We start from the raw sequence: 114,351 nt of genomic DNA on the forward strand, positions 1-114,351 counted from the left end.
TCTCGAACATCCGTTCGATGGCAAGTGGTACGGCAAGATCGATTACGTCTTCTCGCGCAGTTACGGCGATACCGAAGGGCAGCTCCGTTCTGACATCCAGCAGACAGCCGCATCGACCAGCATCGACTGGGACTTCCCGGAACTGATGTCCTATAGCAACGGCGCGCAAAGCAACGACCACACGCACCAGATCAAGCTGTTCGGCTACTACCAGCTCACACCCCAATGGCAGGTCTCGGGCAATCTGCAGATCGTCTCCGGTAACCCGCGCAACTGCCTGGGTTACTACGGTCCCAATCAGACCGACCCGGACGGCTACGGCAGCTACTACCATTGGTGCGGTGGTCAGCCATCACCACCCGGCACGCATCGCCTGCCGTGGAACAAGCAGGTCGACGTGGGCGCAACCTATCGGCCATCGTTCGGGGAAGGCAAGCTCGCGTTTTCGGTGAATGTCTTCAACCTGTTCAACGGGCAGACCATCCTCAATGCCTATCCCTACTTCCAGATCTCCCCTGGCACACCAGATCCGCTGTACGGCTCGGCCGTGGTGCGCCAGCTGCCCCGCTACGTGCGTCTGAGCGCAACCTACGATTATTGATCGCCCAGTTTAGCGACCAGACTGCCATTGCTTGGCAGCACCAAAAAGGGACGCCACATGGCGTCCCTTTTTCATTATCCATAAGACGTCGCTTACGTTCAGACGTCCGAAAGCACTTTTCCGATTGCAGCCAGTGCCAGCGGCCGCATGACGTCATAGCCGGCTTTGTTCGGATGCAGACCGTCATTGGAGTATTCCGGCGGCAGTGAACGGTCCTCGGCGGTGAGTACGCTGAAATAGTCGATGAAGACTGCGTCGCGCTCTTTCGCCACCTGGCGTAGCCAGTCGTTCAACTCGGCAATGCGTTCTATGGGTTTGACCTCGGGGCGATGGAGGAAACCGGCAGACGGCGTGATGTTGCCGAGCATGACCTTTATACCGTTGACCTGCGCAATATCCAGCATCGCCATGATGTTGTTCTTGTAATCCTGCGGCGTGGTTGATCCGGTATTGCCGGCGATGTCATTGCTGCCACAGAGGATATGCACAGCCGTTGGCTTCAACGCGACGACGTCGGGATAGAAACGAATAAGGGTCTGCGGAGTGGTCTGGCCGCTGATGCCGCGACCGATGATGCCATTGGCAAAAAGCTCGGGATCGCCATGACGCCAGATTTCGGTAATCGAGTCTCCGATGAAAACTACCTTGGGCTTGCCGTCCTTTCGGACAGCTTCGTTTTCGCCGCGATACAGACCAAGGAACGGCCAGTCGCGTGCGCGCTGTTCAACTTCGGCTTCGGTGTAAGCCGTGCGCACTGCCGGGTCCATGACGCGAGCCATCAATGCCATGTCAGGCGGACCTGACCTCAACACAAACTCGAGTATCGCCTGTTCGAACGGCGTGCGTTCCCTGGGCGTCGGAGCAAGTTCGTCGACCATGCCGATGGGGGTTGGGTTCTGCGTCATTGTCGAATCCTCACAGTCTGGGTTGATCGCAACCGGTTCGTTGCGCTGTTGTTATGGGTGGATCAGCAGCTCGCGATCTGCACGTCCTGCGGAGATATCGTCACGCCGGAGTTGCGCACGATGATCGTGCGCGTCTCACCAAGGCGCATGTCGAAGTAGTTGTCGCTGAAGTACGTCCAGCCATGCGGCGTGGTGATATGCACAAAGTAGAGATACGTCGCCGCCGCCAGGTGCACATGCAGTTCATGAGCCGACACGACTTCGATCTCGACCTCTGGCAGCTTGCCCTTCGGTCGATCGAGATCCTTGATAGCCGCAAAAAACCAACGATTGGTTTCGAATACATCGTCGCTGGAACTCACTGTCAGAAAGCGGCTTGCGCAGCTACCGAGCTGCGCAGCGGATGCCTGCCAGACCGGCTTGCTGCCATTGGGCTCGACGTCATATGCCAGCGGCACGCTACAGATAGTGTCTCCATCGAATGTACCGAGTTCGACGATGGCTTCGCCGCGCAAGGTGTCGAGCGTGTCGTTCGTGATCCACAACTCGACATCGCCGTTGGCCAGCGACTTGAACGAAGCCAGCACCGGCTCGTAGGCCCGCGACGTGTAGTAATAAGCAGCCTTGCCAAAACCGTAGTAGTCCACCAGGCTCCAGCTAATGCCCGGCCAGCAGTCGTTGTACTGCCAGATCAGCGAACCGGAGCAGTGCGGCTTGCGACGGCGGAAATGTTCGATGCCGAACTTCAACCCCTCGGCCTGCGTGATCTGGGTGAAGTCGACATACTCTTCCAGCGTGGTCGGCAATCCCGTTACCGGAATCAGCATCGCGTCGACTTTGTCCTTCGGCTTGTCCTTGATGCGATTGAGCAATCCTTCGCTACCCAGAACACGCTGGTCTTCGGGCAGCGCGCGCTGCAGCGTCTGCATACCCGGCGATGCCTGGATGCCGTATTCACTGATAAAGCGTGCGTTGTCTTCGGCATAGCGCGTATAGGCAACACCTTCAGGGCTGTGATCGAAGCTGCCGACCGGCTCATCGATCGGAACCAACGGCAAGCCATGCCATACCGTCCAATGATGCACGTCGCCGGCCAACATGCTGTTGTCACTTGGGCCACCGGTCGGGCTGCCCGGCCAGTAAGGCGTGGTCGGGTCCAGCTCGGCCAGCGCTTCGGGCATGACTTTGTCGTAGTAAAGCGCACCGGCCAGCGGCTCGTTACCGCCGGTCATGCGGTTCATGAAACCTTGCACCGCCTGGCCTTCGTTGTTACCGCACCAGACGGCGAGCGATGCATGGTGGCGCAGGCGCTCGATCTGATGGCGCACCTCGGCGCGCACATTCTCGACGAATACTGGCTCATGCTCGGGATATGGCGCACAGGCAAACATGAAGTCCTGCCAGACCAGCAGACCGAGTTCATCGCAAACGTCATAGAACGTGTCGTGCTCGTAAACGCCGCCGCCCCACACACGAATCATGTTCATGTTGGCATTGGCGGCCATCCGCAGCAGATGGCGATAATGCGGATCATCGACCGCGCCGACGAACGAGCTGGCCGGCACCCAGCACACGCCACGCGCGAAGATCGGCACGCCGTTCACCACGAACCGGAAGAAGCTGGCACCTGGCTCGTCGGCATCCGACGAAGTATCGATGGCAATGGTGCGAATACCGACCTTCATGTCGCGAAAGTCGATGATTCGTTCGTCGGCCTTGAGCACCACGTTGAGCGCGTAAAGACTCGCCGCCCCCAGCTCCGGCGTCCACCAAAGCTGGGGATCATCGATATTGAGTTCGATCGACGCCTTCGCACCAGACAGCCCAAGAGTGCGCTGGTAAACGACAACACCTTGCGGGTCGCGCAGCACGATTCCAGCAGAGAGTGTGGCCGCGTTCGAAAATGCGTCGATCGACAATTCCACGCTGACCTTTGCATGGTCACGTGCCTCAGAAATGTCGTGCGTCGTGAACTTGATCGCTTCGATGGCAGCATCCGTTTCAAGCTGCAACGTCACCGGCTTCCAGATACCCACCGTCGGCAGTCGCGGGCCCCAATCCCAACCCCAGCCAAACTGTGCCTTGCGGATAAAGTTGCGCTTGGTCTCCTCGATCGGATCGGAAATGATCGACCATACCGGCATCGCCTTGTCGACAATCGCCGTAGAGGTTGGCGTAAAGCTGACGACCAGCGCGTTCGATCCCGGGCGCGTGTGCCCGCCAATGTCGAACGACCACGCGCGGAACATGTTGTCCGTCGAAGCAAGCGCCTTGCCGTTCAACCAGACCGTGGCAAAGGTATCGAGGCCTTCAAACGTGAGGATCAGCCGCTGATTCGCTGCGATAGCTGGTGCATCGAAGTCCGCGCACCACCACCATTCACGATCCTTGACCCAGGCGCATTCGGACTCGGTGCGATCGCCGAATGGATCGGGCAATCGCCCGGCGGCGTGCAGGGCAAGATAGAGATCACCCGGTATGGGCACGTCGATCCAGTCTGCCGCATCGAGGCTTTCTGCTGCGATATGACTCGCTGCAGCAGTGCCAACATCGAAATCCTTTACCCGCCACGTGCTGAACATACTGATCATCGGATGCGCCTTGTCGATGAGGCGCTTCAAACAATCAGCGCCTCAAATCGTTGTCACGGTATCGTGACATAAGGCCCGACGCAAGCATCATCTGGCTCGCTTCAGCTTGGCAGCCGCATCCGCACCGGCAACGGCCACCGCGGTGTAAATCGAGACAATCTCATCCAGCGTAGCTACCTTGCTGCTCAGCGCCTCGACCGCTCCGCGCAGCGCCGCCAGAAACACCCGTGCCAGCACCTCCGCCCTCGCCTTCGGTAAACCGTGCGAGTCACGCAATACGCCAGCCCAGTCTTTTATCGAACGCTCGTGAACTTCCCTGGCGATATCCGGGAATACCGCCTCATCGGAAAACAACCGCGACAACAGCGGCCCGCGCTCGCGCACCAGCTCCAGCCAAACACGGATGTTGACGTTGACGCGCAGGCGCAAGTCCGGGTTGGCGGGAAGCACCGCTCGCGCCCTGCTCCCCGCTTCCTCCATCTCCTGATTCAGCAGCGCATGCAGCAGCTCTTCGCGATTGGTGAAGTAGCGATAGCCCAGGCGTTTGTTGACGCCGGTTCGTGCAGCGACCTCTTCCATCGTTACAGCTGGCAGACCCTGTTGCACGACGATCTCGGCGGCCGCCTCGAGGAATTTTGCGCGCCGCTCGGTAGCCGGCAGGCGCGGCTTTGCTGGTGCTTTTTCACGCTTGGCTGCCATGGGTTTGCTCATGCTCATTCCTGCCGTCTGTTCTTGGTGACTTTACGCTTTGCAGCGATCCTCATCGCGGCATGCAGCGTTCTAACGCAACCGGGTGCGCGCAAATCGTGCCGCAGTGCGAGTTGCGCATCATCATAAGTCCCGATACCGTGACATGCCAGACTGGATCACCTATCGAGTAGACGCGGGCGGGCGGAGGCTATGCCTACGCAACGTGCGCCGCCTGGGTCGCGGGATTTCTATCATCACCTTATATCCCATGGCGCATGCATGGGTATCGAGTACAGCACGCATGAATTTGGAAACCGATTTGCAGCAGGGCGCAACTGTTATCTCGCCGACAGCCACTGGACGCAGCTCACGCCTCTCCGTTGGCCTGCAGTTCGGCTACGGGTTAGGCCAGTTGCTCGACGGCGCTTCGTCGAATGCAATCAACATTTTCCTGTTGTTTTATCTCACAGCCGTGTGCGGACTATCTGGATCGGCTGCCGGCATCGCTATTTCGGCGGGACTGGTGATCGATGCCATTGTCGACCCGGTTATCGGATTTATTTCGGATAGCTGGCGCTCGCGGTGGGGACGCCGACTGCCTTTCATGATCGCCGCTGTTATACCCGCATCGATCTCGCTGGTACTGATTTTCTCGCTGCCAAAGAACGCAAGCGGCACAGCCCTGTTCATTCTGGTGATGATCGTATCGCTGCTGCTGCGGCTATCGATATCGCTGTTCAACTTGCCCTATCTCGCACTGGGTGCCGAGGTCACCGACAACCACAAGGAGCGTATGGCCATCGCCGCATGGCGCTGGGGACTCGGCATGGCCGCCGGCTTGGTCGCCGTAGCGCTTGGCTTCGGCGTGTTTCTCAAAGGACCTGGCGGCCTGATGCACCGTGACGCCTACGCTACATTCGCCATGGCCTGCGCCGCCTTGATGGCGATTGGCGCAATATCTTCGATTGTCGCCGGTTACAAGATGCGCGGAAGAATGCATGAAGGCGTCAACGCTGCTGGCGGCAATCGTGCCAACTTTATCGCCGGCATCATCGAACTATTCAAAAATGCCTCCTTCAGGGCGCTGTTTGCATCCGCGATACTTTTCTTTGTATCGCTTGGCGTGTCGCTCTCGCTGGGTTTGCATGCAAATACCTTCTTCTGGCATCTGGAAACCAACGAAACGCAACTTGTCACGCTGAGCCTGTTTGTCGGCCTGCTGATCGGTGCTCCGCTGGCGGGCTTACTTCGCCGCTTCGAGAAACGCACCACGGTGTTTATCGGATGGATTGGCATGATGCTCGCGATGGCTATTCCGGTAGTACTGCGACTACTAGGACTAGTGCCGCTATCGCACATGCCGCTTGCCTTGCTGCTTGCCAGCTTCAGCCTGTTCAACGGTGCGATGTTGTCCATAGTCGCGGTGGCTTTCGGCGCGATGATGGCGGATGCCGTCGACGAGCATGAATTCCTTTTTCACACCCGGCGCGAAGGTCTCTACTTTGCCGGCTGGACCTTTGCAGCGAAAATGTCAGCGGGCATCGGCACCCTGCTTGCGGGCCTCATTCTCCAATTCATCGGCTTTCCGAACGATCTCGCCGCGGCAGGCGGCCTGCATGCCAGCCTTTCGCCGCGCACGGTTGAACTGCTTGGACTGTTCGCCGGTCCGGGGGCGGCGGCCATTGGCCTGACCGGGATCTTCGTCATCTTTGGATATCGCGTGAATCGTCGCCGCCATGCGGAGATAATTGCAGCGTTGTCGGAACGACGAATTGGATCGCTTGCCTAGCCGACATTTCAAATAGACGTCCATATGATGTAAGGCGACTTCACCAAAGAGTCGTCTTACACGATCATCCTGCTCTCGCCTAAGCCTTCGGTTCTCGTCTGGCTGCACGGATCAAACGCGGTTTTTCGGATCGCTGGGCGACAAAATCTGCCGAACTGCGGCGCCTCGATTTCGAGTGATGGTGCACTGCAATCGCCATCTTTGACGCAAAAAAGCATGGCCACCCCCGCCATTACGGATCGCGCTTGCTACCGATTACTCCGATCGCCGCTTATCTTCCTGACCGGCGCAGAGCCGGCCAATCAGCTCATTCATGTGCATGCAGCCGAGTTCATGCATGTCGCCGAGTGCTGGACTGGAAGGCGCGCGCGCATAGGTCATGTGCGCCTTCAGCACGTCATCGCATAGCCATCTTCTCGCTGCATTGCATCAAAAAACAGACTTGCCTGTTTGTAAATACGAGCCTATCTTTCGGCCACGCTCTGATTTTCGCTTCGATCCAGGGCGCCGCCGTTAGACTTCGTTGGAGGGGAAATAGTGCGCACTTCTTATTTGATCATGCTCGCCTGCAGCAGTGCCTTGATGACCATGGCGACCCCGCTGTATGCGCAGGAAACGCCAGTCGGCATCGACCCTGCACAGGCATCTACAGCTGCCCCAGCCGTGCCGGCAAACGCGAAGGACAACAAAACGAGCCAAACCACGAACGCAGGAGCCGCGTCACCCGACAAGGCGGCGAACCTCTCGCAAATCATGGTGACGGCGACCAAGCGTGCTGAGTCGATCCAGTCGGTGCCGGTGACGGTCACCGTAGTCAGCGCAGCGCAGTTGCAGAATCAGGGTTTGAACAATATCGCGGATCTTACGGACGCCGTACCCGCTCTCAGCGCGCAAGCAGGGCAACCCATCGCACTGCAGATCCGCGGCATCGGCGTGCCGCAAAACGCTCAGACAGCGGAGCCGAGCGTAGGGATAGTCGTCGACGGCGTTTCACTGGGCAACGCCATGGCCAGTGCCCCGCAACTGTTCGATGTCGCGCGCGTGGAAGTGCTCGAAGGCCCGCAAGACACGCTGTTCGGACGCAGCACTTCGGCCGGTGTGCTCAACATCACAACCAACGCACCGGATCCCAGCAAGGCCGAGGTCATTGTCCACGCCGATCAGGGCAGTCGCGACAGCTACACCCATCAAGCGGTGCTGAACCTGCCGGTTTCGGCCTACTCAGCCCTGCGTTTGTCCGTCGCCGATACCCGCCAACCTGACACGGTCTACAACGATTACCAGTACAGCTGGGGCGAGAACCGGAATCAAAGCGCGCGCTTGCGCTACCTCTGGCAGCCCACCGACAAGCTCACCGTCAATCTCATCGCCGACTACTCCCGCATCTTCGAAAAGGGCGGCTTTACCGACTTTCCGGTCTATCAGTCCACGCCAGGCAGCGCGCTGAGCAATCTGCTCAGTTTGTGCGGGCTCGTACCAACGCAGGACAACAACCGCACCTGCTCCGATGGCCCCAGCGGCTATACCGCCAAGTCCGAAGGACTATCAGGCCAGGTCGACTATGACTTTGGCGGAACGACGCTGTCGTCGATCACCGCAGTACGTCATCTCAGGGCTGGCGGCGGCGGCGATGCGGACAGCACACCCGTCGATATCGTCAACACCAACACCAATAACATCAACCTGCGCACGGAGAGTCAGGAATTCCGCGCAACCTCGTCGAACAATGATTTCCTCGACTATGTCGGTGGTCTTTACTACTACCACAGCACGAATATCTACAACGCGCTGGAAGAAGGCGAGCCGCTGCTGGAGGATGGCCTTCCCATTCTGGCCGGCCAGGCATCGCTGACCCAGTCGAGAGAAAGAAGCTATGCGGGTTATGGCGAAGCTACCTTGAAATTCACGCCGACATTTCGCGGCATTATCGGACTGCGTTATGGCGATGACGATGTCTCTGCCAATACCGTTCGGCAGCTCGCGCCCGGGGCGCTCTTTCCGATCAACGGACTCGCTGCCATCAGCGGACGTACCGACAACAAATACAATTCCTTCCGACTGGGCGTGCAGGACGACCTGACATCCAACGCGATGGGTTACATCACGTTTACCAAGGGCTACAAAGGTCCGGCAGTGAATGATCAGGCCGCCACGAACAACGTGCCGGTGCTGGTCAAGCCGGAAATCCCCATCGCTTGGGAGGCTGGCATCAAGACTACCTGGCTCGATGACCGTGTCGGTATCAACGGCTCCATCTACCATACCCACCTGGAAAATTTTCAGGCGCTTTACTTTGACCCCGCATCGGCTACGTTCGTCTACGGCAATGCGCCCTCGGTCACCGTCAAGGGAGCTGAACTGAGCGCGTTCGGCCGACTCACGACCAACTTCACTCTTAATCTGGGCGCTATCTACAACGACGCCAAATATGGCAACGGGTACTTTGTGGGCTGCGCACCAAACTTCCAGACAGTAGCGGATCGCTGCACCACGGTAGTCAATCCCAATGGCAGCACCGCGAAAGAAGCCAATGCCAGTGGCAACCAGCTAGTGGGCTCCCCGAAGTGGAAAGTCACCCTCAACGGCACCTATACACATGCGTTGAATGCCGGCCTCGACGGCCTTGCATCGGTCGATGGCGTTTACACCTCACGCATCTATTTTGATCAGGCCTACGACCCGACGGATACCACCGGCAGCCACATGCTGCTCGGTGCCAAAATTGGCGTTCGTTCGCACGACGGGCGCTGGGGTGTTTATATCTACGGCCACAACCTGACCGACGAGCGCGTGCCGACGTACCGATTTGTGACCCCATCGGGCACACTGCTCGGCGACTCCAACACCTATAGCCAGACACTCGGTGCCGATTCCTTCCGCACGGTGGGCGTCTCGTTCGACGCCCGCTTCTGACGGGTACGATCGGATGGACGACGTTGTCAACAAGCCGCATATCATGCATGTAAAACGCAATGACCGACTGACTGCTACAACTCGCTTGATAGAGATGCCAATTTGACTACCAAACATACCGCCCAGAAGGCATCACCGCGGGCAGCAGCCAAAGCCAAGCCAGTGCCTACCGCAGTGCCAGTGCGACGACCGCAAGCCCAGCGCAGCGCAGACACGCAGGCCAAGCTCATCGCAGCTGCCATCACTTGCCTGCATCGCGTGGGTTACAGCGCGACGACGGTCACCATGGTTGCAGACGAAGCCAGAGTCAGCCGCGGAGCGATGTCTCATCAGTACCCGGCCAAGACCGATCTGATGCTGGCCGTGGTGGAAGCGGTGTTCGAGGCCGACGCGCAGTATTACCGCCAAACGGTGGATGTCCGTACACCGAAGCAGTGGGTGATTGACCTTCCCGAAATGGTGTGGGAAGCGATTAGCCGCCCGTCGGGAACTGCGGTGATGGAGATCATGCTTGCCTCGCGCTCAGACAACGAGCTGGCCGACAAGCTGAGCGTCATGCAACAAAATATTGATGCCCGATCGCATGAATGGATCGTCGAGCGCCTGGTCGCCGCCGGCCTCAGCGATCGTCCGAATGGCGAAGCTGTTCATCGTCTGTTCGTGGCGGCGATACGCGGATTATCGATGGAAGCACTGTTTCGGCGCGATCGGGCCGACAGCAAAAAATCGCTTGCCGTGCTCGGTGAACTCATTGGCCTGCTTTATCCAATTGCTGAAGCCAAACCATTGAAGAAAGGCAAGCAGCGTTGACCAGTGCACCGACCGGGCGCGCCGCGCCCAAAGACTTTTTGTGGGGCGTGGCGATTTCGGCGCACCAAAGCGAAGGCAACAATGTCGACTCCGACATCTGGCTGGCCGAGAACGTCAAGCCGACGTTGTTTGTCGAACCTTCGGGCAACGCGTGCGACAGCTATCACCGTTTTGCCGAAGACATCGCGATGGCCGCTGATCTCGGCTTCAACTGCTACCGATTCGGCATCGAGTGGGCACGCATCGAACCGGAGCCGGGCAAATTTTCAATGGTCGAACTCGACCACTATTCGCGCATGCTGGATCAGTGCCTTCAGCGCGGCCTGGCGCCGATGGTGACATACAACCATTTTTCGGTACCGCTGTGGTTTGCCATGCGCGGCGGCTTCGAAGTCGCCGATGGCGCAGATCTGTTCGCGCGATTTGCCGAAAAGGCTACCGAACGACTGGGCGATCGCATCGCTGCTGCAACGACATTCAATGAGGCGAACGTTCAACGCCTGCTAGCCCTGCTGCGCACTGCCGACGCAAAACACGACATCGACGCCATGCTGGCTGCTTGCGTCGAGCGGTGTGGCTCGGCGCGTTTTTCATCGTTGGTGTTTACCGATTTCGAAAAGACCGAATCGGTGCTACTGGATGCGCATCGCAAGGCGATGGCAGCGATCAAGTCAGGTCCCGGGAATTTCCCCGTCGGCGTGTCGCTGACGATGCAGGATGTGCAAGGTGTTGGCTGGCTAAACTTGGCAAAGATTGTCGCCAACAAGCTTTACGGCCCATGGCTCGACGAGGCGAAAAACGCCGACTTCATCGGCGTGCAGACCTATACCCGCGTGAAGATCGGCTTGCGTGGTCGGATCGATCCGCCCGCCGATGCCGAGATGACGGCGGCAGGCTATGAGTTCTATCCGCAAGCGCTGGGTGGCACGATACGGCTCGCGGCAGCGCGCACCGGCAAACCCGTGTACGTGACGGAAAGCGGCATCGCCACCAACGATGATTCCCGCCGTATCGCTTATATCGACGCAGCGCTGGCCGAAGTTCGACAGTGCATCGACGAAGGCATCGATGTGCGCAGTTTCATCCAGTGGTCACTACTGGACAACTTCGAATGGACAGCCGGTTACAGCCAGCATTTCGGGCTAGTCGAGGTCGACCTTGAAACCTTCAAACGAACGCCCAAGCCCAGCGCTTTTCATCTGGGCTCGATCGCGCGTGCTGGAAATATCTAGGCTGCACTGACGTAACAGCTTTCAGACGCCCGCCTCGGCCACTTCCACTCGCGAGTAGCCGTCTAGCCGAACTACGGAGTCAATATGTCCGAAACCAGCCATGGCACTGACACCACACCATTGCGGTTCCATCTGCCTTCCACCGTGTCGGCTCAATGGACCGAAGCTTTCGGCCGTTTGGTCGCCGAGGTAATGAAAGCCGGCGGCCCCCAAGCGCAGCCGCTAAGCAACGATCCCGATCTGTGGGCCTCCTACAACGACCGGAGCAACGCGTTCAGCGAGAGCTTGGCTGCGCCGGTTCTGGCGCGACTGGGAACCCGAACCATCAGCCATGTGCTGGGCTGTGTACCAGTCCTGGAATACGTTCCGCGAATACGGCAGCCGCACGATGCGCGAGTGATCTATATCCACGGCGGCGGTTTCACGGGAGGCTCTTCGACGGCAAATGCCGTAGCTCCCGCGGTGATCGCGGATCTGCTCGGTGAATCGGTGCTATCGATCGACTATACGGTGACGCCTGGCGGTCGGTTCGACACGATAACTGACGAAGTTGTCGCGGTTTTCGATGCCTTGGCCAGCGCTGGGACACCTGCAGACAAAACTGTTCTCTATGGCGACTCTGCCGGCGGCTGTCTTGCCGTGGCCTCGACACTCAAACTGCGCGATCAAGGCAAGCCGATGCCAGCTGCCGTTGCGCTGTGGTCGCCATGTGTGGACCTACGCTTTGAAGGTGACACGATACGCACCCTGCTCGACGTCGATTTCTTTGATATGGAACGCCTGGCCTTCGCCATCGATATGTATGCCGGGCCCGATGATCTGGAACATCCCTACGCATCGCCGATCCATGGTGACTTTAGTGGTGGGTTCCCTCCCACCCTGATTCAGGCAGGGACACGCGAAATACTGCTCAGCGATTCTGTGCGTCTCTACCAGGCGATGGATGTTGCTGGCTGTGCTGTAAAACTGGACATCTATGAGGGCATGCCCCACGTGCATCAGGCTTGGCCAACGGCTACGGAGACGCCCGAGGCCGTGCTTGCCTGCCAAAAGACGGCGCAGTTCCTGCAGAGCTGGCTGAAGCGTTCAGCCACGTGACTCGTGTGGCAGAAGAATGGGGGACTATTTGAATGGCTGAGCAATCTACCTATGCCGAATTGTCAGCGTCGGTAGAGTCAAATGTTGTGGTGGTGCCTTTATTCACCCGTTCGCGATCGCGAGCAGCCAGTCGGCCGTCATTGCCGGTGCAGTGACCGGCAACATATGACCACCGTCCACCAGTTTCAGCGTGGCGTGTGGAATTTTCTGCTGGAGCGCCTCGCCGTGTCGCTGGTAGTTGAGCACCCGATCCTGCCGGCCGTACAGCACATCGATCGGCAGGCGCAGTGTCGCGTACCGGCGCTCCATTGTCGGCATGTCAGCGGAGATCGCGAGCATATCGGTTGATGCAGCATAGAAGCTGCGCGGCCTCAGTCCCAGCAGACCACCGCCTTTAACGCGGAAATCCTTCGGCACCGGTTCCGGCCCAAACACGACTTCCAGCACCTTGGCCCCTGTCTTGATCGACAGCGGTATGGCCAGAGTGTGCGATATCACGCGACGCATCAGCGCCGATGGAATGGCCAGACCGCGAAAGGCTGCGGGTGGGTCAGTTTCCGCGTGCGTCAGCGGGGCGATCAACGCCAGTCGCGACACGGACTGCGGATGGTTCAATGCAACGGCCAGCGCAAGCGCACCGCCCAGTGAATGCCCAACGAGCATGGGCTTGTCTAGCTTCAACGCGTCGATAAAGCCAGCCACGGTCGCTGCTTGCGAAAAGATGGCTGCGGACGACTGCGCGCCACGCGTCGAATAGCCTGCGCCCGGTCGGTCGATAAGAATGACGCGATGCGAGCGTGCCAACTCCTGCATTGGCAAATAGGCAAAGTTGAGCAGCTGTCCTGCCAGGCCGTGCACGATGACGATGGCCGGTCCACTGCCCTGCTCGACGTAATGAATGCGATCCCCACCAATGTCGACAAACTTGCCCTGCGGCGGCAGTGCCTTTTCCACCTTATTTGCAACGTAGGAAGAAAAGACCGCGAGCCCGGCAATCACAATGATCAACAAAACGATGATCGAAAGAACGATGGTCACAAGCTTGCCCTCGTTTTTGCCGGGGTCTGCTCTTCTGCAACGTAGGCTGCATCACTACCCGCGGGCTGGGCCACTTTACGCCGCTCGAAACGCATCGCCCCATCCTCCAGCTTGCCGAAGCGGAAAGCGGCCAGGTCAAACGCGTAATTCTGATGATAGATCCAGGGCTTGTGCAGGCCCTGCCTTGGCAACGATGCTGCCGCACGCTGGATGTATCCTGACGTCAGATCAACCGCCGGCTGCGTACCTACGTCCTGGTTGTCCAGTACGGGCACGCAGGTGTCATAGCCATTCGTCTGCATATGCTGCAACAGACGCGCAACATACTTGGCCACCAGCTCGGCCTTCAGCGTCCATGAAGCGTTGGTATAACCAAATGTCGAAGCGAGGTTCGGCACGCCGCTGGACATCATGCCCTTGTACGACACGGTGTCGCCAAGATTTATCGGCCTGCCGTCAACCGTGATATTTGCGCCGCCGAGTAGCTTCAACTTCAGGCCTGTCGCAGTAACGATAATGTCGGCATCCAGCAGCTCACCGCTGCGCAGGCGCAGCCCGGTGCTCGTGAACGACTCGATTTCATCCGTAACGATCGATGCCTTGCCGGCGCGTATCGCCTTGAACAAATCGCCATTGGGCACAATACACAGCCGCTGATCCCACGGCTTGTATCGCGGCGTCAGATGTTTGCCGATATCGAAGTCGGGACCGAGCTGCTTGGCCGCCATCTTGAGGATCGCCTTCTTGGCTGCTTCGGGTTTGCGGCGCGCATAGTTGTAGAGATACATGCTGAGCAACACGTTCTTGGTGCGAACAAGCCGATGTGCGATCGTCGATGGAAACCATCCACGCAGTTTGTCGGCAATCACGTCACGTGATGGCAATGCAAAAATATAGGTAGGCGAACGCTGCAGCATGGTGACGTGCTTTGCCGTAACGGCCATCGTCGGCACCAGGGTCACCGCTGTCGCGCCGCTGCCGACCACCACCACGCGTTTGTCCGCATAAGCCAGACCGGCAGGCCATTGCTGGGGATGCACGATCTGTCCCGCAAACTGGTCCATGCCTGGCCACTGCGGAGCGTGGCCCTGATCGTAATCGTAATAACCACTGCACATATGGAGAAAGCTGCAAGTGTAGCGCCGACGTTCGACGTGACCATCGGCGCTGCGCTCGACCTGCACGCTCCAGCGCGCAAGCGATGAATCCCAGTCGGCGCCGATCACCTTGTGTTCGAACTGTATCGTCTTGTCGATTCCGAACTCGCGCGTCGTATCTTTGACGTAGTCCAGAATGCTCTGGCCATCGGCGATGGCCTTGTCGCCCTGCCATGGGCGAAAGCTGAAGCCCAAAGTGTACATATCCGAGTCCGAGCGGATGCCGGGGTAGCGGAACAGGTCCCACGTGCCCCCGAGGCTCGACCTGCTCTCCAAGATGGCAAAGCGCGTCGATGGCAGCCGATCACGCAAATGGTAGGCCGCCGCGATACCGGACAAGCCTGCTCCGACGATCAGCACGTCGTAGTCGACGTCAGTGTTTGGCTGTGCGTGCGCGAAACCATGCTGAGCAGTCGCTGGCAAGGCGTTGCTGGCGGATGCGTTGAATTCGGTAATCGATGTCATGCGATCGTCCATTGCTGATGGTGGCGTACTTCCGGCTTTTGGACGTCCATACGCAAAGCGAAGATTTCAACCAGCCTTTTGAGTGTCTGTACTGTTTTTGCCGCCACCGCCAAGCATCTCGCGGGCGCGCCGAAGCACCACCAGCTGATAGGCCGAACCAAGCAGGCGTATGACTTTGTCGAGTACCCACGCATCCTTGCCCACCAACACGCGGCGCGCGTTGCGTTCGACGCCGGCGAGGATCTGCAGTGCGGCGGCATCAGGCGTAGTGACGTTGATCAGGCGATTGGCGCGGCGGCGGTGCGTCTCTTCGTCCTGCCCGGTCGCATCGACAATCTGCTGGTCGATCCGCGACGAGTTCACGATATTGGTGGCGACACCACCAGGGTGGATGCTGGTCGCGCTGACCGGCGCACCTTCCAGTTCCAGCTCCATCCGCAGCGCTTCGGTGTAACCACGCACGGCAAACTTGCTGGCGTTGTAGGTGCTTTGCGTCGGCATCGCCATCAGGCCGAACAGGCTGGACAAGTTGATCACATGGCCTTCGCCGGAGGCGCGCAGGTAGGGCAGAAACGCCTGCGTGCCATGCACCACCCCCCAGAAATTGATGCCCATGATCCATTCGAAATCTTCAATCGATGCCGTAGCGGCCGACGCCGTATGCGCAACGCCGGCGTTGTTGAAAATCAGGTTGATCTTGCCGTGTGCTTCATTTGACTGCTTGGCCCAGCTGAATACGGCCGCGCGGTCGGACACGTCCAGCGTCTGAGTGGTGACCTTCACCGTGTGAGCGGCGCACATCGCGGCGGTCTGCTTGAGGCCGTCTTCGTTGCGATCACTGAGTGCCAACCCGCAACCTCGTTTGGCCAGCTCGACCGCGAGACTGCGTCCCATGCCGGATGCGGCACCGGTAATCGCGGCGACCTTGCCTTTGAAGTTGCGCATTGCAGTTACCTCAATAGCCAAGAAATTCTGGTGTTACTTATCACCACTTTAAATTTTGTATTTTCTGCTGTCAAATGCGTTTATGAAGAAAAAGACAGAGACCGTCGCCACTGGCCGCGCTTACGGCGGCATTGCACACGAAGATCGGGCCGCCGAACGACGCGATGCATTGATCCAGGCGGCCACCCAGGTGTTCGGCACCGTGGGCTTTCGCAAGGCGACCGTAAGATCGATCTGCCAGCAAGCCAAGTTGAACGATCGCTATTTCTACGCCGCGTTCGACAGCGCGGATCATCTGCTGCGCGTCACCTACGAGCACCACGCCCAACGGCTGCATGCTTCACTGCAACAAGTGATACAAAAGCAGGGCGAGAAGCTTGAGGCAAAGGTGGCTGCCGGGCTACGGGTGTTCTTTTTGTTCCTGCGCGATCCCTGTGCGGCGCGCGTGCTGATGCTTGAAGTCATGGGCGTCAGCGCGGAAACCGACGCCACTTATCAACGCAACATTTTCGAGTTTGCCAGGCAGATTATTTCTTTCGTCGATAAAGCGACGCAGGATGCACTGGGCGATCACGATGATCAGCGCATCGTGGGTTTTGCGCTGGTCGGCGCCATGATCAATGCGGGTACCGCGTGGTTGCTGTCCGACTATCGTGACTCGGAGGAGAAAATGGTGCACAACTGCAGCCAGGTATTGCTGGGCACCTATGCCTACGCCGTCAAGCAGGCGCGTCAGTCAACACGATCTGCCAGATCGACATCTGCTACTCGAACGAAACGCTAATCCACAGAACCCGCATGCTGATTGATCGCCTTCTGAGACTGCCGCCGCGAACCTCGCGCAGCGTTCGGCATCGTGACGTGGCTTTCACCATGCGTGACGGCGTGACTCTGCTAGGCGATATCTACCTGCCCGCCAAGCCATCCGGCGAGCCGACGGTGCTGCTGCGCTCACCCTATGGACGTCACAGCGTTATCGCACTGCTCGCCCAAGCCTTCGCGAATCGCGGCTATATCGCCGTGATTCAAAGCTGTCGGGGAACGTTCGGCTCAGGCGGTCAGTTCAATCCGTTTTTCCAGGAAGCCGACGACGGTATCGACACGGTGGAATGGATCGAGAAGCAGCCGTGGTTTTCGGGCAAGCTCGGCCTGCACGGCGGCAGTTACATGGGCCAGGTGCAATGGGCGATCGCCGCCGAACTAGGCGACCGCCTCTCCGCGATTTCGACCGTGGTAACGACAAGTGATTTCCAGGAAGCGATCCACGACGGCGGTGGATTTCGCCTGCAGGACCTGCTGGTCTGGGCACGTAAGCTCGATCAACAGGAGAGCGGCCAAGGCTTGCGCAACGCGCTGAAGCAGCGCGTGTTTGGCGATCCCCTGAATCGCATCTATCACGAACTACCGGTCGAGACGCTGGACGTCAAGGCGCTGGGAAAACGCATCGACTTCTGGCGCGAATGGACAACGCGCGATCCTGACGACGTCTTCTGGGAACCGATCCGTTTTACCAAGACGATTGACCGCATCAAGGCACCGATGAGCATGGTCACCGGTTGGTCCGATTTTTTCTTCACCTACCAGATGCGCGATTTCAGGCTGTTGCGCGCACAGGGAAGCACGGCGCGCATCAGTGTCGGTCAATGGACGCACGGCAGTCCCGGCATGATGGGCGAAAGCCTGCGCGATGCGCTGGAGTGGTTCGACATCCATCTCAAGGGCAAACCGCCAGCTCGCACCCAGGATCTCAATCGCGTGAAGTTCTGGGTCAACGGGCCGAACGAATGGCGCGAAGCAAAGACGTGGCCACCTGGAAATAACGTGGCGACGCGCCTTGCGCTCAGCGCGGACGGCCAACTTAGCGATGGCGTCATCACGCCTGGCGTGCGATCGTTCACTTACGATCCATCCGATCCCACGCCAAGCCTTGCCGGACCCACGCTTGCCAATGCAAAGGGGCGCGGCAACGTGCGTTCTCTCAGCAGGCGAAAAGACGTGCTGACATTCGATGGCCCCACTCTCGATCAGCCGATAGAGATCATTGGCGATGTCATCGTTACCCTGACGACATCAGCCAGCCGCCCGCATCACGATCTCTTTGTCTGCCTGTGCGATGTCGATCCACGCGGCCGCACGATAAACATCACGGATGGCTACGCCAGGCTTCGCCCATCTTCGCCACCTGATGCGAGCCCACGAACGAGCGTGCTTAAGGCGTTTCCCACGGCGTGGCGAGTACCCCGCGGCCATCACCTTCGTCTGCTGGTGACAGGTGGCGCGTTTCCTCGATTTTCGCGTAACAGGGGCATCGATTCGAAGGATAGCGATGGCAGCGCGATGACCCCTGTCGAAATCACCCTGCACTGCGAATCCACAGCGGCCTGCACGGTGGAATTCTCCACTGTTGCTCAGGATTAGGCAGCGGAGCACATAGTCGGCCGAGGCCAACGTATCGCGTCGATGCGCAGCCATACGCGTTGTTTGCGGACGTGATGGCTAAGTACGCATTCCCTGCACAATTCCTGCGAATTCGAAGGCCATAGTGGGCTTTGCCGGATGAGTCCACGCCTCTTCGATGTTCTCGTGAGCGCGCCTCCCGAGCCTTATCCCACGTACCCACGGAGTGAACCGTATGCGCCACCTTGATCCCGATTACCTGCCAAAAACCGTTGGCACCCTCGACCGCTTTGTCCTCAATCCAAAGGCCGATATCGATGGCCTGCTGCTGAACGATGGCACCGAGATCCACACGCCACCCCATCTCTCCGCGCAGTTGCTCAAGGAGCTGGAACCCGGCGCAAAGCTCACCGTATACGGTGTGAAAACGCGCGACAGCGATTTGATCGTCGCCGTTGCCATCGACGCGGCGAACGGCAAACACATCGTCGATGATGGCCCCAGCCCGAAACACGAGAAGCTAGGCAAACCGCCGCACAAGTCCGGCGTGCCCACCAAGTCGATGACGCATAGCGGCGTGATCCAACGCCTGCTGCATGGCCCCAAGGGCAATGCCCATGGAGCACTGTTGGACGACGGCACCGTGATCCGTTTCCCGCCACACAGTGCCGAGCACTTCGCTGATCTTCTGGTGATCGACGCACCTCTGAGCGTTCGCGGCCACGCCCTGACGACAAGGCAGGGCACCGTCGTCGATGCCAAGGCCATGGGCAAGGACACGGCCACGCTGATCGACACACCCAGGCCGCCCGAGCACCTCGAGAAGAAACCCAGGAAAGGTCCAAACAAGGTTCATGCGACTCACCACTGACGGAAAATTGATCCTCCTCGTGGCATAGAGGTCACGCGGGAGCGCTGTTTTCGAAATCAATTTGAGGTGATTGCCAGCTTGCCGGCAGATTCGGCAAGCCGATGACGGCCGACCTCTTCGAGGAAACACCATGCAGTTGACCGACACCGAACCACTGACGATCTATACGCCCACACGTCATGGAGCGATGACTCGCTGGCGCCACGCATCCGATCCTGCACCGTGTGCTCAACGAACGGACGAGGATTAAGCCTTGCTGACCTGGGCTCACTGCGGTGATCTGCACGTCAGCCATGAGGACGAGTACATCAGCATTCCCCGCCTGGAAACATTGGTGCGTGAAGCGAACCGCTATCTCAACGACAGCGTGGGTTTCATTTTCCTTCCTGGCGACAATGCCAACAATGGCGTGGCGGAACAGTACTGTCGTTTCGGCGACATGCTGAGCGATCTCACACTACCCGTGCGCGCCATACCGGGCGATCACGATTTTGAACCCGGTACGCTCGACGCCTTTTACCAAAAGTGGTGAGCGCCAAACCGCCACAGAAAATTCCTGGCCGGCGTGCGCTGGAATCACTGAATTTTTTCATGGCGGATGTACAGGCCGGTATCGGTCCGTTTCTCGGTGTTTTCCTGCAGGGCAAAGGTTGGGGCACGGGTGCCATCGGTTCGGTGATGACCATCGGCGGCATCGCCGGCATGCTCGCCACCGGTCCGGCCGGAGCGCTGGTGGATGCATCGCGCAGCAAGCGGGCACTGGTCGTCATCAGCAGCATATTCACCGTGCTGGCTTCCGCGCTGCTCTGGTTCTCACCCTCCTACGCGATGGTAGCCGCTTCGCAAATTGCCACCGCGGTGGCCGGCGCCGCCCTGGGTCCGGCCCTTGCGGGCATCACGTTAGGCATGGTGCGTCAGGTCGGTTTCGACCGGCAGTTTGGCCGCAATCAGGTCGCCAATCACGCGGGTAACGTGATCGGCGCAAGCCTGTCCGGCTTCCTCGGCTGGAAATTCGGCTTCGCCGCGGTCTTTTTCCTGGCCGGCCTGTTCGCCGTACTCGCCATCATCAGCGTGCTGCTCATTCCACGTAAATCGATCAACAATCGCCATGCACGAGGACTGGAAGGCGACGACGAGGATGGCGATAAAGCCTCCGGTTTCAGCGTGCTTTTCACCAATCGGCCACTGCTGATCCTGGCCGGCGCGCTGGCCTTTTTTCATCTGGGCAATGCGGCCATGCTGCCGTTGTATGGACTGGCAGTCGTCGCAGCGCACGAGGGAAATCCGGCCATTTTTACCGCCAAAACGATTGTCGTGGCTCAACTGGTTATGGTGGTCACGTCGATGTTCGCCATCCGCATGATGCGAACGCGCGGGCACTGGTGGGTGATCCTGCTGACATTTCTCGCGTTGCCGCTGCGTGGGCTGATCGCCGCCATGGTGATCAAGAGCTGGGGCGTGTGGCCAGTACAGGCGCTTGATGGCATTGGGGCCGGCCTGCAGAGCGTAGCCGTTCCTGCGCTGGTCGCGCGCCTCATGCAAGGTACCGGCCACGTCAACGTCGGCCAAGGCGCGGTAATGACCGTGCAGGGACTCGGCGCAGCGTTGAGCCCGGCGCTGGGCGGCCTGATCGCACAGATGTTCGGCTATCGCGCGGCGTTTCTTTTACTCGGAGCCATTGCGCTCGGATCCTTGACGCTCTGGCTTGGATTCGCACGCTTGCTGAAGCCCGCCTGCGGCAGCTCAGCTGACGGCCGTACAGCAGCAGCCGGTGGCATCTGATCCATGGGGATCAGACAGGACACAGAGACCGGATCAGTAAGTTCCACCGGCAACGCAGTTCGCGCCAAATGCGCTCGAAACCAATCTGGAGTGCCAATTGGCGGGCCCCGCACTTTGCAATTCTTTACCAATTACTGGAATTCAGGGGCAGCCCGCTTTTCTCCAAAACAAGGCTGGTTCGCAAAGTTGGGGCACCAAAAAAACTAAGGGTCAGAGAATGATTCTCTGACCCTTAGACTGTTTGGCGGAGAGAGAGGGATTCGAACCCTCGATAAGGCTTTTGACCCTATACTCCCTTAGCAGGGGAGCCCCTTCGGCCACTCGGGCATCTCTCCAAATTTCTCCGCATTGCTGCAGAGCCGGCAAGGATACCGATCGGTGCGATCAAGGTAAAGCTTTGATCGTCAATCAGCTCTCGGCGGCTTCGTCAGATGCGCTATCTGTTCCGTTTTCGCCTTTGATGCGCTGATAGATTTCTTCGCGATGCACTGCGACGGTCTTGGGGGCATTGATGCCTATGCGCACCTGATTGCCCTTGACGCCCAGAACGGTGACGGTCACCTCGTCGCCGATCATCAGGGTTTCGCCGACCCTGCGGGTCAGAATCAACATGGTTGTAACTCCATAAATGTTTGGTCATGGGCCTGTGGATTGAGGGCGCCTCACCCCTGAGCCTCCATCCATCCACAGTTCGACGATTGATCCATCGAAGGCCCTTCCGCCTTCCCGGCTCACAGCCCTGACACTGGTTAGCTGTCATGACTGGTGACTCTACCGTTGCCCCGGCAGCGTACACATTGCGTTGATACTAGCCGAGCGCCGCCCCCCCGCGCAATGCGTCTGAACGATGACAAGGAGCGCGGCACGCCGCAACTCAGCGCCGGCTTACTGGCTCGAAATCCACGCAGGCAAGGCGGCCAGGAGTGCAGGCAACTGGGGCGTATCCGAACCGCCGCCTTGCGCCATGTCCGGCCGACCGCCACCCTTGCCGTCAATCTGCCCAGCAATATGGGCAACGACACTACCAGCCTTGATCCTGCCCAGCGCATTGCCATGCACACCGGCAATCAGCGATACGCGTCCATCGGCCGCGCCCGCTAGCAACACCACGCAGTCGCCGAGCTGCTGCTTGAGTTGATCGACACCGTCGCGCAACGACTTGGCGTCGAGACCTTCCAGCCGTGCCGCAACCACCTTGATGCCATCAACGTCCTGAGCCGTACCGGCAAGATCCGCGATGGCCGAGCCAGCCGACTTGCTGCGCAACGACTCCAGCTCGCGCTCGAGCTTTTTCTGGCGATCGAAAATCTGCCGCAATTTTTCGATCGCATCGTCACCGCTGCTCGAAAGCAGGTGCGACAGTTCACCGAGGCGACGCTCTTCATCCGTCACGTAGGCCAAGGCGCCATCGCCAGTCACCGCTTCGATACGACGCACGCCAGAAGCCACGCCGGCCTCGCTGACGATCTTGAACAGGCCAATGTCACCGGTGCGGCTGACATGCGTACCGCCGCATAATTCGGTGGAAAAATCGCCCATCTTCAGCACGCGCACTTCGGCACCGTATTTCTCGCCGAACAGGGCCATGGCACCAAACTCGATTGCCTCGTCATAAGCCATGTTATGGATTTCGGCGGCGGCGTTACGGCGCACTTCGGCATTCACCATCGCCTCGACCGTAGCCAGTTCCTCGCGGCTCATCGGCTTGAAGTGCGAGAAGTCAAAGCGCAGGCGCTCAGCCGCGACGAGCGAACCTTTCTGGGTGACGTGATCGCCCAACACCTTGCGCAAGGCCGCGTGCAGCAGATGGGTGGCCGAATGATTGAGCACGATCGATTGACGACGTACTGCATTGACGCTGGCCTCGACCACATCACCGGTACGCAGGGGCTGTGCGCCGTGCCAGCGGCCAGCGTGACCAAAGAACACGCCGCCCATCTTCAGCGTATCGCGCACATCGAGCCGGCCGGCGGTATTGATCAGCTCCCCGGTATCGCCCACCTGCCCGCCTGACTCGGCATAGAACGGTGTGCGATCGAGAATCAGCAAGCCCTCCTCACCCTCGCCAAGCTCGCTGACCTGCTTGCCGTCACGGACGATGCCGACGACCTTGCTGGCCTCGCTGTACAAGGCGTCATAGCCGAGAAAGACCGTGGGCTTCAGCTGGCTCGCCATATCTGCCGGCATGAGGCCCTTGGCCTCGAAACGACCGGCAGCGCGGGCTCGCTCGCGCTGCTCGTTCATGGCCTTGTCGAAGCCCTCCATGTCCACTTCCAGGCCGCGCTCACGCGCGATGTCGGCGGTGAGGTCGACCGGAAAACCGTAGGTGTCATAGAGACGAAACGCGTCGGCGCCAGGGATGGTTTTGCCGGATTTACCCGCCACATCGTCGAACACGCGCATGCCATGTTCCAGCGTTTCGCCAAAGCGCTGTTCCTCGGTGCGCAAGGCGTCCTCGACAAATGCCTGTTTCGCGGCAAGCTCGGGATACGCCTCGCCCATTTCCTCGACCAGCGGCTGCACCATCTTCCAGAAGAAATCGCCACGCACGCCAAGCATCCAGCCATGGCGCAGCGCGCGACGGATGATCCGGCGCAGCACATAGCCACGGCCTTCGTTGGACGGCAGCACACCATCAACGATCAGGAACGAACAGGCACGGATGTGATCGGCGATCACACGCAACGACTTGTTGCCCAGGTCGCTGGTGCCGGTGAATTTGCCGGCTTCAGCGATCAGATGCGCGAACAGGTCGATCTCGTAGTTGGAGTGCACGTGCTGCAGCACGGCAGCCAGACGCTCCAGGCCCATGCCGGTATCCACACAAGGCGCTGGCAGCGGGCTCAGCGTGCCGTCAGGCGCGCGATCGAACTGCATGAACACCAGGTTCCAAATTTCGATGTAGCGATCGCCGTCTTCATCCGGAGAACCGGGCGGGCCACCAGCGATATCGGCGCCGTGATCGAAAAAGATTTCCGTGCACGGACCACACGGGCCGGTGTCGGCCATCTGCCAGAAGTTGTCCGACGCGAACGGTGCGCCTTTATTGTCATCAATGCGCACAATGCGCTCGGCCGGTACGCCGATCTGCGTGTTCCAGATATCGAAGGCCTCGTCGTCGGTTTGATAGACAGTGACCCACAGCTTGTCGGCCGGCAGCTTGAACACACCGGTCAGCAGCTCCCACGCGTAATGGATCGCGTCGCGCTTGAAATAGTCGCCGAACGACCAGTTGCCCAGCATCTCGAAGAATGTGTGGTGGCGCGCGGTATAACCCACGGCATCCAGATCGTTGTGCTTGCCGCCGGCACGCAGGCAACGCTGCACGTCGGCCGCACGCACATAACCAGGCTTCTCGCTGCCGAGAAACACGTTCTTGAACTGCACCATGCCCGAGTTGGTGAACAGCAGCGTCGGGTCGCTGGCTGGCACCAGCGAGCTGGACGGCACGATGGTGTGACCCTTGGAGCGAAAGTAGTCGAGAAAGGTCGAGCGGATTTCGGAGGTTTTCATGCGGATCGTAATAGCCATCGGTCAGGAGGCCACGCCCCGGTCGAACCACGCGATGAACCCCTGCACCATCGCTGGATGATGGATCTCAGGGGCTGTCGTCGGCGGCTTCGTCCACGTCGGCGTGGGTAACACTCCGTACTGTGGAGCCGTCAAAGCCCCGGCGCAAGAGGAACTGCGCCCGTTTGGCACGTTCAGTAGGGTCGGATACGCCCACACTGCCGTAGCGGCGGCGCAATTGGGATGAGGCCGAAGCGACCCAGTCGACCTCGGCGTCGTTCAACAATTCACGGATCCGGGCATCGCTGAGCCCGTGACTCTTGAGCTCCACGCGCAGCCGCATCGGACCATAACCCTGGGCAATACGGCTGCGCAGCAGCACTTCGCCGAAGCGGTCGTCGTCTTGATATTGCTGCTCACCGAGGCGATCAATCGCCTCGGTGGTTTCCTCGCCTTCGTAGCCGCCCTGACGCAATTTGGTTTTCAGCTCGCGCTTCGAATGCTCGCGCCGCGCCAACAGGCCCAGCGCCTTGTCATAGGCACTGCGCTTGGGCTTGGCGGGATCATCGGAGCCGGGACGGCGTTTCATGGATATCGGATGCGGAAGTCGACCGCCAGTTCAAAAAACCTTGTAGATCTGGCCGGTCTGCGCACCCTCGACGCTGCGACTGAAGGCCAGCGCAGCGCGTGCTGCCGGCACCGGTTCGAAACCGCGAAAGTACGGCGCATAGGCACCCATTGCCTCGGTCAGCACGTTCGGGCTCACTACGTTAATGCGCAGGCCGCGTGGCAGCTCGATCGCCGCTGCCCGCACGAAGCTTTCCACTGCACCGTTGATCATGCTGGCCGAACTGCCCTGCACGATTGGCTGCTCGCTGGTGATACCGGTAGTCAAGGTGATCGAGCCACCATCACGCAGATGTTCGCGCGCCGCCAGTGCAAGGTTTACCTGCCCGAGCAGCTTGTCGGCAATGCCCAGCGTGTGCAGTGAATTCCCGTACGCCGCTGGCAAAAAATCCGCCAGCGGCGCAAATGTCACTTGACCGGCCGCACAGACCACCGCATCCAGCACACCGGCCTGGTTGAGTCCAAGACGGATACTGTCGACGTCCGTGAGATCCATGCGCAACTCTCCCGAATGTCGACCCGCGCCGATCACCTCATGCCGCTGTGCCAGCTCCGCGGCCACCGCCCGACCCAGCGTGCCGGAAGCGCCGACCAGCAGAATGCGCAGCCGACGCTCCGCCACGGATCAGACCTCTTCCAGCGCGTCTTCGGCAATGACCGGCGCCGGCTTGCCGACCGGCACCAGCAACCGCTCACGCAGCAAGGTATCGATTTCGTTGGTCATGGCGGGATTATCGCGCAAGAACTGGCGCACGTTTTCCTTGCCCTGGCCGATGCGGTCGCCCTTGTAGCTGTACCAGGCACCGGACTTGTCGATCAGGTTCTGTGCCACGCCAAGCTCGATGATCTCGCCTTCGCGCGAGGTGCCTTCGCCGTAGAGGATTTCGAACTCGGCCTGACGGAACGGCGGCGCCACCTTGTTCTTGACGACCTTGACGCGGGTTTCCGAACCGATGATCTCGTCACCGCGCTTCACCGCGCCGATGCGGCGGATATCCAGGCGCACTGAAGCATAGAACTTCAGCGCGTTACCGCCGGTGGTGGTTTCCGGGCTACCGAACATCACGCCGATCTTCATGCGGATCTGGTTGATGAAGATCACCAGCGTGCCGGACTTCTTGATGTTGGCGGTGAGCTTGCGCAGCGCCTGGCTCATCAGGCGAGCGTGCAGGCCGACGTGGGAGTCGCCCATCTCGCCCTCGATTTCCGCCTTGGGCGTCAGTGCGGCGACCGAGTCGACCACCACCATGTCGACCGCGCCCGAGCGCACCAGCATGTCGGCGATTTCCAGCGCCTGCTCGCCGGTATCCGGCTGCGATACCAGCAGGTCGTCGACCTTGACGCCCAGCTTTTCGGCGTAGGTCGGGTCGAGCGCGTGCTCGGCGTCGATAAAGGCAGCGGTACCACCGGCGCGCTGGCAGCTGGCGATGGCCTGCAGGGTCATGGTGGTTTTACCCGACGACTCCGGTCCGTAGATTTCGACCACGCGGCCGCGCGGCAGGCCACCGACGCCGAGGGCAATATCCAGGCCCAGCGAGCCGGTGGACACGGTTTCAATGGCCTCGTTGACGCGATCGCCCATGCGCATGATCGCGCCCTTGCCGAACTGCTTTTCGATCTGGCCTAGGGCGGAGGTCAGTGCCTTGCGCTTGTTGTCATCCATCGTCTTGAATTCCGGTTGGGCTGAAAGGTTTGTCTGAGAACTGGGTAGCATCATGCCCGGAGCGGGTCTCACGGGCTGCGATCACGCGAATATCGATTCGCTACCGTCGAAGTATCCCATACCGGTCAAGCTGATCAGGCGGGCTGCGTCGCTTTAATCCGTCAGGGTTTTGCGCAAACCGATGAGCGCGGCGGCCACGGTCTGCCGTCGCACGGCCTCGCGGTCGCCTGGAAAGTGGAACAACTGCGCGCGACCGTAGCCGCCACGCCGCTTCCAGCTGATCCAGACCGTGCCGACCGGTTTTTCCACCGTGCCGCCGGATGGCCCGGCGATACCGGTCACCGCCACCGCCACGCCCGCACCGAAGCGGGCCAGCGCGCCGGAGACCATTTCCAGTACAGTTTCCTCGCTGACCGCGCCGGTGCGCTCCAGCGTGCGCGGATTGACCCCCAACAGGGATTCCTTGGCCTGGTAGCTATAGGTCACCACGCCCGTGTCGAACCAGGTCGAGCTGCCCGGCAGATCAGTCAGCGTCTTGGCGATCCAGCCGCCGGTGCACGACTCGGCGGTTACCAGCATCAGCTTGTGCGCCATCACGATGGCTGCCACTTCCTGGGCCAGCTCATTCAGATGCCTATCGGAAAAATCCATCGCTGAACTCGCCATCGTTGAACTCGATCTGCACAGAGGCGCGAATTATGCCATGGCGTCTCACAGCGCCCTTCGGCACATCGTGTTTGACCCGTGCAATGGAATATCACGCAAGGCGAGAGCTCGCAGCGCATCTATCGCATAAACTCGACGGCATCATTCCGCCGCCCCTTGGGCATGGATTCCCATCGTCGTCCGGAGCAACACCATGAAAGTTTTCATTCGCCCGACCATCGCCTGGCTTTCCGTCGCCCTGTTTCTGGTGTTCGGCGCAGGCTGGATGAGCGCACTGGCCAGTCCAGCAGTGAGCATAGGCCTGTTCGCATGGCTGTTCCTGGTGATCATCTGGGTGGCTTTCGGCGTGGTACACGAGGCTGAGGAACTGGCTGAGATGCTGGGCGAGCCGTTCGGCACCTTGATCCTCACCTTGTCGATCGTGCTGATCGAGGTGGCGCTGATCTCCGCCGTGATGATCAGTGCGCAGGATGCCTCCACGCTGGCGCGCGACACGATGTTCGCCGTGCTGATGATCGTGCTGAACGGTGTGGTCGGGCTGGGGCTGTTGATCGGCGGTGCACGCCATCACGAACAGTCCTACAACCTGCAGGGCGCGTCGGCTTACCTGGCGGTGGTCATACCGCTGTCGACGATTGCGCTGGTGCTGCCGAAGTTCACTGCATCCACGTCCGACAGCACGCTCACTTCGCTGCAAGCGACAGCTTTTTCGGCGTTGACGATTGGTCTCTACGGCATCTTTTTATGGCTGCAGACAGGCCGACACAAGGGGTTTTTTGTGGAGCCTGCCAATAGCGACGAGCCCGTCGTCATCGAGGCTCAGGCTGTATCGCCACCGCTTTCCAGGCGCAAGCTGATCGGACACGTGGTCATGCTGCTGGTCAATATTCTGCCTATCGTCATTCTCTCCAAAAGCCTGGCCAAGGTGCTGGATCACGGCATCGCCGCGATGGGTGCGCCCCCAGCCCTGGGTGGCGTGGTGATTGCCATGCTGGTGTTCACACCGGAAGGTATTTCCGCGCTGATCGCCATCCGCAGAAACCAGCTGACGCGAGCGATCAATCTTTGCCTGGGCGGGGCGACTTCGACGGTAGGGTTGACGGTTCCCGCGGTGCTGATCATCGGGCTGATTACCGGGCAGAAAGTCGTTCTGGGCCTACCTCCCGCGAGCATCGTGCTGCTGGCGGCCACCCTGATTCTGAGCGGACTGACTTTTTCAGGCTCGCGCACCACGATGCTGGAAGGGGCGGTTCACCTGTCGCTCTTCGCGGTCTTCCTGGTGCTGGTTTTCAGCCCTTGAAAGTCCGTGATTGGCAATAGACGCCAACGCCAGCATGGGTAGGAACGAAGAACAGCTCCATGCGAAACTGATGGACTTGAATCCGTTTTGCTTCACGCGCAAAACCGCCGCCCGCTCCGTTCGACACGACCACGCCAAGACCTGCACCGCATGACCCAAGACGATCTTTCACAGCACACCCCGTTCATGCGCCAGTATCTGGGTGCCAAGGCGGCGCATCCGGATGTGCTGCTGTTTTTCCGAATGGGCGATTTCTACGAGCTTTTTTTCGACGATGCGCGCAAGGCGGCGCGGCTGCTGGATATCACCCTGACTCAGCGGGGACAGTCGGGCGGCGCGCCGATTCCGATGGCTGGCGTGCCCTACCACGCGGCGGAAAATTATCTGGCGCGACTGGTGCGGTTGGGCGAATCGGTGGCGATCTGTGAGCAGATCGGCGATCCGGCGCTAGCCAAGGGCATCGTCGAGCGCAAGGTGGTGCGCATCGTCACACCCGGCACGGTAACCGACGCCGCACTGCTGGAGGAACGTCGGGACAATCTGCTGCTGGCGATCGCCGGCGGTACACGCGACAACTACGGGCTGGCCTGGGTCGATCTGACCAGCGGCCGCTTTCTGCTCAGCGAAGTGCCCAACGCCGAAGCGCTGGCGGCCGAACTGGCGCGATTGCAACCCGCCGAGACGCTGGTCGACGAAAACATCGCCTGGCCGAAATTCGTCAGCGGCCTGCCCGGCTTGCGCAAGCGGCCGCCATGGCATTTCGATATCGACACGGCCACGCGCGAACTCAACCGCTTTTTCGGCACGCGCGACCTCGGCGGCTTCGGCGCACGGGATTTGCCGTTGGCCATCGCCGCCGCAGGCTGCCTGCTCGGCTATGTCGAGGAAACCCAGAAAAGTGCGCTGCCGCATCTCTCGGGCATGGCGGTGGAAAGCGCCAGCGAGACGATTGCGATGGATGCCGCCACGCGGCGCAATCTGGAAATCGATACACACCCCAGTGGCCGCACCGAGCACACGCTGCTGGGTGTGCTCGATGAAACGGTGACGCCGATGGGTGCGCGTCTGCTGCGCCGCTGGCTCAACCGACCGCTGCGCTCGCGCGACGTACTACGCCTTCGCCACCAGGCCATCGGCACCTTGATCGACGCTCGCCGTTACGAATCGCTGCGCGAGCAGCTGCGTGGCATCGGCGATCTGGAACGCATTCTCGCCCGCGTGGCGCTGCGCTCGGCGCGGCCACGCGACCTTTCCACGTTGCGCGACGGGCTGGCGGCTGCGCCTAGTATTAGTGCGCTCATCCATGAGCGCGAAGATCAAGAAGCGGCCATCCATGGCCGCACTCCTCGAGAAGCGTCGCCCTTGCTGGGTTCCCTCGCGGAGCGCATCGGCGACCATGCCGACATCGCCGACTTGCTGGCGCGCGCCGTGGTCGCGCAGCCACCCGTATTGCAGCGCGACGGCGGCGTCATTGCCGACGGCTACGACGGGGAACTGGACGAACTTCGCCGGCTGTCGACGCATGCCGATCAGTACCTGGTTGAACTCGAAGAGCGCGAAAAAGCCGCCAGTGGTATCACCACGCTGAAGGTCGGTTACAACCGCGTGCATGGTTACTACATCGAGATCACCAAGGCGCAGGCCGACAAGGCGCCGACGCATTACACGCGTCGGCAGACCACCAAAAACGCCGAACGCTACATTACCGAAGAGCTGAAAAATTTCGAGGACAAGGTGCTCTCCGCGAAAGAGCGCTCACTCATGCGTGAGCGTGCCCTGTACGAAGCGCTGCTCGACACACTCACCGGACAGCTCGAACCGCTGAAATCCGCCGCCACCGCGATGGCTGAACTCGACGTACTGGCCACGTTGGCCGAACGCGCCGAAGCGCTGGACTGGAGCGCGCCCGAACTCACCGACGAACCCGGCATAGCGATCGAGCGTGGCCGTCATCCGGTGGTGGAAAAGGTTCGCGACGAGCCGTTCGAGCCGAACGACCTGATTCTTGATGACGTGGCAGGTCGCGGCGGTCGCCGCATGCTGGTGATCACCGGCCCGAACATGGGCGGCAAATCGACCTATATGCGCCAGAACGCGCTGATCGTGCTGCTCGCCCACATCGGCAGCTATGTGCCGGCCAAGCAGGCGGTGATCGGCCCGATCGACCGCATCTTCACCCGCATCGGTGCGGGCGACGACCTGTCGCGCGGACAATCCACCTTCATGGTGGAAATGAGCGAAACGGCCAACATCCTGCACAACGCCACCGAGCACAGTCTGGTGCTGATGGACGAAGTCGGTCGCGGCACCAGCACCTACGACGGCCTGTCGTTGGCGCGCGCGGCAGCCGTGCACCTGGCCGCGAGCAGCCGCGCCTACACGCTGTTCGCCACCCATTATTTCGAGCTGACCGAGCTGGCCGGCGAATACACGTCCATCGCCAACGTGCATCTGGACGCCGTGGAATTTCACGATAAGAAGCTGGGCGAACAACTGGTCTTCATGCACGCAGTGAAGGATGGCCCTGCCAACCGCAGCTTCGGCCTGCAGGTGGCTGCCCTGGCCGGCCTGCCGAAATCCGTGATTGCCGATGCGCGGCGTACGCTGGCGGAACTGGAGCGTGGTGGCGCCGATCACGATCCGTCACGCAAGAAGCGTAGCTCCGCCCATTCACCACAGCTGGGTCTTTTCGGTACATCTGCACCAGCCGTGCCAGAGCCCTCGGCGCTCGACCGTGCCATGGCCGATATCGATCCCGATGCGCTGACGCCGCGCGAGGCGCTGGAGGCGCTATACCGACTGAAAGGTCTGCTAACGTCGGGCTGACCGTTTCACCACTTTCGTGCAGGGATTTCTTCGTTGTCCTACCGCTCGATGCCAGATCACGTACCCGACATCGAAGCCAGTCTGCAGGCTTCGTCAGCGGGCGCGTGGTCGGCACGACTGGAACTGCGCTTTGCCCGTCGCGATACCGCTACTCAAGCCGTACATCGCAGCCATCGCGGACCGCTGCGCGTGCAACGCATGCTGTACCCGGAAGGCCCTGGCTGCTGCCACGCACTGCTGCTGCATCCACCCGGCGGTATCGCCGGTGGCGACAAGCTTGAAATAGACGTCCAGATGGAACGTGGTGCGCATGCCCTGCTCACCACGCCGGGCGCAGCCAAATGGTATCGCGCAGGCCACGCCGCACCGGCGCAACAGTCGCTACACCTGACCATCGCTGACGACGCCTGCCTTGAGTGGTTGCCACAGGAGTCGATCCTGTTCGACGGCGCGCAAGTTGTTCAGCAGTGCGAGATCAACCTGGCACCGCGGGCGGCGATGTTCGGCTGGGACATCGTGCAACTCGGGAGGTTGGCTGCGGGTGAACGATGGAAGCACGGCTTCTGGCAACAGCGTCTCGCGCTGCTTCGTGACGATCATCCGGTCTGGTTGGAACAGGCCCATCTGGCGGCCGATGATCCGCTGCGCGATTCATTACTGCGGCTGGCGGGCCACAACGTCTTTGCCACGGCCTGGGCGTGTTCGCCACGGCTATCGGCCAACCACGTCGAGGCGCTGGCCGCCGCGCGCGCCACGGCGACCCGATTCGACCTGCCCTGTGGCATCACCTGGCTTGCCGCTCCCGCGGAGTTACTCGTGATTCGCGCACTCGGCGCCAGCGGTCACACGGTGCGTGAATTATTCGAAGCGTTGTGGCATACCTTGAGACCATGGACAGCGGCCATGCCATCGCAGCGACCGCGCATCTGGTCTACCTGACATCGTTCACCTGATTTGACATCACGAAAGCGATTGGACATGAGAGCCGTATGGAACTGACACCCCGCGAAAAGGACAAGCTGCTGATCTTCACCGCCGGCCTGCTGGCCGAACGGCGCAAGGCGCGCGGGCTCAAGCTCAACTATCCCGAGGCGGTGGCGTTTATCAGCGCAGCGATCATGGAAGGCGCGCGCGACGGCCGCAGCGTCGCCGAGTTGATGCACTACGGCACCACCCTACTCGCTCGCGACGACGTGATGGACGGCATTGCCGAGCTGATCCCGGACATCCAGGTCGAAGCCACCTTTCCCGATGGCACCAAGCTGGTGACCGTGCACGACCCGATCGGCTGAGCTAACCGCAAACTTCGAGGATCGTCATGCGCCGCACGTTCTCCCGTCATCCTGCCTTTGCTGTCAACATCCATTCGCTGCCGCCGACGCGGGAGACCACATGAACCCCAGCGCCATGACTCAAGGCCTAAAGATCCCCGGCGAATACCTGATCGACGAGGGCGAGATCGCGCTCAACGTCGGCCGCGAAACGCTCACCCTCACAGTGGCCAACACCGGCGACCGGCCGATCCAGATCGGCTCGCACTACCACTTCGCCGAAACCAATACCGCGCTGCATTTCGACCGCACCGCCGCGCGTGGTTTCCGGCTCGATATCGCCGCCGGTACCGCGGTGCGTTTCGAACCCGGGCAGTCACGCGAGGTCATCCTGGTCGCGCTGGCCGGTGACCGTGTGGTCTACGGTTTCAACGGTGATGTCATGGGGCCGCTCTGATGGATATGCAGGAATGACCACGCTCAGTCGCCGCGCCTACGCCGAAATGTTCGGTCCCACCACCGGCGACCGCGTGCGGCTGGCCGACACCGACCTGATCATCGAGGTGGAAAAGGATTTCACGACCTACGGCGAAGAAGTGAAGTTCGGCGGCGGCAAGGTGATCCGCGACGGCATGGGCCAGAGCCAGCGACAGACCACCGACTGCGCCGACACGGTGATCACCAATGCGCTGATCGTCGATCACTGGGGCATCGTAAAAGCGGATGTCGGCCTCAAACACGGGCGCATCAGCGGCATCGGCAAGGCCGGCAATCCCGACATCCAGCCCGGCGTGACCATCGTGATCGGACCAGGCACCGAGATCATCGCCGGCGAAGGCCTGATCCTTACTGCCGGTGCGATCGACAGCCATATCCATTTCATCGCCCCACAGCAGATCGAGGAGGCGCTGATGTCCGGCGTCACCACCATGCTCGGCGGCGGCACCGGACCCGCGACGGGAACGAATGCCACCACCTGCACGCCCGGACCGTGGCACATGCAGCGGATGCTCGAAGCGGCCGAGGCGTTTCCGATGAATCTCGGCTTTCTCGGCAAGGGCAACGCCAGCCTGCCCGAAGCACTGCACGAACAAATCGTCGCCGGCGCGATCGGCCTGAAGCTGCATGAGGACTGGGGCACCACGCCTGCGGCGATCGACTGCGCGCTGCGCGTGGCCGATGCCACCGACACACAGGTGGCCATCCATACCGACACGCTCAATGAATCGGGCTTTGTCGAAGTGACGCTGGCCGCGTTCAAGGGTCGCACCATCCACACGTATCACACCGAGGGCGCCGGCGGCGGGCATGCGCCGGACATCATCAAGGCGGCCTCGCTGCCCAACGTGCTGCCCAGCTCGACCAATCCCACCCGGCCGTTCACCGTCAACACGCTGGACGAACACCTGGACATGCTGATGGTCTGCCATCACCTCGACCCAGGCATTGCCGAGGACGTGGCATTCGCCGAGAGCCGCATTCGCCGCGAAACGATTGCGGCGGAAGACATCCTGCACGATCTGGGTGCGTTCTCGATGATCAGCTCCGACTCCCAGGCGATGGGCCGTGTCGGCGAAGTCATCCTGCGAACCTTCCAGACCGCGCACAAAATGAAAGTGCAACGCGGTTCGCTCGCTGGCGATCCGGCGCGACACGACAACGGCCGGGTGAAACGCTACCTGGCCAAGGTCACCATCAATCCGGCGATCACCCATGGCATCAGCCACGAGGTCGGATCGGTCGAAGTCGGCAAGTGGGCCGACCTGGTGCTGTGGAAGCCCGCTTTCTTCGGCGTAAAACCCGCGCTGATCCTCAAGGGCGGCAGCATTGCCGCGGCGCCGATGGGCGATCCGAATGCCTCGATCCCCACGCCGCAGCCGGTGCATTACCGGCCGATGTTCGGTGCGTTCGGGCGCAGCCTGACGCAGAGTTCGCTGACCTTCGTTTCGCAGGCCGCTATTGACGATGGTTTGGGCGAGCGTCTGGGGCTGCAGAAAAATTTGGTCGCCGTGCGCCACTGCCGCACGATCGGCAACGCCGACATGATCCACAACGCCGCGACACCGGATATCCAGGTCGATCCGCAAACTTACGTGGTGACCGCCGATGGCGAACGCCTGTGGTGCGAACCGGCCGAGGTGTTGCCGATGGCGCAACGCTATTTTCTTTTTTGATATTTCTTTGATATTTCCCGCTTTGCATCGCTGGCGTCTGCTCTGCCTTATTGGAGGTATGCATGATCGAGATCGTTCCCTTTCATGAAAAGTACCAAGCCGCCCTGACCGAATTGATCCTGCCGATTCAACAGGCTGAATTCGGGATTCCAATCACTCTGGAGGCGCAGCCAGATCTGCTCGATATCACCGGTTTTTATCAACGTGGCAGCGGCCAGTTCTGGTTGGCAGTAGCCGACGACGCAGTAATCGGCAGCATCGCCTTGCTTGATATGGGTCATGGTCAGGCGGCGTTGCGCAAGATGTTCGTGGCCAAACCCTTTCGCGGGGCCCAGCATGGCGTTGCCCAACAATTGCTCGACACCTTGTACGAGTGGAGCCGTACGCACGGCGTACATACGGTGTTTCTAGGCACCACCACCCAGTTTCTGGCTGCGCAACGCTTCTATGAAAAACAGGGTTTCCAAGTCATCGATCGTGATGACTTGCCCGCTACATTCCCAATCATGAGCGTAGACAGTCGCTTCTACTACCGATCGATCGTCGCGCCGCAGAATAAATCCACACCTGCTTTCAGCGCATGCCGCGAATGAATGGGAGGATCTCGTGCTGATCATGCTGCGTCATATGACTGCAACCGATGCTGACACCGCCGTGCCGGTTCAAACCCTAGAGCTGAGCTTCGACCAGCGCAAGCGCAGCCGGCACCGGCTCACCCTGCCTGACGGCCGCGAGCTGGCCTGGGCGCTGATGCCCGGCCTCATGCTGCGTCCGGGTGACCGGCTAGAGGCCGACGACGATTCGGTGTTTATCGTGGTAGCCGCGGCCGAGCCCGTGCTGCGCGTCACCGCTGCTACGCCGCTGGCTTTGACGCGCGCGGCTTATCACCTGGGCAACCGGCATATCCCAGTGGAAGTCGGCGACGGCTATCTGGCGATCACGCCTGATCCCGTGCTGCGCGACATGCTCGACCAACTTGGCGTGCAGATCGATGCGATCCAGGCACCGTTCCAGCCGGAGACCGGTGCCTACGGCGGCGGTCACAAGCATGGCCACGATGCGACGTTTGCCGAAGACTACGCGCTGGCGCAAGCGGTATTCCGGCGGCACGAACCAGACCTTTCGCCGCTGCGCGATCCGCATGCGCGCTGATCCGTCAAACCTGCCAGCGCTGTTGCAGCTGGCATCAGCAGCACTACCGGTCGGCGCCTTCAGCCATTCGCTGGGGCTGGAGGCCGCGCTGGAAGCTCGCGTAGTGTTCGATGCGGCCAGCGCCGAGCAGTGGATCGCCGATTACCTTGCGCTGGCCTGGGCCGAAGGCGAGGCGCCGCTGTGGCGCGCGCAATATGCCGCCTGGACCGAACTTGATGAGCAGGCGATCGCGACACTCAACGCCCAGCTGATCGCCATGCGTGAAACCGCCGAGCTGCGCATGGAAAGCGAGCAGACCGGGCGTTCGCTGGCCCTATGGCTGCAGGCGCTACCGCAGTTGCATACCTTGACCGACGCCCATCGCGCCGTGCTGGGTTCGCTACACCCGCCAGCCTACGCCAGCGTGCATGCTTGCGCGGCCGTGGTGCTGGGTCTGGCCGATGAGCGCGACGCCCTGTATGCGATGGGATGGAGCCTCGCGGAAAACCTCACCACGGCCGCGGTGAAACTGGTGCCGCTGGGGCAGATTGCGGGACAGGCGATCCTGCGCCGCCTCGCCAACCACCTGCCGGCCTGGGTCGAAGAAACGCTTGCCCGGACACCGGCACAGGCCTGCAACTTCACGCCGATGCTGGGCATTCTTTCCGCGCATCACGAAACTCAATACACGAGGCTGTTCCGCTCATGAGCATCGCATCTGCCGCACACACGCACGCACCTTCTCGCCAGCCCCGCACGCGCACGCTGCCGCCACTGCGCGTGGGCATTGGTGGCCCGGTCGGTTCAGGCAAGACCACCTTGCTGGAAATGCTGTGCAAGGCGATGCGCGATCGTTACGACCTGGTGGTGATCACCAACGACATTTACACCAAGGAAGACCAGCGCCTGCTCACCGTAGCCGGCGCACTGGAACCGGAACGCATCATGGGCGTGGAAACCGGCGGCTGCCCGCATACCGCGATCCGCGAGGATGCCTCGATCAATCTCGAGGCGATCGAACGCATGCTCGACGTGTATCCCGATGCCGATATCGTGTTCATCGAATCCGGTGGCGACAATCTGGCGGCCACGTTTTCGCCGGAGCTATCCGACCTCACCATCTATGTGATCGACGTGGCGGGCGGCGAGAAAATTCCGCGCAAGGGCGGCCCCGGCATCACCCGCTCCGACCTCCTGGTGATCAACAAGACCGATCTCGCCCCTTATGTCGGCGCGTCGCTGGAGGTTATGCGTGAAGACACTTTGCGCATGCGCGGTGACAAGCCGTTCGCGATGACCGACCTGCGCCGACAAGACGGTCTTGATCAGGTCATCCGCTTTATCGAAACGCAGGGCCTGCTACTGCCCTGATAGCGCGCGATCCGGTCGATTGACGCACCAACGCCAACGCAGCAGCTGATGCTCGCCAGACTTCCATTGATGGCGATTGGCCACCAGCCGCTCTGGAACAAGACCGCCCCGAGCGGAACTGATCGGCCTCACTGCCGTCCCATGACGTAGAACAACAAAACTGTCATAGGCCAGCACTATCGTTTGCATAAGAATAATCAAATTCTATTGATGATAAGCAGCGCGTAGATTCAAAGAACCACGCGTCATCCGCCAGCCACTCTTGTCCGCAACTCGCAAGGAGCCCGCACCATGAGCAACGATCGAAAAACGTCTGAGCAGCGATGCCTGTGTTTCGGTATCCGACAACCAGAACAGCCCCTCACCGCCATCCCCCGCGGTCCTTTGCTGGTTGAGCACTAACAGCCCCTCAAGAAGCTGGCGCATCACTCGATGCCATTAGCAAAAACCATTTCATTTATCGGTGCTCGGACTCCAAACCGGACCGGGTAACCAGATTCAAACGACCAAAGGTGGAGAACACATGTCAACCGAAGCGAAATGCCCGTTCAATCACGCCGCAGGTAGTGGCACATCCAACCGCGACTGGTGGCCGAACCAGCTGAACCTGAAGATCCTGCACCAGCAATCGTCCCTGTCCGATCCCATGGGCGAGAGCTTCGACTACGCCAAAGAATTCAAGAGCCTCGACCTCGCAGCGGTGAAGAAGGATCTGCTGGCGGTGATGACCAATTCGCAGGATTGGTGGCCGGCGGACTTCGGTCACTACGGTCCTTTCTTCATTCGCATGGCGTGGCATAGCGCCGGCACGTACCGCACCGGCGACGGTCGCGGAGGTGCAGGTGCAGGCCAACAACGCTTCGCGCCACTGAACAGTTGGCCGGACAACGTGAGCCTCGACAAGGCGCGGCGCCTGATCTGGCCGGTCAAGCAGAAGTATGGCCGCAAGATTTCCTGGGCCGACCTGATCATCCTCACTGGCAACGTCGCGCTGGAATCGATGAACTTCAAGACCTTCGGCTTCGCGGGTGGCCGTGAGGACGTGTGGGAGCCGGAAGAAGACGTTTATTGGGGCTCGGAAAAGAAATGGCTGGGCGGCGACTCGCGTTATGGCACGGAAAAGCCGGGTGACGGTGTGATCGTCGCCGAGGCGGAGCTGCATGGCAGCGAAAAGAGCCGTACCGACAATGGGCGCAACCTGGAGAATCCGCTCGCTGCAGTACAGATGGGCCTGATCTACGTGAATCCGGAAGGCCCGGATGGCAATCCGGACCCGGTCGCGTCGGCAAAGGACATCCGCGAGACCTTCGGTCGCATGGCAATGGATGACGAAGAAACCGTCGCGCTCATCGCGGGCGGCCACGCCTTCGGCAAGACCCACGGTGCCGGTCCTGCCGATAACGTGGGGCCCGAGCCCGAAGCTGCACCCATTGAGCAGCAAGGTTTCGGATGGAAGAACAGCTATGGCACGGGCAAAGGCGCTGATGCGATTACCAGCGGTCTGGAAGTGACCTGGACCAGCACGCCGACGAAGTGGAGCAACGAGTATTTCGAGAACATGTTCCGTTACGACTGGGAGCTGACGAAGAGCCCGGCCGGTGCGAATCAGTGGACACCGAAGAACGGCGGCGGTGCCGGCACCATTCCGGATGCTTTCGACTCGTCGAAGCGTCGCGCGCCAACCATGCTGACCTCGGATCTCGCCCTGCGCTTCGACCCGATCTATGAAAAGATTTCGCGCCGCTTCCTCGAGAATCCGGACCAGTTGGCCGACGCGTTCGCCCGCGCCTGGTTCAAGCTGACGCACCGCGACATGGGACCACTCGCACGCTACCTCGGCCCGGAAGTTCCTTCCGAAGAGCTGCTCTGGCAAGACCCGATTCCCGCACTCGACCATCCAGTGATCGACGAAAAGGATATCGCTGCGCTCAAGAGCAAGGTCCTTGCTTCAGGCCTGTCTGTATCGCAACTGGTATCGACCGCATGGGAGTCCGCATCCACCTTCCGCGGCTCCGACAAGCGCGGCGGCGCAAATGGTGGCCGCATCCGCCTGGCACCGCAGAAGGACTGGAAGTCCAACCAGCCGGAGCAACTCGCGAAAGTGCTGAAAACGCTCGAAGGTATCCAGAGCGAGTTCAATGGCGCGCAGTCGGGCGGCAAGAAGGTCTCGTTCGCCGACCTGGTTGTGCTGGCCGGTTGCGCGGGCGTGGAGCAGGCGGCGAAGAATGCCGGTCACTCGGTAACGGTTCCTTTCACGCCGGGACGCACGGATGCCTCGCAGGAGCAGACTGATGTGCACTCCTTCGGTTTCCTCGAGCCGATCGCCGATGGTTTCCGCAACTATCTCAAGGGCAACTACAGCGTCTCGGCTGAGGCGTTGCTGGTCGACAAGGCGCAGCTCCTGAACCTGACAGCACCCGAAATGACCGTGCTCGTTGGCGGCCTGCGTGTGCTGAACACCAACGTCGGACAGACCAAGCATGGCGTCTTTACCAAGCAGCCTGAAGCACTGACCAACGACTTCTTCCTGAACCTGCTCGACATGGGTACCGAGTGGAAGGCAGTGTCGGGCGGCACGGATGAGTTCGAAGGTCGCGATCGCAAAACCGGCGAAGTCAAATGGACCGGCACCCGCGTCGATCTCGTCTTCGGCTCACACGCTCAGCTGCGTGCCTTGTCTGAAGTCTATGGGAGCTCCGACGCAAAGGAGAAGTTTGTCAAAGACTTCGTCGCAGCCTGGAACAAGGTGATGAACCTTGATCGCTTCGAGCTTGCCTGATCAAGACGGTATCGAAGAAGTAGTTATCCAACTACCTATTTAGACGGCTAAATGCAAACGGCGGCTCGCAAGAGCCGCCGTTTTTCTTTGATTGGTATTTGCCGGTGCACAGCTCAACCGTATTCGGTGCGTTAACGAACATGTAGGTTGGTGATGAGCGCAGCGAATCCCAACGAACCCGCGGAATGAATGTTGGGATTCGCTGCGCTCATCACCAACCTATAAAAGCTTGGCCAATCCAGCCGCCGGCTCAAACCCGTGCACGACCTTGGCATCCGGCATCGCGACGTCGGGAATCTCATCGTGCAAGGCGGTAGCAAGCGGAGTCACCGGCGCACAGATCGCCATCGTGGCCGAGCGAAGTGCCAACCGACCCGACAGCACCAGCTGGCCGATGCGGTGATAGACCTCGTCACGACCGAACGGTTTTTTCATGAAGTCGTCGGCACCGAAGCGTTGCAGATAAAATTGCTCGGTCGCCTGCGCATTGCCGCTGATCATCACGATGGGAATGTGCTGTGTACGCGGGTCATGCCGGAGGGCGCGCAGTACGTCGAAACCGTTGAGTCCAGGCATCACCACGTCGAGAAAAATCAGCGCGGGCTGCTCCCTGATGGCCATGATGATCGCGCTGTGACCATCGGTCGCCTTCAGCACCTCGTAATCGTCCTGCACCAACATCTTGCCGAGTACCGCGCAGATCGTCGGCGAATCGTCGACCACCAGAATACGTGCACCGATCGCGGCCTGCGGACGCGCACCGGAGCCTACGCTGTTGAGCAGGCGCTGGAGAAAGCTCACTTTGGCAAAGCCGGCCGCGCTCATGGGTTCATCCCTTTACATTCAAATCCACTCATGATGAAACGGCGTAGCACCGTGGCAGTGGATGTATTGGGATAGTTCCGCAAATTTCGCTGGCAGAATGCGATGCACTGCTCAGCGCGAGTCCTTCATCCTGCGCAGATCGCGGCGCGCATGCTTGTCAGGGCGCGATGGCGGGTGATCAAAGGCCGCACCGCTCAATCGCCGCTGTTCCTTGAGCGCCTCGCGCGTGGTGCGGCTGGCGTCGGTTTCCCGATAAAGCGTCTGCGCCATGCTCGCCGGGCCACGCTTGTCGGACAACGCCAGCACCTGCACTTCCATCCGCTCGTCACCGCGGACAATCTTCACCAGATCCCCGACGTGCAGGGCCTTGGCCGGTTTGCAGCCGAGATCATTCACGTCGATCTTGCCGCCCTCGATCGCCTGCTTGGCGAGGCTGCGCGTCTTGAAAAAGCGTGCGGCCCACAGCCAGATATCGGCACGCATTTCACCCATGGAGTTGCTCTCTCGGTCACTCATGGCGGATAGTGTTATCTCATCGACGTCATGGATGGAAGAAAAGCATGGATTGGAATACCTCCGGTATTTTCATCGGCGGCCTGCTCCTTATCGGCGGCTACTTGCTCGGTCGTATGAGCAAGACTTTCGAAACGATGCGCGAGTCGCATCTCCGATGGACGCCGGACCTCACCATCGACGATGCCGATATCGAAGCAGCCGTTCGCGCCAGGAAGAAAGTCGAAGCCATCAAGCTCTACTGCCAGCGTACCGGCACCGACCTGAAAGAAGCCAAGCAGGCCATCGAAACGCTGGCGCAGCAGATCAATATCCGACTCTGATGCTTGCTGCCCGCAGGCAGCATGTCGGAATTCCGCTCTTATTTCAGCAGATCGTTCTCGTCAGGCATGGCTATATCTGGAATTGCGTCATGCATCGCCTGATCTACCGGCTCCGTCACCATCGTTTCACCGACGCGTTCACGCACGATCAGTCGTCCGCTCTTCGACAGCTCCTGAAGCCGCGCAAACACCTCGCCACGACCAAACGGCTTCTTCATGAAATCGTCAGCGCCGAAACGCTGCACGTAAAACTGCTCGGTCGCCTGCAGATTGCCGCTGATCATCACGATCGGAATATCGTGTGTCAGCGACTCACGGCGCAGCGCCCGCAGCACGGCAAAGCCATTCATGCCCGGCATCACGATGTCGAGAAAAATCAGGTCCGGCAGTTCGCTGCTGGCCAACACGATAGCCTCCTCGCCAGAGGTCGCCCGGATAACCACGTGTCCATCCTGGCTGAGCATCTTGTCCAGTACCGCGCAAATCGTGGGCGAGTCGTCGACCACCAGCACGTGTACGCCTTTCGGCACACCGCTTCGAGGCTCCGCGCGTCGCTCGGTCTGGCTGCTGGCAAAGATCCGCTTGATCCGTTCGAACGTGGCCATGAAACGACACTCCCCTGAGTATGCGGTCAGTCTCGGCGCAGCCGTGCCAACACGCAAGCGTCGCCAACGCGTCTAGCTGCCCAGCATCCAGTTGCCCAGCGGTATGGTGGCCAGCGACAACACGGTCCCGACGCTGAGAATGGTATTGGCCAGCGACGGATCAAGATCATATTCGTCGGCAAGAATCGCCGCGGAAATCATCGGTGCCATTGCCGCCTGCAACACGCCGATCGTCAGCACCAGCCCGTGCACGCCAGCCAACCGGCCAACAGCCAGACACAGCAATGGCGCCAGCAAAAGCTTCCAGCCCAAACCTGCGCTCACCGCGCCGAGCTCGTGCTTGCCCAGGCGAAACTTGAACTGCAGGCCGACGGAAAACAGCGCCAGCGGCGTCAGTGTCGCACCCAGCGGAACGAGCACGCTGTCCAAGCCCGCCGGCCAGCCGCCCAGGCGACCGACCACGATACCGATCACCAACGAGACGAAAGCGGGAAAGGTCAGAATGCGCTTGACGATCGTCCCCGGCTGCGGCGTGCGCCCGGCGTAGATCGACGCGACCATCACGCCTGCCGATGCCAGCAGCGGAAAGCAGCCCAGCTGATCAGCTACCACGGCCAGCGTCAAACCCTCCCTGCCATGCAGCGCCTGCATCAGCGGGTAGCCCATGAACGAGGTATTGCCCAGCCCGCAGACCAGGACCAGCGCACCGATGCGTCCACGCGACCAGCCCAGTCGAGGCCCCAGCAAGCCAAATACCAGCCATACGCCGAAAAACGTGATCCACATGGTCGCGACCAGAAACCACAGCTGCGGGTCGAACGTGACCTTGGGTATCAGCTCCAACACCAGCGCCGGCAGCGCTACGTTGATCACCCACCAGTTGATGCCCGGCACGATGCCGGCGGGCGGCTTTGCGAAGCGCGCGACAAGTACGCCAAGCACAAGGCAGACGAACAGCAGTAACAAGGCGCTCATCGGATCTCGCGTGGCAGCGACAATAGCGGCCATTAGACGCGATGCCGCAGCCAGCCGGAAGCATCGTCCGCAGCGTTCGGCGATAATCCCCCAGCCAGCCACGATTCGCGCGACCCGCGCCCACTGCCAATGTCCGATACGACCCACCGCGTGCACGGCCTGGCCGATGACAGCGTGACACCCGACTGGCCAGCCCTGTGCACGGACGAGATCATCGAGCTGCTGCAGCGCTATCCGTCACTGGGTACGCCCCTACATATTCGCTGGCATAGCCCGCGTCCACTGTCGGCAGCGGCACTGGTCGACACCACGGCAGGCACGATCTTCGTCAAACGCCACCATCGACGCGTGCGCTCGGTCGTCACGCTGACCGAGGAGCATCGCTTCATCGCGCATCTGCGCACCGCCAACATGCCGTTACCTGAGGTGTTTGTTGGTTTGGACGGCCAAACGGCTGCAGCAATAGGCAACTGGGTCTACGAAGTACACGCCACCGCCGACGGCATCGACCTTTATCGCGATGCCGTATCGTGGTCACCGTTGAGTGAACGCGGGCACGCGCTGGCCGCCGGTCGCATGCTGGCCACGTTGCACGATGCCGCCGCCGGATACGACGCGGACCAGCGCCGCACGCACATTCTGGTCGCCCGCAGTGAACTGATTGCCGCTACCGATCCCATCGCCACGCTGCGACTGCAATTGCCCAATCGGCAGGGCCTCGCCGACTACCTTCGCCAACGTGACTGGCCGGCCGAGCTGCAGCGCATGCTGGCGCCGTGGCATCCGACGCTGTCGACGCGACTGGTGCAGCAACCCTCGCTATGGACGCACAACGACTGGCACGTGTCCAACCTATGCTGGAGTGGGGCTGGCCACAACGCCCGCGTCACTGCGGTGCTCGACTTCGGACTGGCCTCGCGCACATTCGCCCTGTTCGACCTGGCCACCGCGATCGAGCGCAATGCGATCGCTTGGCTGGCACTTGAAGGCGGAGGTGACGCCGTGCGCACGGACATGGCGTTGGCGTTCATCGATGGTTATCGTCAAGTGCGCCGACTGACCGCCGATGACATCCATCTGCTGGCCGATCTGCTACCGCTGGTACACTTCGATTTCGCCCTGTCCGAAGTGGAATATTTTCACGCCATCACCGGCTCGCGCGCCAATGCGGACGTCGCCTACGACACTTTCCTGCTCGGCCACGCCGCATGGTTCGGTACGCCGCCGGGACAGGCGTTATTGCAGGCCATTCACGACCAGGCCTGACGCATGACTCACATTTCGTGATTCAATAGCGGTCTTGAAGCGGGGGTGCCCGGCGTTTGCCGGGCTGAGAGAGTCCCTTGGAACCTGATCCGGTTAATACCGGCGTAGGGAGCTTGCTGAGTCGTTGGCGTCCATCCGGGCGCGCGGCTGGCCGTCGCTTCGTGTGTGCAACCACGAGACGATGATCAATGACGCTTACCCGTACCCCTCTTATGTTCGCTCTGCTGTCAGTCCTGACGCTTGCCAACGCGTCCGTCGCATTGGGCGATGACACCGTGCCGAACGAATCGCAAGCGACGCCGCTGGCGACGATCAAGGTCAAGGCCAAAGCTGACAAGGGATACCGTGCCGAGAGCTCGCAAGTCGACACCTTTGGTAGCTTCGGTAACGCGCCGCTGCACGATACGCCGGCCGCGGTCACGGTGATTACCCGCGACCAGCTCGACGACCGCCAGCCGCGCACGCTCAGCGAGATCGCGCACTCCGATGCGGCACTCGGCGACAACTACGCGCCGGTCGGTTACTACCAGGATATTTCCATCCGCGGCTTTCCGCTGGACCTGGCCACCGGCTTCCGCCTCAACGATATGACGATTACCGCCGAGCAGCTGACACCACTGGAAGACAAGCAGCAGGTGGAAATCCTGAAGGGACTGGCCGGTCTTGAAGCTGGTGTGGTGGCGCCCGGCGGCCTGGTCAACTACGTCAGCAAGCGGCCTGCCGACGTGCATACCGTCACCGTGGGCACGGACTCGCACGGCTCGCAATATACGGCCTTGGACGTGGGCGGCTGGCTTACGCCGAACTTCGGCGTGCGGGTCAACGCAGCGCACGAGGACATGCATTCCTACGTCGACCATACCAACGGGCGGCGCAGCTTCATCTCGCTGGCGGCGGACTGGAAGATCAGCGCCAACGCCACCTTGCAACTGGATACCGATTATCAGACCAGCGGTCAGCGCTCGGTATCCGGCTATCAGCTGCTAGGCGGCACCACACTGCCGCCGCATCCGAGCAGCACGCAACTGCTGGGTTACGAACCGTGGCAGCAGCCGGTCGGCATCCATGCCAGCAACACCACGCTGCGCTTCAATTACCTCTTCAGCGACAACTGGAGCGCACAGCTTTCCGGCAGCCACAGTCACAGCGTAATCGATGACAACGTGGCTTACGCGTACGGCTGTTTTTATGCCGCTGCCTGCGCGAGCGGTGCCACCCCAGGCTATTTCTTCGCGCCCAACGGCGACTACGACATCTACGACTACCGCAGCCCCGACGACACGCGTGAGAACGACGAAGCGCGTGCCGTGCTCAAGGGCAGTTTCGACATCGGCAGCGTAAGCAACGAGGTCAGTCTGGGCACCAGCGCCTTCCGTCGCACGCTCGATCAGCGCCCGTATGTTTACGATTATGTCGGCACGGCCAATATCAGCGAGTTCAACCCGCCCTACTACGCGATGTCGCCCGACGAGCCCGGTCCGTCCGCGCGCACGCTGACCAGCTGGCAGCATTCGGTGTTCGGGCTCGATCGTATGCACTTTGGCGAACAGTGGCAGGTTCTTCTGGGCGGCCGCTTCGTGCACCTGCAGGAGCGCGCCTACGATCCGTACGGCGTGCTTCAGCGCGATACGCGCTTGAGCAAGGTACTGCCGCAGGCCGCCGTGATGTGGCAGCCGACGGCACCGCTGACGTTCTACGTGAGCTACAGCGAAAATCTTTCGCTGGGCGCCCAGGCGCCATACTGGACCTCCAACGGCAACGCCGTGCTGCCACCGCTGCTGTCGCGCCAGGTCGAAGCGGGCGTGAAGTACGCCTGGAGTGATGCCTTGGATCTCACCGCCGCGCTCTACCGCATCCGCCAGCCGTACCAGTTCGCGCAACCCAGCGATACCGCTGCCGGCTTCACCTTCGTGCAGGAGGGCATCGAAGAGCACACCGGGCTGGAGCTCAACGCTGACGGTCGCCTCACCGACAATCTGCGCCTCACGGCCAGCTTCAACTTTATCCAGGCAGAGGCGCATGACACGGGCACGCCTGCGTACGAAGGCCATCAGGTGGTCAACGTGCCACGCGCGCGTTCGGCCGTCTATCTGGACTACCGCTTGCCGTTCGCCAACAACCTCAGCGTGCTCGGTGGCTGGCGCTACGCCAGCGCCAATCCCGCCACACCCAACGGCCTGGTCAGCGTGCCTGCGTATAACGTGTTCGATGCCGGCCTGCGCTATACCACCGCACTGGACGGCCATGCGCTGACCTGGCGACTGAATATCGACAACCTGTTCAACCATTTCTACTGGCGCGATACCGGCACCTCTGGAGGCGATAGTTTCCTGTTTCCGGGTGCGCCGCGACTGGCGCGGCTCTCCGCGACCCTGGCGTTTTGAGGCTGCCTTGATGGAAATGTCCTGGATCGAACTCTTTGGCGCACTGCTCAGCGCGTGGGCTGTATGGCTTACTGCGCAGCGGCGGCCGTGGTGCTGGCCGATCGGCCTGCTCTCGGTGGCGGTTTACGTCGGGATCTTTGCTGAGGCGAAGCTGTACTCCGACGCGCTGCTGCAGGTCGCTTTCGCCGTGCTGATCGTCTACGGCTGGTTGCGCTGGCTACGCAATCTCGATGACGACGGCCGCGTGCAGGTCGCTCCGCTGCCAACCAGAGAGGCCGCCGCGCATATCGCACTCGGCGTCATCGGATCACTGATGCTTGGCTTCGCCATGCATCGCTGGACCGATGCCGCCCTCCCCTGGCTTGACGCCACCTTGACCGCCTTCAGCCTCGTCGCACAATGGTGGCAGGCGCGACGCCATATCGCCGCATGGTGGCTGTGGATCGTGGTGGATGTGATCTACGTGGGCGAATACGTCTACAAACACTTGCTGATTACCTCGGTGCTGTACGCCGGGTTCATCGTGCTGGCGGCGATCGGTGTGCGCAGCTGGCGGCAAGCCGGTCGGGCGCATGCGTTGAATTCAAAAGCAGCGGCGGCCTGACATCGTGGCAACCGCGCGTCGTCTGTGAAACTGACTTGTCAGGTGGATCAATGGTGAGGCGATCGGCTTTCATCATGTGATCGAGAGATGTGCTGCCGAGAATTATTTATTCCGACAGGAGCACATAGTCACCGTCATTGCCGTAACGCTTGATCTGTTTACCGACCTTGGCGCAAAGCGCCTCACCGCAGCGGGTCAGCGCACCGGTCTGCGTGGCGTGCAAGACATCCTGATCGAACTGGGCAATCTTGATCTCGCGCATGCTGTCCCACACGACGAAACCTGCGCCACCGACGGCGAACAGCGCACCGATAAACAGCGCGAGCAAGCCCTTCCACACCAGTGCATGCTGCACGATAGACAAGCCTTTGCGCTGCTCGTCCATCGCCTGCGCCGCCCACTGCGCAGCCCGCGTGCTCGACTGCAGCTGCTTGTCGAATTCGCCAACGGCTTTCGATGCACCTTGCAGAACGGCCTGATGGACGTGCTCTCCGATAAGCCGTGTGACCTCTTCGACAAATTGTTCGCTATTGCCATCCAGTCGACGCAACCCTTCGTCCAGGGCCTCCGTGCTGGCCTCGACCCGCTGAACGGCCTGTTCGCTTCTGTCGTCCAGCCAGCTGGTGATGGTCGCCATTTGCAGCAGCTGCTGCTTTAGCTCGTCAATATCTATGGCTTCCATAGTCAACTCTTGGAAAGTCTAAAAAAACCCCGGTTCAACATTGGCGGCCAGCCTCGAGACAGACCATCGTCAACGTTGCCGACCCGGCGGTGGGAGCGAAGTCGGAGTTGCTTCATGCTGCGGTTTCGGAGCGATGGCGTTCTCTTGTGCCTGCTGCGCCTGTTGTGCCTGTTGCCGCTCCTGCGCGCCTTGTGTCCGCGCCGCAATGGCTGGATTTAACGGAGTGTTTATAGCGTCGTGCAGCATTTTCGCTGATTGCTGCCTGTCGCCAGCAGTAGCTGCTCCAAACAAGGCGTTCATGGAATCACTCGACGCCTGCGACTGGCCGGCCGAGCGACCACCCTCTGCCGCCAACGGCGCAGTCCGGATGGACGCTGACTGTGATCGGTTTGTTTCACTTTCAGGCTGGAGCTGACTCCCTCTGCTATAGACCACGTTGCTCGCTAAACTTTCTCGAAAACCTCCAAACAGCTCCTTGTTCATCGGCTTGGGATCTTTCTCCGATAAATCGCCTGGATTTATCTTTCTATCCTGCCCGCCGGGACTGTCTCTCGTTACGGCGCCTGCACCAAACATGTATTGCGCCTTGAATATGGCATTGCCGTTATACGAATGATGTATGTAACAGTCCACCTTGTCGGGCTCGTCACGCAGCTGCATCTTGAGCGCGGGGTTAAGCGCATTCTGGTAATTAATCATCATATTGCAGGAACGGTTCGATAAACCGTTGCAAGCATAGCTACCTCCTACATCGGAGTGCGAGCCGGGTGCCCACAAGCTGAAGAAGCGCCCATCTTGCGATATTCCATTAATATTTTTTTTGTCACCCAGCTTTTCGTCAGGAATGATCGAAGAAACTGGAAAGGCCCTACGTTTCTCATCCATGGCACTAAGCTGTACACCGGAGATAACTGATGGCGGCATCTGACGGTTCATCTTACTCAGATGACCGGTGCCCACAGGATCAAACAAGCCAATGGTCTGTGGTGTCTTACCCGGAGCCACAAGGTCAACAGGGTTGTCCCGAAACTTCAAGTCGCGCTGCCCGTACTTATCCACAGATTCGGCAATCGGCAGAAAACTGGCTGGATGCTTTATCCCGTTTTCCTCCACTTTGTTCAAAAAGACTGCAGCAGTCTCCGCGCCTCGACTGAAACCGTATGCCGAAACGACGACCTTGATTCCCTCCCCCTTGGCCTTGGCCTCACTTTCCCATACCAGGGTTTGTTCGCACAGCCTTTGGTACATGGTATTGGCCCGACTATTAGCGCTCCAGCCGGTTGCCAGGTCCAGATTGTCATTCACCATCGGTGAAGTTTTGACGCCATCACTGACTGACTGCCATTTATTCGCCGTGGCAGCCGTCATGGCATCCAGTCTTCCACGCAGTCCTCCGTGCCGGTCCGCTTCAGGCACGCCTTCGCTTCGAACCGCATCTCTCTTCGCAGCAATTTTTTCCCGATCGGCATCAGTAAACTGGTTGTTTACACCGGTACCCGGCCCGGCAATGTATTGCACGGCGGTGTGAGGTGCGTGACCGCTTTCGACTGCCTTGAGACCCTGCGTATACATGTAGTAAACGTTCGTTGCCCCACTCGGATCCTTATGCCCGTCGTTGCCGGTTCCGTCAAAGAAAGCAGTAAATACCTTTATTTGCGTTTTATCATTCGACCCTCCCGAATCGACAGGATTTTTCGTCAAATCAGGCACACGAAAAGCTGATATTTTTTTCCTGTCTTCTTCAAACGCATCAAACTGGGCAGCCGTAACCGGAGTCGCATCTTTGCGCTCATCGGCTTTCTTTTGTGCAAGTTGTTCCGGATCTGAAAGAGGCATCCGTTTTCTCCCAATTAGTAGACGTGACTCCAAGCCAGAATCAGATCTTTACGGAACGTGCTGAAGTTGTTCCCCGGAATCTGTTCGGCTTTTGTGAGGATAAAAGCCCGCATGTAAACCTTGATGGTGCGATCGTTTATCTCCAGGAAAATATCCGGCGCTCCGTTGAAGGAGTCTTCCAATATTTCCGAGTCCGGTACGCGGCAGAAGATGCGTTGATCGCTGAAGATAGCGCCAATATCCACCCGCGCTTCGTGCTCGACGCCATCGAGTGACACCCAGGTCACTTCGGCAGGGGCCGGAAAATTACCAATACCCACAAAGGAGGCCTGGGCCCACTGGTCCTGGTAATCAGCCGAACGGGGTGGCGGCGACGGTTCATCCTCTGCGCCGGATGGGCTGAGGTCAGACTGGTTGTAGATCACACTGCAGCGAACCGTGTTGTAACAGTGGACGCCGAAGGCATGCATGTTGAACCGCAGCGAAGATGCGTTGGCCGTCAAGTCCTGTATGCCAGCAGCATCTATGGAAGAGGGGGTCATGGTGTCATGGCATCCTGTCGTGAATAGGAAAAAAGCCAGCAAAGTCGCGAATATGGATCAATTGGTCGAGTCGTTTCTAGCTACGTCCGTTCTTCATGTTGAACGGTTTGATCCTAAGACCCTGAAGCTGACGACACAATATCAACGCCGACAATTCGGTTTATCTTGATAGTACAAGGTAACTGATAGCAGGCGCTTCTGCTGCGGTAGATCGTCAAAAGTGCGGGCCATAGTCACATCTTCTGTCATAAGTTTTTCAAATGCATTGCGGCCGCCGCATGCGACGTGCAAAGAAACCCCGTTGAAATCGCAACGACGATCTAACCAATCTGCCATTCCCGCATCGGAGAAAAATCATGCCGCATTCGCAAGTCAGCCAGGATCCACGCCTCGATCTCACCGACACAATCATCGACGCCAAGACACGTAAAAATCTTACCTGGCAACAACTAGCTGAAGGCACCGGCCTGAGTCTCGCCTACGTCACTGCCGCCCTGCTCGGACAGCATCCGTTACCGAGCGATGCAGCGAAACTGGTCGCGCAACGGCTCGATCTCGATCAAGACGACATCACGCTGCTACAAACAATACCCATGCGCGGCAGCATTCCAGGCGGCATTCCTACGGACCCGACCATTTATCGTTTCTATGAAATGGTGCAGGTATACGGCACCACCTTGCGCGCTTTGGTGCACGAGCAATTTGGCGACGGCATCATCAGCGCCATCAACTTCAAGATAGATATCAAGAAAGTCGAAGACCCCGATGGTGGCTCACGCGCAGTCATTACTCTCGACGGCAAGTTCCTGCCGTACAACCCGTTCTGATATGAGCAAGCTGAAAGCACGTATCAGAATATATCCCGCACCAAACATTGGCACGGGCATAAAGCTATCTAATCAAATCTGAAGCCATGAATCGATGGCAATGACCCTGATATTCGTCAAGGTCTCGCCACCATCGAAGTATCAAAGGTCACGGCAAGAACGATCCTCGACCATGAACATCGGACTTTAAGAGTCATTTGTTCGCAATCAAGAATCGCTCCTGCCTTCCCTGGTTACGCCGCCACGCGCCGTCCCTCGACACGCGCATCCAGTGCCTTCCAGTCGACCACCAGCTCACAGCCGCGCGTCGACGCGTTCCGCGACCATTCGCGCAACATTTCCAAACACGCCTGATCGACATGCAAAAGGCGATCGAGCACCAGTGTCAGCCGCGTGTTGTTGGGCACACGCTCCAAGGTACGGGCCATGCTTGGCACCTTGAGAAACGTCGCCGAGCCTTCCAGATGCAGCGATGCCTCACCTGGCGTGGCATGGTCCTGCAGGCCGATTTTCAGCTTGGACGACAGCAGCGCCAGGCGGAACAGCGACAGACCGAAGCCGATGATCACGCCTGCCAGCAAGTCGGTGGCGACAATCGCGATCGTGGTAGCCAGGTAGATTGCCGCGGTGCCCTTGCCGTAAGTAGCGAGGTCCTTCACTTGCCCCAGATTCACCATTTTCACACCGGTATACACCAGAATGCCGGCCAGACACGACACCGGCGTCATGCGCAGCAGCCACGGCAGCAGCATCGCCAGCACCAGCAACCAGGCACCGTGCATAATCGTCGCGCCACGCGTGGCGGAACCGGCCTGTACGTTCGCCGCACTGCGCACGATCACGCCGGTCATTGGCAGCGCGCCGAAAAAACCACACAGCATGTTGCCGATGCCCTGCGCCGTAAGCTCGCGGTCGTAGCGGGTGCGTTCGCCGTTATGCATGCGATCAACCGCTGCAGCCGACAGCAGCGTTTCCGCGCTCGCAATAAACGCGAACGTGACCGCGGCAATCAGCAGGGTGGGATCGAACACATCCGCCAAGCCCGTCCACGTCGGAAACGTAATCGCCGAGAACAAATTCGACGGCACGTCGACCTTTTTCACGGCAATGCCCGCCATCTGTACAACACCTGTCACGGCAACCACGGCCAGCAAGGCGCCCGGGACAAACTTCAGCTTGGTCGGCCGCAGCTTTTCCCACGCCAGCATGATCACGATGGTCGCCACGCCAACGGCCAGCGCTGCCTTACCGGTACCACCAGCGAAGGCATCCATCAGTGCACCCGGCAACGCGGCAAAGTTCTGCAGACCCTTCGCCGCCGGGCTGGCATCGAGCATCACGTGCGCCTGGGAAGCGATGATAAGAATGCCGATACCCGACAACATGCCAGCGACCACCGCAGGCGAAGTCATGCGAAACCAGATGCCGACGCGGCACAGTCCTGCCGCCACCTGGATCAAGCCCGCCAACAAAATCACCGGACCCAACGCCGCAACACCATGCGTGCGCACCAGTTCGAACACCAGCACCGCCAGACCTGCTGCCGGGCCACTGACCTGCAATGGCGAACCGGAGATAAAGCCAACCACCAGACCTCCAACAATGCCGGTAATCAGACCGGCGGCGGGCGGCATACCCGAGGCAATGGCGATGCCCATGCACAGCGGCAACGCCACCAGGAACACCACGACCGATCCCAACAGGTCGCGGCCAAACAGACCTTGCGAAAAGTAGTTTTTCATCGGGGCACCTTACGCGGCCGTGGCAACAAGCGAGGCAAAGCGAGTCCTCGGCGACGCCTCGGGCATGGCAGAGCCCGATAGCGGCACATCGACAAACTTGCCCTTGGTACCATCGAACACGCGCAGCTTGGCGTCAGGAATTTCGAAGATCCATCCGTGGATAGTCAAACTGCCTTTGGCCATGCCGACGGCCACCGCTGGCAACGTGCGCAAATGCTCAAGCTGAGCGACCACGTTCTCCTCGGTGAGGCAACGCAAGTAATCCTCCCCGTGCAAATGCGCACATTTCTCGGCAGTGACATGCTGCGCCACATCCGCATGCTTGAGCCAGGTTTCCACCGATGGCATGCCTTCGAGTTTTTCAGGATGTTGCAAGGCTTTCATCGCGCCGCAATCCGAGTGTCCACAGATCACGATGTGCTGCACCTTGAGCACCTTCACGGCGTACTCCACCGCAGCGACCACGCCGCTGACGTGCTGCGCATACGGCGGCACGATGTTGCCGATGTTGCGATAGACGAACAGCTCACCCGGCTGCGCCGAAAACATCATCTCGGGCATCACCCGCGAATCGGCGCAGGTAATGAACATCGTGTGTGGACTCTGGCCGTTGGCCAGGCGCTCGAATACCTCGCGCTGCTCGGGAAAAACTTCACGGCGAAAACGGGCAAAACCATCAATCATGCGTTCCATGGGATATCTCCGGAAATAGGTGGCCACGCCGCGAAAGCGGCGAAGCGAAAACAGATGCCCGTCTGCGCCGATGGCGCTTCGAAGGGCTGAAAGGAAGAGAAAGGCCGCGTCCGGACAGACGGCGGCAGGCATGGCGCCTAGACGATCGGTGGACGCAGCTCGGACGTGGCGTGCCACTGCAGCGGGGCTGCATGTGCCGTCGTCGGACGGGACTTTGGAGGTAGTGCCTGCGGCACCGTCAAAGCATCCGGGACATCAAGCGTGTCATTGGGGCCGTTATCCTCCGCCGACACGGTGTCATCAAGCGCGGAGGTATCGAGATCGCCATTGACGGTATCGACAACCGCAGCTACCGAGTGCACAGAGGTGAGACTCGCATGCGTCGCTGCCGCCGTACCCAACAGTCCGGCAAACAGCACCAACGCGATCAACGCGCGGAGCAAAGGACGGCTATGGATGAAGGCAGAAAGCATGCATCTAAAACTACGCAAATTGAATCACGCTGACAAGTGGTGCAGTGCAAAATGATTATCGATCTTCAGCTTGGCTTCTTTTGGACGTCCGGACATCGCGCCACTACTGCGTTTCCAAGGAAAACGAAATAGCCGTCTGATTCAGTTAACAGCAATTTTTGCAATGGCTCTCGATGGTGATCGAACCATCATCAAGTTTAGAGATCGAACGAACGCCATGCTTCAATAACTGGCGTTCGTTCGGTTCAGGAGCAGCAAAACGGACACTTGTCAGTTCCAGCGGCCGTTACTGCCACCCACACTGAAACGTCCAGCGCCAAGCAGCGCGATGGCAACGGCGGTGCCCAAGTACATGCCCTGCAATTCCAGCGCCCAGCCGCCTGTATTAGCCAGCGAGATCAACTGACTCACATGCACCAGTGCGAGCGCGACAACCATGTTGATGGCGATGATCACCGCACCCAATCGCGCCAGCAGACCCAGGATGAGCAGCACCGGCGCAACAACCTCGCCGATATAGACGCCGTAGGCGATGAACGATGGCAGGCCAGCCTCGGCCACGACGCCAAGCACATAGCCCGGACCGTGGATCAATTTTGAAACACCATGAAACAAGATCAAGACACCCAGCACAACGCGAAGCACCAACTTGCCCAGATCAGTGGAACCTTGCATGGAAATCTCCTGAGTCCATCGGCATGGACCGTCGGCGATGACGGCGTGGATGACAATACAACCTGGCGACGCCAATCTCCACGCGCAAACCGTGCCCAACATGACTACTTTGCGCTAATAAATGGCCATCTGAAACGGAGCAGGTAGAGGCGCCGAAATCTGACTTCGGCATGCTCGAAACCAGAACAGCACGAACACGAGCCAGTCATCGTGGCGCCGCCAGGGAAAGCTATGGGGTGATTCAAAAGCAACCGTAATGCGGTATTTTCCACCTCAACGCTTTCATTACGTGGCGTTGGCGCAGAATGCACGTGACTATGGAAATTCTGACCCGGGAAAATCGCCTTCTGTGCGTCCTCATTCTGCTGCTGGGCGCTGCGGGATCTGCTGGCGCGCAAGACATCTACAAGTGCACCAAGAATGGGCAGGTCGCTTACACCGACCGACCCTGCCCTGGCGGTAAAGGCGAGTTGCTCCACCAGGCCGACGACAGCGAAATCATTGACCAATATCTCGACCTGGGTCAGGACGATGTCGCCAAACGCTATGCGGTTTCGCACAATATCGATTCGCTCTATAAACAGCGCCTCGAAGCTCGCAAGCAGCGGATGGAAGCCAAGGCCCAGCAGCAGGCTGACGAAGCCGCCCTGGAAAGACAGCGCGAAGAAGCCGACCGACAGCAGGCACTGATCGATGCCGCAGCCAGCCGCAGCCGGCTGCAAGGTGAGAACGATGCGCTGCGCCAGCAAAACGCCGAGTACCTTGATCAACTGTCCCAGCCGGTCAACAACAATGTGGGGCCGTACTACAACGCTGGCCCTGGCTACTGGGGCGGCGGCCCGCCTTACGGTGGTGGTCACGGCCCCGGCCCAGTTGGCCCGCCCACGCCAGCACCACCGCCCGTCTTCCACCCGTGCGTGCCAATTGCGGGCGGCACAGTGAAGTGTTGAGGGCTGGTAGCTGACTCCCATCACCCTTTACGGAAATTCGATTGCCACTGGTTCGATTGCAGCTGGCGCGAAACTGGCTTGCGCATTTATAGCCCAGGCGATTCGGCTACCACTGAAAACATGACAACCGATAACGCCATGCTGATTATTTGATCGAATAAATGTATCGTCAGTTCGATGCTGACCGGAACCTGGCGGCAACGCCTGAAAGTCAGTGCCATAGCGATCTTTGATCACTTCCAGTGAACGCCAAGCACGAGGCCGCCATGCAATCTCCACGCAGATCGCGAACCATTCCAAGCATTACTGGCATCGTTTTTATCCTGATAGGTTTGGCGCTCGGCGGCGGTGGCGCCTGGCTCATTGCCCTGGGCGGTTCGCCTTTCTATGCCATTGCCGGTCTCGGCATCCTGCTCACCGGCATCCTGCTGCTGGCGGGGCGACGGTCGGCATTGTGGGTCTATGCCATCGTCGTGATCGGCACCCTGGCCTGGTCGATCAGCGACATCGGCTTCGACTGGTGGCCACTGGCAGCTCGCGTCGACATCATCTTTCCGCTGGGCCTGTGGCTGCTGACCCCATGGATCACCCGCAATCTGGGTCGCGATGAGAGTCCGACCACCAGGACTCCGACGTGGCCGTTGTGGATTGCAGCCATCCTCAGCGTCGTCGTATTGGCCATCGGTCTGGGCTCGAACTATCACGATATCAACGGCAACATCGCGGCATCCGTTGCGGGCGCCGCTGCAGGATCGCTTTCGGCGAATGATGACGCTCAACCGGATGAAGACTGGCGCGATTACGGTCGTACCCAGTTCGGCCAGCGCTATTCACCGCTGACCCAGATCACCCCGGCCAACGTCAAGCATCTGAAAGTGGCGTGGACCTTCCGCACCGGCGACCTGTCTGGCAAGAACGATCCGGTGGAAACCACGTTCGAGGTCACCCCGATCAAGGTGCGCGACACGCTCTACCTTTGCTCGCAACATCAGCGCCTGTTCGCGCTCGATGCGAAGACCGGCACACTGCGCTGGACGTATGACCCCAAAGTGCAGGACAACCCGACCTTTCAGCACCTGACCTGCCGCGGCGTGTCGTATCACGAGACCGTGGCCGGCGCGCTCAACGCCGATGGCACGCCGGCGCCGACCGACTGCCCGCGCACGATCTTCCTGCCGGTCAACGATGGCCGGATGATTGCGCTCAACGCCGATAGCGGCAAACTGTGCGACAGCTTCGGTGACCACGGCACGCTGAGCCTGGAAGAAGGCATGGGCGAGCACACACCGGGCTTCTACGAGCCGACCTCGCCGCCGATCGTCAGTGACAAGATCCTGGTCGTCGCGGGCGCGGTCATCGACAACTATTCCACACGCGAGCCGTCCGGTGTCATTCGTGGTTTCGACATCCATACCGGCAAGCTGGTCTGGGCCTGGGATTCGGGCGCGCAGGATGAGAATGCCCTGCCCTCGGCGACGCACACCTACACCAACAACTCGCCCAATTCCTGGATGACGGCGTCCTACGATCCGAAGCTCGGCCTGGTCTACATGCCGATGGGTGTGCAGACGCCGGATATCTGGGCCGGCAACCGCACGCCGTTGGCCGAACGTTATTCGAGCGCGCTGGTTGCGCTGGACATCAACACCGGCAAGCGCGTCTGGTCGTACCAGACCGTGCACCACGATCTGTGGGACATGGATCTACCCTCCCAGCCGACCCTGGTCGACCTGCCGACAGCCAACGGTGTAGTTCCCGCCGTGATGCAACCGGCCAAGACCGGCAATCTGTTCGTGCTGGATCGCCGCACCGGCCAACCCATCGTGCCGGCCCCAGAGCGCCCAGTACCCCAAGGGGCTGCTCCCGGCGATCGTACGTCGCCGACCCAGCCGTTCTCCGAATTGACCTTCCGGCCCGAAGCAAAGCTGACCGGTGCCGATATGTGGGGCGCCACGATCTTCGACCAGCTGGCGTGCCGTATCACCTTCCACCGGCTGCGCTATGAAGGCACCTTCACTCCACCCTCGCTGCAGGGCACGCTGGTCTTCCCCGGCAACCTCGGCATGTTCGAATGGGGCGGTATAGCGGTGGATCCGGTCAGGCAGATTGCCATCGCCAATCCGATGGCAGTTCCCTTCGTATCGACCCTGATACCGCGCGGCCCGAACAATCCGGCAGCACCGAACAACGCGCATCCGTCCGGCACCGAAAACGGCGTCCAGCCGATGTATGGCACACCGTATGGCGTCGATCTGCATGCCTTGCTCTCACCGATCGGCATTCCTTGCATGCGGCCACCATGGGGCTACATGGCCGGCATTGACCTGAAGACCAAGAAGATCGTCTGGATGCACAAGAACGGCACTATCCGCGACAGCTCGCCGGTGCCTCTGCCGTTCAAGCTGGGCGTACCGACCCTGGGCGGCCCGATGACCACGGCCGGTGGCGTCGCCTTCCTCACCTCGACGCTGGACTATTACATTCGTGCGTATGACGTCAGCACCGGCGAACAGCTGTGGCAGGATCGTCTCCCCGCCGGTGGCCAGTCGACGCCGATGAGCTATGCCGTCGATGGCCAGCAATACGTGATTACCGCCGCGGGTGGTCACGGCTCCTTTGGCACCAAGCTTGGCGACTATGTTATCGCCTACAAGTTGTCGAACTGACCTGCCGCGGATATCGCCGTGCATGGGAGGCCCGCATGCTGATCGTCATCAGCTACGGGCCTCCTCTGGATGGCTGATTCGCGACGGGCTTGAGCCAGCGACGACTGCAAAGTGCTTATTTGGAAGCATGCATCCTGCTTGCCGATTTGCTGGTGCCCTGGCGGCGAGCCAGCATGATGCGCGGTAGATTGACCTCGATCCACTCGCCCAGCCCACTGACATGCTCGGCAACCTCTCGACCTAACGGCGTCAGCGTGTACTCGACGTGGGGCGGCATCACCGGCAATGACTTGCGCTGAAGAAATCCGTCCCCTTCGAGCAATTGCAGAGTCTGCGACAGCATCTTCTCGCTGACTCCGCCGACTTTTCGTCGTAGTTCGCTGAAGCGATGCATGCCGTCGAGCAACACCAGCAGCACCAGCACGCCCCATCGACTGGTGACATGCATCAGCACCTTGCGAGACGGGCAATCCGTTGAAAGCAGTTCGCCTTGCCGCAGTCGTGACGCCAGCGGCTTCACGTTCTCGGAAAGTTTCTCTCGTGCGCTCATGAATACTTACCTTTATGTCAGTACTTACTAAACGTAAGTGTAAAGGTTAACGTGCTCTCACATTCAAACAGAGAGACATCCCCATGATCGTCATCACCGGCGCCACCGGCCAACTTGGCCGACTCGTTATCGACAACCTGCTCAAATCCGTGCCCGCGGCCCAAATCGTTGCCGCCGTACGCAACCCCGACAAGGCGGCTGATCTTGCTGCGTCGGGCCTGCAGGTTCGCAAAGCCGATTACGATGAGCCGTCCACTCTGGATAGCGCTTTCCACGGAGCAACCAAAGTATTGCTGATCTCTTCCAACGAGCTCGGCAAGCGGATAACCCAGCATCAAGCTGTGGTGGATGCCGCCAAACGCGCGAAGATACAGCTCATTGCCTATACCAGCCTCCTGCACGCCGATTCATCGCCGTTGGCGCTGGCTGACGAACATCGCCAGACCGAAGTCAGCATTCTCGCTTCCGGCCTCCCCTACGCATTGCTGCGCAACAGTTGGTATACGGAGAACTACGCCCTCGCCATTCCGGCAGCGCTCGCTCACAACGCGCTGATCGGATCTGCCGGCGAAGGCCGTATCTCGTCCGCATCGCGGGACGACTACGCCGCCGCTGCTGCCGCCGTTCTCACGAACAACCTTCAAGGCAACCACATTTATGAGCTGGCCGGAGACTCCAGCTATACGCTGGCGGAGTTCGCCGCCGAGATCAGCAAGCAGTCGAAAAAGCTCGTGCCGTACGTGAACATGCCGGAGCTCGATTACAAGGCTGCGCTGGTCGCCGCTGGCATGCCGGAACACATGGCCGGCGTGCTCGCCGACTCGGGCATCGGCGCCAGCGCTGGCGGCCTCTTCGACGACAGCAAACAGTTGAGCAAGCTCATCGGACGTCCCACCACACCGATGAAAGAAACCGTTGCATGGGCACTGGCAAAGCAGGCCGGATAAATAATCGGGTAGCTGGCACAGAGCCCGTTGATGACAGGTTCCACCAGCACAGGAAATGAGGCGGCATCCCTCTTAGGGTAAGGCGCATGCTGACCTCCCCGGTCCCATCATCGAGGGGCCGTGCCCGGCGCATCGACAACGAAAAGCTCAGCAATCACCCAGTGACGTCAGCCCAGCAGAAATCTACCGGGCTGACGTGCCAACCGGATTATTGGAGGCGCTTGCCGCCGTGGGCGGGAATGAACTGCGTGTCGACAGCTTCGGCGAGCTGATCGGGCGGCAGCAGACCCTGTGCTATGAGAAAGTCGTTGAACTGTTTCAGGTTGAAGTTGTTGCCGAGTTCGATCTGCGTGTGCGCACGCAGTTCCAGCAAGCGCGAGTAGCCGTAGAAGTAAGCGGTGGCCTGACCCGGCGAGCGAAAGGTGAAGCGGTCGAGTTCTTCGCGAGCAAACGCCTCGGACAGACCCACGTCGTTGACCAGAATGTCGTGCGCACGATCATGCGTGATCAGGCCGAGATTGAGCATTGGATCGAGGAACGCACGCGCCGCACGCAGCAGGCGCAGTTGCAGCGCGATCATCTGCCCGCCCTTCGGCTCGTACGGCATCATCATGTATTCGGAATAGAGCGCCCAACCCTCGACATTGACACTGTTGAAGGCGAACAGCGATCGCGCCAGCGAGACGCCATGCTCCACCATCGCCGAGAACTGCAGCTCGTGTCCCGGCCGCCCTTCGTGCGCGGTGAGCGTCCATGCGCAAGCCTTGCAGGTGAAGTCGTCGTAAGCCTGGTTGTCGCCCTTGCCGTTCGGCGGATTGCCGAGCGGCAACACGAAGGCGCCACGTTCGCCGTGGTTGTTGATCAGCGGCGGCGGGTCCATGTGCGGCGCCGGCTCCGCCGCACTCTCTGCTTCCGAAGCCACACGCATGATCATCTCGCGGTTGGGCAATGAGACGATGCCCTGCTGGCGGATGATGTCCTGGATCTTGCCGATCACTTGGTGGTAGTACGGTTCGATCGAATCGCGATCGAGCTGCTGCTTCTTCAGGCCCTTGATCACGTCGCGGTAGTCGGTGGCATTGATGTTCTCGGCCTTCGCCACGTCCGGCGCCATCATCTGCATCTGCGCCTGGGTTTCCATGAACTCCAGCTCGGCCTTTTTGATCAGGTCCTGCGGACTGATGTCGAGACCGACTTGCTTGAGATTGTTGGCATATACCGCTGCCGGCAGGCGGAAGTCGGTACGCGCGTGCGGCAGCACAGTGGACTTGACCCATGCGTCGTAGTCGTTCAATTGCTTCTGCATCGCGTCCAGTGCGGGGCCGGCACCGTCGATCTTGTACTTGGCGTACAGCTTGCGGATGCCGTCGACATAACGTGCGGTGTTGGCCAGGTTCTGTTCGACCTCGACCTTGTACGGGCCAATCAGCTTCGGATTGTCCAGCTTCGCCTGGAACAGCGCCTGGGCTTCCTTGGTTACCGGTGTGCAGCCGGCGGTCATGCCGACATAGCACTGCAGGCGCTTGAGCGCGGATGGTCGGCGTGCGGCGGCGACCTGATCCTGCAGCAGGGTGAACTCGCCCTGGAAAACGGTCTGGCCGACGTCGGTGTAAGGCAGCAAATACTGCTCGTTGAGCTTGCTGTCCTCGATATTGCGATCGGCTGCCTTGATCATGATCTGAAGATCCTGACGCACATCTGCATCGGTTTCCGTCGCCAGATTTTTCTGCAGTTCGTCACGCGCTGCCGTCATCGCGGCACGCGAGCGTTCGCCCACGTTCGGCTTGAGATCGATCGCCTTGTCGTCGTAGCCAGGAAAACCGAACTGCGAGGCAAACTCAGGGTTGAAGTCGGCCAACACTTTCAGCAACGGCTGGGCGTCGGCGTCGCTCCTGGTCACCCAGGCCGGCGTGGCTGGCGCGGCGGAAGTGGATGAACTGGCGGGCGCAGCCTGTGCGGCGACAGCGCCGCTGATGGCCAACGCGATACCTGCAATCAATGGTTTCAACATGGATATAACTCCCCGGTGGATAACCGAGGGTAGACCGTGCGGCGCCGCACCGGATATGCCGAAGGTCATGTCCTGCTCTCGTCTACCCACCTGCACGGCTCCGTCCACAAAGCAAAGATCTATGCGTACAAGACTTTTCGTTGACGGGTATTTTGTATTTTGCGGGCAGAGTTTCGTGGGGAATAAGCGCCCACAGGAACCGGCGTCTCACCCACTTATTGAAGAATGAAGCACGGCAGCCTATCGCTGAAGCTGGCAGTCGCAAGCGCCGCTTGCGTGCAATAAGCAAAGACCACAGACATGCCCTGAAGGCATTTGCATGCTACCAGGCCGCGGATGATTCGCTGGGCTCTGACCCACGCTCCTGCCAGGTCAGAGTTTTATCGCAGAAGTGGTCTCGACCGCTATCCTGCATGTCAATCCAGCTCTTGGAGCCGCTCCTGCAGTTTCTTTTTCCACTCGGGATCTGACTCGACAGGAATCAGCGCTTTCAAGGCGGTAATTTGCGCTAGGTCGAGTGCATTCTTCGCTGAAGCCTTGATATCCGGCTCGACGCCTACCCTTTCCCAATCCGTATGCGTGATCGGGTTGATTGGCCTGCCGGAGGGGACAAACATCATGAAGTGCGCGTCCAGTCGATGCGGACTGCCCGCATGTGCACCACCGCCGGTGGTCTCTCCGACCAGGGTGGCGCGCTTGTTGTTCTTCAGCGCATAGGCGAAGTCCTCGCAGCCGGAAAACGTATCGCTGCTGGTCAGCAGATAGAGCTTGCGCGTTTCGCCATACTTCGTGCCCGGCACACTGGCCTGGGTCCATCGCTGTTCGGTGCGGTTCTCGTCGCGCCAGTAGACGTCGTTGAGATGGGTGGGCTTGTCGTACAGATAGCTGGCAAACAGCATCACGGATTCTGGATCGCCGCCGCTGCAGTGACGCAGATCGATGACCAGGGCCTTGGTATCGCCGAGCAGAGTCATGGCTGCGGCGATCCGCATAGCCACTCCCTGCGGCCGACCGAACTGATGCAGGTCGATATAGCCGATATCGCCCTTGAGACGGTCGACGCCGTTGAAACCGAAATTGAAATGACTCTCGTCGGCCAGTTCCGCGGCCTTGTCGACGGGTGAGTCGTCCGAATCTTGCTTCAGCGGTATCGCGTCTTCGAAGTAACGCACCACCAGATGCCGATCGTGGCTGTCGCGCTGCAGCGCATCGGTGAGCATGTCGGCAAATTTCTCGGCACTCGTCACTGAATCGAAATCACCGTGCTGCAGTTGTGCATGCAGGTTTTTCCCCATCATCGCGGCCTTGTCCGGAAAGACGTAGGCGCGATCAAGATTGGCGATGATGCCGTCGATCACTTCGCTGCGGATGGACTTGTCCACGGTCATGTCTTTCTGTGGTGGCCCCGACTGGGCATGGCTGGGCATGCCGAACAGCACGAACCCTGCCGCACCGAGCATACCGGCACCGGCCAGCATGGCGATGCGTGCTGCCTTGGTCTTTCGCTTGGTATCCATCTGCGCACTCCTCGTTGTGATCTTCATCGGTAGCCGACGAGTCCAGCGTCACAAGGAAATGTGGAGACATTGTGGGGATACGGCGATGCCTTACAGCTCGAACCGGTAGCCAAGTCCGTAGACGGAATGGATGACCTCGGCATCGGGCATCACCACGGCGAGTTTCCGGCGCAGATTTTTGATGTGGCTGTCGACCGCGCGGTCGGTAACGTCCAGGGTGTCGCGGCTAGCCAAGTCGAGCAGTTGTGCCCGCGAGAAGATGGCGCCCTGGCGCTTCGTCATCGCAGCGAGCAGGCTGTATTCCGTCGGCGTGAGATCCAGCAGCTGCGAGCCGATGCGCACGCTGCGCTCGGCCTCGTTGATATCGATCAGCCGCGCGTTGTTGTCCGGTTTGTGCGAGCGACGCAGGATGGCCTTGATGCGGGCGACCAGTTCGCGCGGACTGAAGGGCTTGCATAGATAGTCGTCGGCGCCGATTTCCAAGCCCAGCAGTCGATCGATCTCCTGCACCCTGGCAGTAACCATGATGATCGGCACCTCGGAAAATTCCCGCACCGCCCTGCATAGCGCCAAGCCATCGAGGTTCGGCAGCATGATGTCCAGCACGATCAGGTCGGGCATGGCGCGCTGCACGCTGGCGAGTGCTTCGCGACCATCGGCGATCACCCGCACTTCGTAACCCGCGGCGCTCACGTAGTCGGCCATGACCGAAGACAGGTCGTTTTCGTCTTCAACGATGAGGATGCTTGCGGTCATCTCAGCCTTCCAGCGGCAGCACGATGGTGGCGCGCAGGCCGCCCAGTGACGATGCAGCGAATACGAGCTGGCCATCGTGCGCATCGAGAATGTGCCGGCTGAGTGCCAGACCCAACCCCGCACCGCCGAGTTGTCGGTTGCGCGAGGATTCGACGCGGAAGAATCGCTCGCCTAGGTGGTCGAGCAGATGCTCGGGAACGGCCGGTGCCGAGTCATCAATTGCGATGTGCAGCTCAGGGCCGACCACCGCACCATGGACGACAATGCGACCGCCGGTATCGGTGTAACGCACGCCGTTTTCCAGCAGGTTGGTGATGACCTGACGCAGCCGCTCCTCATCGCCATGCACGGTCGAACGCACCGGTGCCGTGCCGATCGAAGCGGCCAGCCCCGCGACGCGAAATTTCTCGGAGTAGCCCGCGAAGACGTCCTGCACCAGTTGCCACGCGTCCGTCGATGTCTTGTCGTAGTGCCGCTGCCCCAGATCTGCGCGCGCCAGCTCGTGCAGTTCATCGACCAGTTTCGTCAGCGACAGCACCTGCCTCAGCATCAACGCGATAGTGTCGGGCGTGGCGATGCGGATACCGTCCTGAAGCGCTTCCATTTGCGCGCGCAGCACCGAAAGCGGCGTGCGCAACTCATGTGAGGTATCGGCGACCCACTGCTGGCGCCAGCGCTCCGTGTCCTCCAGCCGTGCCGCGACCTGATTGAAGGTGTCGGCCAGTTCACCCAGTTCGTCGCTGCGTCGTATCGACAGTCGTGTATCGAACTGCCCCTGCCCCAGCCGGCGCGAGCCGTCGACCAGCTGCTTCACCGGCTTGCGGAAATGCGCTGCAAGCAAGCCGGCTGCCAGCACACTCAACAGCACGCCGATGGCGGCGATGATCAACAGGCTTTTCTGTTGCTCAATCAGGAAAGCGACGGCCAACTCGTCGTCAGGATTCTGCGATTTGGCGACGACGAGATAGCCGACGACCTTGCCATCAACGACGATGGGATGCTGGACCCGGTCGATCGACGCCACCACGACCATGATCCGATTCGCGATCGCACCAGCCAGGTAACGCCCGCTGTCGTCCAGCAGGCCGACGCGATAACCCAGGCTCGGCGACAGCGGCGTGTCACCGGGTTTCGCATCCTGATCGGTCTGCACGCGTGCCAGCTCATTGTGCAGCCAGCTCGTCCGTTCCTCCGATGACGCAGGCAGAAATGACCAGTCGTGGTGTTGCCGATACTGCATGGACAGCGCGCCGATCAGACCGCCGAGACGATCCATTTCGATATTGGCGTCGTACTGTGAACAGTTGCCAGACAGCTTCCAGCGAACGAGCTCCACGCCAATCCCCGCCACCGCCATGATCGACAGCAGCACCGCGAAGAACAGACGTTTGCCGATGGAAACTCTCAAGAGCGTTATCCCGCAAATGCCAGTCGGGGCAAGCTAGTGGAGATCAGGGGTGGTGGCAAGGTGGAGCGAACGGCTTGACTGAGCCCTGCTTGGCATCGGCTCTAGCCCGGATAAGGAGGAGTGAGTCTCCTCCTTTGCTGTAATGAGGATTACTTCACGAAGGTTTCTTCGCGACGGCAGCATCCAGCTGCTCAATCGTTGCCGATGATGGCGGCTCGCTTGACTGCAGCTGCCTGGCTACGACGGCAGCTTCGCGCAACACCCGCAGCATGTTCCCGCCGGCCACCTTGCTGAGTTCCTCGTCGGTCCAGCCACGTCGTGCAAGCTCCACGAGCAGGGCCGGGTACTTGTCGACACCTTCCAGGCCTTGTGGCGTGTCGGGAATGCCGTCGAAATCGGAACCGATCCCGACGCAGTCGATCCCTGCTATCTGGCGCACGTGTTCGATGTGATCGGCGACCATCGCCAGCGTGACGACGGGCTTGGGATGCTGGCGGTCCCATTCGGCCAGCGCCGCCTTCGCCCGCTCGGGCTGACCGATGTAGAGGCCGGCGTAAGGGGGTGCGTTGAAGCGGGTCTGCTCGGCAGCGCGATCAGCTTCCCAGCGATTGCGAACAGTCGACACATAGGAAGGCGCAAAGGTCACCATGACGATGCCATGGTTGCGCGCCACCATCTTCAACACATCGTCCGGCACGTCTCGTGGGTGATCGTCCAGTGCACGTGCACCGGAGTGCGAAAACATCACTGGCGCGACCGAGGTAGTCAGGGCAGCGCGCATCGTATCCGGGGATACATGGCTGAGATCGACCAGCATGCCGAGGCGGTTCATCTCATGCACCACCGCGCGTCCGAACGGCGTCAGCCCATGATGCTTCGGCGCATCCGTCGCGGAATCGGCCCAATCGTTGTCCAGCGTGTGGGTCAGCGTCATGTAGCGCGCACCGACGGCATACATCTGGCGCAGCATCGGCAACGAATCGTCGACCTGGTGCCCGCCCTCGATGCCGATCAGCGATGCCACGCGGCCGGCCTTGAACGCCTGCATGATGTCGTCCGCCGAATAGGCCATCTGCAGATCCTTCGGATAGCGCGCCACCAAGGTGTGCACGATATCGATCTGCTCGAGCGTCATCTTCACCGCTGCTGGACCGGTGACCGTCGGCGGAATCCACACCGACCAGAACTGCGCACCGAGATGACCTTTGTGCAGGCGCGGGATGTCCGTCATCAACGGCGTCTGCATTTCACCATCTTCCGGCTTCAGCGGAAGGTTCGCCGTACTGACGCTGAGGTCCACGCCGCCAGCATTGCCGAAACGATCGCGAATTTCCCACGCCAGATCGTTGTGACCGTCAATCAATGGCGTCGTGGCGAGCACGCGATCGACGCGGGCAATCAGAGCGGCATCGTCGGGTCGGGCCGCCATCGCCAGCGACGTGCACAGCGTGGCCAGGATCGTGGCCAGGCCGACAATGGCCTGGGTTGAGCGTCTGCTGATCGTCATGTCTTTTCTCCCCATGTTGTTCCGGATGCGCAAAAAGGGCTGCTCCCGGCAACGCAGAACTACTGAAACGCGAATCCCACCAGCAACGACGCATCACTTGCCAGCGAACAACGCCTGCAGCTGCGGATAGGGCATCGAGCCTTCGGCCAACGATTCCGAGCGACCTGTGTCGAGGAAATCCCTTGCCAATCTCTCCGCCTGCCCCCAGAGCATCTGTGAAATGCCCGAGCCTGCGCTCAGGCGTCGCACGCCCAGCTTGCCCAACTCATCCGCCGACGCCAGACCTGGGTATGCCATGAGATTGATCGGCAGGCCGACGCCTTCCACGACGGCGATGATCTCGGACGCATCGCGTAGCCCCGGAACGAACAAGCCATCGGCGCCCGCCGCACGATAAGTCGCGCCTCGCGACAGCACTTCGTCGACGCGCTTCGATGCCTCGACCAGGTTCGCCAGGAAAACATCCGTGCGGGCATTGACGAAAATATCCAAACCCGACTTCGACGCGGCATTCTTGATCGCTTCGATCTTCGCCGCGAGTTTGCCTGGCGCGTCCCGCCCGTCCTCGATGTTGATGCCGGCGACGCCCGCATCGAGCAACCGCCTGATGGTTTCGCCCACGACGTTTGCATCGTCCGAGTAGCCGTTCTCCATATCGACCGACAACGGCACGTGCAGTACTCGCACCATGCTGGCGGCGGCGCCGATCGCCACATCGGCAGGCATCTTGCCACCGTCTGGATAGCCCAGCGCCCACGCCACGCCCGCGCTGGTGGTGGCGATGGCCAATGCACCGAGGCTTTCGAACAGTCTGGCGCTACCGGCATCCCAGGCGTTGGGGAGCCGCAGCGGTTCGGGGCCGCCATGCAGCCGGCGGAAGGTGGCTGTTTGCTGGGACATACCGGTCTCCATCGAATTCGTCGTGGGTGTCATTCGCAGAATAGCGTCGGGTCCAGGCCGCCGCGCCGAACAAGGATGCCTGCGCCGGCTATGTTGTCAACTTGCAGAATCGGTCGTTATGCGGACCGTGCCGTGCGGCCGCCTTCGGGAAGCTGCAGTGTGGGCGAGGACGCCGAAAATCGGCGCGACATCACTCACCCGGGGACCTTTGGTTATGCCTGGATCGTGTCTACAGAGAATCAACAGGCGGCAAAAATGGCGCTGCAAAGACAGCTTCGCTTTCAGATACGTGCCAGCGAATACAGCCACCTGGCCTCTGTTCTGGTGAGCAGCACCGGCATGCCGGACGTCTCGTTCCATAAGGCACCGCACTGCTTGCATCGCATGAGATAAGTCGGGCCGGCGGGATTCGTCGCCAGCCGATCAAAGCGATCGTAGGGTGCGTGATAACCGGATTGGCAGTCGGTACAAAGCATCGTCGAACTTCAAACGGGGTCAATAAAAACAGGGCAACGAATGATCCCACATGTCGGCTTGGTGCCTGTGGAATATGACGCTCGATACCGGCGGCTTGCTGTATCGATGGCGACGACAAGAACGGCGGACTCACTATTACGAACCACTGAAAAATCGATTGCTCATCAGAACTCGCAAAGTGAAATTCGCGGCTTCCAAAGCGAGCGAATCAGACCGGACACGCTCCCGTATCCGTCAATGGCGCCAGCGTCACACGGTTACGGCCATCGGTCTTGCTTCGGTACAACGCGCTGTCGGCGCGACCGATCGCGTCGTCCAGATCTTCCCCCGTAGCCAGTATGGCGACGCCCATCGAGAGGGTGAAGCCAATCGTTTCGCCCGCGTGATCGATCAGCATATCGGCGATACCCGCACGTACACGCTCGGAGAAATCCACCGCATCGTCGGGCTCGGTGTTCGGCAGCAGGAAAAGAAACTCCTCACCGCCCCAGCGCGCGATGATGTCCTGCGTCCGGCATGCTTCGCGGAACAGTCGACTAGCCTGCGTCAGGACCAGATCACCCGCCTCGTGACCGTGGCCATCGTTGATCTGCTTGAAATCATCAATATCAGCGAGCACCAGTGACAGCGTCTCGCTGGCATGTCGCGCCCGCGCGATTTCCGGCAAGGCCAGGTCCATCAGATGTCGCCGGTTGGACAATCCAGTCAGCGCATCACGGGTCGCCAGTTCGCGCAGCTTGCGCTCGCTCTTGCGCACCAGCCCGTAGTAGAAGCGCGCCGTGTAACTGGCCATCGCGAAGAAAATGGAAACGTTGAACACGTTGAGAATCTGCAGCGCCGACTCGCCCAGGGGAGCCAGCGCGCCGACAGCATGGGCAGCGGCATGCAGGCCGAGATAGGAAAAGAACAGAACGATCAACGGAGCCATCACCCTGCGCCAGCCGCCGCTGACCACGATGGCGGGAATGAACATCAGTAGGTAGTAATGAAGGCCGCTGTCCCAGCCCACCAGCATGGTGCCGATCGCGGCATGCGCGACTACCTCCGTCCATATCAGCAACAGCGCAGGGGAATTTCGGCGTCGCACCAGTAGCCTGTAGGCCACGGCATACATGCCAATACTGACCACGTTGAGCCACGCCAACAGTGGCGAATCCACAGCCAGAAAAAACACCAGGAAAGCCACATCAACACAGGCTGCCAATATCGTCACGCGACGAGTCATCACCCAGAAGGCCGAATGCGTGCTGATCAGGCGTTGATCGCCGGATGAAGCACCCACTGGCGACAGCGGCACACCGGGGGAAACCGTATCGGATGCAGCCTTGCGTGTCGCGGACATGCCGAGCAGGCACCTATGTTCGAACTTGACGATGGCAGGAATACGGCTTGAACGCCTATGCGTCCGCAGTGTTGCACCACCGCATCGACATGGCCAGCTAGACGCCAACGAGGCCCGATGCTGCGTGATAGCGGCATCACAGTCGATCACCCTTGCGTGGGTTGCACCATGCGTTGAGCGGCAGCGGCATTCCCCGTGCAGGGTTCAGCAGCAACACGCCACGGCGCATCGCATCTTCTTGCTGCGAGCGAAGCAGTGCTGATCTGTCTCGGAATGTTCATATCCGGATGATTGAATGGCCCCCGAGCCGTGCGCGCTCCCGACGTGGCTTGCCGTAACCACGGAGGAGATTCACTGAATTTCGCTGCGGCCGCCCTGTCCGGCTAGCCCTGTCTCGTTGCACCTATCAACAGGAGTTCTCCTATGTTCCGCCCTCAACTATTCCGCAAGACGCTGCTGTGCGCTTCGATCGCCTCAGTGGGGTTGGCATTCGCAGTCTCGGCGCAGGTGACTTCGCCTGCGGATCAAACGCTTTCCCCAGACCACGGGATTAACTGGCCATGGCCTGGGCGTACGACTCCCCAGGACGCCGTACGGACCGCCACACCGATCAAGCACTTGGTGGTCATCTTTGGCGAGAACCGTTCCTTCGATCATTATTTCGGCACCTACCCGGTAGCCCAGAATCCGCCTGGTGAGCCGGTGTTCACCGCAAAGCGGTCGACGCCTGCCGTCGAGGGCCTGACACCTGCCCTGTTGACTCATAACCCGAACGCACTCAATCCGGTCAACGGCGTCAACGCGGTCAATCCGTTCCGGCTGGATCGCACGCAGGCCAACACCGAAGGCCAGAACCATTCCTATACGCCGGAACAGCTGGCCTACGATAACGGTGCAGCCGATCGGTTCCCCGCCTACACCGGCAACAACACGGTCAGCAGCACCGGTACCTTTGGCACCAACGGTCTAGTCATGGCCTACTTCGATGGCAACACCGTGACCGCGATGTGGAACTACGCCCAGCACTTTGCGCTTAACGACAATGCCTATACCGACACCTTTGGACCCTCGACACCCGGCGCGCTCGAAGTGGTATCTGGCACTACCAACGGCGCCCAGGCCATCGTCGGCTCGGCGTCGACCGTTCCCGATACCCAGGGCGGCTTGACCCTGATCGGCGACACCGACCCGGCCTACGACAGCTGTTCCTCGACGTCCAGCACGGCCCGGATGACCTCGAAGAACATTGGCGATCTGTTGAACGCCAACAATTTGACCTGGGGCGGTTTCATGGGCGGCTTCGACCTGACCGCCACCAACAGCAACGGTACGACGGGCTGTGCACGCAGCACCTATTCCAGCGTGCTGGCTGCGACCAAGACCGACTACACCCCCCATCACAACTGGTTCCAGTACTACGCATCCACGGCGAATGCATCTCACGCACGCCCGAGCTCAATCAGCAAGATTGGCTATACCGACCCGAAAGACAGCAGCGCAACGCCAGTTCACCACGAATACGACGTGAACGATTTCTTCAGCGCCGTGTCCGCCGGAAACTTCCCCTCGGTGAGCTATCTGAAAGCGCCCGCAGTGGATGATGCGCATCCAGGCAATTCGGATCCGCTGGATGAACAGGAATTCGTCGTCAAGGTCATCAACTTCCTGGAGCACCAGCCCGACTGGAAGGATACGGCGGTCATCATCACTTACGACGATTCCGATGGCTGGTACGACCACCGCTATGCGTCACCCACCACGGCCTCGTTCGATTCAACCACGCCGGAAGGTTCAGTCACGGGCGCCGATCAGCTCAATGGCTCAGGCAAATGCACCGGTCCCGATGCCAAGCCGGGCATCGGCGTGCATGGTGGCGTCGTCAATGGCCGCTGCGGCCCCGGCACGCGCGTTCCGTTCCTGGTTATCTCGCCCTATGCACGCGTCAATTACGTCGACGATACCCGCGTCACGCAGTCCTCGGTGGTGCGCTTTATCGAGGACAACTGGCTCGGTGGTCAGCGTATCGGCCAGGGTTCGAACGACGCGACAGCCGGTAGCATCATGGGCATGTTCGACTTCCGCCGTAACCCGTTCGATCTGGCACGACCGCTCTTCCTGGACCCTAACCAGGGCACTGTAATCGCCAAGCACACCGATCCCCGCTGGCCGTAAAGCACCACCTTCAGGCAACGCCGTTTAAGCCCTAACGGACTCACCCGTGCCCAGACGTTCCACTGGGCACGGGTGATCTCTCTACGTATGGCCTCACCTGCATGTCGCGATCCCGCTGTAATGAGGGGATCCACGATGATTTATTCTCGCCAATCCCATTGAAGCTACCGGATTCTGCTCTTGCCGTCCGACGCCCGATCATCCCAACGCCCTGCATCGCGCAACCACGCCCATCGGCTGAAAGCCGCTTGCTGTCTGGCTCTCGTTTCCAGTTGCGTGCTCGCTTATGGACTGGTCAATCGTGCCGATGCGCAAACAGGTAAAGGAACCGCTGGGTCGGATGGCGTCAACCCTCATCCTGTCCAGCTCAACCTGCCTCCAGTACAGCCGCTGAGTGCGGTCGCGCAACTGGGCAAGCTGCTGTTTTTTGATGCATCGCTATCAGGCTCGGGGCAGCAATCCTGTGCCTCCTGCCACAGCCCCAAGTACGCCTACAATCCGCCGAACAAACTTACCGTCCAGCCGGGTGGCGCGGATCTGAAAAGCTTCGGCTACCGGCCGCCGCCCTCGCTGGCCTATCTGTACCGACAACAACCGTTCGGCATCGGGCCGGATACCAGTCCGGACGATGTAACCATCAATCTCAACGCCGTGGCAGCCTCGGCCAGCGGTGACCCCAGGGCACAGAAATCCGCTGGTATCACGCAACCGATAGCCATGGTGCCGCAAGGCGGATTGTTCTGGGACGGTCGTGCCGACTCGCTGCAGCGGCAGGCCTTTTTCCCCGCACTGGATCCGGCCGAAATGGCCAACGTCAGCGTGGCCGGGATCGCCGGAAAATTGACCACCGCCGATTACCGCCAGCGATTCATCCAACTGTTCGGTCCGACCATCTTCAACGATCCGGATCGGCTCGTGTCCGAGGCGATGTTTGCCATCGTGCGCTACCAGATCGAAGACCCGTCCTTCCACGCCTTCACCAGCAAATACGACGCGTGGCTGCAAGGCAAGGCCCGGCTCAGCGCTGCGGAAATGCGCGGCCTGCAAGCCTTCAACGATCCGCAAAAAGGCAACTGCGCGGCCTGCCACCTGAGTCAGGTGAGCCGCGATGGCCTGCCACCACTTTTCACCGACACCCAATACGAAGCCCTCGGCGTACCGCGCAACCCGCACCTGCAACTCAACAAGAATGCCGAGCACTTCGATCTCGGACTGTGCGGCCCCATCCGCAAGGACCTGGCGAGTCAGAAACAATATTGCGGCATGTTCCTGACCCCGACCCTGCGCAATGTCGACCGCCGTTCCGTGTTCTTCCACAACGGCGCATACACCACCCTGAAACAGGTGATGGACTTCTACAACCTGCGCAGCGTCCAGCCCGAAAAAATCTACCCCCGCGACGCCACCGGCAAGCTCGCGCTCTACAACGACATCCCTACAGCGCTGCAAGGCAACGTCGACATCAAGGACGCCCCCTTCGACCGCAAAGTCGGCGACGCGCCCGCCATGTCGAACCTCGACATCCAGGACATCATCGCCTTTGTGCATACGCTGGATGATGGCTATATGCCGAGGCCACAGCCGAGCAAAAGCGAAGCCGTTGGTGCTAACTAAGTAGGCCTATTCATCGCACGTCGCCTCGATCAACAGCGCCTCATAAGCATCCCAGCGCGTGCCCATCCCGACCAGCCACCACGAAAGAAGGTAGGCGAGAAACAGTGTCCACAGCAGCAGACTGCCAAGCATGTGCATCTGCCCCAGTGCCTGCCATTCACCAAAGCGCCAGTCCTTGAACTGCACGTAGAGAATCGCCAACAGCGGCAAAACGCCTAGTCGCTGTACGCTGCCGGTAAAAAGGCCCATGCGATAAGCAAGCGACGACTTTCGCGCGCTGATGTAACGCAGGCGACGCGCCAGTTCGTTCTGCGGAAAGCGCCTCATCGCGATAACCAGGTCACGCCACTGGTCGTAGTTGCTTATCCCGATCAAACCGGCCAGCTGAAATCCTTCCGAACCTGCCACCCGCGGACTATTGAACCGCACGCTCAAGTGACGCCTTACGATCGCCCAGATCTGGTAAGAGGCCACCACGGAGATCGGCGCGATCTGTCCCAAATCGGCCACTTTCTGCCAGTCGGCTGCTGCAAATGCACGGCGCAGAACAGACGTTCGAGAACGTGTCGAGAATTACCCTCGCATCGGACTGACAAGCCAGCAACGAAGGCAGCACAATGACCAGCGAGCACCTAAAGCACAAGGCAAGAGCATCAAGGTGTTGATGGGAAGTTTCTTACGAAATTGTTTTGCTAAGCCACGTCCATAGAGTTGGCTTTCAGTCGCAAGCCGCCCAAATTACTAAGCCGTTGCTCTCGCCGCTTTATATAAGGCTCTTTGCAGCTAGCAACCTATAGTGCTCGCCGAGAGCAGTGAGACGAACAGTCTTGTTCTCCATGGCCGCATGCCACATGTGCGGCGAACCCTCAGGCACAACAAGTCCTACATGGTTGTACTTCTGTAGAATTTTAAAAATCGCGTTGTGATCCGGATCAGGGGCCGGGATGCCTTGCGGGTTCGTAGCCCAAGATTCGTGTCGCTCAGGCTCATAAGTGGGATCAAGTTGGAATTGAAAGCCTGGAGTCGGGAAAAACTCTGATATCCGACGAAGCTCGGTGAGCTCCAAGGGTGGTTGCACCTTTCTCAAAGAGACAAAGCGCTTGACGTTGGTCTTGAAAACGGGGCGTTGTGCCCACGGTCCAAGCGACTGATCTACGTGCGCATATACGCCACCTGGTGTCACTTCTCCGACGAGGTTTGCGGCAGCACCACCGAGCGCATCGACCAACAAGCTGGTGAAAACACCGGCACCATCCTCCTCGGTCGCATACTGCTCTGCGGTCGAGGCCGTGAGGATAGTCACTCCATCGCTGATCTCTGCCACCTCTTGCCGCAACGCGCTTCCGCCTGCGACGCCGCTATGGCAGCTGTCGAGAATGACTACACGATTTTGAATCTTCGACTGATTGGCCATGGTCATGATCTCAGCCAATGGCACACCGTCGTTTCCAGTCTTCACGTCGGAAGAGCAGAGATAGCCACCCGTCGCTTCAATATGACCGTGGCCAGCAAAGTAAAAGAGCGCAACCTCTCCATCACCAGCGAAGAGACTCTCGATGGCCTTTCGGAGCTCGTCTCTGTCAATCGAATCGGTTGGCCCAGTGCCAGCTAGATGCTTCACGCCGAAATTCACCGAACCATCGGCGTGTCGATCGAGCATGGCTTTAACGGCGAACGAATCGTTCACGCAGCCATAGAGCGGCGAAACGTTGACGTAGTGGTCAATGCCGACGACGAGTGCTTTGCGCATCAGAGGCTATCAATCCAGGCAGCGATGTTGTCCCAAGTCCAGACCATCGTATGTACACTGGCGAGGTCGGTGCGATCCTCCTTGTAGGCCCAAATACCGCGAATTTTCTTCTTCTCGTCCTTGGCGCACTGAATCTCCCACCTCTGCCCACTGGAGTTGAGGGAGTTCTTGCTGACGATTACGAGGATGCCATCAGACCGAAGAATGCGTGTCCGCACCTTCTTTTTCCACTCTTCGTCGTAGGCTTCCTTGACCGACATGTCTACGTACTCGAAGGACGAGGCGGTATGTAAAGACTGCCCCTTGATCATGTCGCGGATGCGTACGTCTTCGATTGCAAATGCAACGAATATGACTTTCTTCTCGGCCATTGTGCGACTCCTTTCAATTGCTTTGGTTAGGTCAGTGCATAACGCCCGAGTTCAGCTGCGTACCGTGCACGTAGCGCGAAGCCGTCAGCTGGAACCCCTCTTGGACGTCCCTTACTACCGTTCCTCTACCATTGCGACAGCCACTCTCCTGATTTCCGTCGCGGCATCCGTGAAGGCATCATCCAATGTCCTCCATGAGGTCGCCGCCAGCCCGTCCTTCGGTACGGCCTTGTGCTGACCTAGCGGTGAGTGCGCCCAGAGACAGCTGCGCATAACAACCGGGATGACACGGACGCTCCCATTCGCCTCTCTATCGAGCGCTTTCTGAAGTTCGTTGTCGTAACAATACGTGGAGTTGATGAAATCTACACTCACGAGAACGAGAACTAGGTCCGCAGCGGCAAGTTGCTTCTGTGTCTCTTTATCCCAAGCGTCCCCTGCTTTGATTTGTTGATCGACCCACGATTCTACAAGCTGCTCCCTTTCAAGAGGGCGAAGGTGCTTCAAGAACTGATCCTTCAAGTCAGCGTCATGATGGCTATACGAGATGAACACCTTCAACTTCGCCGCCTTACCACGTGAGACCAGTGCAACCGAGCCTCCTTGCCCGGTACCGATGACAATGAGACTTTCCTGCCGCAGTTGCGCCTTGATGCGCTTGTATTTGTCTTCATCCCAGTTGAGTTCGCCGAGAAGCTTTGCGTTGGAAACGAAGTTGTTTTCCTTCCCTCCGAGATTACAAAGGCGATTTAGGAACACATCCCGGTCAGCGGTCCGAGCCATTTCTATCCCCTTGTGATGTCCGGCGCTAAGTAGACCCCGAATACGGGTATATACAAAATATGTTCAGGTTCCCGGCGTGCCATGTCAACGAAAAGAATCTAGCGGCAGACCAAAGAATTTAGCGCAAAGGAGACGGAGGCAGTTAATTGGCCGTCGTCCGCGCAGCGGACACTCTGAGTGCGGGCCAGGATGGGTCGCCGCTCTTTCCGTGGCCCCTGTACGGTGGTGAGCTGGGGTCGACAGGCCGCCTAGCGGGAATCGGCAGGAGGCCGATTCCTTTTCGCCAGCACAAGGATGTGCTGTCGAAAAGCCCGGCACCAGCTCACGGACTTGCCGCCAAGGATGAGCGGCAAGCGCCAAGCGGGGTGTCGTTTTCTCTTGGGTACTTCTCTTTTGGACAAGCAAAAGAGAAGTACCTCGGGCCACGCAGCGGCTCGAAAGCCTTTGCTTATCAGCCGTGTGTTTATGGCGAGCACCCGCCCTCACACTAACCCTCTCCCCAAAGGGGAGAGGTGATAAGAAAAAGCCCGCCGAGTGGCGGGCTTCTCTCACTAACAAAACGCAGTGCGAATTACCCCAACAAAACCCGATTCATCCGCTGCACAAATGCCGATGGATCCGGCAATTGCGCCCCAGCGGAAATCTCCGCCTGCTCAAGCAGTAACGTAGCGAGATCCTTTGCCTTCGCCTCATCCGTCTCCGACTCAACGCGCTTGACCAGCGCATGCTGCGGATTGATTTCCAGCGTGGGCTTGGACTCGGGCATGTCCTGACCGGCTTCGCGCAGCAGACGCGCGAGATGCGGAGCCATTTCGTAGTCGCTGAGGGCGAGACACGACGGTGAGTCGGTGAGGCGGGCGGACACCTTGACGTCGCCGACGCGATCGCCGAGCAGTTCCTTCAACTTTTTCAGCAGCGGCTCGGCTTCCTTGGTGGCTTCTTCCTGCTTGGCCTTGTCGGCGTCGTCCAGCGGCACGTCGCCCTTAGCCGCACTCTTGAGTTTCTTGCCTTCGTACTCGCTCAAGCTGCCGATCATCCATTCGTCGATGCGGTCAAACATCAGCAGCACTTCGATGCCCTTGGCCTTGAACGCTTCAAGTTGCGGGCTACCGAAGGCCGCGGCGTAGCTGTCGGCAGTGATGTACCAGATGGCCTCCTGGCTGATCGCCATGCGGCCGATATAGTCGTCCAGCGACACGGTCTGCGCGGTGCCTTCGCCCTTGGTTGAGGCAAAGCGCAGCAGCTTGGCGATGCGCTCGCGGTTGTTGGCGTCCTCGCTGATGCCTTCCTTGAGCGTGTTGCCGAAGGCCTTGTAGAAGGTGGCGAATTTCTCGGGCTCATCGCGCGCCAGCTTTTCGATCAGGTCGAGCACGCGCTTGACGCAGGCCGCCTTGATGCGCTCGAGCTGGCGGTTCTGCTGCAGAATTTCGCGGCTGACATTCAGCGGCAGATCGTCGGCATCGACCACACCGCGCACGAAGCGCAGGTAGTTCGGCAGCAGCTCTTCGGCCGCGTCCATGATGAACACGCGTTTGATGTAGAGCTTCAGCCCCTTGCGCTCGTCGCGCCCACCCATCATCAGATCGAACGGCGGCTGCGACGGTAGGTACAACAAGGTGGTGAAGCTCTGGCTGCCTTCGACGCGGTTGTGCGTCCACGCCAGCGCGTCGTTGAAATCGTGACCGAGCGATTTGTAGAAGCTCTGGTAGTCCTCGTCGCTGATCTCCGACTTGGGCTTGGTCCACAGCGCCGAAGCGGCGTTGATGCTTTCCCATTCGTCGGTCGGCTTGTCGTCTTTCTCGGTCGGCATGCGGATCGGAAAGGCGACGTGATCGGAATACTTGGTGATCAGCGAACGCAGTTGCCAGCGCTTGAGGAACTCGTCCTCGTCGGCCTTCAGGTGCAGCACGACGGAGGTGCCGCTTTCCGGCAGCTCGACCTGCTCCAGCGAATACTCGCCCTTGCCATCGCTCTCCCACTGCACGCCATCGCTCGCCGGCGCGCCGGCATGGCGGCTGCGCACGATGACCTTGTCGGCCACCACGAAGGCGGAATAAAAACCCACGCCGAACTGGCCGATCAATCGCGCATCGGCCTTCTGCTCGCCGGACATGGCTTCGAGAAAACGCTTGGTGCCGGAGCTGGCGATGGTGCCGATATTGGCGATGACTTCATCGCGGGTCATGCCGATACCGTTGTCGCTGATGGTGACGGTACGCGCCTCGGGGTTCCAGCTGACGTCGATATGCAGCTCACCACCGCCCACCAGCAACTCGGGATGCGCGATCGACTCGAAGCGCAGCTTGTCGCAGGCATCGGAGGCGTTGGAGATCAGCTCGCGCAGGAAAATTTCCTTGTGCGAATACAGCGAGTGCGTGACCAGGTGCAGCACCTGGGCGACTTCGGCTTCGAATTTACGGGTTTCGGCGACGGGTGCGTTCATGGGTTACCTATGGGTGACGTTTTATCGATTAGTTGGTAGGGGCTAGGGACGGGTAGCGAGGGCGCAAGCCCACTGCAGCGAAAAGACGCCTTCGTTACTCGCTCCTCGCCCCTGAATTCAGATTTTCTGCAATGCCGCGATGCGCTCGTCCAGCGGTGGATGGCTCATGAAGAGGCGCTTGAAGCCTTCGGCCAACGGGCCGGAGATGCCGAACGCGGCGATGGTGTTGGGCAGCGTGCTTTCTCCGTGGTTGACTTTGAGGCGCTGCAAGGCGGAGATCATCGCACCTCGGCCGGCAAACTGCGCACCCGCCTGATCGGCGCGGAACTCGCGCCAGCGTGAGAAAGCGGCCACGATCATCGACGCGAACAGGCCGAACACGATCTGCAGCACCATCACCACGACGAAGTAGCCGATGCCTCCACCCCCGCGATTGTTGCTGCTGCCCGACAGCCAGCTATCGACTGCGCGGCCGACGATGCGTGCGGCCAGGATCACCAGCGTGTTGAGCACGCCCTGGATCAAGGTCAGCGTCACCATGTCGCCGTTGGCGACGTGGCCAATCTCATGGCCGAGCACGGCTTTGACCTGTTCACGATCCATCTGCTGCAGCAGGCCGCTGCTCACCGCAACCAGCGCATGGTTCTTGCTCATGCCAGTGGCAAACGCATTCATCTCGGGCGCATCGTAGATCGCCACTTCCGGCATGCCGATGCCGGCCTGCTGGGCATGCCGGCGAACGGTGTCGAGCAGCCAGCGTTCGGTTTCGTTCTGCGGTTGGGCGATAACCCTGGCGCCGGTCGACCACTTGGCCATCCACTTGGAGATGGCCAGCGAAATGAAGGCGCCGCCCATGCCGAACACGGCGGCGAACGCCAGCAGCCCCCCCATGCCGCCATAGCCGCGGCTGGCGGCCATCTGGTCGATACCGAGCAAGTGGCAGACGATGCTCAGCAATATCAGTACGGCGATATTGGTCAGCAGGAACAGGGCAATGCGGCGCATGGTGGTCTCTCGAACGCTGGGTTGTGGGAGGCTGATAAACGGATCACGTTGATCTAGCAGCTTATGATTCGGGGCGCGACGGTGTAGTTTCAAGGATGAGACCGCATGGCAGCGGCGCTGGTTCAGGGCGTCGCGGTACCCTTGGCGACGGTAGAGCCTCGGCATCAGGCACCGCGACCGCCTTTTTCGCCAGCTCTTCACCATGGCGAACGCAGTCTTTGGCATGGTCACTACCACCGGCGCGGTCGTGTCCCGTTCCATCCATTTGGGAGTTTTGTCCCATGAGCCATTTTAAAACGGCCAAGCTCACTGTCCAATCCGCCGCCAGCGGCTTCAGCGACGACGAGCTGCTGACGCGCGCCGCGGCGCTGGCATTTTATTCCGCCCTGTCCTTTGCGCCCTTGCTGGTGCTGCTGATCTGGGTGGTGTCGCTATTGCACAGCGGCTGGGATGTGCGCCTTATCAACGCACTCAACGGCATGGTGGGGCCGCGCGCCGCCGATGCGGTGAAAGGCATCATGAGCAATGCGAAGGCACGGCCTCAAACGGGCAATATCGCCGGCATCATCGGCCTGCTGGTTACGGCGTTTGGCGCCTCGGCGGTTTTCGCGCAGCTGCAAGGCACCTTGAACCGCGTTTGGCGGGTCAAGCCCAAGCCTGGCGCGGCGGTTGGCCAATGGATGAGGACACGCGCACATGCGCTCGCCTTGCTGGTGGGCATTGGCTTTTTGCTGGTGATCTCGTTTGTGCTCAGCGGCATCATCGAAGCGCTGGTACCGGGCAATACGCTGGCATGGCTGATCATCGAAGATGTCATTTCCACCGTCATTTTCGTGATGGTGTTTGGTGCCATGTACAAGGTACTGCCGGATGCGCTGATCGAATGGGGCGACGCGCTGGGTGGTGGCTTGCTGACGGCCGTTCTGTTTATCATCGGCAAGTTCGGCATCGGGCTTTACATCAGTCACAGCAATGTCGGCGGCGCCTACGGGCCGGCCAGTGCGTTCGTGGTGCTGCTGACGTGGGTCTACTACTCGTCGATCATCGTGCTGATGGGCGCCGAACTCACTCGCGGCCTCGCCGACGCACGCGGCAAACCTATCCGCCCCAGCGCGCACGCGGTGGAGATCGAGGCAACACCGGCCGAAAAGGTCAGCGTACCGATGGCTTGAATCCATTGGCGCAGGCAATCAGCCTGCGGTGGTGGCAATCGCGTTGATATCAGCGGCTTCCAACACCGGCTTTGCGGCGCCTCGCCTGGCTACTGCCAGCATCGCCTGTCCCATGATTTCCGTGGTCAATATCGTTGCCGGCAGCATCGCCCGCAGCAGCGGGAGCAACGGTCGCGTCAGCATGTACAAAATTTGATACGACGAGGTTTTCGAGCGCACGCCGTGCAGCGGTTGGATCACGCCGGGCCGGAACATGTAGGCCGCCTTGAACGGCAGCTTCAGCAGCGCGTTCTCCGTACGACCCTTGACGCGCGCCCACATGCTGCGGCCCTGCTCCGTGCTGTCGGTGCCCGCGCCGGAGACATAGACGAAGGTCATCTGCGGATTGAGGCGCGCAAGGGTGTTCGCCGCCGCCAGCGTGATGTCATAGGTGAGGTGTGCGTAGTCCGCTTCGGTCTTGCCCGCGGAGGTAACGCCGAGGCAGAAGAAGCAGGCATCGAAACCCTCGAGTTGCGATTCGATGGCGCTGTAATCGAGCAGATCGCGATGCACGACATCGCGCAGCTTGGCGTCCTGTTGATCCAGCGCGGTGCGACCGATGCTTTGCACCAGCGATACGTCTGCGGCGCGCAGGCATTCGATCAGCACGCCCTGACCCACCATGCCGGTGGCACCAAACAAGAGAATTTTCATGCAGTGACTCCTCAATGCAGCTATTGCTCAACCTATTTTGCAGTATGCGGCCAATAGATTCGTTCTGGGGCTGGCGTAGTGTCGAAGGGCTGCCCTGCGACGTCTCTTGGCCATGTCCTTGCGCAGATGTGCCGACGACGCCCGCACTCCACCTAAACTAAGCCGATGACTTATCGTGGCCGCTTCGCTCCCTCGCCCACCGGATTGCTGCATTTCGGCTCGCTGGTCGCTGCAGTGGGCAGTTGGCTGTGCGCACGGCATGCGGGCGGACAGTGGCTGGTGCGGATGGAGGATATCGATCCGCCGCGTGAGGTACCCGGCTCAGCAAGTGCCATTCTCGCGGCACTACCGGCTTTCGGCCTTGTCGCCGATGGACCGGTGCTGTTTCAGTCGCAGCGCATTGCGGCATATGACCATGCCTTCGAAAAACTGCGCGCTGCCGATCAGGTTTTTCCCTGCTGGTGCAGCCGCAGCGATCTGGCGGCAGCCGGTGGCATGCATCGCGACGGCATCTGTATCGCCCCGCCGGACGAGATACGTGCACCGGCCTGGCGACTGCGCGTGCCGGACAACGACGTGATATTCGATGACGCGCTGCAAGGGCCGCAGCGGCAAAACCTTCGCGAACAAGCTGGCGATTTTGTGATACGCCGGGTGGAAGGTTTGTACGCCTATCAACTAGCCTGCGTCGTCGATGATGCGTTTCAGAACATCACTGACGTGGTTCGCGGCAACGATCTGCTCGACTCCACCCCACGGCAGATCTGGCTGCAGCACTGTCTGGGTCTGCCCACGCCAACGTATCGGCATTTGCCGCTGGCACTGGATGCCGATGGCCGCAAATTGTCGAAATCCGAGCAGGCTTGTCCGGTTGAGCCATCCGACCCGATGCCCGCACTGCGCCGCGCGCTGGCCTTTCTCGATGTGCCGATAGCACCTGCCGCAAACACGTCGGCCGAACTGCTGTCCCGGGCGCTGTCCGTATTCGATCCCGCGACTTTGCCGCATTGCAGCTCCCGCTGTGCTGGCTGAATCGGTATAAACCTTGAAAGGCGCAATCGCGTTCGTATCAGCAGCGGTTAGTGTATAAATCCAAGCTGGCTAGTCGGCTCGGCAGCGTCGATTCGTTTAGCCATCCAATCAGCTTCACTACGAATATTTCGTAGATTTCCATTTCATTCGGGCAACGGACCCTAGGATCACTTCATGACGCAACGTACGGCCTTCATTACCGGCGGTACTGGCGGTATTGGTAGCGCGATTGTTCGGTATCTGGCTGGGCAAGGCCATCGTGTATCGACCAATTTTCGCAACGCTGAAAAAGCCGACCTATGGCATGCAGCGATGAAAAAGGAAGGCATCGACGTTTGCATGGTGCCTGGTGACGTCTGCGATGCAGCAGCATGCGCGGCGATGATCCGCGGCGTCGAGGAAAAATGCGGCCCAGTCGACATTCTGATCAATAACGCCGGCATTACCCGCGACACCACGTTCCACAAGATGGACTACGAGCAGTGGACGGCGGTGATCAACACCAACTTGAACGCCTGCTTCAACGTTACCCGCCCGGTCATCGAGGGTATGCGCCAGCGCAAGTGGGGCCGCATCGTGCAGATCAGCTCGATCAACGGCAAGAAAGGCCAGTACGGCCAGGCCAACTACGCCGCCGCCAAGGCTGGCATGCACGGCTTCACCATTTCGCTGGCGCAGGAGAACGCGCGCTTCGGTATCACCGTGAACACGGTGTCGCCTGGCTACGTAGGCACTGACATGGTGATGGCGGTTCCCGAAGACGTGCGCGAAAAGATCATCGCGCAGATCCCGATGGGGCGCCTTGGCCGGCCCGAAGAAATTGCCCACGCCGTGGCGTTTTTCACCGGCGATCAATCCAGCTGGATCACCGGCGCCAACCTGGCCATCAACGGTGGCCATCACATGGGGTGAGGATTTGCCCAGGCGAAGTCGCGTGATGCGACTTCAACGGCAAACTCACTTCGTCTCAAGCAGCTTTTCCAGTACCTTGCCGACGGCAGCAAAGGCAAACGCGCCTGTGACATGCGTGGCCGCGCCGAGACCTCCGCCACAAGCCAGATTCAGTGGATCGCCGCCCGGCGGCCGATTGCCGGATACCGTGCCATCGGGCTGCGGGTACTGCACGTTCTGTAGCGAATAGACGGCTGAAACGCCAAAGTAGCGATCGGGGTTGCGTGGAAAGTTGAAATCGGCGCGGAGCTTTTTGCGGATCAGGCTGAACATCGCATCGTGCTCGGTGCGCGACAGGTCGCGCACACGGATCTGGGTGGAATCGGTACGACCACCAGCCGAGCCGACGCTGACGATCGGCAGCTTGCGTCGGCGACACCACGCGATGGTTTCGAGCTTGACCCGGAATGCATCGCAGGCGTCGAGTACGACGTCGTAACCGCGATCGAGCAACTCATCCAAGGTCGATGGTGTCAGGAAGCGTTCGATGCCCTCCAGCTCAATCGCCGGATTTATCGCATGGGCACGCTTGGCGATGACGCCCACCTTGCTCTTGCCGTATTCGCCATCGAGCGCATGCAGTTGGCGGTTGGTGTTGGAGACGCAGACCTCGTCCGCATCGATCAAGGTGAGCTTGCCGACACCACTGCGCGCCAGCGCCTCGGCCGCCCACGAGCCCACGCCACCGATGCCGATCACGCAGACGTGCGCGTTGGACAACGCGCCAACGCTGCCAACGCCATAGAGACGTTCCACGCCGGCAAAGCGCTCGATCGGAAAATTTTCGACGCTCATGCTGACCTGCTTTGGGACGGAAATGCTGTTGCCTGCCAAGAGGTCACCGATCTGCCCTGCCAATATGCCAAACCGTTATTTTATCCCTGTTGCATGGATAGGTCGCGCACGGGCGGGTTATTCTGGCCGCCTTGTCGAATTAGCCTGGAACCGGACCGATGCGCGTTGCCCTGATGATTCTGCTGGGACTGGTAATCGGAATTATCGGTACGGTCAATGTGATGAGCACGCTGGCCGCGCGCAACCCGATGCCGAAGGCCGTGATGGATACCATGGATTACCACATGGATGAATTGAGCCGCGCGCTCAAGACCAAGAAGTGCATGGCCGCCAGCATCCAGCACCATCTGGAACGCGTGCAGTCCACCGCAACCGATATCGTGCCGACGTTCGGCGTTGCCGAACAGCCGTTTACCGACGCGGCGACCTTGCTGCAAACCCGCGTGCAACAAGCGCTGCAATCGGCGCCGACCGACTGCGCTGCACTGGCTGCGGCGATGAAACTGATCGGCGGAGCCTGCAAGAGCTGTCACGACAAATACCGCTGAGAGCCTGTTCACGCTCTCCACGTGGCCCGCGCCGGGAGCGGTTTGCGCGCAGGCCAAGGAAGAAGGAGGGAGTGTACGTCGGTACACGACCGAGTGATGACGCGGGCATGGGGGCAAACCGACCCAGCCCGAAGGGTTGTGCCATGGCGGCACTGACCAGCAATCAGGCACTGCGCCCGCACGACCGCCACGGCACAACGCGGGCTACGTGGAGAGCGTGAACAGGCTCTAATTGCCAGTCCTCTAGAAGAGAACCTTTCCACGCAGCATCTGGCCGTACATCACCCAGTCGCCGAGCAGGCTGTAGAGCGGGTGCTTGAACGTGGCCGGGCGATTCTTCTCAAACACGTAATGCCCCACCCAGGCAAAGCCATAACCGGCAACCGGCGCCAACCAGAGCCAGCGCAATTGCCCCGTCGATAGCGCCAATACCACTACTGCGATCACCAGGCTGCTGCCGATAAAATGCAGCCGTCGGCACACGCGGTTACCGTGCTCGGCAAGGTAATAGGGATAGAACTCGCTGAAGTTGGTAAAACTGGTCATGAGTTTGCTCCGCGATCAATCTACTGCCCAAGCATGAACTCGCTACGCGACCGGAGCAACGGGCGCCGCAACATACGCTTTGCATGAGCGAGATGGAACGCATCACACAACCGATCAGCCAGGCAACGGAATGAACTCTTCCTCGTCACCAGGCACTGGGGCGTAACGCTGCGCGGCCCATTCCGCCTTGGCCTGCTCGATGCGCTCACGGCTGCTGGCGACGAAGTTCCACCACAGATGGCGCTCGCCATCGAGCGCGGCGCCGCCGAACAGCATCAGGCGGCTATCCTGCTTCGCGCGCAGCGATGGTACCGATGATCCGGCCTGGACTGCCATTTGCGTAGGGCTGAGATCAAGCTCGCCCCAACGTACTGCGCCCTCGACCAGATAGACGCCCCGCTCGGCATGCTCTGGCGGCAGTGCCAATTCAGTACCTGCAGCGAGTTTCACCTCAAGCAGAAACATCGGGGCGAATACTTTCACCGGTGAGCGCTCACCGTAAGCGTCGCCGGCAATCAGGATCGCATCGACACCTGGCTGGCTGATGCGCGGCAACTGGGTGCGATCGTGGTGATGGAACTCGGGATCGACCTCGGCGTCGGCCTGCGGGAGCGCTACCCAGATCTGGATACCGTGCAGCGTCTGGCCATCGCGTCGTTCGTCTGGCGGCGTACGCTCGGAGTGCACGATGCCGTTACCGGCAGTCATCCAGTTCACTTCGCCGGAGCGGATGTCGGCGAGGCTGCCCAGGCTATCGCGATGGCGGATCGCCCCCTCGAACAACCACGTGACTGTCGCCAACCCGATATGTGGATGCGGCCGCACGTCCATGCCCTTGCCCGCCGCAAAGCTGGCCGGACCGATATGATCGAAAAACACCAGCGGCCCCACGTGTCGCGCCTGCTGCGCGGGCAGCAGGCGACGCACAGCGAAGCCATCACCCAGATCGTGCACGCGGCCTTCGATCAGGGTCGGGGCAATTTGCATCGCGATCTCCTTGGGATAATCAATAACGGCTACCAGGCACGCCCATATTGAACCGGCGGCGTGATCTTCACATCCAGGGTCTTCGCGGCACGGCGGGCGAAGTACGGATCGCGCAGACTTTCGCGGGCAGTCAGCACCACGTCCGCCTCGCCATTGGCGATGATTGCCTGCGCCTGTTCGACTTCCGTGATCATACCGACCGCGCCGGTGGCGATGTCCGCCTCGCGGCGGATACGTGCCGCAAATGGCACCTGGTAGCCGGGGCCGACGGGAATTTTCGCGTGCGCCAGCATGCCACCACTGGAGACGTCGATCAGATCCACGCCCAGCGGCTTGACCTGCTGCGCCAGTTGCACGCTCTGTTCGATATTCCAGCCGGCGTCGTTCTCGGCCCAGTCGGTGGCCGAGATGCGCAGCCACAACGGCAACTCCGCCGGCCACACCTCGCGCACGGCGCTGATCACTTCGCGCACGATGCGGGTGCGATTGTTGAAGCTGCCGCCATACGGGTCGGTGCGCTGGTTGCTCAGCGGCGACAGGAACTGATGCAGCAGATAGCCGTGCGCCGCGTGCAGCTCGATCAGCTGGAAGCCAGCGGCCAAGGCACGCTGCGCGCTTGCACGAAAGTCGGCAACGACTTGTTGAATACCCGCTTCGTCCAGCGCTTGCGGCGTATGCCAACCCGTATCGAAGGGAATGGCGGAAGGCGCCACCGTGGTCCATGGCGCCTGATCGGCAGCCAGCGAACCACCGCCCTCCCACGGCAACTGAGCGCTGGATTTGCGTCCGGCATGCGCCAGTTGCACGCCAGCAATGGCGCCGCTGGACTGCACGAAGCGCACAATCGGCTTCCACGCTTCCACCTGGGCATCGTTCCATAAACCGGTATCGCCATGCGAAATGCGACCTTGCGCCGATACTGCCGTCGCCTCGGTGATGACCAGCGCCGCGCCGCCAACGGCACGGCTGCCCAGATGCACCAGGTGCCAGTCGTCCGGCAGGCCGTCGGTGGCCGAGTACTGGCACATCGGCGAAATCACCAGACGATGGCGCAAGGCCAGACTGCGCTGAGCCAGCGGATCAAACAGATTCATGGGTTGCTCCGACAGGAATCGATGTAAAGACATGCAGGCATGTCAACGACGTATCAAGCACCCAACATCGAATGATCGGCATCAACTCATCGTGATGGTGCGAGCGGTAATCCACGCGGCGATGCGTTTGACGATCGGCGCGGGCGACTTCATCCAGCTGAAATGATCGGCCGGCTGGCCGCCCATATCATCGGGATTCAACATGTCGACCACATTTGGCGCCTGTGGCATTTTGCCGAGCAACCACTCCAGCGAGGCTTTGGGCACCAGCCAGTCATCGCGCAGGCGTAGCGCGAATACCGGCAACCGCAACGCACCGAGAAGTCCGTCCATATCCTGTGACATGCCGGTGGCCGAGTAGCGTCCATTGCGCGCGCTACGTGCCCAGTCGGACGTAAGACGGCGTGCCTCGTTCCCGGCAAAGCCGATCCGGCGACCCGGCAGATGGCCCACTAGATTGGCTACCAACGGCGCCAGCATGCAACCCACCTTGATCAACAGACTATGCGGATAGGCGCGCCAATACGGCGCGCCACTGGCCACCAGCGCAATACCCGCGTGCTCACCTGGATGCAGTGCGGCATAAAGTGAAGCGATCTGTCCGCCCAGGCTGTGGCCCCCGAGCCAGCAGGTTTTTTGCGGCCATTGCGCCTGCACGGCTGCCATCGCGGGCGGCAAATCATCGAGCAACAATTCGCGATAGCCCCAATTGCTGATCCGCCCGGCCCGTTGATCGCTGGAGCCAATGCCACGCCATTCGTGGATGACCACCGCAATGCCGTGCACTGCCAGCGCTTCGGCCATGGGCAGATAGTGCTTGGCCGGCACGCCCATCGCGGGCAGCCAGTACAGCAGCTGTTGCCACCCGCCATCCGGATGCACGCAAAGCAGTTCAAAACGTGCGCCATCGACGGCGGTGATCGGGAGGACGACTTGACTCGTCAGCACGGGTAAATCGGAAAGCGGCGGGGCAAACGCATTTTCAGAGAATTGATCGGACATACCGACAGGCTAGCGAATTGAGGCATCAACCACAAAAAAAGCCGGCTTGCGCCGGCTTTCTTCTGATGTGGTCGCGTCGGTTCAGACCGGCGTTACATCTTCAGCCTGAAGGCCCTTCTGGCCGTTGACGACGGCGAACGTGACCTTCTGACCTTCCTGCAAGCTCTTGAAGCCGGAGCCGCTGATGGCGCGAAAATGCACGAACACGTCAGGACCACTTTCCCGACTGATGAAGCCAAACCCCTTGGCGTCATTGAACCACTTGACTGTACCTGTTTCACGATCCGACATGACTCACTCCAATCCATTACTTGGCGCTTAGACAAACCGGCCCCTGGGCCGACGGTTTACTGGCGTGCCTGGATCGGGTGTAGCGATGTGGATTAATGAAATCCATACCGGGCACGCACGCTGCCGAGCAAACACAGTAACTAGAGCATACCTAACCCGTTTCAAGCTTGCGAGCAATTTGTCAAGGCATTTTTGCGCAAATTATCAGGGTAAGAGAGCACGAATCGCTGTCAGCCTGTCGACTTTGGCACCTGGCGGCTGGAACTGGGGCTTGAACGGTGCAATCGAGGCGGGATTACGCTGATCGGGGTTGAATTTCGCTTGTCTTGGCATTTTCTTGCGATTACGGGCCGTCTTGATCTCAAATTCAGATTCTTTTTACTTCCAACCCTGTCTATTGTGTGGATGAGACGAAAACCACAGCAGGCCAGCTTTTCGGCATGTCCGTTCCAACCCGCTTTTGAGGAGAGCACCCTATGTACGTCATGCCCCGTTTAACCCTGGCCAGCGTGATAGCCGTTCTTTTAATCGCAGGTTGCGCCCATCAACCACCGGCCAAAACGACGACCGTCACGGCGACACGGACAACATCGGCACCCGCCGCCAGCAGTACGACTACCTCTACGCGCACTGCGCATCGGGCCTCGGCTAGTGACACCGCGACCCAGTCAGTTGCCAGTCTGCCTGATCACACCGGCATTGCAGCCTGCGACGACTACCTATCCAGCTACATGGCCTGTCACCGCGCCGCCCATATTTTTGCACCGGCTCAGCTGCAATCGCGCTATGACGCCATGCGCACCAGCCTGCTGCGTGATTCGCAGGATCCTGACATTCGCCCACAACTGGCCACTCGCTGTAATTCTCTAGCGAGCATGCTGCGCGATGCGCTCCACGGCAAGTCCTGCGATGCGAATCCAGCGCCCGCCAGCACCACGCCGTGATCCATCCATATCGATGAATCAAAGCGCTGCGATCAAGGCAACTCGAAGCATTTTTGTCAGCGCAGTCGATTCAGTGCCGGTGACTCGAACCTCAGGCGTATCGTGCCACCGGGCAGTCGTGATAATCGCTGATGCCACAGCAGCCAACAAAGCCGGGACCGCCTTGACGCCCTGCTCCAGGAAAAGCGTCTTGATCTCGAACACGCCATCGGCTCGATGCGCCTTGGCATCGAGCCGTCCGACCAACCTCCCCCGATGCAGAATCGACAGCACGAAGTAGCCATAGCTTCTCTTGGCCTCCGGTGTGTAGCACTCGAGGGAGTAGTCGAAGTCGAACATGGCCCGCGCGCGGGCACGATCCCACACCACCGGATCGAATGGCGAAAGCAGCGCCGTATGCGTTGCGCGCAGTCGGCCAAGGCTGGCTTTCTGCAAAGCGTCGACGTGATCCCGATGCACATAACCTGGCTTGTTCCAGCCTTGCACGGCTGTGGCCAGCAGTTCGCCATTGGCCAGTAGCGGCGCCAGTTCCTCGTCGGTAACAGCCGGCTTCAACCGATAATAATCACCGACCCACGCAGCCTGCGTCACACCTAGCGCACGCACGCTATCGGCGATGAAACGCCGTCGAAGCTCGGCTGCCGACTGGGGTTCGGCGGTGTGATCAAAAGGCGGATCGAGCCGCATCAACACGTTTTCGGCGAGATCATACACACGCTGAAACCCGTCGCGCCGCGCCACCATCAACTCACCGAGCGCAAACCACGCTTCCAGCCAGCGCTTCTCCGGCTTCCAGGCCCACCAACCGGATTTGGCCGCCCCCTTGTCAGCCTCTGCTCGCGCGTAATCCGCGGCCCGCACCGGACCGGAATGTCGAATACCTGCCAGCAGTTCGTCCATGCCCGCACGTTGATCGCGGTGCATCTGCCCGGCATTGCGATAAGCCCAATGATGAGTACGCTGTTCGCGCCAACCGCGATGCAGGGCAATATCCACGGCAGGAACAAAACACGCCTCGTGCGCCCAGCATTCGACCAGCTGGCCGCCAGCAAGCGCCTCGTCCAGCCACACTCTCGGGTAATGACCAAGGCGCGAATGCAGCACCAGATAAGGACTACGCGCGACAACGTGGATGGTGTCGATCTGCAGAAGCCGCATCCGCTCGATCATGGCCACGACATCGGCACGCCGCGCACGCCGACGCAACGACTGCAACAGACCCTGCGCATGCAGATGCAACAAACGCGCCTGCGTGAGCGTTATCGCAGGGCCTTGAGTGTGCGCAGCATTCAACGACACAGAAGCTTCACGGATTCACGAACAGGATGAGAGGGCTTCATTAGATATGGCTTCATTAAATCAGGCCTTTGCTGGCACCAGCATTGTCCGCCCTTCCGGCCAACAGTGTCTTGCTGAAAAGGTTTCGGACGCCAGTAAAGTTTGGACGACGCTTTGTTCAAGCACCTTTATTCTGGCACGGAGTATCTACGATGAAATCTCGCAAACCACTGATCTCTGCCTTCACCGTTGGCATGCTGCTGTTCGGCGGCGCGTTGCTCGCACAAGACATGTCGACACCGCCACCGCCTCCGCCTGCGAACACCTCGCCTGCCATGCCATCTACGGATTCAGCGGCCCTGCGCACCCCGCAGGGTGAGGTCGTCGTCAACAGCGCTCCCGCGAGTGCACCTGCCATTCCACCCCCGCCATCGTTCGAGCAATTATCCGGTGGCGGCAAATCCATCAGCGAGGATCAGGCAGAGGCCTATCCACCGCTGGCCAATGACTTCATCCATGCGGATAGTAATCGTGATGGCAAAGTCAGCAAGGCCGAATATCAGCGCTGGTTAAAACAGCTTTAAGCCGTCGTGGCGAGAAGCCGGTCGCAGTAAACGACGACGGCCGGCTCTTTGCTTGGTGTCGTTATGAGAAACTTTCCATCGCGCGCCGGGGATGCGTGGCACAGAAGTCTGGCTTGATCCTCGCCATCAGATTTTCTGGAGTTCTTCATGAAGCCTCTTTTCATTGCGGCGCCGCTGGCGTTACTGACCGGCGTTATCGCCACACCGGCGCATGCGCAGAACCCTAGCCCAACCGATATACGTGCCTGCACCGGCATCGAAAGCGACGCGCAACGACTGGCCTGCTACGACCGCTCCACCGGCAGGGTCAACCTTCCCGCGGCACAGAAACGCGGCGACCAGCCCAGCACCAGCGCACCGACCAGTATCTTTGGCCACGAAAAGCCCACCGCCGCCGTACCTAGCGACGCGACGGCCGGCAAGCCGCTGTCGCTGCTCGACAGCCGCTGGGAGCTTTCTCCGGAAAGCAAACTCGGCACGTTCAATGTACGTGGCTACAAACCGGTGTACGTCATGCCAGCTTTCGCCACCAGCAATCAGAACGATGAACCGCATAGCCCCAATCCCGTCAACACGGTGACCACGCCGCAGCAACTGGACAATGTGGAAGCGAAATTCCAGCTCAGCCTGAAGACCAAGATATGGCAAGGCGTGTTCGGTGACGCCGGCGACGTGTGGGTCGGTTATACCCAGGACTCACACTGGCAGGTCTATAACACCGAGGCTTCGCGCCCGTTCCGCGAGACCGACTACGAGCCCGAAGCCATACTGATGTTCAACACCAACTACCAGCTATTCGGCTGGGACGGTCGACTGCTTGGCATTGGCGTAGACCATCAGTCCAACGGCCAATCCGACCCGCTTTCCCGCAGCTGGAACCGCGTGATGGCCGACATCGGTTTCGAACGCGACAGCTGGACGGTGATGTTTCGTCCGTGGTGGCGTATTCCCGAGTCGCGCACCAGTGATAACAACCCGGATATCAGCAATTACATGGGCCGTGGCGACATGCAGATCATCCACGAGTGGAATGGTCAGGAATTCGGCCTGATGCTGCGCAGCTCATTGCGCGGCGGCAGCGATGCGCATGGCGCCGCCCAGTTCACCTGGAGCTTTCCGCTGATCGGCAATTTGCGCGGCTATATGGAAGCGTTCAAGGGTTACGGCGAGAGCCTGATCGATTACAACCACAATGCCACTTATGTGGGCGCGGGCATCACGCTGCTCGACTGGTATTGATCATCACGTTCGCCAAGGCCTGCTGACTTAACGCCACCACGCTTGTTTTGTACCGGTGAGTATCTTCAGCATCTGGCCGCGTGCCAGCGGAAGCCGGCCCAACGGACCAAAACAGGCATCGCGTACGCGCGCAAGCCCAGCACGATCTGACTGGAACAACGGGGTAAGCCATCGGCTCAACTGCTGATAGACAGCCAGATGCTGCCTGCGCAAGCGAGGATAAGCGCGCAGCGCATCATCGATGTCGCTGGCATCCGCCAATGCATCGGACAGCGCTTCGGCATCCAGCAGCGCCATGTTCACGCCCTGCCCCAGCTGCGGACTCATGGCGTGCGCCGCATCGCCAATGAAAACCAGCCTTCCATTTACCGGCGCACGCAACACCACATCGCGATAACGAGCGCGATTCAATTGCGCCGGCTCACGAATGTGATCAAGTAATGGCAGCGCCTGCGGCCAGAGCTTGCGTGTCCTGTCGCGCATGCGAGCCAGTGAGTCGCCATCAAATCCATCCACCTGTTCGCCTGGCAGACTGAAGAAAAACGTCAGCCAGCGGCCATCACCATCGGCGCGTTGCCCCACCGGCAGCAGGCCGATCATTTCGCGGCTACCTCCGTAGCGCTGGTGCAGCGTATCCGGATGCGGCCAGCTCTCGGCCGGTAGCAGGCACCACATAGCTCCCCACGGATACAACGCCTGCCGCCGAACGATCTTCGGAGCAGAGTCGCGCAGCCGCGAGTTTGCGCCATCGGCTACCACGATCAGATCGAATGGGCCGTACCGCTCACCCCTGCTGTCGATCAGGTGTTTGCCGTCCGCGTCGATCCGATCCATCCGAATGCCTGTACGCAGCTGTGCCGCATCAGGCCAGGCATCACGCATCAGGTTGAACAGACTTCCGCGCGTCAGGCCGAGCCCAAAGCAGCCAGGCGAATGATCGCTGTAACGCATGTCCATGACGCCATGGCCATTCGCGTTGCAACCATACAACCGCTCGATCCGCTGACCTTGGGCCATGACCTGCTCAGCCAGACCGAGTCGGGCAAGCACACCCAGTCCAGTCGGTTGCAGCAAAAATCCAGCGCCCACCGGTCCTGGCGAGTCGGCCTGTTCGAACACGCTCAGCGCGTGTTCTCGTTTTGACAAAAACAACGATGCGGCCTGACCAGCCGCACCGTAACCCACAATGGCGATGTCCAGGCGTCGTTCCATGTCGCCCCGTACAGGCAATAACTTAGTGGTGATGACCGCCCGCGCCGTGCACATGACCGTGCTCCAGCTCTTCCGCCGTAGCCGCGCGCACATCAGTCACTTCGACGGCGAAATGCAGCGTCTGGCCGGCGAGCGGATGGTTGCCGTCGATGAACACGGTATTGCCTTCGACCTTGGTCACGGTGACGTTGATCTCACCTTGTGGGCCACGACCCTGGAACTGCATACCGGGCTGAATGTCTTCGACACCCTGGAAGGCATCCTTGGGCACTTCCTGAATCAGCTCGTCGTGATGCACGCCATAGCCGTCTTCAGGTGATACGTCAGCGTTGAACTTGTCACCGACACTGCGACCTTCCATCTGCTTTTCCAGTCCCGGCACAATTTGCCCGGTGCCGTGCAGATAGGTCAGTGGCTCGCGACCTTCGGAGCTGTCAACAACCTGCCCCTGGTCATCGGTCAGCGTGTAATGGAAGGCGGCAACGGAGTTGTGGGCAATCTGCATGGAAGTCTCACGAATAGGTGTAGGTCCGCCGGCCAGGTGCCGACACGAATGACAAAGGCTACCAGATCACCGCGAAATGGCAGTAAGCAGGATGCCGCGGGATTGGCGATACTAAAGTCATGATTCCCGCACCAAGCCTGAAATATCGCCATTTTGCCGCTGGCCTGCTTGTCTGCGCCTGCTGGTTTGCCTTGGGCTCAGCCACAGCATCCTCGTCGGCCAGCACGGCCAGCGCTGCGGGCTTGGCGGCAGACATCGATGGGCAGATCAGCCAGCCGCGTTTCGCCGCTGCCAACTGGGGCATCGCCGTGGTTTCACTGGACAGTGGCCGCACGCTGTACACCCATCACGCCGATCAGTTGATGCAGCCAGCCTCCACCGCCAAGCTGTTCACCGCCGCACTGAGCCTCTCCACGTTGGGCGCGGATTACCGTATGCCGACCCGATTGTTGGCCAATGATGATATTCACGATGGCCGTCTGAATGGCCCGTTGATTCTGTATGGCATGGGTGACCCGACACTGGGCACGGCAACCAGCACCGACTGGGCCGATCAGCTGGCCAATCAACTATTCCAGCGCGGTGTGCGACAGGTGCGCGGCGACCTGATCGCCGACGACAGCTACTTCACTGGCCCCGCATTCGGATCCGGCTGGGAAGCCGGCGATCTGCAGAGCTGGTTTGCCGTGCCGTCTTCCGCCTTGAGCGTGGACGAAAATATCGTCGACATCACGGTGAGCCCGGGATCAGCGACCGGGCTACCCGCTAGCCTGACCTTTGATCCGGTCGATGCGCAGATGCCCCAGTTGGGCCAGCTGACGACGACGCTGTCACGCCTACCCAGTGACATCAATCTCTACCGCGCGCCGGGCGACAGCACGCTCTACGCTTTCGGCACCGTCGCAGCCAAAACACCGCCACAACATTTCAAGCTGGCGCTGCCCGACCCTGCCCTGGTAGCGGGCTCGCAACTGCGACAGGCGCTGGCAGATCGGGGAATTCACTTGACCGGCCAGGTGCATGCACTGCACTGGCCGCAGGACGATACGGCACTGGTCGCGCGCGCCGATACGCTGGCCGAAATCCAGTCACCGCCGCTGATGGATGTTCTGCAGCGCGGGCTGAAGCGATCGCAGAATCTGTATCTACAGAATCTTTTTTTGAGCGTGGGCAAGCATCAGCAATCGATGGAAGCTACCCCGGGAATCGTGCCTTTTGCCAGCACCGAGCAATGGTCAGTCAAGGCGCTGCATCAGCTATTGACGCAAATCGGGATTCCGCCATCGGCCGGCCTGATCGACGAGGGTACCGGACTGTCGCGACGCGATCTGGTGACGCCCGATGCGATGGTGCGACTGCTCGCCTATCTAGCCGCGCAGCCTTATGCCGCACAGCTGCACGAAGCTTTGCCGATCGCCGGCATCGATGGCACCCTGACCGGGCAGATGCGTCACACCGCAGCCGAAAATAATGTACATGCCAAGACTGGCAGCATGACCTACGTCCACTGCCTGGTTGGTTATGTCACCAGTGCGGCAGGCGAGCGGCTGGCGTTTGCCATCATGCTGAATAATTACGAGCCGCCCGCGAACGGACCCAGTGTGGGCAGCGACGTCAACGCGATCGCTCTGCTGCTTGCGAATTTCCACGGACGGAGTTGATTGCCACCTCGGCCAACCCTGCATTCCTGGAAAGCGTTTAGCCGCCCAGACGGGCCAAGGTGTCCTTGCCGATCTTTTCAGGTGTATCCGTCGGCGCGTAGCGCTTCACTACCTGGCCATGTTCATCGACCAGAAACTTGGTGAAGTTCCACTTGACGGATTCACTGCCCAGAATGCCCTTGCCTTCGCTTTTCAGCCATTGGTAAAGAGGATCGGCATGATCGCCGTTGACTTCGACCTTGGAGAACATCGGGAACGTCACATCGTAGCGGTTGCTGCAAAACGTCTTGATCTCGTCCGCATCGCCCGGCTCCTGATGGCCGAACTGATCGCAGGGAAAGCCCAGCACCACCAGCCCCTTGTCACGTTGATCCTGCCAAAGGTTCTCCAGCCCCTTGTACTGGGGGGTAAAACCGCATTTGGAGGCAACATTGACGATCAGCAGGGTTTTTCCGCGCCATTCGCCGAGCGAGCGCTCGTTGCCGTCGATATCGCGGACTGTGAAATCGTAGACGCTGGACATAAGGCAAGCTCCTGCTGGTGGGGTAACTCTGCCGAGTCTACGCCATCCATGGGGGCGCTCGTGACATAGAATGACGGTTTAGCGCAAAAGCCAGGCCATGCCGTGATCCGCTTTGTCGATGTCCACAAGTCCTATCGTGTCGACGGTCACGATATCCCTGCGCTGAAGCCTTTCAGCCTGGAGGTCGTCGATGGCGAAGTCTTCGGCATCATCGGTTTGTCCGGCGCCGGCAAATCGACGCTTATACGGCTGATCAATCTGCTCGAACGCCCCAGCGGTGGCAGCATCTTCGTCAATGACACCGAAATGACCGCCCTGGCCGAACCGGCGCTTCGCGCGCAACGGCGGCGGATCGGCATGATTTTCCAGCATTTCAACCTGCTCGCCTCGCAGACAGTGGCCGATAACGTGGCGTTTCCGATGCGATTGGCGGGTGAGCGCAATGCAGTGACCTTGCGCAAGCGCGTCGACGAGTTGCTGGCGCGGGTTGGCCTGACCGACCATGCCGACAAATACCCCTCACAGCTTTCCGGTGGCCAGAAGCAGCGCGTGGGTATTGCGCGTGCGCTGGCCAACCGACCATCCATTCTGCTGTGCGACGAAGCCACCAGTGCGCTCGACCCGCAGACCACGGCCTCGGTACTGGAGCTGCTGGCCGAGATCAACCGAGAGCTGAAACTCACCATCGTGCTGATCACGCACGAAATGGATGTCGTACGCCGTGTCTGCGACCGCGTCGCCGTACTGGATGCCGGCGAAATCGTGGAGCGCGGCAGCGTGATCGACGTTTTCCTGCATCCGCAGCATGCCACCACCAAGCGCTTCGTCAACGAGGCGCTGCCAGAGGAAGCCATTGGTGAGGAGGCTGCCTTTGCACGTGTGCCCGGACGCATCCTGCGACTGAGCTTTCGTGGTGACGCGACATGGACACCGGCACTAGGTCGGGTCGCGCGTGAAACCGGCATCGATTTCAACCTGCTCGCCGGGCGCATCGACCGCATCAAGGACATGCCTTATGGTCAACTGACGCTGGCGATGCAGGGTGAGCGCGTGGATGCAGCCATGCTGGCCCTGCGCGAAGCGGGTATCGAGATCGAGGAGTTGCGCCGATGAGCCACGCACCGATTCTGCAGACGTTGTTCCCGAACATCGACGATTGGGGCGAAATCGGCCATGCGTGCATCGATACGCTGTTGATGCTTGGCGGCTCGCTGCTGCTCACCGTACTGCTTGGCCTGCCGCTAGGTGTACTGCTGTACCTCACTGGCAACGGTCAGCTACGCCCGATGCCAAAGCTATACGCCATCACCTCGTTGCTGGTGAACATCCTGCGCTCGGTGCCTTTCATCATCCTGATGATCGTGCTGATGCCAGTTACGTATTTTCTGGTCGGCACCAAGCTCGGTATACGCGGCGCGATTCCGCCGCTGGTGATCGGCGCGGCACCGTTCTTCGCTCGGCTGGTGGAAACCGCGCTGCGCGAGGTGGAGCACGGCGTGATCGAGGCCAGCCAGGCGATGGGTGCCAGCCTGTGGCAGATCGTGCGCCATGTATTGCTTCCCGAGGCACGCGGCGGCCTGCTGGCCGGCGTGACCGTCACGGCCATCGCCCTGGTCGGCTACACCGCGATGGGCGGCGCGGTCGGCTCCGGCGGCTTGGGCGATCTGGCCTACCGCTACGGTTACCTGAGCTACAAATCCGACTACATGCTGGTGACCGTGGCACTGCTGATCGTGCTGGTGCAATTGCTGCAGATGCTCGGCGATCGCATCGTGGCGCACTACGGTCGGCGTTGAGCCACAACACATGGCACTTTGCATTTGGCAGTATGGACGGCTACTCTTGTGCGCCGCACAAAGCTCATCGTCATGAAGAAACTGCTTGCCTCCCTCGCTGTACTGCTCGCCTTGGCAGGTTGCTCCGCCCATGATGGCGGATCCTCCAGCAGTGACTCGAATACGCTGACGGTCGCCGCCACCGCGATCCCGCACGCGGAGATCCTCAAGCAGATCAAGCCGATGCTCGCCAAAGAAGGCGTCGATCTTGAGATCAAGGTGTTTGCCGATTACGTGCAGCCCAACTCGCAGGTGGCCGAAAAAAACATCGACCTGAACTTCTTTCAGACCAAGCCCTACCTTGATGCGTTCAACCGCGAACGCGGCACGAAACTGGTGATCATCACCGGCGTGCACATCGAGCCGTTCGGTGCGTATTCGCGCAAGTACAAAAACATCGATCAGCTGCCGGATGGTGCCAACGTGACCATTCCCAATGACCCCAGCAACAACAGCCGCGCGCTGCTTTTGTTGGCCAAGCACGGGCTGATCACGCTGAAAAATCCGAACGACGAGATGGCCACCTTGAAGGACATCACCGCCAACCCGAAGCACCTGAAGTTTCGCGAGCTGGAAGCGGCCATGCTGCCGCGCACACTCGATGAAGTAGACCTGGCGCTGATCAATACCAACTATGCGCTGGCTGCCGGATTGAATCCGACCAAAGACGCGCTGCTGATCGAAGACAAGAACTCACCGTACGTGAATTATCTGGTTGGCCGCGAAGACAACCAGAACGATCCGCGCGTACAGAAGCTGGCCAAGGCACTCACCAGCCCCGAGATCAAGACCTTCATCGAACAGAAGTATCACGGTGCGGTGTTGCCAGCATTCTGAGCGCTGAGTTTCTGAATGACTACAACCCCTGCGTCGCCGGAATCTCGAACACCTGGCGCAGATAGGTAACATAGGCTTCGTCGTCGCACATGTTCTTGCCCGGCGAGTCGCTGAGCTTGGCTACCGGCTGGCCGTTGCAGCGGGTCATCTTGATGACGATATTGAGCGGCGTCGGGCCCACATCGTTGGTGAGGTTGGTGCCGACACCGAATGCGAGCAGGCAGCGATCGCGGAAGTGCGCGTAGAGCTGCATCACTTTCGGGATATCGAGCCCGTCGCTGAACACCAGCACCTTGCTGCGGGGATCGACCCGGTTGGCATGGTAATGCGCCAACACCTTCTCGCCCCAGTCGAACGGATCGCCGGAGTCATGCCGGGTGCCGTCGAACAGCTTGCAGAAATACATGTCGAAATCGCGCAGGAACGCGTTGAGTCCGTAGACGTCCGATAGCGCAATGCCGAGATCGCCGCGGTATTCCTTCGCCCACGCCTCCAGCGCAGCCACCTGCGAGTCACGCAGACGCGGACCTAGCGCCTGGTGCGCCTGAAGGTACTCGTGCGCCAGCGTGCCCAGCGGCGTCAACCCAAGCTCACGTGCCAACCATACATTGCTGGTACCCGCCAGCTGCTTGCCCAGTCCATCGCGCAGCGTGGTCACCACCTCGGCCTGCCATGTCCGTGAATACCGGCGCCGTGTACCGTAGTCGGCGATGCGGCAACCGGTGTAATCGAGCGTGTCGCGCAGCAGCGCAATCTTGTCGTGCAGTCGCTGGCGGCCTTCGGCCATATCCAAACCCGCGCTGACGTGACGAAAATACACCTCGTTGACGATCGCGAGCAGCGGCACCTCGAAAAGAATCGTATGCAACCAGGGACCGCAGATACGGATATCTATTTCCCCGTTGTTCGCGTTGGACGGCGTGATCTCGACATATTTTTCGTTCAGATGGAAAAGATCGAGAAAATCGACAAAGTCGCTTTTCAGGAAGCGCCAGGTGCGCAAATACAACAGCTCATCCGCCTTGAAGCGCAGCTGGCAAAGCGCCGCGAGCTCGATACGGATTTCATCGATATAAGGCACCAGGTTGATGCCGGGATTGCGGCACTTGAAGCGATACTCGACCTGCGCCGCCGGATACTGGTGCAGCACCACCTGCATCATCGAAAACTTGTACAGGTCGGTATCGAGTAGCGATTCGATGATCATCAATGGCTCTTGCGGAGAATGCTTGCGCAGACAGATGCTGAATCATTACCCATCCTGCAGGGCAGATGTAGAGAGCGGAGCGCACCGCCCCTGCGTACCGAACAACACTCAGGGCAAAAAAAACCCCACTGGCCAGGGGAGGACCGGTGGGGCTTGTCAGGCTGCGTCCAGGGGAGGAAAGCAGCCCCTCAGTGAGCGATGTTTTGCGTCACTTATGGTCGCCGTCACGGCGATGCATAGGCGTAGTGTGTCCGCGGGTACGTGACTTCAACGTAAACGTCCCAGACTCGTTCAGCTAAGCGACAGGCTGGCTAGACTGTCGCCGCCAGCGCAATCTGATTTTCAATAGCTTGAACAAAGGCTTGCGTGCCAGGCCACTCGCTAATCCGTCCCATCTTTCGCTCGCCGCGAAACACGAAGAACGCAGGTATGCCGTGCAATCCAAACCGCGTGGCCATGGTCGGATCGTCGTAAACGTTATCGTGCAGCCAGCGCACCTGTGGCCACTGGAAACGATCCCGCGCCAGCAGCATGGCGCGCTTGGCAATATCGCAATTGGGGCAGTCGCGACCCCATAGAAACAGGATGCTGAGCGGCGCTCCCTCCTCGCGCAATACATCGTCAAGGGACACGCTGTTGACCTGTTGCATGGGGAATCGCCCGAAGAACTCGGGCACGGCGGTATCGGACATGGTCAACTCGACAACCCTGATTCCTGCAAGCCAAAGAGATGAGTTTCAGTATGGGAATGGCAAGTGGGTAGCCATCCTTGCTGGTGCCAACCACGTTGCACCGACACATCACGATCGCTTGTGCATCATGGCGACTTCAGCCTGCCAAACTTGATGCGCAAGCCATCCGCATCCATCCATGCAGGATATTTCCGCGACCAGCAAGGATTCACCTTATGTCAGACCGTTCTCCCCGATCGCTGTTCGACCCGGTCCAGATGGGCGATATCGCGCTGGCCAAACGCATCGTGATGGCACCTCTGACCCGCGATCGTGCCGGCCCTGGCCGCACGCCGACGCCGCTGATGGCCGAGTATTACGCGCAGCGTGCCGACGCGGGGCTGATCATCGCCGAAGCCACCCAGATCAGTCCCGAGGGTCAGGGCTACCTCGACACACCCGGCATCTACAGCAGCGCGCAGGTCAAGGGCTGGAAGGCAGTGACTGATGCCGTGCACGCGCGCGGCGGCAAGATGGTGCTGCAGATGTGGCACGTCGGCCGCATCTCCCACACCAGTCTGCAGCTGGGCGGCAAGGCACCGGTCGCTCCGTCAGCGATTCGCGCCAAGGCCAAGACCTTCACCGCCAACGGCTTCGAGCCGGTTTCGGAGCCGCGCGCACTGGCTGCTGGAGAAATGCCGCGCATCGTCGCGCAATACCGCTATGCCGCCGCGCGGGCGATGGATGCCGGGTTTGACGGCGTCGAAGTGCATGCGGCCAACGGTTATCTGATTGACCAATTCCTGCGCGATGGCAGCAACCACCGCGACGACGCCTGGGGCGGCAGCATCGAAAATCGCACACGCCTGTTGTACGACGTCGTCAGCGCCGTTGCCCAGACGGCGGGCAGCGGCCGTACCGGCGTGCGCCTGTCGCCCGTGACACCGGCCAACGACGCGCGCGACTCCAATCCGCAGCCGCTGTTCGAGCGGGCCGTTGAACGGCTCGCCCCGCTCGGCCTGGCCTATCTGCACGTGATCGAAGGCGCCACCGGCGGCCCACGAGATGTTGCACCCTTCGACTACGAAGCGTTGCACCGCCGCTTCCATGGCAGCTGGATGGTCAACAACGGCTACACCGAAAAGATGGCCGAAGAAGTTGTCAGCAGCGGCCTGGCTGACCTGGTTGCGTTTGGACGTCCATTCATCGCCAATCCCGATCTGGTCAAGCGGCTACGCATCGGTGCGCCGCTCAACGCCATCAATCCTGCCACGCTGTATGGCGGCGGCGCCGAGGGCTATACGGACTATCGCACGCTCTGATCATTCATCGGCAACGATCCCCAGGCCAAGGACGGCTCGCTCAGGGCGCTGCCAAAGATGTCGCAACACGTCGCCCCAATTGCACGAGCGTGGCATCCCGCTGCAGCTTGGGCTGCCTGGCAAGGTCCCTTACGCGCTGATAGAAAGCCAGCCATTGCCCCTGCGATTGCTTGAACAGCTCGGCGAACGCAGGCGTCCACTGATCGTACAAGCCGAACGGCAGCAAGCGCGCATTGTTGATTGGCGCCGCCACCCAGGCGTCGTAGCCATGTTCCTTCGGCCAGTCGCGATCGCGCCACTGCTTGTAACGTTCGCGAAATGCGGCGATCTCTTGCTGCTTGCCGCCTTCCATCGCCGTGTCGCCCACGCCGCTGGCGTACAGCTTTTTCAGTCGGTCACGCAGATCCAGTACCAGTTTGGTGAAGCCGTTGTCCATTGCCTGCGTGCGATCGTCTTGCGCCGGTAGCCCGCGCGACTGTCGCCACTCGCGCAAGCCCTGATCCTGCACAAATGTAGCGAAAGACTCGTTGAATGCCGTGTCGTCTTTTACGTAGATCAGCTGATGCGCCAGCTCGTGGAAGATGGTGCTGTCCAGCTCGTCGTCGTCCCAACGCAGCATGCTGCTGAGAATCGGATCAGCGAACCAGCCCAGCGTGGAATACGCCGAGACGCCACCGATCTCGACGTCGTCGCCTTTTTTCTGCAGCCGTGCCGCTTCGGCCTTCGCATCGGCCTCGGCAAAGTAACCGCGATAAGCCACGCAGCCTGCGACGGGAAAACAATAAAGCACCGGCTCTACCGAATAGCGCGGCGCCGCGAACACGTTCCACACCACATAGTTTCGATGCAGATCGACGTAGCGCGTATAGCTGCGATTATCCGGCAACCCCAGGTGCTGCGAAGCGAAAAGACGCGCCTGCTGGGCCAGTAAAAGTCGTGCGGCCAGTTTGGGGTCAGTCGCCGGATTGCTGACGATCGTACCAATGTTGCGCCGATGAAAGACCAGCTCACTCTGCCCGCGCACTGCCTGTGTGTAATAACGCAGGCTGCCGCAGGCGCCAAGCAAAAGGCCCACCGCCGTGATGGCGATGAGCCTTGGAAACCGAATGGAACGTGGCAAATAATTTAGGCGAGGCATGCGGCGATTGTGCCGCAGGCCCCGCGTTCTGTCTTAGTGACCGCTACTTCCGCCGTGCGAGGAGCCGCCGCCATGCGAGTAATGACCGCCACCATGTCCGCCAGCGTAACCCGGATGGCCGCCGCCGTAACCGGGACGGCCTTGCCAATGGCCCCCGCCATATCCGTAACCACCGCGCCAGTAGCGCGGGCCACCATAACCGCCGTACCAACCACCGACGACGCCTACGCTGCAGCAGCCGTAATAGCCATTGTCGTAGTAACCGTAGCCGGGGTACCCGTAGTAACCACCCTGATATACCGGCGCGGCCTGACCGTAATACACGTCGCCGCTGTAACTGGAACCGCGAACGTAGCTATAGCCGGGGTCGTAATAACACCCGGACAAAGTAGTGATGGCGGCGAGCAGAACGAGACTTGCGAGTAGGCGTTTCATGGTTTGTCTCCGACTCCAACGGGAGTCATGACCTGAACGCTAGTCCTATGCGCTTGAACGCCTCCTGAGGTACAAACACATGGCTGATGGGCATTTACCCACCAGCCATATACGCAGGACCGTCAATGCGCACGCATCAGCCCTTGCGCTTGGACTGGTCGCCTCGCTCATGTGCCAGCGCATGGCCAAACGCCGCTTCGCTGGACAGGCCGCCGGCACCAGGCGTGGGCGCATGGGGATCGGGCGTATTCGTCGCGGGCTGCACAGCCACCGCGCCAGGCCAGCTCGGCCCCTGACGCACGCGCTCCAGCTTGGCCTCCAGCAGTGCCTGGATATGCTCCACTGCTTCGGCCGGACTGATGTGATGGATTTCCGGCTCCGGCAGCGTCGGCAACTTGAGCGGGGTCGCCTTGGTCTTGGGAGACGATGCAACCTTCTTGACGGCTGGCTTGGGTGCCGCGGGTTTCGCCGCCGGCTTTTTCGTCGCAGCGACCTTGGCTACCGGCTTTTTCACGGCAGGTTTCGCCACCGCAGATTTCGTCACCGGCTTGGCAACGGACTTCTTCGGCGCTGCTTTCTTGGCAATAACCTTTTTGGCTGCCGGCTTGGTGGCCGCGATCTTTTTCGTGACTGACTTCTTTCCGACAAGCTTCTTCGCGGCCGATTTCTTCACTGTCGGCTTCTTCACGGCAACCTTTTTGGCCACCGGCTTCTTTTTCGCGACAGCTTTTTTCACTACGGACTTTTTAGCAGTGACTTTTTTTGCAGCCGGCTTTTTTGTCGCTGTCTTTTTCACTGCTGCCTTTTTAGTGGCTACCTTTTTTACGGGCGCCTTCTTGGCAGCCGCTGCTTTACGCGGGGTGGCAACCTTCTTCGCGGTGCGTTTTACGACTGCCCTTTTTACAGCTGTTTTTTTTGCGGACGCCTTTTTTGCCGCGGACTTTTTCGTTGCCGACTTGCCTTTCGTAGCCATGCGTTCGTTCTCCTGCGGTGACCAATAAAATTAAACGGCGATCAATGAAACATGAGCCAGTATGCACGCCTTGAATCGCTCGGATATTAACGGCTGACCTTACGAAATCGCCTGAAACCTTCGCGACAAATCCGGCGCATCAGTCATCAAAACGAAGGATGCGACAACTGATTGAGGAAGTAAGGAAGCACACGTTGATCCATAAGCAGCGTGAAGATGACGCCGTAGGCCGCACCCCAAAGGTGAGCGCTGTGATTGACGTTGCCCTGCCCGCGTCGATCCATGAAGATCGAGTAGCCCGTATACAGCACGGCATAGAGAATCGCCGGCATGGGTATCACCAGCACAATGATCTTTTGCCATGGCGCCAACAAAACGAATGAGAACAGCACAGCTGAAACAGCGCCGGATGCCCCAAGGCTGCGGTAGTTGGGATTGGTGCGATTCTTCAGATACGTCGGCAGAATCGAGACCACCAGACCACCGATATAGAACAGCGCAAACCCGAAACCGCCAAGACGTCCGGTGAAAAACCCTTCCATGACCTGACCGAAGAAATACAGCGTCAGCATGTTGAAAAACAGGTGGCCGAAATCCGCATGCACTACGCCGTAAGTCACCAGACGGTGGTACTCGTGCTGACGGGTGATCGCTGGCGGCCACAGGATGAGGTCGTTCATCAGCCGGTTGTTCTTGAAGGCCATGAACGACACGATGCCGGTGATGGCGATGATGATGAAGGTAACCGGCATAAACGATTCCGCGAGAGATAAGCAAAGCGTGACATCTTCGCGCTAGTGCATGGTCTTGTCGACTTCGCTGGCAAAAATCTGAAGTGCGCGAGGCGGCATGACCAAGCTGACTGCGGGCAAACTCACCGCCGCCAGAAACATCGCGACGCGACCACGATCCGGTGTCTACTGCAGCGCTAGCCCCAAGGAGGGACATCATGACTTCTTTTCGTTACATGCATCTCGACGTCTTCACCGCCAGCCTCGGCGGCGGCAATCATCTGGGCGTGGTGGTCAACGCACAGGACTGGAGCGCCGAGGACATGCAGCGCTTCGCCCGCTGGACGAACCTTGTCGAAACGACCTTCCTGCTTCCACCGCAGGACCCCAAGGCGAGCTACCGCGTGCGCATGTTCACGCCGCACAAGGAAATCCCGTTTGCCGGCCATCCCAGCATTGGCAGTGCACACGCCGTGCTCGAGTGCGACCTGGTCGAGCCACGCGATGGCCTGCTATGGCAGGAATGCGGTGCCGGCACACTGCCGATCCGTGTACATGGCAGCGGCGCAGAACGCGAGCTGTCGCTGCTGTCGCCCGCTCAGCACATAGTGAACAGTGGACATGATGCGCACCCGCTGCTGTCGGCCGCTCTGCTGGGCGTGGGCTCGGGCCGATTGCCGCCCGCGCTGGTCGACGGTGGTCGGCGCTGGTGGCTGGCCGAAGTGTCGGATGAGGCCAGCCTGCGTGCATGGAAGCCCGATCATGCCGCGATCGGTGCATTGGCCAGAGCCAGCGACAGCATGGGCCTATGTGCGTTTGCCCGCAGCACGAACGCTGACTATCAGCTGGTGGTCCGTGCGCTGCCCGCCGGCGCCGGCATCGTGGAGGATCCTGCCTCGGGCGCGGCGAACGGTTCCATCGCCGCCTACATTGCGCAGACCGAGCCGAACGGCGAGCTGGCCCGCGGCTATCAGGTCAGCCAGGGACGTGAAATCGGCCACGATGCCCGGCTCGTGGCGCTGATTGACGGCGGTTCGGTGTGGATCGGTGGCCGCACCCACACGGTGATCAATGGCAGTCTGGACTGGACGCTGCAAGATTGACGGTTGAATCGGCGTCGGCATCAAGCTCGAGCCGGCGTCGACTCGCGCAACTCTTACTTGCGTTCGTCCAGATGCGCCCGTCGAGCGGCCACCTGCGCCAGGGCTGACCAGTCCAGCTCGGCATCGCCGCCAGCCAGCGCTTCGAGCAGGCTGTCGCGCAATACGCCGGCAAACGGCAGCGGCACGCGTGCCGTGCCACCGGCCGTCAGGGCCAGCTCGACATCCTTCAGACCCAGCGGCAAAGTGAAGCCGGCGGGTTTGAAACGCTCTTCGGCGATCAGCTTGCCGTAGCCCTGGTACGCCGGCGATGCAAACAACGTGCTGGTCATTACGTCGAGGAAGTCAGCGGCGCTGACGCCGTAAGCACGGGTCAGCGCGGTCGCCTCGGCCATGCTTTCGATCGCCGCGGCCAGCATGAAGTTACCGGCGATCTTCGCCACGCTGGCGCGCTCGGCCTGCTCGCCCATCGGCCATAGCTTCACCGCCATCGCTTCCAGCAGGGGCCGAACGCGTTCCACTACCGCCAGCTTGCCGGCAACCAGCATGTTGAGCTTCGCAGCCGCTGCGGCGTCTGGACGCCCAAACACCGGGGCGGAAACGTACTCCAGCCCACGCTTGGCGTGCTCCTCGGCGACCTCTTTGGCCAAGGCCACTGAAATCGTGGCGTGGTTTACATGCACAGTGCCAGGGTCCATCGCATCGAGCAGGCCGCTATCGAGGATCACCTCGCGCACGGCCTGGTCGTTGGCCAGCATGCTGCACAGCACATCACCCTGTGCGACGCGATCCGCGGTGCGTGCGAGTTTGGCACCCAGCGACACCAACGGCGCGGCGGCGGCTTCAGAACGGTTCCACACCGTCACCGTGTGACCAGCCGCCAGCAGATTGCTGGCCATCGCACTGCCCATCGCACCGAGACCGATAAATCCAACCTTCATGCACGCATCCTCATCGTTTGTCAGCCGCCAAGTGAACCATGCGCCGTGTTCAGATCGCGCGAAACCGGCTCATGCGAACCGGTTTCCTTGCGCAACGCTCAAGCCACCTCGCCCGCCGCCTGCCCCGAGGCCCAGGCCCACTGGAAGTTGTAGCCGCCCAGCCAGCCGGTGACATCCACCACTTCGCCGATGAAATACAGCCCCGTCACATGCTTCGACTGCATGGTGCTGGAGGACAGGCCCCTGGTATCCACACCACCCAGCGTGACTTCGGCCGTACGGTAGCCCTCGGTACCGCTGGCCGTGATCGGCCAGGCGTTGAGCTGTTCGCCGATCCGGCTCAACTCGGTTTCCCGGTACTGGCGCATCGGCCGACTGTCGAACCACTGTTCGCACAGGCGCTGTGCCAGCCGCTTGGGCAGTACGTCACCCAACACGGTTTTCAGTTCGGCCAGTGGCCGTGCCGTGCGCTGCTCGATCAGCCACGGACCAACCTCGGTATCCGGCAGCAGATCGGTGCGCAGGTCATCGCCAGGTTGCCAGTACGAGGAAATCTGCAGGATCGACGGCCCGCTGATGCCGCGATGGGTGAACAGCAGACCCGCGCGAAAGGTCTGCTTGCCGACTTTCGTTTCCACCGCCGGCAACGCAACACCGGCGAGATCCTGGTAATGCTCCTGATGCTTGCCGCTCAGCGTCAGCGGCACCAGCCCCGCCCGCGTGGGCAAGACCTCATGACCAAACTGTCTTGCCAGTTCGTAGCCGAAGCCGCTGGCGCCCATGCTGGGAATCGACAGGCCACCACTGGCGATCACCAATGATTCGGCACACACCTCACCGCGCGCGGTCGTCACGGTGAAACCGCCATCCGTCTTGCGCACGCGGTTTACGGCGCAACTGGTTTCGATGGTCACGCCTACCGCCTCGCATTCATCCAGCAGCATACGGACGATCTGCTTGGAGGAGTCGTCACAAAACAGCTGGCCGAGTTCTTTCTCGTGATAGGCGATACGGTGCTTCTCGACCAGGGCGATGAAATCGGCCGGCGTATAGCGTGCCAGCGCCGACTTGGCGAAATGCGGGTTGGCCGAAAGGAACTGGCCTGGCGTGACCCCCAGATTGGTGAAATTGCAACGACCACCGCCGGACATCAGGATTTTCTTGCCCACCCTGTTGGCGTGATCGAGCAAAAGCACCTTGCGCCCACGCTGGCCCGCTGCCACAGCGCACATCAGACCAGCCGCACCAGCACCGATGATCAGCACGTCGGTCTTCATGGCATCGGTTTTCATAAGAGCCTGCTTACGGTCTTCACGTGGCCCACGCCGGGAGCGGTTTGCGCGCAGGCCAAGGAAGAAGGAGGAAGTGTACGTCGGTACACGACCGAGTGATGACGTCGGCATGGGTGCAAACCGACCCGGCCCGAAGGGTTGTGCCGTGGCGACCGCCACGGCACAACGCGGGCTACGTGGAGATCGTAAACAGGCTCTAACACCGGGACTTTCATAGTTGGCCGAGCTTCCGCCGCATTGCAATTCAGCATTATCCATCAGCGACGGATGTCGGCATCGCTTACACTGCCTTACCGATTAACAAGAGCTACCACCATGCCTTCCTTCGACGTGATTTCCGAAGTCGACAAGCACGAACTGACGAATGCGGTCGACCAAGCCAACCGTGAGCTGACGACCCGCTTCGACTTCAAGGGCTCGGATGCAAAATTTGAGCTGGATGATTTCGTGATCACGCAGAGCGGAGCCAGCGAATTCCAGCTGAATCAGATGATGGACATCCTGCGCGGCCGTCTGGTCGCACGAAAAATCGACGTTCGCGCGTTGGATGTCGCCGATCCGGAAACCAACCTGGCCGGCTCAAGGCAGAAAATCACCGTCAAACAAGGGATTGAGCAGCCGATCGCGAAAAAACTGATCGCCTCGATGAAGGAAGCCAAGCTCAAGGTCGAAGCGCAGATCAACGGCGACAAACTGCGCGTCAGTGGCAAGAAGCGCGACGATCTGCAGAGCGCGATGGCCGTGCTGCGCAAGGCCGAGGTCGAACTACCGCTGCAGTTCGATAACTTTCGCGACTGATTGCTCGACATCAACTTGCCTACATCTAACGCATCGCTTCATCCTGCGATGCGTTGGCAGCGAAGAACGGCTAGGCCTTCGACAGCAGCCGGCCGCCCATCGCCGCATTGACCGCGACGACCAGCACCACGGCAGCTGCATGCGTCAGCAAATCCGTCGCTGCTGCATCGTATGAGTGACAAATTTCCAACAGGCTTGCCGACGCCGCTGCGCTGGCCAAACCCACCAGCACCGCCGTAAGCACGGGCCGAAGTGGATACGCACGGCGCAGCAGAAAAACCATCAGTGCGGACAGCGGTACTGAAAACCCGACGATAAAGACCAGGCAGTCTGCCGATTGATGCATGGTGGATATTTGCGTCCCCGGCGCAAGCACGTGACTAACGGTTTGGCGCAAGCAACCCAGACCGCTGGCCCCGATCCACAGCAACGCGCCCGGCAGCGGCAGCCATGCCCAAGCCGCGCGGCGACCGGGCACGCTTAGCGCAAAGGCAGCCCACGCCGCGCTGATCGCTGTGATGACTGCACCCACGCCAGCCCAGGCCATATCCGGCGTGCCGGCGAAACGTTTCAGCATGCCGCCCGTGCCGTAGTGCATCAACAGCACGACCGCGATAGCTGCGACCATCAGCAGCCAGCCCAGCGTGCGCAAAGACGGCGGCCGCAAACGTCGTACTGGCACCAATTCAGCACCGAGACGATCGATCAAGGCTTCGTAGGATCGTGGATCGGACATGGCAGTCACGGCTCTCCATTGAAGCGTTCGCGCAATGCTTTCAACGCGCGATGCAGATTCACTTTCAATGCGCCGGTATTGCGGCCTGTCAGCTCAGCCGCCTCGCTTAGCGACCGTTCGTGCAAACCCATTTGTTCCACGGCCTCGCGTTGACCCGGTGGCAGTTCGGCAATCGCCTCACGCAGGCGCTGAGCACGCTGCAACTGTTCGGTCGCAGCGCTGGCATCGTCGATATCCGCATGATTATCGAAGGCGATGTCATCGTGGATCTCTCGGCTGTCACGACGACCGCGGCTACGCAGCGCGTCAATGGCACGACGATTGGCGATCGCGGTAAGCCACGCATCGTACGAACGCGAAGGATCGTAGGTATGCCGTACACGATTCACGGTGATCAACGTTTCCTGCACCACATCGTCCAGCCGGTCCACCGCTACGCCTTGCCGCCGTGCCGCGACGCGAATCAACAGTATCGAATCGGCCAGCACCCGCTCATACGCACGCCGGTCACCCGATTGCGCAGCCGCCATCAAGCGCGCCCGACGCTGGTCGGGCGATTCACTGGCGCTAGGGGAGACAGCTTCAGCTTGCACGGCTCGAGTGGCACTTGCCCAGAGGGAAAGGCCACTATCTACACCCATGAAGCCATTGGCGGTCAAGCTGTGCGGCATCGCCGCTCCTTAGTTCGCAACTCTCATCTGGGCTTTCGCCGCATCCGCGATCAGGGTTACGTCGTAAATGTCCATTACGCAGATGCACCTGCGCAGCGGCGCACGGATCGGATGCATTCCTCACGCGTAACCCCTGCCCGTACCGCAGCGAATAACCTGTCGAACCCCCTCACCTACGAAGCCTCCATGATTGTTTTGATTCTTGCCTTCCTCGGCGGTGTGCTGACCATCCTCAGCCCATGCATCCTGCCCGTGCTGCCCTTCGTATTCGCCCGCTCGGATCGACCATTCATGCGCAACGGCCTGCCGATGCTGCTGGGCATGGCGATCACGTTTGCTGCCGTGGCGACGCTGGCCGCGCTGGGCGGTGGCTGGGCGGTACACGCCAATCAATACGGTCGCATTATTGCGCTGGTGGTGTTGGCGTTCCTGGGCCTGACGCTGCTTTCAACGCATCTGGCCGAATGGATCAGTCGCCCCTTTGTGGCGCTGGGCAACAAGCTGTCGCAGGGATCGTCCAGTAACGGCGATTCGATCTGGTCGGCCGCCGGCCTTGGTGTAGCCACAGGGCTGCTGTGGGCACCGTGTGCCGGGCCGATCCTGGGCCTGCTGCTGACCGGCGCCGCACTGAATGGTGCGAGCGTGCAGACCACCTTGCTGCTGCTCACTTACGCCGGCGGTGCAGCAACGTCGCTCGGCGTGGCCCTGCTGATTGGCGGCAAGGTGTTTGCGCTGATGAAGCGTTCGCTGGGCGCCGGTGAGTGGGTGCGCCGAGTACTCGGCGTGCTGGTGCTCGCCGGTGTTGCTGCGATCGCGCTAGGACTCGATACAGGCCTGCTGACGCGCGTGTCATTGGCCAGTACCGGCGGCATCGAACAGAAGCTGATCAACGCCGTGCGCCCGGCGCCGGCACCCGAGCCGGTGTTGCAAGCCGGCGCGCCGTTGCCGGTGGAAGGGCAGATACCGTCTCTCGAAGGCGCCACCCAATGGATCAACAGCCCGCCGCTGACGACTGAATCCCTGCGTGGCAAGGTAGTACTGGTCGATTTCTGGACCTACTCCTGCATCAACTGCATCCGTTCGCTTCCCTACGTGCGCGGCTGGGCCGACAAGTACAAGAACCACGGTCTGGTGGTGATCGGCGTGCATTCGCCTGAGTTCGCGTTCGAGAAGGATCCGGCCAACGTCGCCAAGGCGGTGAAGGATCTCGGCGTCGATTATCCAGTCGCGCTGGATAACAACTACGCGATCTGGCAAGGCTTTCACAACGAATACTGGCCGGCGCACTACTTCGTCGATGCGCAGGGACAGATTCGCCACCACCACTTCGGTGAAGGTGGCTATGCCGAAAGCGAGGATCTGCTTCGCCAGCTGCTGACCGAAGCCGGTCAGAAAAATCTGCCCGGTGGATATGTCAGCGGGAGTCAACAAGGTGTCGAGGCCGCCGCGTCGCACAGCGCGACGGTGTCACCGGAGACTTACGTCGGCTACGCCCGCGCGCTGAACTTCGCTGGTGGCAAAGTCGCACATGACGACGTCTGGGATTACAGCGCACCGACCACGCTTGGCAGCAGCCAGTGGTCGCTCGACGGGCGTTGGACCGTGCATGCAGAAAACGCGCAGCTGGAGAAAGTGGGTGGCCGTATCGTCTATCGCTTTCGTGGGCGCGATCTGCACTTGGTACTCGGCCCGTCCGCTGACGGCAAGCCTGTTCGTTTCCGCGTGCGCATCGATGGCAAGGCGCCGGGCGCTGATCACGGCATGGATACCGATGCCGACGGCAATGGTGTCGTGAATGCCCAACGCCTGTATCAGCTGGTACGTCAGGCCAACGGCAGCGGTGAGCGCTTGTTCGAGATCGAATTTCTTGA

At 60.3% G+C, this 114,351-nt stretch carries 108 protein-coding genes, 1 tRNA gene and 1 riboswitch (2 of these 110 cut by a window edge); of the genes, 49 read left to right on the forward strand and 60 right to left on the reverse strand.

Annotated elements, in window-relative coordinates:
* Positions 1-601 carry the 3' end of a TonB-dependent receptor gene (locus HDE79_RS07490; RefSeq protein WP_184601626.1) on the forward strand. The gene continues 2,366 nt to the left of window position 1, outside the view, so 601 of the gene's 2,967 nt are visible here — the last part of the coding sequence; its start codon lies off the left edge, out of view; it ends in the stop codon at positions 599-601.
* Positions 602-699: 98 nt separating this feature from the next.
* Here the strand turns inward: HDE79_RS07490 and HDE79_RS07495 are convergent, their stop codons facing one another.
* The 3 genes from HDE79_RS07495 to HDE79_RS07505 all read right to left on the reverse strand — a co-directional run bounded on the left by HDE79_RS07495 (position 700) and on the right by HDE79_RS07505 (position 4,808).
* Positions 700-1,506, reverse strand: coding sequence for a GDSL-type esterase/lipase family protein (locus HDE79_RS07495; protein WP_184601323.1), 807 nt, complete (start codon positions 1,504-1,506; stop codon positions 700-702).
* A 62-nt stretch (positions 1,507-1,568) separates the two neighbouring features.
* Complete coding sequence (locus HDE79_RS07500) at positions 1,569-4,097, reverse strand: glycoside hydrolase family 2 protein (protein ID WP_184601324.1); 2,529 nt, start codon at positions 4,095-4,097, stop codon at positions 1,569-1,571.
* Between the two features lie 87 nt (positions 4,098-4,184).
* Positions 4,185-4,808, reverse strand: coding sequence for a TetR/AcrR family transcriptional regulator (locus HDE79_RS07505; protein ID WP_184601325.1), 624 nt, complete (start codon positions 4,806-4,808; stop codon positions 4,185-4,187).
* Between the two features lie 280 nt (positions 4,809-5,088).
* Here HDE79_RS07505 and HDE79_RS07510 point away from each other — a divergent pair, with 280 nt between their 5' ends.
* From HDE79_RS07510 to HDE79_RS07530, 5 genes are all read left to right on the forward strand, one after another.
* On the forward strand, positions 5,089-6,576 hold the full coding sequence (locus tag HDE79_RS07510; RefSeq protein ID WP_184601326.1) for an MFS transporter: 1,488 nt from the start codon (positions 5,089-5,091) through the stop codon (positions 6,574-6,576).
* A 537-nt stretch (positions 6,577-7,113) separates the two neighbouring features.
* On the forward strand, positions 7,114-9,489 hold the full coding sequence (locus HDE79_RS07515; RefSeq protein WP_184601327.1) for a TonB-dependent receptor: 2,376 nt from the start codon (positions 7,114-7,116) through the stop codon (positions 9,487-9,489).
* Positions 9,490-9,843: 354 nt separating this feature from the next.
* Positions 9,844-10,299, forward strand: a complete 456-nt coding sequence (locus HDE79_RS07520; RefSeq protein ID WP_255488324.1) for a hypothetical protein — start codon at positions 9,844-9,846, stop codon at positions 10,297-10,299.
* Positions 10,296-11,531: a family 1 glycosylhydrolase gene (locus HDE79_RS07525; protein ID WP_184601329.1), complete on the forward strand. Its 1,236-nt coding sequence runs from the start codon at positions 10,296-10,298 to the stop codon at positions 11,529-11,531. The genes HDE79_RS07520 and HDE79_RS07525 overlap by 4 nt, the downstream gene beginning before the upstream one ends.
* 84 nt (positions 11,532-11,615) lie before the next feature.
* Positions 11,616-12,629 carry an alpha/beta hydrolase gene (locus HDE79_RS07530; protein ID WP_184601330.1) on the forward strand — a complete coding sequence of 338 codons (1,014 nt, stop codon included), beginning with the start codon at positions 11,616-11,618 and terminating at the stop codon, positions 12,627-12,629.
* A gap of 102 nt (positions 12,630-12,731) precedes the next feature.
* Here HDE79_RS07530 and HDE79_RS07535 read toward each other — a convergent pair whose 3' ends face one another.
* From HDE79_RS07535 to HDE79_RS07545, 3 genes are all read right to left on the reverse strand, one after another.
* Entirely contained in the window at positions 12,732-13,667 is a 936-nt protein-coding gene (locus HDE79_RS07535) for an alpha/beta hydrolase (RefSeq protein ID WP_184601331.1), read from the reverse strand.
* A complete protein-coding gene (locus HDE79_RS07540) occupies positions 13,664-15,289 on the reverse strand; it encodes an NAD(P)/FAD-dependent oxidoreductase (RefSeq protein WP_184601332.1) in 1,626 nt (541 codons plus the stop codon). Before HDE79_RS07540 ends, HDE79_RS07535 begins: the two co-directional genes overlap by 4 nt.
* A gap of 66 nt (positions 15,290-15,355) precedes the next feature.
* On the reverse strand, positions 15,356-16,234 hold the full coding sequence (locus tag HDE79_RS07545) for an SDR family NAD(P)-dependent oxidoreductase (protein ID WP_184601333.1): 879 nt from the start codon (positions 16,232-16,234) through the stop codon (positions 15,356-15,358).
* An 82-nt stretch (positions 16,235-16,316) separates the two neighbouring features.
* Between HDE79_RS07545 and HDE79_RS07550 the strand changes: the two genes are divergently transcribed.
* The 5 genes from HDE79_RS07550 (at position 16,317) to HDE79_RS07570 (ending at position 21,284) form a co-directional block, all read left to right on the forward strand.
* Positions 16,317-17,018: a TetR/AcrR family transcriptional regulator gene (locus HDE79_RS07550; protein WP_184601334.1), complete on the forward strand. Its 702-nt coding sequence runs from the start codon at positions 16,317-16,319 to the stop codon at positions 17,016-17,018.
* A 77-nt stretch (positions 17,019-17,095) separates the two neighbouring features.
* Positions 17,096-18,652 carry a CocE/NonD family hydrolase gene (locus HDE79_RS07555; protein WP_221440078.1) on the forward strand — a complete coding sequence of 519 codons (1,557 nt, stop codon included), beginning with the start codon at positions 17,096-17,098 and terminating at the stop codon, positions 18,650-18,652.
* Positions 18,653-18,866: 214 nt separating this feature from the next.
* A complete protein-coding gene (locus HDE79_RS07560; RefSeq protein ID WP_255488325.1) occupies positions 18,867-19,502 on the forward strand; it encodes a hypothetical protein in 636 nt (211 codons plus the stop codon).
* Positions 19,503-19,755: 253 nt separating this feature from the next.
* Positions 19,756-20,034 (forward strand): metallophosphoesterase, encoded by a 279-nt coding sequence (locus HDE79_RS07565; RefSeq protein ID WP_184601336.1) that lies wholly within the window; start codon positions 19,756-19,758, stop codon positions 20,032-20,034.
* Positions 20,028-21,284 carry an MFS transporter gene (locus HDE79_RS07570; RefSeq protein ID WP_343205925.1) on the forward strand — a complete coding sequence of 419 codons (1,257 nt, stop codon included), beginning with the start codon at positions 20,028-20,030 and terminating at the stop codon, positions 21,282-21,284. Before HDE79_RS07565 ends, HDE79_RS07570 begins: the two co-directional genes overlap by 7 nt.
* 242 nt (positions 21,285-21,526) lie before the next feature.
* Here HDE79_RS07570 and HDE79_RS07575 read toward each other — a convergent pair.
* The 7 genes from HDE79_RS07575 to HDE79_RS07605 form a co-directional block, all read right to left on the reverse strand.
* Positions 21,527-21,619: transfer RNA gene (locus HDE79_RS07575), tRNA-Ser, on the reverse strand.
* 73 nt (positions 21,620-21,692) lie between these two features.
* Positions 21,693-21,896 carry a carbon storage regulator CsrA gene (csrA, locus tag HDE79_RS07580; RefSeq protein ID WP_184601337.1) on the reverse strand — a complete coding sequence of 68 codons (204 nt, stop codon included), beginning with the start codon at positions 21,894-21,896 and terminating at the stop codon, positions 21,693-21,695.
* Positions 21,897-22,169: 273 nt separating this feature from the next.
* Positions 22,170-24,797: an alanine--tRNA ligase gene (gene alaS / locus HDE79_RS07585; protein ID WP_184601338.1), complete on the reverse strand. Its 2,628-nt coding sequence runs from the start codon at positions 24,795-24,797 to the stop codon at positions 22,170-22,172.
* Between the two features lie 85 nt (positions 24,798-24,882).
* Complete coding sequence (locus HDE79_RS07590) at positions 24,883-25,383, reverse strand: regulatory protein RecX (RefSeq protein WP_184601339.1); 501 nt, start codon at positions 25,381-25,383, stop codon at positions 24,883-24,885.
* A 30-nt stretch (positions 25,384-25,413) separates the two neighbouring features.
* On the reverse strand, positions 25,414-26,028 hold the full coding sequence (locus HDE79_RS07595; protein ID WP_184601628.1) for a short chain dehydrogenase: 615 nt from the start codon (positions 26,026-26,028) through the stop codon (positions 25,414-25,416).
* Positions 26,029-26,046: 18 nt separating this feature from the next.
* Entirely contained in the window at positions 26,047-27,084 is a 1,038-nt protein-coding gene (gene recA, locus HDE79_RS07600) for a recombinase RecA (RefSeq protein WP_184601340.1), read from the reverse strand.
* A 153-nt stretch (positions 27,085-27,237) separates the two neighbouring features.
* On the reverse strand, positions 27,238-27,735 hold the full coding sequence (locus HDE79_RS07605; RefSeq protein WP_184601341.1) for a CinA family protein: 498 nt from the start codon (positions 27,733-27,735) through the stop codon (positions 27,238-27,240).
* A 208-nt stretch (positions 27,736-27,943) separates the two neighbouring features.
* Here HDE79_RS07605 and HDE79_RS07610 point away from each other — a divergent pair, with 208 nt between their 5' ends.
* From HDE79_RS07610 to ureG, 10 genes are all read left to right on the forward strand, one after another.
* The gene (locus tag HDE79_RS07610; protein ID WP_184601342.1) at positions 27,944-29,050 is read left to right on the forward strand and encodes a calcium:proton antiporter; all 1,107 of its coding nucleotides are present in this window, start codon (positions 27,944-27,946) and stop codon (positions 29,048-29,050) included.
* 150 nt (positions 29,051-29,200) lie between these two features.
* Positions 29,201-31,876 carry a DNA mismatch repair protein MutS gene (mutS, locus tag HDE79_RS07615; RefSeq protein WP_184601343.1) on the forward strand — a complete coding sequence of 892 codons (2,676 nt, stop codon included), beginning with the start codon at positions 29,201-29,203 and terminating at the stop codon, positions 31,874-31,876.
* A gap of 33 nt (positions 31,877-31,909) precedes the next feature.
* Positions 31,910-32,815, forward strand: coding sequence for an urease accessory protein UreD (locus HDE79_RS07620; RefSeq protein WP_184601344.1), 906 nt, complete (start codon positions 31,910-31,912; stop codon positions 32,813-32,815).
* Between the two features lie 50 nt (positions 32,816-32,865).
* Positions 32,866-33,168 (forward strand): urease subunit gamma, encoded by a 303-nt coding sequence (gene ureA / locus HDE79_RS07625; RefSeq protein WP_184601345.1) that lies wholly within the window; start codon positions 32,866-32,868, stop codon positions 33,166-33,168.
* Positions 33,169-33,268: 100 nt separating this feature from the next.
* Positions 33,269-33,604, forward strand: a complete 336-nt coding sequence (locus HDE79_RS07630; protein WP_343205926.1) for an urease subunit beta — start codon at positions 33,269-33,271, stop codon at positions 33,602-33,604.
* Between the two features lie 13 nt (positions 33,605-33,617).
* Positions 33,618-35,321 (forward strand): urease subunit alpha, encoded by a 1,704-nt coding sequence (ureC, locus tag HDE79_RS07635; RefSeq protein ID WP_184601346.1) that lies wholly within the window; start codon positions 33,618-33,620, stop codon positions 35,319-35,321.
* A gap of 62 nt (positions 35,322-35,383) precedes the next feature.
* Positions 35,384-35,914 (forward strand): GNAT family N-acetyltransferase, encoded by a 531-nt coding sequence (locus HDE79_RS07640; protein ID WP_184601347.1) that lies wholly within the window; start codon positions 35,384-35,386, stop codon positions 35,912-35,914.
* A 22-nt stretch (positions 35,915-35,936) separates the two neighbouring features.
* On the forward strand, positions 35,937-36,473 hold the full coding sequence (gene ureE, locus HDE79_RS07645; protein ID WP_184601630.1) for an urease accessory protein UreE: 537 nt from the start codon (positions 35,937-35,939) through the stop codon (positions 36,471-36,473).
* Entirely contained in the window at positions 36,463-37,161 is a 699-nt protein-coding gene (locus tag HDE79_RS07650; RefSeq protein WP_184601348.1) for an urease accessory UreF family protein, read from the forward strand. Before ureE ends, HDE79_RS07650 begins: the two co-directional genes overlap by 11 nt.
* Positions 37,158-37,823, forward strand: coding sequence for an urease accessory protein UreG (gene ureG, locus HDE79_RS07655; RefSeq protein WP_184601349.1), 666 nt, complete (start codon positions 37,158-37,160; stop codon positions 37,821-37,823). Before HDE79_RS07650 ends, ureG begins: the two co-directional genes overlap by 4 nt.
* A 204-nt stretch (positions 37,824-38,027) precedes the next feature.
* On the opposite strand, the gene HDE79_RS07660 is transcribed toward ureG, so the two are convergent.
* Positions 38,028-38,249 (reverse strand): hypothetical protein, encoded by a 222-nt coding sequence (locus tag HDE79_RS07660; protein WP_184601350.1) that lies wholly within the window; start codon positions 38,247-38,249, stop codon positions 38,028-38,030.
* Between the two features lie 97 nt (positions 38,250-38,346).
* Here HDE79_RS07660 and katG point away from each other — a divergent pair, with 97 nt between their 5' ends.
* Positions 38,347-40,602: a catalase/peroxidase HPI gene (gene katG, locus HDE79_RS07665; RefSeq protein ID WP_184601351.1), complete on the forward strand. Its 2,256-nt coding sequence runs from the start codon at positions 38,347-38,349 to the stop codon at positions 40,600-40,602.
* Positions 40,603-40,821: 219 nt separating this feature from the next.
* Here katG and HDE79_RS07670 read toward each other — a convergent pair whose 3' ends face one another.
* Together HDE79_RS07670 and HDE79_RS07675 are read right to left on the reverse strand one after the other, a co-directional pair.
* Positions 40,822-41,427: a response regulator gene (locus HDE79_RS07670; RefSeq protein ID WP_184601352.1), complete on the reverse strand. Its 606-nt coding sequence runs from the start codon at positions 41,425-41,427 to the stop codon at positions 40,822-40,824.
* A 111-nt stretch (positions 41,428-41,538) separates the two neighbouring features.
* Entirely contained in the window at positions 41,539-41,919 is a 381-nt protein-coding gene (locus tag HDE79_RS07675; RefSeq protein WP_184601353.1) for a S4 domain-containing protein, read from the reverse strand.
* Between the two features lie 68 nt (positions 41,920-41,987).
* On the opposite strand from HDE79_RS07675, the gene HDE79_RS07680 reads away from it, so the two are divergent.
* Positions 41,988-42,263, forward strand: coding sequence for a hypothetical protein (locus HDE79_RS07680; protein WP_184601354.1), 276 nt, complete (start codon positions 41,988-41,990; stop codon positions 42,261-42,263).
* 38 nt (positions 42,264-42,301) lie between these two features.
* Here the strand turns inward: HDE79_RS07680 and HDE79_RS07685 are convergent, their stop codons facing one another.
* Together HDE79_RS07685 and HDE79_RS07690 are read right to left on the reverse strand one after the other, a co-directional pair.
* Positions 42,302-42,868, reverse strand: coding sequence for a response regulator (locus HDE79_RS07685; protein ID WP_184601355.1), 567 nt, complete (start codon positions 42,866-42,868; stop codon positions 42,302-42,304).
* Between the two features lie 72 nt (positions 42,869-42,940).
* Positions 42,941-43,843 carry an AEC family transporter gene (locus HDE79_RS07690; RefSeq protein WP_184601356.1) on the reverse strand — a complete coding sequence of 301 codons (903 nt, stop codon included), beginning with the start codon at positions 43,841-43,843 and terminating at the stop codon, positions 42,941-42,943.
* A gap of 129 nt (positions 43,844-43,972) precedes the next feature.
* On the opposite strand from HDE79_RS07690, the gene HDE79_RS07695 reads away from it, so the two are divergent.
* The 3 genes from HDE79_RS07695 (at position 43,973) to pnuC (ending at position 48,097) form a co-directional block, all read left to right on the forward strand.
* Entirely contained in the window at positions 43,973-45,109 is a 1,137-nt protein-coding gene (locus HDE79_RS07695; RefSeq protein ID WP_184601357.1) for a phosphotransferase, read from the forward strand.
* Positions 45,110-45,140: 31 nt separating this feature from the next.
* A riboswitch (TPP riboswitch) is annotated at positions 45,141-45,237 on the forward strand.
* Between the two features lie 60 nt (positions 45,238-45,297).
* A complete protein-coding gene (locus tag HDE79_RS07700; protein ID WP_184601358.1) occupies positions 45,298-47,493 on the forward strand; it encodes a TonB-dependent siderophore receptor in 2,196 nt (731 codons plus the stop codon).
* Between the two features lie 16 nt (positions 47,494-47,509).
* Positions 47,510-48,097, forward strand: coding sequence for a nicotinamide riboside transporter PnuC (pnuC, locus tag HDE79_RS07705; protein WP_184601631.1), 588 nt, complete (start codon positions 47,510-47,512; stop codon positions 48,095-48,097).
* Between the two features lie 106 nt (positions 48,098-48,203).
* On the opposite strand, the gene HDE79_RS07710 is transcribed toward pnuC, so the two are convergent.
* The 3 genes from HDE79_RS07710 to HDE79_RS07720 all read right to left on the reverse strand — a co-directional run bounded on the left by HDE79_RS07710 (position 48,204) and on the right by HDE79_RS07720 (position 51,085).
* Complete coding sequence (locus HDE79_RS07710) at positions 48,204-48,779, reverse strand: hypothetical protein (RefSeq protein ID WP_184601359.1); 576 nt, start codon at positions 48,777-48,779, stop codon at positions 48,204-48,206.
* A 69-nt stretch (positions 48,780-48,848) separates the two neighbouring features.
* The gene (locus HDE79_RS07715; RefSeq protein WP_184601360.1) at positions 48,849-50,615 is read right to left on the reverse strand and encodes a DUF2235 domain-containing protein; all 1,767 of its coding nucleotides are present in this window, start codon (positions 50,613-50,615) and stop codon (positions 48,849-48,851) included.
* 14 nt (positions 50,616-50,629) lie between these two features.
* Positions 50,630-51,085, reverse strand: a complete 456-nt coding sequence (locus HDE79_RS07720; protein WP_255488326.1) for a hypothetical protein — start codon at positions 51,083-51,085, stop codon at positions 50,630-50,632.
* On the opposite strand from HDE79_RS07720, the gene HDE79_RS07725 reads away from it, so the two are divergent.
* Positions 51,084-51,326, forward strand: a complete 243-nt coding sequence (locus HDE79_RS07725; protein ID WP_184601665.1) for a hypothetical protein — start codon at positions 51,084-51,086, stop codon at positions 51,324-51,326. The genes HDE79_RS07720 and HDE79_RS07725 overlap by 2 nt on opposite strands.
* A 187-nt stretch (positions 51,327-51,513) precedes the next feature.
* On the forward strand, positions 51,514-51,984 hold the full coding sequence (gene cynS / locus HDE79_RS07730; protein WP_184601362.1) for a cyanase: 471 nt from the start codon (positions 51,514-51,516) through the stop codon (positions 51,982-51,984).
* Between the two features lie 233 nt (positions 51,985-52,217).
* Here the strand turns inward: cynS and HDE79_RS07735 are convergent, their stop codons facing one another.
* From HDE79_RS07735 to HDE79_RS07750, 4 genes are all read right to left on the reverse strand, one after another.
* A complete protein-coding gene (locus HDE79_RS07735; protein ID WP_184601363.1) occupies positions 52,218-53,726 on the reverse strand; it encodes a SulP family inorganic anion transporter in 1,509 nt (502 codons plus the stop codon).
* A gap of 9 nt (positions 53,727-53,735) precedes the next feature.
* A complete protein-coding gene (locus tag HDE79_RS07740; protein ID WP_184601364.1) occupies positions 53,736-54,419 on the reverse strand; it encodes a carbonic anhydrase in 684 nt (227 codons plus the stop codon).
* A gap of 137 nt (positions 54,420-54,556) precedes the next feature.
* The gene (locus HDE79_RS07745) at positions 54,557-54,892 is read right to left on the reverse strand and encodes a hypothetical protein (RefSeq protein WP_184601365.1); all 336 of its coding nucleotides are present in this window, start codon (positions 54,890-54,892) and stop codon (positions 54,557-54,559) included.
* Between the two features lie 270 nt (positions 54,893-55,162).
* Entirely contained in the window at positions 55,163-55,567 is a 405-nt protein-coding gene (locus HDE79_RS07750) for a DoxX family protein (protein WP_184601366.1), read from the reverse strand.
* A gap of 317 nt (positions 55,568-55,884) precedes the next feature.
* Between HDE79_RS07750 and HDE79_RS07755 the strand changes: the two genes are divergently transcribed.
* Together HDE79_RS07755 and HDE79_RS07760 are read left to right on the forward strand one after the other, a co-directional pair.
* Positions 55,885-56,517, forward strand: a complete 633-nt coding sequence (locus HDE79_RS07755; RefSeq protein WP_184601632.1) for a DUF4124 domain-containing protein — start codon at positions 55,885-55,887, stop codon at positions 56,515-56,517.
* A 266-nt stretch (positions 56,518-56,783) separates the two neighbouring features.
* Positions 56,784-59,183 (forward strand): glucose/quinate/shikimate family membrane-bound PQQ-dependent dehydrogenase, encoded by a 2,400-nt coding sequence (locus HDE79_RS07760; protein ID WP_184601367.1) that lies wholly within the window; start codon positions 56,784-56,786, stop codon positions 59,181-59,183.
* 115 nt (positions 59,184-59,298) lie between these two features.
* Here HDE79_RS07760 and HDE79_RS07765 read toward each other — a convergent pair whose 3' ends face one another.
* Positions 59,299-59,733, reverse strand: a complete 435-nt coding sequence (locus HDE79_RS07765) for a helix-turn-helix domain-containing protein (RefSeq protein WP_184601368.1) — start codon at positions 59,731-59,733, stop codon at positions 59,299-59,301.
* Between the two features lie 83 nt (positions 59,734-59,816).
* Between HDE79_RS07765 and HDE79_RS07770 the strand changes: the two genes are divergently transcribed.
* Positions 59,817-60,680: an SDR family oxidoreductase gene (locus HDE79_RS07770; RefSeq protein ID WP_184601369.1), complete on the forward strand. Its 864-nt coding sequence runs from the start codon at positions 59,817-59,819 to the stop codon at positions 60,678-60,680.
* A 208-nt stretch (positions 60,681-60,888) separates the two neighbouring features.
* Here HDE79_RS07770 and HDE79_RS07775 read toward each other — a convergent pair whose 3' ends face one another.
* The 6 genes from HDE79_RS07775 to HDE79_RS07800 form a co-directional block, all read right to left on the reverse strand.
* A complete protein-coding gene (locus HDE79_RS07775) occupies positions 60,889-62,691 on the reverse strand; it encodes a DUF885 domain-containing protein (RefSeq protein WP_184601370.1) in 1,803 nt (600 codons plus the stop codon).
* A 416-nt stretch (positions 62,692-63,107) separates the two neighbouring features.
* Positions 63,108-64,208, reverse strand: coding sequence for a S41 family peptidase (locus HDE79_RS07780; RefSeq protein ID WP_184601371.1), 1,101 nt, complete (start codon positions 64,206-64,208; stop codon positions 63,108-63,110).
* A 90-nt stretch (positions 64,209-64,298) separates the two neighbouring features.
* Positions 64,299-64,964 (reverse strand): response regulator, encoded by a 666-nt coding sequence (locus HDE79_RS07785; protein ID WP_184601372.1) that lies wholly within the window; start codon positions 64,962-64,964, stop codon positions 64,299-64,301.
* 1 nt (position 64,965) lies between these two features.
* On the reverse strand, positions 64,966-66,372 hold the full coding sequence (locus HDE79_RS07790; protein WP_184601373.1) for an ATP-binding protein: 1,407 nt from the start codon (positions 66,370-66,372) through the stop codon (positions 64,966-64,968).
* Positions 66,373-66,526: 154 nt separating this feature from the next.
* Positions 66,527-67,879: a dipeptidase gene (locus tag HDE79_RS07795; RefSeq protein WP_184601374.1), complete on the reverse strand. Its 1,353-nt coding sequence runs from the start codon at positions 67,877-67,879 to the stop codon at positions 66,527-66,529.
* A 93-nt stretch (positions 67,880-67,972) separates the two neighbouring features.
* Complete coding sequence (locus HDE79_RS07800) at positions 67,973-68,779, reverse strand: isocitrate lyase/phosphoenolpyruvate mutase family protein (protein ID WP_184601375.1); 807 nt, start codon at positions 68,777-68,779, stop codon at positions 67,973-67,975.
* Positions 68,780-68,938: 159 nt separating this feature from the next.
* Here HDE79_RS07800 and HDE79_RS07805 point away from each other — a divergent pair, with 159 nt between their 5' ends.
* Positions 68,939-69,172, forward strand: a complete 234-nt coding sequence (locus tag HDE79_RS07805; protein ID WP_184601376.1) for a hypothetical protein — start codon at positions 68,939-68,941, stop codon at positions 69,170-69,172.
* Between the two features lie 292 nt (positions 69,173-69,464).
* On the opposite strand, the gene HDE79_RS07810 is transcribed toward HDE79_RS07805, so the two are convergent.
* The gene (locus HDE79_RS07810) at positions 69,465-70,598 is read right to left on the reverse strand and encodes a diguanylate cyclase (RefSeq protein ID WP_184601377.1); all 1,134 of its coding nucleotides are present in this window, start codon (positions 70,596-70,598) and stop codon (positions 69,465-69,467) included.
* A gap of 423 nt (positions 70,599-71,021) precedes the next feature.
* Between HDE79_RS07810 and HDE79_RS07815 the strand changes: the two genes are divergently transcribed.
* Together HDE79_RS07815 and HDE79_RS07820 are read left to right on the forward strand one after the other, a co-directional pair.
* Positions 71,022-72,770 (forward strand): alkaline phosphatase family protein, encoded by a 1,749-nt coding sequence (locus tag HDE79_RS07815; protein ID WP_184601378.1) that lies wholly within the window; start codon positions 71,022-71,024, stop codon positions 72,768-72,770.
* Positions 72,771-72,950: 180 nt separating this feature from the next.
* Positions 72,951-74,384, forward strand: a complete 1,434-nt coding sequence (locus HDE79_RS07820) for a cytochrome c peroxidase (RefSeq protein ID WP_255488327.1) — start codon at positions 72,951-72,953, stop codon at positions 74,382-74,384.
* 6 nt (positions 74,385-74,390) lie between these two features.
* Here the strand turns inward: HDE79_RS07820 and HDE79_RS07825 are convergent, their stop codons facing one another.
* The 6 genes from HDE79_RS07825 to htpX form a co-directional block, all read right to left on the reverse strand.
* Positions 74,391-74,894: a hypothetical protein gene (locus tag HDE79_RS07825; protein ID WP_184601379.1), complete on the reverse strand. Its 504-nt coding sequence runs from the start codon at positions 74,892-74,894 to the stop codon at positions 74,391-74,393.
* 253 nt (positions 74,895-75,147) lie between these two features.
* On the reverse strand, positions 75,148-76,134 hold the full coding sequence (locus HDE79_RS07830) for a caspase family protein (protein WP_184601380.1): 987 nt from the start codon (positions 76,132-76,134) through the stop codon (positions 75,148-75,150).
* Positions 76,134-76,505, reverse strand: coding sequence for a TIR domain-containing protein (locus tag HDE79_RS07835; protein WP_184601381.1), 372 nt, complete (start codon positions 76,503-76,505; stop codon positions 76,134-76,136). Before HDE79_RS07835 ends, HDE79_RS07830 begins: the two co-directional genes overlap by 1 nt.
* Before the next feature lie 114 nt (positions 76,506-76,619).
* On the reverse strand, positions 76,620-77,288 hold the full coding sequence (locus tag HDE79_RS07840; RefSeq protein WP_184601382.1) for a toll/interleukin-1 receptor domain-containing protein: 669 nt from the start codon (positions 77,286-77,288) through the stop codon (positions 76,620-76,622).
* Positions 77,289-77,859: 571 nt separating this feature from the next.
* Positions 77,860-79,731 (reverse strand): molecular chaperone HtpG, encoded by a 1,872-nt coding sequence (htpG, locus tag HDE79_RS07845; RefSeq protein ID WP_184601383.1) that lies wholly within the window; start codon positions 79,729-79,731, stop codon positions 77,860-77,862.
* Between the two features lie 117 nt (positions 79,732-79,848).
* Entirely contained in the window at positions 79,849-80,736 is an 888-nt protein-coding gene (htpX, locus tag HDE79_RS07850) for a protease HtpX (RefSeq protein ID WP_184601384.1), read from the reverse strand.
* Positions 80,737-81,017: 281 nt separating this feature from the next.
* Here htpX and HDE79_RS07855 point away from each other — a divergent pair, with 281 nt between their 5' ends.
* Positions 81,018-81,908, forward strand: a complete 891-nt coding sequence (locus HDE79_RS07855) for a YihY/virulence factor BrkB family protein (protein WP_184601385.1) — start codon at positions 81,018-81,020, stop codon at positions 81,906-81,908.
* Positions 81,909-81,926: 18 nt separating this feature from the next.
* Here the strand turns inward: HDE79_RS07855 and HDE79_RS07860 are convergent, their stop codons facing one another.
* On the reverse strand, positions 81,927-82,601 hold the full coding sequence (locus HDE79_RS07860) for an epimerase (RefSeq protein ID WP_184601386.1): 675 nt from the start codon (positions 82,599-82,601) through the stop codon (positions 81,927-81,929).
* 165 nt (positions 82,602-82,766) lie between these two features.
* Here HDE79_RS07860 and gluQRS point away from each other — a divergent pair, with 165 nt between their 5' ends.
* A complete protein-coding gene (gene gluQRS, locus HDE79_RS07865) occupies positions 82,767-83,633 on the forward strand; it encodes a tRNA glutamyl-Q(34) synthetase GluQRS (protein WP_184601387.1) in 867 nt (288 codons plus the stop codon).
* A gap of 174 nt (positions 83,634-83,807) precedes the next feature.
* Positions 83,808-84,545 carry an acetoacetyl-CoA reductase gene (gene phbB, locus HDE79_RS07870; RefSeq protein WP_184601388.1) on the forward strand — a complete coding sequence of 246 codons (738 nt, stop codon included), beginning with the start codon at positions 83,808-83,810 and terminating at the stop codon, positions 84,543-84,545.
* Positions 84,546-84,590: 45 nt separating this feature from the next.
* On the opposite strand, the gene HDE79_RS07875 is transcribed toward phbB, so the two are convergent.
* Positions 84,591-85,379: a tRNA threonylcarbamoyladenosine dehydratase gene (locus tag HDE79_RS07875; protein ID WP_184601389.1), complete on the reverse strand. Its 789-nt coding sequence runs from the start codon at positions 85,377-85,379 to the stop codon at positions 84,591-84,593.
* A gap of 158 nt (positions 85,380-85,537) precedes the next feature.
* Between HDE79_RS07875 and HDE79_RS07880 the strand changes: the two genes are divergently transcribed.
* Positions 85,538-85,927, forward strand: a complete 390-nt coding sequence (locus HDE79_RS07880; protein WP_184601390.1) for a cytochrome c — start codon at positions 85,538-85,540, stop codon at positions 85,925-85,927.
* Positions 85,928-86,170: 243 nt separating this feature from the next.
* Here HDE79_RS07880 and HDE79_RS07885 read toward each other — a convergent pair whose 3' ends face one another.
* From HDE79_RS07885 to HDE79_RS07905, 5 genes are all read right to left on the reverse strand, one after another.
* A complete protein-coding gene (locus HDE79_RS07885; RefSeq protein WP_184601391.1) occupies positions 86,171-86,473 on the reverse strand; it encodes a DUF962 domain-containing protein in 303 nt (100 codons plus the stop codon).
* A 114-nt stretch (positions 86,474-86,587) separates the two neighbouring features.
* Complete coding sequence (locus tag HDE79_RS07890) at positions 86,588-87,460, reverse strand: pirin family protein (protein ID WP_184601392.1); 873 nt, start codon at positions 87,458-87,460, stop codon at positions 86,588-86,590.
* A 29-nt stretch (positions 87,461-87,489) separates the two neighbouring features.
* Positions 87,490-88,554 (reverse strand): NADH:flavin oxidoreductase/NADH oxidase, encoded by a 1,065-nt coding sequence (locus HDE79_RS07895; protein ID WP_184601393.1) that lies wholly within the window; start codon positions 88,552-88,554, stop codon positions 87,490-87,492.
* Positions 88,555-88,635: 81 nt separating this feature from the next.
* Positions 88,636-89,502: an alpha/beta fold hydrolase gene (locus HDE79_RS07900; RefSeq protein WP_343205927.1), complete on the reverse strand. Its 867-nt coding sequence runs from the start codon at positions 89,500-89,502 to the stop codon at positions 88,636-88,638.
* 135 nt (positions 89,503-89,637) lie between these two features.
* The gene (locus HDE79_RS07905; protein WP_184601395.1) at positions 89,638-89,847 is read right to left on the reverse strand and encodes a cold-shock protein; all 210 of its coding nucleotides are present in this window, start codon (positions 89,845-89,847) and stop codon (positions 89,638-89,640) included.
* A 476-nt stretch (positions 89,848-90,323) separates the two neighbouring features.
* Between HDE79_RS07905 and HDE79_RS07910 the strand changes: the two genes are divergently transcribed.
* Entirely contained in the window at positions 90,324-90,791 is a 468-nt protein-coding gene (locus tag HDE79_RS07910; protein WP_184601396.1) for a hypothetical protein, read from the forward strand.
* 18 nt (positions 90,792-90,809) lie between these two features.
* On the opposite strand, the gene HDE79_RS07915 is transcribed toward HDE79_RS07910, so the two are convergent.
* A complete protein-coding gene (locus tag HDE79_RS07915; protein WP_343205928.1) occupies positions 90,810-92,090 on the reverse strand; it encodes a crosslink repair DNA glycosylase YcaQ family protein in 1,281 nt (426 codons plus the stop codon).
* Between the two features lie 191 nt (positions 92,091-92,281).
* On the opposite strand from HDE79_RS07915, the gene HDE79_RS07920 reads away from it, so the two are divergent.
* Together HDE79_RS07920 and HDE79_RS07925 are read left to right on the forward strand one after the other, a co-directional pair.
* Positions 92,282-92,653: a hypothetical protein gene (locus HDE79_RS07920; RefSeq protein WP_184601397.1), complete on the forward strand. Its 372-nt coding sequence runs from the start codon at positions 92,282-92,284 to the stop codon at positions 92,651-92,653.
* Positions 92,654-92,800: 147 nt separating this feature from the next.
* On the forward strand, positions 92,801-93,892 hold the full coding sequence (locus tag HDE79_RS07925; RefSeq protein WP_184601398.1) for a phospholipase A: 1,092 nt from the start codon (positions 92,801-92,803) through the stop codon (positions 93,890-93,892).
* Positions 93,893-93,919: 27 nt separating this feature from the next.
* Here HDE79_RS07925 and HDE79_RS07930 read toward each other — a convergent pair whose 3' ends face one another.
* Together HDE79_RS07930 and HDE79_RS07935 are read right to left on the reverse strand one after the other, a co-directional pair.
* Complete coding sequence (locus tag HDE79_RS07930) at positions 93,920-95,104, reverse strand: NAD(P)/FAD-dependent oxidoreductase (RefSeq protein ID WP_255488328.1); 1,185 nt, start codon at positions 95,102-95,104, stop codon at positions 93,920-93,922.
* A 22-nt stretch (positions 95,105-95,126) separates the two neighbouring features.
* Positions 95,127-95,609, reverse strand: a complete 483-nt coding sequence (locus tag HDE79_RS07935; protein WP_184601399.1) for a peptidylprolyl isomerase — start codon at positions 95,607-95,609, stop codon at positions 95,127-95,129.
* A gap of 119 nt (positions 95,610-95,728) precedes the next feature.
* Here HDE79_RS07935 and dacB point away from each other — a divergent pair, with 119 nt between their 5' ends.
* Entirely contained in the window at positions 95,729-97,270 is a 1,542-nt protein-coding gene (gene dacB, locus HDE79_RS07940; protein WP_184601400.1) for a D-alanyl-D-alanine carboxypeptidase/D-alanyl-D-alanine-endopeptidase, read from the forward strand.
* Between the two features lie 37 nt (positions 97,271-97,307).
* Here the strand turns inward: dacB and HDE79_RS07945 are convergent, their stop codons facing one another.
* Positions 97,308-97,793, reverse strand: coding sequence for a glutathione peroxidase (locus HDE79_RS07945; RefSeq protein ID WP_184601401.1), 486 nt, complete (start codon positions 97,791-97,793; stop codon positions 97,308-97,310).
* Between the two features lie 102 nt (positions 97,794-97,895).
* Between HDE79_RS07945 and HDE79_RS07950 the strand changes: the two genes are divergently transcribed.
* From HDE79_RS07950 to HDE79_RS07960, 3 genes are all read left to right on the forward strand, one after another.
* Positions 97,896-98,906, forward strand: a complete 1,011-nt coding sequence (locus HDE79_RS07950) for a methionine ABC transporter ATP-binding protein (protein ID WP_184601402.1) — start codon at positions 97,896-97,898, stop codon at positions 98,904-98,906.
* Positions 98,903-99,589 (forward strand): methionine ABC transporter permease, encoded by a 687-nt coding sequence (locus tag HDE79_RS07955; protein ID WP_184601403.1) that lies wholly within the window; start codon positions 98,903-98,905, stop codon positions 99,587-99,589. Before HDE79_RS07950 ends, HDE79_RS07955 begins: the two co-directional genes overlap by 4 nt.
* Positions 99,590-99,661: 72 nt before the next feature.
* Positions 99,662-100,465, forward strand: a complete 804-nt coding sequence (locus tag HDE79_RS07960; protein ID WP_184601404.1) for a MetQ/NlpA family ABC transporter substrate-binding protein — start codon at positions 99,662-99,664, stop codon at positions 100,463-100,465.
* Between the two features lie 19 nt (positions 100,466-100,484).
* Here HDE79_RS07960 and pncB read toward each other — a convergent pair whose 3' ends face one another.
* Positions 100,485-101,672 (reverse strand): nicotinate phosphoribosyltransferase, encoded by a 1,188-nt coding sequence (gene pncB, locus HDE79_RS07965; protein ID WP_184601405.1) that lies wholly within the window; start codon positions 101,670-101,672, stop codon positions 100,485-100,487.
* A 311-nt stretch (positions 101,673-101,983) separates the two neighbouring features.
* The gene (locus HDE79_RS07970; RefSeq protein ID WP_184601406.1) at positions 101,984-102,364 is read right to left on the reverse strand and encodes a thioredoxin family protein; all 381 of its coding nucleotides are present in this window, start codon (positions 102,362-102,364) and stop codon (positions 101,984-101,986) included.
* A gap of 215 nt (positions 102,365-102,579) precedes the next feature.
* Between HDE79_RS07970 and HDE79_RS07975 the strand changes: the two genes are divergently transcribed.
* Positions 102,580-103,665, forward strand: coding sequence for an alkene reductase (locus HDE79_RS07975; protein ID WP_184601407.1), 1,086 nt, complete (start codon positions 102,580-102,582; stop codon positions 103,663-103,665).
* Positions 103,666-103,705: 40 nt separating this feature from the next.
* On the opposite strand, the gene HDE79_RS07980 is transcribed toward HDE79_RS07975, so the two are convergent.
* The 4 genes from HDE79_RS07980 to HDE79_RS07995 form a co-directional block, all read right to left on the reverse strand.
* On the reverse strand, positions 103,706-104,740 hold the full coding sequence (locus tag HDE79_RS07980) for an aminopeptidase (RefSeq protein ID WP_343205939.1): 1,035 nt from the start codon (positions 104,738-104,740) through the stop codon (positions 103,706-103,708).
* A 96-nt stretch (positions 104,741-104,836) separates the two neighbouring features.
* The gene (locus tag HDE79_RS07985) at positions 104,837-105,238 is read right to left on the reverse strand and encodes a hypothetical protein (RefSeq protein ID WP_184601409.1); all 402 of its coding nucleotides are present in this window, start codon (positions 105,236-105,238) and stop codon (positions 104,837-104,839) included.
* 136 nt (positions 105,239-105,374) lie between these two features.
* Entirely contained in the window at positions 105,375-106,211 is an 837-nt protein-coding gene (locus tag HDE79_RS07990; protein WP_184601410.1) for a histone H1-like repetitive region-containing protein, read from the reverse strand.
* Between the two features lie 146 nt (positions 106,212-106,357).
* Positions 106,358-106,963 carry a rhomboid family intramembrane serine protease gene (locus HDE79_RS07995; RefSeq protein WP_184601411.1) on the reverse strand — a complete coding sequence of 202 codons (606 nt, stop codon included), beginning with the start codon at positions 106,961-106,963 and terminating at the stop codon, positions 106,358-106,360.
* 197 nt (positions 106,964-107,160) lie between these two features.
* Here HDE79_RS07995 and HDE79_RS08000 point away from each other — a divergent pair, with 197 nt between their 5' ends.
* A complete protein-coding gene (locus HDE79_RS08000) occupies positions 107,161-108,045 on the forward strand; it encodes a PhzF family phenazine biosynthesis protein (protein ID WP_184601412.1) in 885 nt (294 codons plus the stop codon).
* Positions 108,046-108,098: 53 nt separating this feature from the next.
* Here HDE79_RS08000 and HDE79_RS08005 read toward each other — a convergent pair whose 3' ends face one another.
* Both HDE79_RS08005 and HDE79_RS08010 read right to left on the reverse strand, forming a co-directional pair.
* Complete coding sequence (locus HDE79_RS08005) at positions 108,099-109,007, reverse strand: NAD(P)-dependent oxidoreductase (RefSeq protein ID WP_343205940.1); 909 nt, start codon at positions 109,005-109,007, stop codon at positions 108,099-108,101.
* A gap of 74 nt (positions 109,008-109,081) precedes the next feature.
* Positions 109,082-110,260, reverse strand: a complete 1,179-nt coding sequence (locus HDE79_RS08010) for an NAD(P)/FAD-dependent oxidoreductase (RefSeq protein ID WP_184601635.1) — start codon at positions 110,258-110,260, stop codon at positions 109,082-109,084.
* 330 nt (positions 110,261-110,590) lie between these two features.
* Here HDE79_RS08010 and HDE79_RS08015 point away from each other — a divergent pair, with 330 nt between their 5' ends.
* Positions 110,591-111,073 carry a YajQ family cyclic di-GMP-binding protein gene (locus HDE79_RS08015; protein WP_184601414.1) on the forward strand — a complete coding sequence of 161 codons (483 nt, stop codon included), beginning with the start codon at positions 110,591-110,593 and terminating at the stop codon, positions 111,071-111,073.
* 70 nt (positions 111,074-111,143) lie between these two features.
* On the opposite strand, the gene HDE79_RS08020 is transcribed toward HDE79_RS08015, so the two are convergent.
* Positions 111,144-111,809: an NrsF family protein gene (locus HDE79_RS08020; protein ID WP_184601415.1), complete on the reverse strand. Its 666-nt coding sequence runs from the start codon at positions 111,807-111,809 to the stop codon at positions 111,144-111,146.
* 5 nt (positions 111,810-111,814) lie between these two features.
* Positions 111,815-112,480 carry a sigma-70 family RNA polymerase sigma factor gene (locus tag HDE79_RS08025; protein ID WP_184601416.1) on the reverse strand — a complete coding sequence of 222 codons (666 nt, stop codon included), beginning with the start codon at positions 112,478-112,480 and terminating at the stop codon, positions 111,815-111,817.
* 186 nt (positions 112,481-112,666) lie between these two features.
* Between HDE79_RS08025 and HDE79_RS08030 the strand changes: the two genes are divergently transcribed.
* Positions 112,667-114,351, forward strand: the 5' portion of a protein-coding gene (locus HDE79_RS08030) for a cytochrome c biogenesis protein DipZ (RefSeq protein ID WP_184601417.1). The gene runs 37 nt beyond the window's last position; 1,685 of the gene's 1,722 nt are visible here — the first part of the coding sequence; the start codon lies at positions 112,667-112,669; its stop codon lies beyond the right edge, outside the window.

It is taken from the genome of Rhodanobacter sp. MP1X3, from assembly GCF_014207165.1.
Lineage (GTDB): Bacteria > Pseudomonadota > Gammaproteobacteria > Xanthomonadales > Rhodanobacteraceae > Rhodanobacter.

Excerpts from the sequence above, each read along its gene's own strand:
- HDE79_RS07495 (WP_184601323.1), bottom strand. The coding sequence starts at position 1,506 with ATGACGCAGAACCCAACCCCCATCGGCATGGTCGACGAACTTGCTCCG.
- HDE79_RS07500 (WP_184601324.1), bottom strand. The coding sequence starts at position 4,097 with ATGATCAGTATGTTCAGCACGTGGCGGGTAAAGGATTTCGATGTTGGC.
- HDE79_RS07505 (WP_184601325.1), bottom strand. The coding sequence starts at position 4,808 with ATGAGCAAACCCATGGCAGCCAAGCGTGAAAAAGCACCAGCAAAGCCG.
- HDE79_RS07510 (WP_184601326.1), top strand. The coding sequence starts at position 5,089 with ATGAATTTGGAAACCGATTTGCAGCAGGGCGCAACTGTTATCTCGCCG.
- HDE79_RS07520 (WP_255488324.1), top strand. The coding sequence starts at position 9,844 with ATGCTGGCCGTGGTGGAAGCGGTGTTCGAGGCCGACGCGCAGTATTAC.
- HDE79_RS07530 (WP_184601330.1), top strand. The coding sequence starts at position 11,616 with ATGTCCGAAACCAGCCATGGCACTGACACCACACCATTGCGGTTCCAT.
- HDE79_RS07540 (WP_184601332.1), bottom strand. The coding sequence starts at position 15,289 with ATGACATCGATTACCGAATTCAACGCATCCGCCAGCAACGCCTTGCCA.
- HDE79_RS07545 (WP_184601333.1), bottom strand. The coding sequence starts at position 16,234 with ATGCGCAACTTCAAAGGCAAGGTCGCCGCGATTACCGGTGCCGCATCC.
- HDE79_RS07550 (WP_184601334.1), top strand. The coding sequence starts at position 16,317 with ATGAAGAAAAAGACAGAGACCGTCGCCACTGGCCGCGCTTACGGCGGC.
- HDE79_RS07560 (WP_255488325.1), top strand. The coding sequence starts at position 18,867 with ATGCGCCACCTTGATCCCGATTACCTGCCAAAAACCGTTGGCACCCTC.
- csrA (WP_184601337.1), bottom strand. The coding sequence starts at position 21,896 with ATGTTGATTCTGACCCGCAGGGTCGGCGAAACCCTGATGATCGGCGAC.
- alaS (WP_184601338.1), bottom strand. The coding sequence starts at position 24,797 with ATGAAAACCTCCGAAATCCGCTCGACCTTTCTCGACTACTTTCGCTCC.
- HDE79_RS07590 (WP_184601339.1), bottom strand. The coding sequence starts at position 25,383 with ATGAAACGCCGTCCCGGCTCCGATGATCCCGCCAAGCCCAAGCGCAGT.
- recA (WP_184601340.1), bottom strand. The coding sequence starts at position 27,084 with ATGGATGACAACAAGCGCAAGGCACTGACCTCCGCCCTAGGCCAGATC.
- HDE79_RS07605 (WP_184601341.1), bottom strand. The coding sequence starts at position 27,735 with ATGGATTTTTCCGATAGGCATCTGAATGAGCTGGCCCAGGAAGTGGCA.
- HDE79_RS07610 (WP_184601342.1), top strand. The coding sequence starts at position 27,944 with ATGAAAGTTTTCATTCGCCCGACCATCGCCTGGCTTTCCGTCGCCCTG.
- mutS (WP_184601343.1), top strand. The coding sequence starts at position 29,201 with ATGACCCAAGACGATCTTTCACAGCACACCCCGTTCATGCGCCAGTAT.
- ureA (WP_184601345.1), top strand. The coding sequence starts at position 32,866 with ATGGAACTGACACCCCGCGAAAAGGACAAGCTGCTGATCTTCACCGCC.
- HDE79_RS07630 (WP_343205926.1), top strand. The coding sequence starts at position 33,269 with ATGAACCCCAGCGCCATGACTCAAGGCCTAAAGATCCCCGGCGAATAC.
- ureC (WP_184601346.1), top strand. The coding sequence starts at position 33,618 with ATGACCACGCTCAGTCGCCGCGCCTACGCCGAAATGTTCGGTCCCACC.
- HDE79_RS07640 (WP_184601347.1), top strand. The coding sequence starts at position 35,384 with ATGATCGAGATCGTTCCCTTTCATGAAAAGTACCAAGCCGCCCTGACC.
- ureE (WP_184601630.1), top strand. The coding sequence starts at position 35,937 with ATGCTGCGTCATATGACTGCAACCGATGCTGACACCGCCGTGCCGGTT.
- HDE79_RS07650 (WP_184601348.1), top strand. The coding sequence starts at position 36,463 with ATGCGCGCTGATCCGTCAAACCTGCCAGCGCTGTTGCAGCTGGCATCA.
- ureG (WP_184601349.1), top strand. The coding sequence starts at position 37,158 with ATGAGCATCGCATCTGCCGCACACACGCACGCACCTTCTCGCCAGCCC.
- HDE79_RS07660 (WP_184601350.1), bottom strand. The coding sequence starts at position 38,249 with ATGCGCCAGCTTCTTGAGGGGCTGTTAGTGCTCAACCAGCAAAGGACC.
- katG (WP_184601351.1), top strand. The coding sequence starts at position 38,347 with ATGTCAACCGAAGCGAAATGCCCGTTCAATCACGCCGCAGGTAGTGGC.
- HDE79_RS07670 (WP_184601352.1), bottom strand. The coding sequence starts at position 41,427 with ATGAGCGCGGCCGGCTTTGCCAAAGTGAGCTTTCTCCAGCGCCTGCTC.
- HDE79_RS07675 (WP_184601353.1), bottom strand. The coding sequence starts at position 41,919 with ATGGGTGAAATGCGTGCCGATATCTGGCTGTGGGCCGCACGCTTTTTC.
- HDE79_RS07680 (WP_184601354.1), top strand. The coding sequence starts at position 41,988 with ATGGATTGGAATACCTCCGGTATTTTCATCGGCGGCCTGCTCCTTATC.
- HDE79_RS07685 (WP_184601355.1), bottom strand. The coding sequence starts at position 42,868 with ATGGCCACGTTCGAACGGATCAAGCGGATCTTTGCCAGCAGCCAGACC.
- HDE79_RS07690 (WP_184601356.1), bottom strand. The coding sequence starts at position 43,843 with ATGAGCGCCTTGTTACTGCTGTTCGTCTGCCTTGTGCTTGGCGTACTT.
- HDE79_RS07695 (WP_184601357.1), top strand. The coding sequence starts at position 43,973 with ATGTCCGATACGACCCACCGCGTGCACGGCCTGGCCGATGACAGCGTG.
- HDE79_RS07700 (WP_184601358.1), top strand. The coding sequence starts at position 45,298 with ATGACGCTTACCCGTACCCCTCTTATGTTCGCTCTGCTGTCAGTCCTG.
- pnuC (WP_184601631.1), top strand. The coding sequence starts at position 47,510 with ATGTCCTGGATCGAACTCTTTGGCGCACTGCTCAGCGCGTGGGCTGTA.
- HDE79_RS07710 (WP_184601359.1), bottom strand. The coding sequence starts at position 48,779 with ATGGAAGCCATAGATATTGACGAGCTAAAGCAGCAGCTGCTGCAAATG.
- HDE79_RS07715 (WP_184601360.1), bottom strand. The coding sequence starts at position 50,615 with ATGCCTCTTTCAGATCCGGAACAACTTGCACAAAAGAAAGCCGATGAG.
- HDE79_RS07725 (WP_184601665.1), top strand. The coding sequence starts at position 51,084 with ATGTTGAACCGCAGCGAAGATGCGTTGGCCGTCAAGTCCTGTATGCCA.
- HDE79_RS07720 (WP_255488326.1), bottom strand. The coding sequence starts at position 51,085 with ATGCATGCCTTCGGCGTCCACTGTTACAACACGGTTCGCTGCAGTGTG.
- cynS (WP_184601362.1), top strand. The coding sequence starts at position 51,514 with ATGCCGCATTCGCAAGTCAGCCAGGATCCACGCCTCGATCTCACCGAC.
- HDE79_RS07735 (WP_184601363.1), bottom strand. The coding sequence starts at position 53,726 with ATGAAAAACTACTTTTCGCAAGGTCTGTTTGGCCGCGACCTGTTGGGA.
- HDE79_RS07740 (WP_184601364.1), bottom strand. The coding sequence starts at position 54,419 with ATGGAACGCATGATTGATGGTTTTGCCCGTTTTCGCCGTGAAGTTTTT.
- HDE79_RS07745 (WP_184601365.1), bottom strand. The coding sequence starts at position 54,892 with ATGCTTTCTGCCTTCATCCATAGCCGTCCTTTGCTCCGCGCGTTGATC.
- HDE79_RS07750 (WP_184601366.1), bottom strand. The coding sequence starts at position 55,567 with ATGCAAGGTTCCACTGATCTGGGCAAGTTGGTGCTTCGCGTTGTGCTG.
- HDE79_RS07755 (WP_184601632.1), top strand. The coding sequence starts at position 55,885 with ATGGAAATTCTGACCCGGGAAAATCGCCTTCTGTGCGTCCTCATTCTG.
- HDE79_RS07760 (WP_184601367.1), top strand. The coding sequence starts at position 56,784 with ATGCAATCTCCACGCAGATCGCGAACCATTCCAAGCATTACTGGCATC.
- HDE79_RS07765 (WP_184601368.1), bottom strand. The coding sequence starts at position 59,733 with ATGAGCGCACGAGAGAAACTTTCCGAGAACGTGAAGCCGCTGGCGTCA.
- HDE79_RS07770 (WP_184601369.1), top strand. The coding sequence starts at position 59,817 with ATGATCGTCATCACCGGCGCCACCGGCCAACTTGGCCGACTCGTTATC.
- HDE79_RS07775 (WP_184601370.1), bottom strand. The coding sequence starts at position 62,691 with ATGTTGAAACCATTGATTGCAGGTATCGCGTTGGCCATCAGCGGCGCT.
- HDE79_RS07780 (WP_184601371.1), bottom strand. The coding sequence starts at position 64,208 with ATGGATACCAAGCGAAAGACCAAGGCAGCACGCATCGCCATGCTGGCC.
- HDE79_RS07785 (WP_184601372.1), bottom strand. The coding sequence starts at position 64,964 with ATGACCGCAAGCATCCTCATCGTTGAAGACGAAAACGACCTGTCTTCG.
- HDE79_RS07795 (WP_184601374.1), bottom strand. The coding sequence starts at position 67,879 with ATGACGATCAGCAGACGCTCAACCCAGGCCATTGTCGGCCTGGCCACG.
- HDE79_RS07800 (WP_184601375.1), bottom strand. The coding sequence starts at position 68,779 with ATGTCCCAGCAAACAGCCACCTTCCGCCGGCTGCATGGCGGCCCCGAA.
- HDE79_RS07810 (WP_184601377.1), bottom strand. The coding sequence starts at position 70,598 with ATGTCCGCGACACGCAAGGCTGCATCCGATACGGTTTCCCCCGGTGTG.
- HDE79_RS07815 (WP_184601378.1), top strand. The coding sequence starts at position 71,022 with ATGTTCCGCCCTCAACTATTCCGCAAGACGCTGCTGTGCGCTTCGATC.
- HDE79_RS07830 (WP_184601380.1), bottom strand. The coding sequence starts at position 76,134 with ATGCGCAAAGCACTCGTCGTCGGCATTGACCACTACGTCAACGTTTCG.
- HDE79_RS07835 (WP_184601381.1), bottom strand. The coding sequence starts at position 76,505 with ATGGCCGAGAAGAAAGTCATATTCGTTGCATTTGCAATCGAAGACGTA.
- HDE79_RS07840 (WP_184601382.1), bottom strand. The coding sequence starts at position 77,288 with ATGGCTCGGACCGCTGACCGGGATGTGTTCCTAAATCGCCTTTGTAAT.
- htpG (WP_184601383.1), bottom strand. The coding sequence starts at position 79,731 with ATGAACGCACCCGTCGCCGAAACCCGTAAATTCGAAGCCGAAGTCGCC.
- htpX (WP_184601384.1), bottom strand. The coding sequence starts at position 80,736 with ATGCGCCGCATTGCCCTGTTCCTGCTGACCAATATCGCCGTACTGATA.
- HDE79_RS07855 (WP_184601385.1), top strand. The coding sequence starts at position 81,018 with ATGAGCCATTTTAAAACGGCCAAGCTCACTGTCCAATCCGCCGCCAGC.
- HDE79_RS07860 (WP_184601386.1), bottom strand. The coding sequence starts at position 82,601 with ATGAAAATTCTCTTGTTTGGTGCCACCGGCATGGTGGGTCAGGGCGTG.
- gluQRS (WP_184601387.1), top strand. The coding sequence starts at position 82,767 with ATGACTTATCGTGGCCGCTTCGCTCCCTCGCCCACCGGATTGCTGCAT.
- phbB (WP_184601388.1), top strand. The coding sequence starts at position 83,808 with ATGACGCAACGTACGGCCTTCATTACCGGCGGTACTGGCGGTATTGGT.
- HDE79_RS07875 (WP_184601389.1), bottom strand. The coding sequence starts at position 85,379 with ATGAGCGTCGAAAATTTTCCGATCGAGCGCTTTGCCGGCGTGGAACGT.
- HDE79_RS07880 (WP_184601390.1), top strand. The coding sequence starts at position 85,538 with ATGCGCGTTGCCCTGATGATTCTGCTGGGACTGGTAATCGGAATTATC.
- HDE79_RS07885 (WP_184601391.1), bottom strand. The coding sequence starts at position 86,473 with ATGACCAGTTTTACCAACTTCAGCGAGTTCTATCCCTATTACCTTGCC.
- HDE79_RS07890 (WP_184601392.1), bottom strand. The coding sequence starts at position 87,460 with ATGCAAATTGCCCCGACCCTGATCGAAGGCCGCGTGCACGATCTGGGT.
- HDE79_RS07895 (WP_184601393.1), bottom strand. The coding sequence starts at position 88,554 with ATGAATCTGTTTGATCCGCTGGCTCAGCGCAGTCTGGCCTTGCGCCAT.
- HDE79_RS07905 (WP_184601395.1), bottom strand. The coding sequence starts at position 89,847 with ATGTCGGATCGTGAAACAGGTACAGTCAAGTGGTTCAATGACGCCAAG.
- HDE79_RS07910 (WP_184601396.1), top strand. The coding sequence starts at position 90,324 with ATGTACGTCATGCCCCGTTTAACCCTGGCCAGCGTGATAGCCGTTCTT.
- HDE79_RS07920 (WP_184601397.1), top strand. The coding sequence starts at position 92,282 with ATGAAATCTCGCAAACCACTGATCTCTGCCTTCACCGTTGGCATGCTG.
- HDE79_RS07925 (WP_184601398.1), top strand. The coding sequence starts at position 92,801 with ATGAAGCCTCTTTTCATTGCGGCGCCGCTGGCGTTACTGACCGGCGTT.
- HDE79_RS07930 (WP_255488328.1), bottom strand. The coding sequence starts at position 95,104 with ATGGAACGACGCCTGGACATCGCCATTGTGGGTTACGGTGCGGCTGGT.
- HDE79_RS07935 (WP_184601399.1), bottom strand. The coding sequence starts at position 95,609 with ATGCAGATTGCCCACAACTCCGTTGCCGCCTTCCATTACACGCTGACC.
- dacB (WP_184601400.1), top strand. The coding sequence starts at position 95,729 with ATGATTCCCGCACCAAGCCTGAAATATCGCCATTTTGCCGCTGGCCTG.
- HDE79_RS07945 (WP_184601401.1), bottom strand. The coding sequence starts at position 97,793 with ATGTCCAGCGTCTACGATTTCACAGTCCGCGATATCGACGGCAACGAG.
- HDE79_RS07955 (WP_184601403.1), top strand. The coding sequence starts at position 98,903 with ATGAGCCACGCACCGATTCTGCAGACGTTGTTCCCGAACATCGACGAT.
- HDE79_RS07960 (WP_184601404.1), top strand. The coding sequence starts at position 99,662 with ATGAAGAAACTGCTTGCCTCCCTCGCTGTACTGCTCGCCTTGGCAGGT.
- pncB (WP_184601405.1), bottom strand. The coding sequence starts at position 101,672 with ATGATCATCGAATCGCTACTCGATACCGACCTGTACAAGTTTTCGATG.
- HDE79_RS07970 (WP_184601406.1), bottom strand. The coding sequence starts at position 102,364 with ATGTCCGATACCGCCGTGCCCGAGTTCTTCGGGCGATTCCCCATGCAA.
- HDE79_RS07975 (WP_184601407.1), top strand. The coding sequence starts at position 102,580 with ATGTCAGACCGTTCTCCCCGATCGCTGTTCGACCCGGTCCAGATGGGC.
- HDE79_RS07985 (WP_184601409.1), bottom strand. The coding sequence starts at position 105,238 with ATGAAACGCCTACTCGCAAGTCTCGTTCTGCTCGCCGCCATCACTACT.
- HDE79_RS07990 (WP_184601410.1), bottom strand. The coding sequence starts at position 106,211 with ATGGCTACGAAAGGCAAGTCGGCAACGAAAAAGTCCGCGGCAAAAAAG.
- HDE79_RS07995 (WP_184601411.1), bottom strand. The coding sequence starts at position 106,963 with ATGCCGGTTACCTTCATCATCATCGCCATCACCGGCATCGTGTCGTTC.
- HDE79_RS08000 (WP_184601412.1), top strand. The coding sequence starts at position 107,161 with ATGACTTCTTTTCGTTACATGCATCTCGACGTCTTCACCGCCAGCCTC.
- HDE79_RS08010 (WP_184601635.1), bottom strand. The coding sequence starts at position 110,260 with ATGAAGACCGACGTGCTGATCATCGGTGCTGGTGCGGCTGGTCTGATG.
- HDE79_RS08015 (WP_184601414.1), top strand. The coding sequence starts at position 110,591 with ATGCCTTCCTTCGACGTGATTTCCGAAGTCGACAAGCACGAACTGACG.
- HDE79_RS08020 (WP_184601415.1), bottom strand. The coding sequence starts at position 111,809 with ATGTCCGATCCACGATCCTACGAAGCCTTGATCGATCGTCTCGGTGCT.
- HDE79_RS08025 (WP_184601416.1), bottom strand. The coding sequence starts at position 112,480 with ATGCCGCACAGCTTGACCGCCAATGGCTTCATGGGTGTAGATAGTGGC.